Origin of the sequence: Streptomyces akebiae, from assembly GCF_019599145.1 — a bacterium.
GTDB classification, from domain to species: domain Bacteria; phylum Actinomycetota; class Actinomycetes; order Streptomycetales; family Streptomycetaceae; genus Streptomyces; species Streptomyces akebiae.
The window spans coordinates 7,744,264-7,858,315 of the sequence record NZ_CP080647.1 but is presented as its reverse complement, the minus strand read 5'-3'; the positions used below and the strand labels follow the sequence as shown (position 1 = coordinate 7,858,315).

Annotated in this window: 98 protein-coding genes, 1 tRNA gene and 1 pseudogene (2 of these 100 running past the window's edge); 51 read left to right on the top strand and 49 right to left on the bottom strand. The window is 71.5% G+C overall.

Annotated elements, in window-relative coordinates; translation table 11 throughout:
• The 4 genes from K1J60_RS34000 to K1J60_RS33985 all read right to left on the bottom strand — a co-directional run.
• Positions 1–1,447, bottom strand: the 5' portion of a protein-coding gene (locus K1J60_RS34000; RefSeq protein ID WP_220649552.1) for a TerD family protein. It extends 608 nt beyond the left edge of the window; 1,447 of the gene's 2,055 nt are visible here — the first part of the coding sequence; it begins with the start codon at positions 1,445–1,447; the stop codon falls past the left edge of the window.
• 44 nt (positions 1,448–1,491) lie between these two features.
• Positions 1,492–2,070 carry a TerD family protein gene (locus tag K1J60_RS33995; protein ID WP_033526646.1) on the bottom strand — a complete coding sequence of 193 codons (579 nt, stop codon included), beginning with the start codon at positions 2,068–2,070 and terminating at the stop codon, positions 1,492–1,494.
• A gap of 169 nt (positions 2,071–2,239) precedes the next feature.
• Complete coding sequence (gene uvrB / locus K1J60_RS33990) at positions 2,240–4,375, bottom strand: excinuclease ABC subunit UvrB (protein ID WP_220649551.1); 2,136 nt, start codon at positions 4,373–4,375, stop codon at positions 2,240–2,242.
• Between the two features lie 40 nt (positions 4,376–4,415).
• Complete coding sequence (locus K1J60_RS33985; RefSeq protein ID WP_220649550.1) at positions 4,416–5,285, bottom strand: MHYT domain-containing protein; 870 nt, start codon at positions 5,283–5,285, stop codon at positions 4,416–4,418.
• Between the two features lie 280 nt (positions 5,286–5,565).
• On the opposite strand from K1J60_RS33985, the gene K1J60_RS33980 reads away from it, so the two are divergent.
• Entirely contained in the window at positions 5,566–6,435 is an 870-nt protein-coding gene (locus tag K1J60_RS33980) for a glycerophosphodiester phosphodiesterase (protein WP_220649549.1), read from the top strand.
• 84 nt (positions 6,436–6,519) lie between these two features.
• Positions 6,520–7,074 carry a methylated-DNA--[protein]-cysteine S-methyltransferase gene (locus K1J60_RS33975; protein ID WP_220649548.1) on the top strand — a complete coding sequence of 185 codons (555 nt, stop codon included), beginning with the start codon at positions 6,520–6,522 and terminating at the stop codon, positions 7,072–7,074.
• 199 nt (positions 7,075–7,273) lie between these two features.
• Here the strand turns inward: K1J60_RS33975 and K1J60_RS33970 are convergent, their stop codons facing one another.
• Positions 7,274–7,702: a VOC family protein gene (locus tag K1J60_RS33970; RefSeq protein ID WP_220649547.1), complete on the bottom strand. Its 429-nt coding sequence runs from the start codon at positions 7,700–7,702 to the stop codon at positions 7,274–7,276.
• A gap of 99 nt (positions 7,703–7,801) precedes the next feature.
• Between K1J60_RS33970 and K1J60_RS33965 the strand changes: the two genes are divergently transcribed.
• A complete protein-coding gene (locus tag K1J60_RS33965; protein WP_259408042.1) occupies positions 7,802–8,707 on the top strand; it encodes a pseudouridine-5'-phosphate glycosidase in 906 nt (301 codons plus the stop codon).
• Between the two features lie 115 nt (positions 8,708–8,822).
• The gene (locus tag K1J60_RS33960; protein WP_220651827.1) at positions 8,823–9,722 is read left to right on the top strand and encodes a carbohydrate kinase family protein; all 900 of its coding nucleotides are present in this window, start codon (positions 8,823–8,825) and stop codon (positions 9,720–9,722) included.
• 223 nt (positions 9,723–9,945) lie between these two features.
• On the opposite strand, the gene K1J60_RS33955 is transcribed toward K1J60_RS33960, so the two are convergent.
• A complete protein-coding gene (locus K1J60_RS33955; RefSeq protein ID WP_220649545.1) occupies positions 9,946–10,743 on the bottom strand; it encodes a methyltransferase domain-containing protein in 798 nt (265 codons plus the stop codon).
• A 273-nt stretch (positions 10,744–11,016) separates the two neighbouring features.
• On the opposite strand from K1J60_RS33955, the gene corA reads away from it, so the two are divergent.
• Positions 11,017–12,144 (top strand): magnesium/cobalt transporter CorA, encoded by a 1,128-nt coding sequence (gene corA / locus K1J60_RS33950; RefSeq protein ID WP_220649544.1) that lies wholly within the window; start codon positions 11,017–11,019, stop codon positions 12,142–12,144.
• Between the two features lie 54 nt (positions 12,145–12,198).
• Here the strand turns inward: corA and K1J60_RS33945 are convergent, their stop codons facing one another.
• On the bottom strand, positions 12,199–12,627 hold the full coding sequence (locus K1J60_RS33945) for a CBS domain-containing protein (RefSeq protein ID WP_220649543.1): 429 nt from the start codon (positions 12,625–12,627) through the stop codon (positions 12,199–12,201).
• Positions 12,628–12,790: 163 nt separating this feature from the next.
• Positions 12,791–13,432: a nucleoside/nucleotide kinase family protein gene (locus K1J60_RS33940; RefSeq protein WP_220649542.1), complete on the bottom strand. Its 642-nt coding sequence runs from the start codon at positions 13,430–13,432 to the stop codon at positions 12,791–12,793.
• 140 nt (positions 13,433–13,572) lie between these two features.
• Between K1J60_RS33940 and K1J60_RS33935 the strand changes: the two genes are divergently transcribed.
• The 3 genes from K1J60_RS33935 to K1J60_RS33925 all read left to right on the top strand — a co-directional run bounded on the left by K1J60_RS33935 (position 13,573) and on the right by K1J60_RS33925 (position 16,469).
• Positions 13,573–14,256, top strand: a complete 684-nt coding sequence (locus tag K1J60_RS33935; protein WP_220649541.1) for a DUF2293 domain-containing protein — start codon at positions 13,573–13,575, stop codon at positions 14,254–14,256.
• 181 nt (positions 14,257–14,437) lie between these two features.
• A complete protein-coding gene (locus tag K1J60_RS33930; protein ID WP_220649540.1) occupies positions 14,438–14,917 on the top strand; it encodes an anthrone oxygenase family protein in 480 nt (159 codons plus the stop codon).
• Between the two features lie 64 nt (positions 14,918–14,981).
• Positions 14,982–16,469, top strand: a complete 1,488-nt coding sequence (locus K1J60_RS33925) for a glutamate synthase subunit beta (RefSeq protein ID WP_220649539.1) — start codon at positions 14,982–14,984, stop codon at positions 16,467–16,469.
• A 158-nt stretch (positions 16,470–16,627) separates the two neighbouring features.
• Here the strand turns inward: K1J60_RS33925 and K1J60_RS33920 are convergent, their stop codons facing one another.
• A complete protein-coding gene (locus tag K1J60_RS33920; protein ID WP_398683711.1) occupies positions 16,628–17,185 on the bottom strand; it encodes a carboxymuconolactone decarboxylase family protein in 558 nt (185 codons plus the stop codon).
• A gap of 41 nt (positions 17,186–17,226) precedes the next feature.
• Between K1J60_RS33920 and pdxR the strand changes: the two genes are divergently transcribed.
• The 4 genes from pdxR (at position 17,227) to K1J60_RS33900 (ending at position 23,059) form a co-directional block, all read left to right on the top strand.
• Entirely contained in the window at positions 17,227–18,639 is a 1,413-nt protein-coding gene (gene pdxR, locus K1J60_RS33915) for a MocR-like pyridoxine biosynthesis transcription factor PdxR (protein ID WP_220649537.1), read from the top strand.
• Positions 18,640–18,854: 215 nt separating this feature from the next.
• Entirely contained in the window at positions 18,855–21,296 is a 2,442-nt protein-coding gene (locus K1J60_RS33910) for a PEP/pyruvate-binding domain-containing protein (RefSeq protein ID WP_220649536.1), read from the top strand.
• Positions 21,296–22,186, top strand: a complete 891-nt coding sequence (locus K1J60_RS33905; protein ID WP_220649535.1) for a hypothetical protein — start codon at positions 21,296–21,298, stop codon at positions 22,184–22,186. Before K1J60_RS33910 ends, K1J60_RS33905 begins: the two co-directional genes overlap by 1 nt.
• Before the next feature lie 144 nt (positions 22,187–22,330).
• A complete protein-coding gene (locus tag K1J60_RS33900) occupies positions 22,331–23,059 on the top strand; it encodes a protein-tyrosine phosphatase family protein (protein ID WP_220649534.1) in 729 nt (242 codons plus the stop codon).
• 81 nt (positions 23,060–23,140) lie between these two features.
• Here the strand turns inward: K1J60_RS33900 and K1J60_RS33895 are convergent, their stop codons facing one another.
• The 3 genes from K1J60_RS33895 to K1J60_RS33885 all read right to left on the bottom strand — a co-directional run bounded on the left by K1J60_RS33895 (position 23,141) and on the right by K1J60_RS33885 (position 25,190).
• Positions 23,141–23,956, bottom strand: a complete 816-nt coding sequence (locus K1J60_RS33895; protein WP_398684323.1) for an SAM-dependent methyltransferase — start codon at positions 23,954–23,956, stop codon at positions 23,141–23,143.
• A 79-nt stretch (positions 23,957–24,035) separates the two neighbouring features.
• Positions 24,036–24,320: a DUF397 domain-containing protein gene (locus tag K1J60_RS33890; protein ID WP_220649532.1), complete on the bottom strand. Its 285-nt coding sequence runs from the start codon at positions 24,318–24,320 to the stop codon at positions 24,036–24,038.
• A gap of 9 nt (positions 24,321–24,329) precedes the next feature.
• On the bottom strand, positions 24,330–25,190 hold the full coding sequence (locus tag K1J60_RS33885) for a helix-turn-helix domain-containing protein (protein WP_220649531.1): 861 nt from the start codon (positions 25,188–25,190) through the stop codon (positions 24,330–24,332).
• A 286-nt stretch (positions 25,191–25,476) separates the two neighbouring features.
• On the opposite strand from K1J60_RS33885, the gene K1J60_RS33880 reads away from it, so the two are divergent.
• The 3 genes from K1J60_RS33880 (at position 25,477) to K1J60_RS33870 (ending at position 28,905) form a co-directional block, all read left to right on the top strand.
• Complete coding sequence (locus tag K1J60_RS33880) at positions 25,477–26,232, top strand: ATP-binding protein (RefSeq protein WP_259408041.1); 756 nt, start codon at positions 25,477–25,479, stop codon at positions 26,230–26,232.
• Positions 26,223–26,690 (top strand): hypothetical protein, encoded by a 468-nt coding sequence (locus tag K1J60_RS33875; RefSeq protein ID WP_220649529.1) that lies wholly within the window; start codon positions 26,223–26,225, stop codon positions 26,688–26,690. The genes K1J60_RS33880 and K1J60_RS33875 overlap by 10 nt, the downstream gene beginning before the upstream one ends.
• Positions 26,691–26,931: 241 nt before the next feature.
• Positions 26,932–28,905 (top strand): ABC transporter ATP-binding protein, encoded by a 1,974-nt coding sequence (locus K1J60_RS33870; protein ID WP_220649528.1) that lies wholly within the window; start codon positions 26,932–26,934, stop codon positions 28,903–28,905.
• A gap of 71 nt (positions 28,906–28,976) precedes the next feature.
• Here the strand turns inward: K1J60_RS33870 and K1J60_RS33865 are convergent, their stop codons facing one another.
• The 4 genes from K1J60_RS33865 to K1J60_RS33850 all read right to left on the bottom strand — a co-directional run bounded on the left by K1J60_RS33865 (position 28,977) and on the right by K1J60_RS33850 (position 34,250).
• Positions 28,977–29,162, bottom strand: a complete 186-nt coding sequence (locus K1J60_RS33865; RefSeq protein ID WP_033527090.1) for a hypothetical protein — start codon at positions 29,160–29,162, stop codon at positions 28,977–28,979.
• 287 nt (positions 29,163–29,449) lie between these two features.
• Positions 29,450–30,853, bottom strand: coding sequence for an amidohydrolase (locus tag K1J60_RS33860; RefSeq protein WP_220649527.1), 1,404 nt, complete (start codon positions 30,851–30,853; stop codon positions 29,450–29,452).
• 165 nt (positions 30,854–31,018) lie between these two features.
• Positions 31,019–32,980, bottom strand: coding sequence for an FUSC family protein (locus K1J60_RS33855; protein WP_220649526.1), 1,962 nt, complete (start codon positions 32,978–32,980; stop codon positions 31,019–31,021).
• A 538-nt stretch (positions 32,981–33,518) separates the two neighbouring features.
• On the bottom strand, positions 33,519–34,250 hold the full coding sequence (locus K1J60_RS33850) for a DUF7873 family protein (protein WP_033527092.1): 732 nt from the start codon (positions 34,248–34,250) through the stop codon (positions 33,519–33,521).
• Positions 34,251–34,421: 171 nt separating this feature from the next.
• Between K1J60_RS33850 and K1J60_RS33845 the strand changes: the two genes are divergently transcribed.
• The 3 genes from K1J60_RS33845 to K1J60_RS33840 all read left to right on the top strand — a co-directional run bounded on the left by K1J60_RS33845 (position 34,422) and on the right by K1J60_RS33840 (position 35,685).
• Positions 34,422–34,988, top strand: a complete 567-nt coding sequence (locus tag K1J60_RS33845; protein ID WP_259408040.1) for an SDR family NAD(P)-dependent oxidoreductase — start codon at positions 34,422–34,424, stop codon at positions 34,986–34,988.
• Entirely contained in the window at positions 34,951–35,169 is a 219-nt protein-coding gene (locus tag K1J60_RS46265; RefSeq protein ID WP_259408345.1) for an SDR family oxidoreductase, read from the top strand. Before K1J60_RS33845 ends, K1J60_RS46265 begins: the two co-directional genes overlap by 38 nt.
• Positions 35,170–35,286: 117 nt before the next feature.
• Positions 35,287–35,685 carry a RidA family protein gene (locus tag K1J60_RS33840; RefSeq protein WP_033527093.1) on the top strand — a complete coding sequence of 133 codons (399 nt, stop codon included), beginning with the start codon at positions 35,287–35,289 and terminating at the stop codon, positions 35,683–35,685.
• Positions 35,686–35,779: 94 nt separating this feature from the next.
• On the opposite strand, the gene K1J60_RS33835 is transcribed toward K1J60_RS33840, so the two are convergent.
• Positions 35,780–36,499 (bottom strand): aspartate/glutamate racemase family protein, encoded by a 720-nt coding sequence (locus K1J60_RS33835; RefSeq protein ID WP_220649525.1) that lies wholly within the window; start codon positions 36,497–36,499, stop codon positions 35,780–35,782.
• 2 nt (positions 36,500–36,501) lie between these two features.
• Entirely contained in the window at positions 36,502–38,013 is a 1,512-nt protein-coding gene (locus K1J60_RS33830; protein WP_220649524.1) for an NCS1 family nucleobase:cation symporter-1, read from the bottom strand.
• A 194-nt stretch (positions 38,014–38,207) separates the two neighbouring features.
• Here K1J60_RS33830 and K1J60_RS33825 point away from each other — a divergent pair, with 194 nt between their 5' ends.
• Together K1J60_RS33825 and K1J60_RS46260 are read left to right on the top strand one after the other, a co-directional pair.
• Positions 38,208–38,942 carry a GntR family transcriptional regulator gene (locus K1J60_RS33825; RefSeq protein ID WP_220649523.1) on the top strand — a complete coding sequence of 245 codons (735 nt, stop codon included), beginning with the start codon at positions 38,208–38,210 and terminating at the stop codon, positions 38,940–38,942.
• Entirely contained in the window at positions 38,939–39,067 is a 129-nt protein-coding gene (locus K1J60_RS46260) for a hypothetical protein (RefSeq protein ID WP_259408039.1), read from the top strand. Before K1J60_RS33825 ends, K1J60_RS46260 begins: the two co-directional genes overlap by 4 nt.
• A 187-nt stretch (positions 39,068–39,254) precedes the next feature.
• Here the strand turns inward: K1J60_RS46260 and pip are convergent, their stop codons facing one another.
• Together pip and K1J60_RS33815 are read right to left on the bottom strand one after the other, a co-directional pair.
• Positions 39,255–40,238 (bottom strand): prolyl aminopeptidase, encoded by a 984-nt coding sequence (pip, locus tag K1J60_RS33820; protein WP_220649522.1) that lies wholly within the window; start codon positions 40,236–40,238, stop codon positions 39,255–39,257.
• Between the two features lie 75 nt (positions 40,239–40,313).
• The gene (locus tag K1J60_RS33815) at positions 40,314–41,072 is read right to left on the bottom strand and encodes a uracil-DNA glycosylase (protein ID WP_259408038.1); all 759 of its coding nucleotides are present in this window, start codon (positions 41,070–41,072) and stop codon (positions 40,314–40,316) included.
• 63 nt (positions 41,073–41,135) lie between these two features.
• Between K1J60_RS33815 and K1J60_RS33810 the strand changes: the two genes are divergently transcribed.
• On the top strand, positions 41,136–41,645 hold the full coding sequence (locus tag K1J60_RS33810; protein WP_033527097.1) for an RNA-binding S4 domain-containing protein: 510 nt from the start codon (positions 41,136–41,138) through the stop codon (positions 41,643–41,645).
• 67 nt (positions 41,646–41,712) lie between these two features.
• On the opposite strand, the gene K1J60_RS33805 is transcribed toward K1J60_RS33810, so the two are convergent.
• The 3 genes from K1J60_RS33805 to K1J60_RS33795 form a co-directional block, all read right to left on the bottom strand.
• Positions 41,713–42,177 (bottom strand): DoxX family protein, encoded by a 465-nt coding sequence (locus tag K1J60_RS33805; protein WP_220649521.1) that lies wholly within the window; start codon positions 42,175–42,177, stop codon positions 41,713–41,715.
• 120 nt (positions 42,178–42,297) lie between these two features.
• Positions 42,298–42,978 (bottom strand): class I SAM-dependent methyltransferase, encoded by a 681-nt coding sequence (locus K1J60_RS33800; protein WP_259408037.1) that lies wholly within the window; start codon positions 42,976–42,978, stop codon positions 42,298–42,300.
• Positions 42,979–43,095: 117 nt separating this feature from the next.
• Positions 43,096–44,088 carry an acyltransferase domain-containing protein gene (locus K1J60_RS33795; RefSeq protein WP_220651825.1) on the bottom strand — a complete coding sequence of 331 codons (993 nt, stop codon included), beginning with the start codon at positions 44,086–44,088 and terminating at the stop codon, positions 43,096–43,098.
• A gap of 89 nt (positions 44,089–44,177) precedes the next feature.
• On the opposite strand from K1J60_RS33795, the gene K1J60_RS33790 reads away from it, so the two are divergent.
• On the top strand, positions 44,178–44,444 hold the full coding sequence (locus K1J60_RS33790) for a DUF6343 family protein (protein WP_220649519.1): 267 nt from the start codon (positions 44,178–44,180) through the stop codon (positions 44,442–44,444).
• A gap of 14 nt (positions 44,445–44,458) precedes the next feature.
• Here K1J60_RS33790 and K1J60_RS33785 read toward each other — a convergent pair whose 3' ends face one another.
• The 4 genes from K1J60_RS33785 to rpsA all read right to left on the bottom strand — a co-directional run bounded on the left by K1J60_RS33785 (position 44,459) and on the right by rpsA (position 48,283).
• Positions 44,459–44,839 carry a tetratricopeptide repeat protein gene (locus K1J60_RS33785; RefSeq protein ID WP_033527100.1) on the bottom strand — a complete coding sequence of 127 codons (381 nt, stop codon included), beginning with the start codon at positions 44,837–44,839 and terminating at the stop codon, positions 44,459–44,461.
• Between the two features lie 49 nt (positions 44,840–44,888).
• Positions 44,889–45,518 (bottom strand): dephospho-CoA kinase, encoded by a 630-nt coding sequence (gene coaE, locus K1J60_RS33780; RefSeq protein ID WP_220649518.1) that lies wholly within the window; start codon positions 45,516–45,518, stop codon positions 44,889–44,891.
• A gap of 58 nt (positions 45,519–45,576) precedes the next feature.
• Entirely contained in the window at positions 45,577–46,515 is a 939-nt protein-coding gene (locus tag K1J60_RS33775; RefSeq protein WP_033527101.1) for a PAC2 family protein, read from the bottom strand.
• 268 nt (positions 46,516–46,783) lie between these two features.
• Positions 46,784–48,283 (bottom strand): 30S ribosomal protein S1, encoded by a 1,500-nt coding sequence (rpsA, locus tag K1J60_RS33770; protein ID WP_033527102.1) that lies wholly within the window; start codon positions 48,281–48,283, stop codon positions 46,784–46,786.
• Positions 48,284–48,600: 317 nt separating this feature from the next.
• On the opposite strand from rpsA, the gene K1J60_RS33765 reads away from it, so the two are divergent.
• Both K1J60_RS33765 and hrpB read left to right on the top strand, forming a co-directional pair.
• Positions 48,601–49,518 (top strand): class I SAM-dependent methyltransferase, encoded by a 918-nt coding sequence (locus K1J60_RS33765; RefSeq protein ID WP_220649517.1) that lies wholly within the window; start codon positions 48,601–48,603, stop codon positions 49,516–49,518.
• A 25-nt stretch (positions 49,519–49,543) separates the two neighbouring features.
• The gene (hrpB, locus tag K1J60_RS33760; RefSeq protein WP_220649516.1) at positions 49,544–52,132 is read left to right on the top strand and encodes an ATP-dependent helicase HrpB; all 2,589 of its coding nucleotides are present in this window, start codon (positions 49,544–49,546) and stop codon (positions 52,130–52,132) included.
• Here the strand turns inward: hrpB and K1J60_RS33755 are convergent.
• The 3 genes from K1J60_RS33755 to K1J60_RS33745 all read right to left on the bottom strand — a co-directional run bounded on the left by K1J60_RS33755 (position 52,122) and on the right by K1J60_RS33745 (position 55,197).
• A complete protein-coding gene (locus K1J60_RS33755; protein WP_220649515.1) occupies positions 52,122–53,114 on the bottom strand; it encodes a DUF3068 domain-containing protein in 993 nt (330 codons plus the stop codon). The two genes, hrpB and K1J60_RS33755, sit on opposite strands and share 11 nt — an antisense overlap.
• A 23-nt stretch (positions 53,115–53,137) precedes the next feature.
• Complete coding sequence (locus K1J60_RS33750) at positions 53,138–53,272, bottom strand: SPW_0924 family protein (RefSeq protein WP_107072277.1); 135 nt, start codon at positions 53,270–53,272, stop codon at positions 53,138–53,140.
• Positions 53,273–53,430: 158 nt separating this feature from the next.
• Positions 53,431–55,197, bottom strand: a complete 1,767-nt coding sequence (locus K1J60_RS33745) for a lytic transglycosylase domain-containing protein (RefSeq protein ID WP_220649514.1) — start codon at positions 55,195–55,197, stop codon at positions 53,431–53,433.
• A 376-nt stretch (positions 55,198–55,573) separates the two neighbouring features.
• On the opposite strand from K1J60_RS33745, the gene K1J60_RS33740 reads away from it, so the two are divergent.
• Complete coding sequence (locus tag K1J60_RS33740) at positions 55,574–56,425, top strand: DUF4184 family protein (RefSeq protein ID WP_220649513.1); 852 nt, start codon at positions 55,574–55,576, stop codon at positions 56,423–56,425.
• A 502-nt stretch (positions 56,426–56,927) separates the two neighbouring features.
• On the opposite strand, the gene polA is transcribed toward K1J60_RS33740, so the two are convergent.
• Entirely contained in the window at positions 56,928–59,654 is a 2,727-nt protein-coding gene (gene polA / locus K1J60_RS33735) for a DNA polymerase I (protein ID WP_220649512.1), read from the bottom strand.
• A 660-nt stretch (positions 59,655–60,314) separates the two neighbouring features.
• Here polA and K1J60_RS33730 point away from each other — a divergent pair.
• The 9 genes from K1J60_RS33730 (at position 60,315) to K1J60_RS33690 (ending at position 70,310) form a co-directional block, all read left to right on the top strand.
• A complete protein-coding gene (locus K1J60_RS33730; protein WP_220649511.1) occupies positions 60,315–62,594 on the top strand; it encodes an FdhF/YdeP family oxidoreductase in 2,280 nt (759 codons plus the stop codon).
• A gap of 66 nt (positions 62,595–62,660) precedes the next feature.
• Positions 62,661–63,158: a PaaI family thioesterase gene (locus K1J60_RS33725; protein WP_220649510.1), complete on the top strand. Its 498-nt coding sequence runs from the start codon at positions 62,661–62,663 to the stop codon at positions 63,156–63,158.
• 81 nt (positions 63,159–63,239) lie between these two features.
• A complete protein-coding gene (locus K1J60_RS33720) occupies positions 63,240–63,656 on the top strand; it encodes a hypothetical protein (protein ID WP_220649509.1) in 417 nt (138 codons plus the stop codon).
• Positions 63,653–64,300, top strand: a complete 648-nt coding sequence (locus K1J60_RS33715) for a Tat pathway signal sequence domain protein (RefSeq protein ID WP_220649508.1) — start codon at positions 63,653–63,655, stop codon at positions 64,298–64,300. Before K1J60_RS33720 ends, K1J60_RS33715 begins: the two co-directional genes overlap by 4 nt.
• A gap of 279 nt (positions 64,301–64,579) precedes the next feature.
• On the top strand, positions 64,580–65,809 hold the full coding sequence (locus K1J60_RS33710) for a branched-chain amino acid ABC transporter substrate-binding protein (protein WP_033528036.1): 1,230 nt from the start codon (positions 64,580–64,582) through the stop codon (positions 65,807–65,809).
• Between the two features lie 108 nt (positions 65,810–65,917).
• Positions 65,918–66,850 (top strand): branched-chain amino acid ABC transporter permease, encoded by a 933-nt coding sequence (locus tag K1J60_RS33705; RefSeq protein ID WP_033528037.1) that lies wholly within the window; start codon positions 65,918–65,920, stop codon positions 66,848–66,850.
• Positions 66,851–66,855: 5 nt separating this feature from the next.
• Positions 66,856–68,682 (top strand): branched-chain amino acid ABC transporter permease, encoded by a 1,827-nt coding sequence (locus tag K1J60_RS33700; protein WP_220649507.1) that lies wholly within the window; start codon positions 66,856–66,858, stop codon positions 68,680–68,682.
• Positions 68,683–68,685: 3 nt separating this feature from the next.
• Positions 68,686–69,597: an ABC transporter ATP-binding protein gene (locus K1J60_RS33695; RefSeq protein ID WP_220649506.1), complete on the top strand. Its 912-nt coding sequence runs from the start codon at positions 68,686–68,688 to the stop codon at positions 69,595–69,597.
• On the top strand, positions 69,594–70,310 hold the full coding sequence (locus K1J60_RS33690; RefSeq protein ID WP_033528040.1) for an ABC transporter ATP-binding protein: 717 nt from the start codon (positions 69,594–69,596) through the stop codon (positions 70,308–70,310). Before K1J60_RS33695 ends, K1J60_RS33690 begins: the two co-directional genes overlap by 4 nt.
• A 99-nt stretch (positions 70,311–70,409) precedes the next feature.
• Here the strand turns inward: K1J60_RS33690 and K1J60_RS33685 are convergent, their stop codons facing one another.
• Positions 70,410–71,063, bottom strand: a complete 654-nt coding sequence (locus K1J60_RS33685; protein ID WP_220649505.1) for an ANTAR domain-containing response regulator — start codon at positions 71,061–71,063, stop codon at positions 70,410–70,412.
• 100 nt (positions 71,064–71,163) lie between these two features.
• Between K1J60_RS33685 and K1J60_RS33680 the strand changes: the two genes are divergently transcribed.
• Positions 71,164–71,236 (top strand) — tRNA-Leu (locus K1J60_RS33680).
• A gap of 105 nt (positions 71,237–71,341) precedes the next feature.
• Entirely contained in the window at positions 71,342–72,097 is a 756-nt protein-coding gene (locus K1J60_RS33675; protein ID WP_220649504.1) for a helix-turn-helix domain-containing protein, read from the top strand.
• A gap of 4 nt (positions 72,098–72,101) precedes the next feature.
• On the opposite strand, the gene pyk is transcribed toward K1J60_RS33675, so the two are convergent.
• Entirely contained in the window at positions 72,102–73,538 is a 1,437-nt protein-coding gene (gene pyk / locus K1J60_RS33670) for a pyruvate kinase (protein ID WP_220649503.1), read from the bottom strand.
• Between the two features lie 154 nt (positions 73,539–73,692).
• Positions 73,693–74,412: an SIMPL domain-containing protein gene (locus K1J60_RS33665; protein WP_220649502.1), complete on the bottom strand. Its 720-nt coding sequence runs from the start codon at positions 74,410–74,412 to the stop codon at positions 73,693–73,695.
• A 177-nt stretch (positions 74,413–74,589) separates the two neighbouring features.
• Here K1J60_RS33665 and K1J60_RS33660 point away from each other — a divergent pair, with 177 nt between their 5' ends.
• Positions 74,590–76,398, top strand: a complete 1,809-nt coding sequence (locus K1J60_RS33660) for a 5'-nucleotidase C-terminal domain-containing protein (RefSeq protein WP_220649501.1) — start codon at positions 74,590–74,592, stop codon at positions 76,396–76,398.
• 13 nt (positions 76,399–76,411) lie between these two features.
• On the opposite strand, the gene K1J60_RS33655 is transcribed toward K1J60_RS33660, so the two are convergent.
• From K1J60_RS33655 to K1J60_RS33630, 6 genes are all read right to left on the bottom strand, one after another.
• On the bottom strand, positions 76,412–77,575 hold the full coding sequence (locus K1J60_RS33655) for a GDSL-type esterase/lipase family protein (protein ID WP_220649500.1): 1,164 nt from the start codon (positions 77,573–77,575) through the stop codon (positions 76,412–76,414).
• 64 nt (positions 77,576–77,639) lie between these two features.
• A complete protein-coding gene (locus K1J60_RS33650; protein ID WP_220649499.1) occupies positions 77,640–79,076 on the bottom strand; it encodes a lysine N(6)-hydroxylase/L-ornithine N(5)-oxygenase family protein in 1,437 nt (478 codons plus the stop codon).
• Positions 79,073–80,446 carry a pyridoxal phosphate-dependent decarboxylase family protein gene (locus K1J60_RS33645; protein ID WP_220649498.1) on the bottom strand — a complete coding sequence of 458 codons (1,374 nt, stop codon included), beginning with the start codon at positions 80,444–80,446 and terminating at the stop codon, positions 79,073–79,075. The genes K1J60_RS33650 and K1J60_RS33645 overlap by 4 nt, the downstream gene beginning before the upstream one ends.
• Positions 80,447–80,647: 201 nt before the next feature.
• Positions 80,648–83,152 (bottom strand): aminopeptidase N, encoded by a 2,505-nt coding sequence (gene pepN / locus K1J60_RS33640; protein ID WP_220649497.1) that lies wholly within the window; start codon positions 83,150–83,152, stop codon positions 80,648–80,650.
• A 90-nt stretch (positions 83,153–83,242) separates the two neighbouring features.
• Positions 83,243–83,767, bottom strand: coding sequence for a response regulator (locus tag K1J60_RS33635; protein ID WP_220649496.1), 525 nt, complete (start codon positions 83,765–83,767; stop codon positions 83,243–83,245).
• Positions 83,768–83,838: 71 nt separating this feature from the next.
• Positions 83,839–84,270, bottom strand: a complete 432-nt coding sequence (locus tag K1J60_RS33630; protein ID WP_220649495.1) for a chorismate mutase — start codon at positions 84,268–84,270, stop codon at positions 83,839–83,841.
• Positions 84,271–84,384: 114 nt separating this feature from the next.
• Here K1J60_RS33630 and K1J60_RS33625 point away from each other — a divergent pair, with 114 nt between their 5' ends.
• Positions 84,385–85,299: a hypothetical protein gene (locus K1J60_RS33625; RefSeq protein WP_220651824.1), complete on the top strand. Its 915-nt coding sequence runs from the start codon at positions 84,385–84,387 to the stop codon at positions 85,297–85,299.
• A gap of 107 nt (positions 85,300–85,406) precedes the next feature.
• Here K1J60_RS33625 and K1J60_RS33620 read toward each other — a convergent pair whose 3' ends face one another.
• Positions 85,407–86,336, bottom strand: a complete 930-nt coding sequence (locus tag K1J60_RS33620) for an SDR family oxidoreductase (RefSeq protein ID WP_220649494.1) — start codon at positions 86,334–86,336, stop codon at positions 85,407–85,409.
• Positions 86,333–87,085 (bottom strand): SDR family oxidoreductase, encoded by a 753-nt coding sequence (locus tag K1J60_RS33615; RefSeq protein WP_220649493.1) that lies wholly within the window; start codon positions 87,083–87,085, stop codon positions 86,333–86,335. Before K1J60_RS33615 ends, K1J60_RS33620 begins: the two co-directional genes overlap by 4 nt.
• A 66-nt stretch (positions 87,086–87,151) precedes the next feature.
• Between K1J60_RS33615 and K1J60_RS33610 the strand changes: the two are divergent.
• The 4 genes and pseudogenes from K1J60_RS33610 to K1J60_RS33595 all read left to right on the top strand — a co-directional run.
• Positions 87,152–87,889: pseudogene (locus tag K1J60_RS33610) on the top strand (enoyl-CoA hydratase family protein); the annotation flags it as partial.
• Between the two features lie 283 nt (positions 87,890–88,172).
• Positions 88,173–89,021: a CoA transferase subunit A gene (locus K1J60_RS33605; protein WP_220649492.1), complete on the top strand. Its 849-nt coding sequence runs from the start codon at positions 88,173–88,175 to the stop codon at positions 89,019–89,021.
• Between the two features lie 11 nt (positions 89,022–89,032).
• Complete coding sequence (locus K1J60_RS33600) at positions 89,033–89,767, top strand: CoA-transferase subunit beta (RefSeq protein WP_220651823.1); 735 nt, start codon at positions 89,033–89,035, stop codon at positions 89,765–89,767.
• Positions 89,767–90,813, top strand: coding sequence for an NAD(P)H-dependent flavin oxidoreductase (locus tag K1J60_RS33595; RefSeq protein ID WP_220649491.1), 1,047 nt, complete (start codon positions 89,767–89,769; stop codon positions 90,811–90,813). The genes K1J60_RS33600 and K1J60_RS33595 overlap by 1 nt, the downstream gene beginning before the upstream one ends.
• 268 nt (positions 90,814–91,081) lie before the next feature.
• Here the strand turns inward: K1J60_RS33595 and K1J60_RS33590 are convergent, their stop codons facing one another.
• The 3 genes from K1J60_RS33590 to K1J60_RS33580 are packed head-to-tail and all read right to left on the bottom strand — an operon-like array spanning position 91,082 to position 93,731.
• Positions 91,082–92,239: an acetyl-CoA C-acetyltransferase gene (locus K1J60_RS33590; protein ID WP_033528057.1), complete on the bottom strand. Its 1,158-nt coding sequence runs from the start codon at positions 92,237–92,239 to the stop codon at positions 91,082–91,084.
• A gap of 41 nt (positions 92,240–92,280) precedes the next feature.
• Positions 92,281–92,928: a TetR/AcrR family transcriptional regulator gene (locus K1J60_RS33585; protein ID WP_220649490.1), complete on the bottom strand. Its 648-nt coding sequence runs from the start codon at positions 92,926–92,928 to the stop codon at positions 92,281–92,283.
• 14 nt (positions 92,929–92,942) lie between these two features.
• Positions 92,943–93,731 (bottom strand): SDR family oxidoreductase, encoded by a 789-nt coding sequence (locus K1J60_RS33580; RefSeq protein WP_220649489.1) that lies wholly within the window; start codon positions 93,729–93,731, stop codon positions 92,943–92,945.
• A 49-nt stretch (positions 93,732–93,780) separates the two neighbouring features.
• On the opposite strand from K1J60_RS33580, the gene K1J60_RS33575 reads away from it, so the two are divergent.
• From K1J60_RS33575 to K1J60_RS33565, 3 genes are all read left to right on the top strand, one after another.
• Positions 93,781–94,920 carry an acyl-CoA dehydrogenase family protein gene (locus tag K1J60_RS33575; RefSeq protein WP_220649488.1) on the top strand — a complete coding sequence of 380 codons (1,140 nt, stop codon included), beginning with the start codon at positions 93,781–93,783 and terminating at the stop codon, positions 94,918–94,920.
• Positions 94,921–95,105: 185 nt separating this feature from the next.
• A complete protein-coding gene (locus K1J60_RS33570; protein ID WP_220649487.1) occupies positions 95,106–96,086 on the top strand; it encodes an acyl-CoA dehydrogenase family protein in 981 nt (326 codons plus the stop codon).
• Positions 96,087–96,343: 257 nt separating this feature from the next.
• A complete protein-coding gene (locus K1J60_RS33565; RefSeq protein ID WP_220649486.1) occupies positions 96,344–97,273 on the top strand; it encodes a rhomboid family intramembrane serine protease in 930 nt (309 codons plus the stop codon).
• Between the two features lie 787 nt (positions 97,274–98,060).
• Here the strand turns inward: K1J60_RS33565 and K1J60_RS33560 are convergent.
• The 3 genes from K1J60_RS33560 to K1J60_RS33550 form a co-directional block, all read right to left on the bottom strand.
• Positions 98,061–99,521, bottom strand: coding sequence for a glutamate synthase subunit beta (locus tag K1J60_RS33560; protein ID WP_220649485.1), 1,461 nt, complete (start codon positions 99,519–99,521; stop codon positions 98,061–98,063).
• Positions 99,514–104,115 (bottom strand): glutamate synthase large subunit, encoded by a 4,602-nt coding sequence (gene gltB / locus K1J60_RS33555; protein WP_220651822.1) that lies wholly within the window; start codon positions 104,113–104,115, stop codon positions 99,514–99,516. Before gltB ends, K1J60_RS33560 begins: the two co-directional genes overlap by 8 nt.
• 388 nt (positions 104,116–104,503) lie before the next feature.
• Positions 104,504–105,232 (bottom strand): VIT1/CCC1 transporter family protein, encoded by a 729-nt coding sequence (locus K1J60_RS33550; RefSeq protein ID WP_220649484.1) that lies wholly within the window; start codon positions 105,230–105,232, stop codon positions 104,504–104,506.
• A 277-nt stretch (positions 105,233–105,509) separates the two neighbouring features.
• Between K1J60_RS33550 and K1J60_RS33545 the strand changes: the two genes are divergently transcribed.
• The 6 genes from K1J60_RS33545 (at position 105,510) to K1J60_RS33520 (ending at position 113,094) form a co-directional block, all read left to right on the top strand.
• Entirely contained in the window at positions 105,510–106,616 is a 1,107-nt protein-coding gene (locus tag K1J60_RS33545) for an ADP-ribosylglycohydrolase family protein (protein WP_220649483.1), read from the top strand.
• 158 nt (positions 106,617–106,774) lie between these two features.
• Complete coding sequence (locus K1J60_RS33540) at positions 106,775–108,304, top strand: ADP-ribosylglycohydrolase family protein (protein ID WP_220651821.1); 1,530 nt, start codon at positions 106,775–106,777, stop codon at positions 108,302–108,304.
• Entirely contained in the window at positions 108,301–109,497 is a 1,197-nt protein-coding gene (locus tag K1J60_RS33535; protein ID WP_259408036.1) for an ADP-ribosylglycohydrolase family protein, read from the top strand. Before K1J60_RS33540 ends, K1J60_RS33535 begins: the two co-directional genes overlap by 4 nt.
• Entirely contained in the window at positions 109,494–111,029 is a 1,536-nt protein-coding gene (locus tag K1J60_RS33530) for an ADP-ribosylglycohydrolase family protein (protein ID WP_220649482.1), read from the top strand. Before K1J60_RS33535 ends, K1J60_RS33530 begins: the two co-directional genes overlap by 4 nt.
• Positions 111,026–112,243 (top strand): CaiB/BaiF CoA transferase family protein, encoded by a 1,218-nt coding sequence (locus K1J60_RS33525; protein ID WP_220649481.1) that lies wholly within the window; start codon positions 111,026–111,028, stop codon positions 112,241–112,243. Before K1J60_RS33530 ends, K1J60_RS33525 begins: the two co-directional genes overlap by 4 nt.
• Positions 112,240–113,094, top strand: coding sequence for an HpcH/HpaI aldolase/citrate lyase family protein (locus tag K1J60_RS33520; RefSeq protein ID WP_220649480.1), 855 nt, complete (start codon positions 112,240–112,242; stop codon positions 113,092–113,094). The genes K1J60_RS33525 and K1J60_RS33520 overlap by 4 nt, the downstream gene beginning before the upstream one ends.
• A gap of 195 nt (positions 113,095–113,289) precedes the next feature.
• Here K1J60_RS33520 and lgt read toward each other — a convergent pair whose 3' ends face one another.
• On the bottom strand, positions 113,290–114,052 hold the 3' portion of the coding sequence (gene lgt / locus K1J60_RS33515; RefSeq protein WP_220649479.1) for a prolipoprotein diacylglyceryl transferase. Its footprint extends 254 nt past the window's final position; 763 of the gene's 1,017 nt are visible here — the last part of the coding sequence; its start codon lies beyond the right edge, outside the window; its stop codon occupies positions 113,290–113,292.

The window sequence follows — 114,052 nt, the reverse complement described above, 5'->3', positions numbered from 1 at the left end:
CGTCGGTGTCGGCGAGCGAGTCGCCGGAGCGACCGCTGTCGATCCACAGGCCGCGCTCCAGCGGCAGCCGGACCAGCATCGGGATGCGCACGTCCTCGCTCTCCGGCAGATGGAGATCACCCAGACGCAGCGCCATCGGTATCTCCATCGGCACCCGGTAACCGTGCCAGACGGGGTTGTCCCAGCTCGCGTACGCCGGGGGCAACGCGGGCTCGACGACGTCCGCCTCGGCCCCGAGCTGGGCCAGGTCCCGGTCGAGGGCGGCCCTGGCCTGGTCGACGAGCTGGGCGTGCTTGGCGCGGGCCGCCTCGCGCGCGGCGTCGCCCTGGCCGCTGATGCGGCTGCGCGGGTCGGACAGGACCTTGTCCAGCTCCTGTTCCATCCGCGATTCGGCGAAGTCGACGGCGCTGCGGTACGCGGCCGTGGTGCGGGCGAGGTCCTCGAACATGCCCCACACCTGGTTGTAGAGACGCTCCTCCATGGACCAGCCGGTCGCGTCGCCGGCGACGGGCCGCGCGGGCTGTCCGGGCTGGGCCGGAGGCGCGGTCGGCGGGGGCGGGGGCGGCGCGGTGGTCTGACGGCCGGGGTGGCTGTAGTTGACGGGGCCGCCGGCGGTGGCGGAAGCCGGCTGCCCGGCGGCCGGGTCGGCCGGGGTCGTGCCGCCGTGCTGCGCGGCCGCGTGGTCGGGCCGCGTGCCGTCGTGCGGAGAGCCGTACGGGGGTGTCGTGCCGTACGGAGAGGTGGGCTGGTGACCCTGGGACGGCACGGGGTTGCCGGTCGCACCCTGCGGTGTCGCGCCGCCGTGAGTCTCGTCGGGGCCCGTCGCGGGCGCCGTCGTCCGGTGCGGGCGGTCCGCGTCCGGCAGCCGGGGCGGAGGGGCCGCCACCGAGCGGGCGAGGCCCTGTGCCACTGCCTCGTTGATGCTGCCGGCCAGCTGCTGGGCCTGCGGCAGACCCTGGTCGGCGAGCAGCGCGGCGAGGCCACCGGCGTATCCCTGGCCGACCGCGCGGACCTTCCAGGCACCCTGCCTGCGATACAGCTCCAGGGCGACGACGGCCGACTCCGGTTCGAGGTCGGTGATGGTGTAGCTGGCGACCTCGGTGCCGTCGAGGCCGGTGACCGCGACGAAGGGGGCGGCCACGGCGCCGAAGCGCGCCGGGCCGCCGGTCCCCGTGGGGAGGGCTAGCAGCACGGTCACCCGGTGCACGGACGGCGCCAGGGCGTCGAGGTCCACGGCGAGGCGATGGTCGGCAGCCGCCTGCCTGGGCACCTCGAGTCCCGGCAGGGTGGGCGCGCCCGGGTGGGCGACCCACTCGACGCCCTGCACCCGGCCGTGCTCGTCGCCGAGCGTGGCACCGGCCACGATCGGCGTGCCGGCCGAGACGCGGATTTCCAGTCGGACCTCGGGCAGCGGATGGTTCTGCCCCCGGACCAGCTCGGCCGTCATCGACTTCGTCCCCCTGTGTCGCGTGCTCTGTGTACTCGGTGTGCCTACAGGACCGGCAGGACCGCCGGCATCAGGTCCTGGAAGGTGCGGCCGTTGGCGGGCGTGCCGATGGCGGTCATCTGCCAGCCCGCGCCCGCTCGGTGCACCTTGGCCATGATCTGGGCGGTGTACTGGCCGCCGCCCGCGAGGGTGTAGCGCGCCAGCTCCTGGCCGTTGGTCTCGTCGACCAGTCGGCAGAACGCGTTCTGCACTTCCTGGAAGGTCTGGCCCGTGAAGGAGTTCACGGTGAAGACGATCTGGTCGATGTGGACCGGCACCCGGGCCAGGTCGACGAGGATCGCCTCGTCGTCGCCGCCCTGGCCGACGCCGCCGACCAGGTTGTCGCCGGTGTGCCGGACGGAGCCGTCGTCGCTCACCAGGTGACGGAAGAAGACGACGTCGACGGGCTGCTTGTCCGCGAACAGCACGGCGGACGCGTCGAGGTCGATCTCACGGGTGCGGGATCCGAACAGGCCGCGCCTGGGGGCAGCCTGCCAGCCGAGACCCATGCGCACCGCGGTCAGGCTGCCTCCGTCGTTCTTCTGCAGACTGATGGCCTGACCCTTGGTCATATTGACGGTCACGCGCTGATTCCCCTCTCGAGCTGTCCCCTGTTCCCGCGGAGTCCGCGGATGTTCAGCACCTTACGCAGCGGCACTGACATTGCCGCAGCCTGTGTCGCACTTTGTGTCGGTCTTGCAACACAGCGCGCCGACGCCGGGCCCACCCCTCCCCCGGTGCCCGTGGTGGAGGTCAGGCCAGGCCCGCCTCCCTCATCTGCCGCAGTTCCTTCTTCATCTCGGAGACCTCGTCACGCAGCCGCGCGGCGATCTCGAACTGCAGCTCGGCGGCGGCCGCGCGCATGCGCTCCGTCATGTCCTCGATCTGCTGGGCGAGCTCGACCGCGGGACGGTCGGTCGGGACGGCCTCGGCGGCCTTGGTCCTGCCCTTGGCGGACTTGGCCGCCTTGCCACCGAGGGAGGGCACGGGGGCCTTGGCGCTGGTGCCGTCCTTGCCCTTGCGATAGCCGGAGCCGAGCAGCTGCTCGGTGTCGACGTCCTCGCGCGCGATCTGCGCGACGATGTCGTTGATCTTCTTGCGGAGCGGCTGGGGGTCGATGCCCTTGGCCTTGTTGTACGCGACCTGCTTCTCCCGGCGCCGGTTGGTCTCGTCGATGGCCCTCGCCATCGCGGGGGTGATCTTGTCGGCGTACATATGGACCTGCCCCGACACATTGCGCGCGGCGCGGCCGATGGTCTGGATCAGCGAGGTCCCCGAGCGCAGGAAGCCCTCCTTGTCCGCGTCGAGGATCGCCACCAGGGAGACCTCCGGGAGGTCGAGGCCCTCCCGGAGGAGGTTGATGCCGACCAGGACGTCGTACTCACCGGCGCGCAGCTCGCGCAGCAGTTCGACGCGGCGCAGGGTGTCGACATCGCTGTGGAGGTAGCGGACCTGGATGCCGAGCTCCAGGAAGTAGTCGGTGAGGTCCTCGGCCATCTTCTTGGTGAGGGTGGTGACGAGGACGCGCTCGTCCTTCTCGGTGCGCGTGCGGATCTCGTGCACCAGGTCGTCGATCTGGCCCTCGGTGGGCTTGACGACGACCTCGGGGTCGACCAGGCCGGTGGGGCGGATGATCTGCTCGACGTGGCCGTCGGAGCGGGACAGCTCGTACTGGCCGGGGGTCGCCGAGAGATACACCGTCTGGCCGACGCGCTCCTGGAACTCCTCCCACTTCAGGGGGCGGTTGTCCAGGGCGGAGGGCAGCCGGAAGCCGTGGTCGACGAGGGTGCGCTTGCGGGAGGCGTCGCCCTCGTACATCGCGCCGATCTGGGGCACGGTGACGTGGGACTCGTCGATGACGAGGAGGAAGTCGTCCGGGAAGTAGTCCAGCAGGGTGTTCGGCGGGGAGCCCGGCTCACGGCCGTCGAAGTGCATCGAGTAGTTCTCCACACCGGAGCAGGAGCCGATCTGGCGGAGCATCTCCAGGTCGTACGTCGTGCGCATCCGCAGCCGCTGGGCCTCCAGGAGCTTGCCCTGTTTCTCCAACTCCGCCAGGCGCTCCCCCAGCTCCTTCTCGATGTCGTTGGCGGCGCGCTCCAGGCGCTCGGGGCCGGCGACGTAGTGGGAGGCCGGGAAGACGTACAGCTGCTGGTCGTCGCTGATGATCTCGCCGGTGAGGGGGTGGAGGGTGGAGAGGGCCTCGATCTCGTCGCCGAACATCTCGATGCGGACGGCGAGCTCCTCGTACACCGGGAAGATCTCGATGGTGTCGCCGCGGACACGGAAGGTGCCGCGGGTGAACGCCAGGTCGTTGCGCGTGTACTGGATGTCCACGAAGCGGCGCAGCAGCTCGTCCCGGTCGAACTCCTCGCCGACCTTGAGGGGGACCATGCGGTCCACGTACTCCTGCGGCGTGCCGAGACCGTAGATGCAGGAGACGGAGGCGACCACGACGACGTCGCGGCGGGTGAGCAGCGAGTTGGTCGCGGAGTGCCGCAGGCGTTCCACTTCCTCGTTGATCGAGGAGTCCTTCTCGATGTAGGTGTCCGACTGCGGGACGTAGGCCTCGGGCTGGTAGTAGTCGTAGTACGAGACGAAGTATTCGACCGCGTTGTTCGGCAGCAGCTCGCGGAACTCGTTGGCCAGCTGGGCCGCCAGTGTCTTGTTCGGCGCCATCACCAGGGTCGGGCGCTGGAGCTTCTCGATCATCCACGCGGTGGTGGCGGACTTACCGGTGCCGGTCGCGCCGAGCAGGACGACGTCCTTCTCACCCGCCTTGATGCGCCGGGCGAGGTCGGCGATGGCCGTGGGCTGGTCGCCGCTCGGCTGGTAGGGGCTGACGACCTCGAAAGGCGCCACCGTGCGTTCGATCTTGGAAACGGGCCGCATGCAATCCACCGTACGACCCCGCACTGACAACGGGCCGCGATCAGCGATTCTGCGGTGTGCGGGAACGTGGCTCGCGGTGCTCCTGGCCGGTGCGGGACTCCATGTGCCGGCAGATGTGGGCGGTCGCCTGGGCCGGGATGCCGGGCCGACGTTCGACCGGGCTCCCGTGGAACCTGCCCATGATCATGAACGGGTCGAACATCACGACGACACCCGCGAGGAGCAGGAACACCAGCGGGCCGATCATCAGCGGGGCCAGCAGGGCGGCGGACGAGGAGCCGTCGGCCGGGTCGGGGCCCGCGGCGCTGTGCAGATGGACGCTGAGGGCGGCCATGCCCGTGTAGTGCATGCCGCTGACGGCGATCCCCATGACGAGGCTGGCGCCCACGCTCCAGAGGAAGCCGCGGACCTGTCCGGCGGCCCACAGGGCGGCGATCGCGGCCACCACGGCGATCACGACCGAAGCGGCCACGGTGGCGGTGTTGTACTGGAACGTGCCGTTGAGCCGCATGCCGGCCATGCCCAGGTAGTGCATGGAGGCGATGCCCAGGCCTGTGAGGGTGCCGCCGGTGAACAGCGCGGCCCCGCCGGCGCCCTTGGAGCCGACCATGAAGATCCCGATGCCCACCATGACGATCGCGACGGCGAGGCTCGCGAACGTGGTCAGCGGGTCGTAGTGGATCGGGGCCTGCAGGACCTTGAACCCCATCATCGCGACGAAGTGCATGGTCCAGATGCCGGAGCCGATGGCCGCCGAGCCCAGCGCGAGCCAGCCGATCCGCCGGCGGCCGTCCACGAGCATCGATCTGGTGGTGCAGCGCAGGCCGAGCGCGCCTCCGAGGCAGGCCATGAGATAGGCCACCACCGGTGTGACGAGTCCGTAGCTGAAGCCGTCGACCGTGCCCTGCATCCGCGGCTGCCTTTCCCGCCCTGTCGCGTCCCTGGATTTTCTGCAATGCCCCCAGCCCCGGCACCGCAACGACGGTCAGGGTTGTCGCAGAGAGTATGACCCCCACCGGAATGGTCGAACGATTTTCCGGCAAAGAAACACGGCCTTGCCCCACTTGTGCGGTGCCCGTGAGCGGACTTGGGCAACTCCATTCAATTCATGGCCATCCTGCGCCCCTCTGCCGTTGACCCTCTGCTGTCACGCTTGAGCTGACCGTGATCGATCGACGCGAGGAGTACGCATGCACGTGCGCGCAGTTGTCGCCGCGACCACAGCGTTCTTGGGGGCCACCGTCCTCCTGCTCCCCACTTCCGCCGCTCACGCGGCCGCCGACGCCGGGAATCCACTGGTCGTCGCGCATCGCGGAGCTTCCGCCTACGCGCCCGAGAACACCCTGGCCGCTGTCGACAAGGCCCATGAGATGGGCTTCGACTGGGTCGAGAACGACGTCCAGCGCACCAGCGACGGCGAGCTCGTCGTCCTCCACGACGCGACGCTGGCGCGGACGACCAATGTGGAGGAGCTCTATCCCGAGCGCGCCCCCTGGAACGTGGCGGACTTCACCGCCGCGGAGATCGGGCGCCTGGACGCGGGCAGCTGGTTCGGCGGTGACTTCGAGGGCGCGCGCGTGCCCACGCTGGAGCAGTACATGCGGCGGGTCTCACGCAACCACCAGAAGCTCGTCCTGGAGATCAAGAATCCGCAGCTCTACCCGGGGATCGAGCAACAGACCCTGAAGGTGCTCGGCAACGAGGGCTGGCTCGGCCCGGCCCACCTCGAGAAGCTGGTGATCCAGAGCTTCAGCGCCGACACCGTGCGCCGGGTCCATGAGCTGAGCCCGGCGGTGAAGACCGGTCTGCTCGGCACACCGGACATCGCCGACCTGCCCGAGTACGCGACGTTCAGCGACCAGATCAACTCCTCGTACACGACCATCTCCGCGTCCTACGTCGCCACGATCCACGCGCTCGGGGGTCCGCACGGCAAGCCGTTGGAGATCCTCACCTGGACCGTGAACGACGCCGCCAACGCCCGCCGGGTGGCCGACTACGGCGTGGACGGCATCATCACCAACAAGCCGGACGTGGTCAGGGACGCCACGCAGGGCTGACGCGGCGGTCCGCGGCCGGTGGTGTGCGTTCCGGGCGGAGCGCACACCGAGGTCGTTGTCGGTGGCGGCCCGTACGGTGGTGCCATGAACAGCCATGCGCAGGGCGAGCAGCAGGTGGTGTGGACCGTCGTCGCCTCGGACATCGGCCCGCTGCTGCTGGCCGCGACGGACGAGGGCCTGGTCCATGTCGTCTTCCATGCCACGGAGCCGGTGCGCGACCGGACCCTCGACCGGCTCGCCTCCCGCCTCGGCACCACCCCGGTGGAGGCTCCCGACGCACCGCAGCTGGCCGAGGCGATACGTCAGTTCGAGGCGTACTTCGCGGGTGAGCGGCACGAGTTCGCACTGTCGCTCGACTGGTCGCTGATCTCGGGGTTCAACCGCCAGGTACTGCGCGAACTGGCGTCGGGCGTCCCCTACGGCTCGGTCGTGGGCTACGGCGATCTCGCGCGGCGCGTGGGCCAGCCCGGCGCGGCCCAGGCGGTCGGAGTCGCGATGGGGTCGAACCCGCTGCCCGTGGTGGTGCCGTGCCACCGGGTGGTGGAGAGCGACGGCGGCATCGGCGGGTTCGGCGGCGGACTGGAGACCAAGCGGAAACTGTTGGCGCTCGAAGGGGTCCTTCCGGAGCCCTTGTTCTGAGCCCTCGTTCTGAGCCTTTGTCCTGAGCCTGCGTCCTGAGCCTTTGTCTTGCGGAGGCCGTGGACGGCCTGTGCGCGTCCGTGCGTGGCCTTGGTGCGGGAGCACCGAGGCCGCGCGTCGTGCCGCGCATCGGCCGTCCGTCGTCGTTCGGATGCGCGGAGGTCGGCGGAACCCGCTCGCGACGGCGATCGGGGCGGCGCTACTCGTAGTGCCGCGCCTCGAAGACGTTGCCGTCCGGGTCCCGGAAGTAGAAGCTTCGCCGGGCGAGTCCGCGGGCGCCGAAGGAGTCGTGGGAGACCTCCGAGACGGGGACCGCCTGTTCCTCCAGCCGGCCGCGCAGTTCGTCGAAGGCCGGGCCGGGCATCGCCAGGCAGACGTGGTTGACGGGGTGCCCGGCGCCGGCGGCGGCGCCCGGCACCATCCGCATCGTCGGGGCCATGGTCAGCGGCATGAGATCGATGATGGTCTCGTCGTTGACACGGACGGAGGGGAAGGGTGCGTGGCCCGCCGCGTACTCGGTGACCCTCACGGGTTCCAGGCCCACGGCCTTCTCGTAGAAGCCGGCCGCGGCGATCGGCTCCCGCACCCAGATGACGACATGGTCGAGACGTGTCGTGTTCTCCTTCATGCACCTCAGGCTGGTGTCCTGCACCACAACGCGCAAGGGTTTGGCCGGGCACGCCGTCCGCCAGGGATGAGGGAAGAACGTCAGACAGGAGGCAAGCGCGTGCTGGTGGTGTCCGAAGAGGTGCGGGAAGCGGTTGACGCGCGTCGACCCGTGGTGGCCCTGGAGTCGACGATCATCGCGCACGGGCTGCCCCGCCCCCGCAATCTGCAGGTGGCGCTGGAACTGGAGGAGGTCGTACGGCGGGAGGGCGCCGTACCCGCGACGATCGCCGTACTGGACGGGCGACCCCATATCGGCCTCGACAAGCAGCAGTTGGAGCGGGTCGCCAACGAGGACGGCATGCGCAAGCTCGGGCACCGCGATCTGCCGCCGGCGGTGGCCGCGGGCGTGAGCGGGGCGACCACCGTGTCGGCGACCGCCCAGCTGGCGGCCCTCGCGGGCGTACGGGTGTTCGCGACGGGTGGACTCGGGGGCGTGCACCGCGAGTGGACGGTGACCCAGGACGAGTCCGCCGACCTTGGGCTCCTCGCGCGTACCCGGATCACGGTCGTGTGCGCGGGCGTGAAGTCGATTTTGGACGTGCCGGCGACCTTGCAGCGGCTGGAGACGCTGGGTGTCGCGGTCGCCGGGTACGGCACCGACCGCTTCCCCGGCTTCTATCTGTCCGACTCGGGCCATCCGGTGGAGTGGACACTCGGATCGCCGGGCGAGGTCGCGGACGTCATGCGGGCGCAGGACGCGCTCGGCGGCCCCGAGTCGGCGCTGATCGTCGCCAATCCCGTGCCGGAGGCGGAGCAGCTCGATCCCGAGCTGCACGCGCGTGTGCTCGCGGAGGCGCTGGCGGCGTGCGAGGCGGAGGGCGTCACGGGCCAGGCGGTCACCCCGTTCCTGCTGAGCTATCTCGTACGGCACACCGACGGCGCCTCCCTGAGCGCCAACCTGGCGGCGGTACGCGGCAACGTACGGCTCGCGGCACGGATCGCGGCGGCCTGGACCGGGGCGTGAGGTGACCCGGCGAACCGCGAGCGAACCCGGTGGTGCGGTGAGCGGGCCCGGTGGTGGTGCGGACCGGCCCGGTGAAGGTGGGGGCGGCCCGCCCGGTGAAGGTGGGGGCGGGGCGCTGCTCGTCGTGGGGGACGTCGTCACGGATGTCGTCGCCCGACACCGCGGGCCGCTCGCGGCGGGCACCGACACGGCCTCCACGATCCGGACGCTGCCCGGCGGGGCGGGCGCCAACGTGGCCTGCTGGGCAGCTCATCGCGGCTGCGCGGACGTGCGGCTGCTCGGGCGGGTGGGCACGGACGGGGCCGCGTGGCACGAGCGGGAGCTGCGGGCCTCGGGCGTGCGACCCCATCTGGTGATCGACCCGGAGGCGGCCACGGGGACGGTGATCTGCCTGGTGGACACGGGCGCCGCGGCCGAGCGCACGTTCCTCACCGACAGCGGTGCCGCGCTGCGGCTGAACCCGGACGACTGGTCGCCGGCCCTGCTCGACGGCGTCGCCCGGCTGCACCTGTCGGGTTATCTGTTCTTCTCCGAGCCCAGTCGCGCGCTGGTCTCCGTGGCCCTGGAATCGGCACGCGCGCGTGGAGTGCCGGTGAGCGTCGATCCCGCGTCTGCGGGCTTCCTCACGCGGCTCGGTGTGGACCGTTTCCTCACGCTGGTCGAGGGAGTGGACGTGCTGCTGCCCAGCCGCGACGAGGCCCACCTGCTGACCGGGCTGCCCGATCCGGCCGACGCGGCGGCCAAGTTGAGCCGTCTCGTACCTCTGGTGGTGGCCAAGCAGGGGGCGGACGGCGCCCTCGTCGCGCGCGAAGGTCGCGTCGTGTCGCGGATCCCGGCGGCACCCGCCACGCCCCGTGACACCACCGGCGCGGGCGACGCCTTCACGGGGGCGTTCCTGGCGGCGCTGCTCGCCGGCGCGGACGCAGAGGGAGCGGCGGCCGAGGGGTGCGGGGCAGGAGCGCGGGCGGTGGAGAAAGTGGGCGGGAGACCGCCCGGGGTCGCCCGGGCCTTGTGACGGGGCGACCGTGCCGCCCCCGCCCGCCGGTCGCCCTCGCCCGCCGGTCGCCCTCGCCCGCCGGTCGCCCTCGCCCGGCGGTCGCCCTCGCCCGGCGGTCGCCCTCGCCCGCCGGTCGCCCCCGCCCGCCGGTCGTCGCCCTCGCCCAGCGGGTCACCCTTGCCCGGTGGGTCACCCTCGCCCGCCGCCGGATCGGGTGACGCTCCACCGGACCGACCCCTCGCTATGCCTTCCGGCCCCAAGCCGAGATCAGGGGCGGGGCGGCGATGTCCATCGCGCCGGAGGCCACGGCCGACAGATGCCGGTCGATCTCCTCCGCCGTGACGAGGTTCGCCGTGACGAGCGCTTCGCGGAGCCGGTCGACGGTCGTCGACTCCAGGGCGGCACAGCCCGGTGAGGCGACGGGGAAGTACGCGTCGGCCTCCACACCGCGCAGGCCGGCGGCCCGCAGCAGGCGCGGGAGTCTGCGGCCGTGCGCCGGGGCGATTCCGCGTTCGGCGAGCAGCTCGCGCACGGCCTGGCGAAGCCGGTTGGCCAACTGGTGCTCGGGACCGGATTCCTCGAGGCAGGCCAGGGGTTGGAGGGCGGGGTCGATATCCTCGACCAGGAGTCGTCCGCCGGGACGCAGGGCGTTGACCATCGACGACAACGCGTGCTCGTGGTTCGGCGCGTGAGCCAGGGCGAGGCGGGCGTGCACGAGGTCGAAGCCGTCACCCGGGGGCTGGTCGACGCCCACGTGATGGACGAGGGCCTCGACCGGTGGGCGGGTGACCGAGGGCACGGCCCAGGAGATGTCGGTGTCCGTCGCGATGACCTTGCCCGTCGGTCCGACCTTCTTCGCCAGCCAGGAGACCACCGAGGCGCCGCCCGCGCCGACCTCCCAACAGCGCCAGCCGGACCCCAGACCGAAGGCCTCCATGTGCCGGAAGGTCGTGGGGTCGAAGAGTGCGGCGAAGGCGTCGGGGCCCTGCCCCGTCTCGGCCCGCCGCTGGTCGAGGAGATACCCGTCGGTTCGCATCATGCCCTGATCATCCCATTTGACCGACTTGCCCTTCGCGGCGACGCTCCCGCAGCCGCGCGGCCGTCCTGCGGCAACCGGCCGGAAAGACCGGGATCGTCCGGGAACAACCGGATGGCGACGACCGGATCGGAACGGCCGCACTGACTCGACCGCCTACAAGCGAAGCGGAACATTCCGTTCCCACAGCCTTACCCGGCACTCGTTCGGCCCTGGCAAACTGGCGCCACAAGGCACGGAGTGCGGTGCGAGGAGATCCACGCAAGGAGAAGCCCGATGTCCATGGCAGGGAATCTGCGGAAGGTCACCGGCCTCGACAGGGTCGTCGGCCTGCGCACGATGGCACGGCTGGCCCGCCGACGCCCCCGCGTCGACCTCAGCCATCCGGCCCGCTCCCCGCTGGGCACCTCGGTGGTGAACTGCGTGACCTACCACAAGGGCGTCCGATCGCCCGCCGTCCGCGATGTCGTCGAGGCCGTCAAACAGGTCCGCAGGCACGACCACGGCTTCGTCTGGCTGGGGCTGCACGAGCCCACACAGCGGGAGTTCGCCGGCATCGCCGAACTCTTCGACCTGCACCCGCTGGCGGTGGAGGACGCGGTCGAGGCCCATCAGCGCCCGAAGCTGGAACGCTACGACGACACACTGTTCGCGGTGTTCAAGACGGTCTGCTATGTCGAGCACACCGAACTGACCGCGACCAGCGAGGTGGTGCACACCGGCGAGATCATGGTCTTCGTCGGCGCCGACTTCGTGATCACCGTCCGCCACGGACGGCACGGCTCGCTCGGTCCGCTGCGGGAGGAACTGGAGGCGAACCCCGACCAGTTGGCCAAGGGCCCGGCCGCGGTGCTGCACGCGATCGCGGACCATGTGGTCGACGACTACCTGAGCGTCACGGACTCGGTCCAGACGGACATCGACCAGGTCGAGACAGACGTGTTCGCCGCGAACGGCGCGCGGGTGGACCCGGGCCGCATCTACCAGCTCAAGCGCGAACTGCTCGAACTGAAGCGGGCGGTGGCCCCGCTCGCCCGCCCGCTCCTGGAGCTCACCTCACGACCGATCCGGGTGGTCGACCCGGAGATACAGGCCTACTTCCGCGACGTCTCCGACCACTTGCTGCGGGCCACCGAGCAGATCGCCGCGTTCGACGAACTGCTGAACTCGATTCTGCAGGCGCATCTCGCGCAGGTCAGCGTCGCGCAGAACGAGGACATGCGGAAGATCACGGCGTGGGCCGCGCTGATCGCCGTGCCGACCATGGTGTGCGGGGTCTACGGCATGAACTTCGAGCACATGCCGGAGCTGCACTGGAAGTTCGGCTATCCGCTGGTCCTGGGAGTCATAGCCACCGCCTGCGTCACCCTCTACCGGGGCTTCAAGCGCAACGGGTGGCTGTGACTCCCGGAGCGGGGAGGCGATCGAACGGCCGGGCGCCACGTCCGATGTCGGCGGTCAGGGCGTCGCGCTCTTCGCGTAGACGCTCTCGGCCCAGGAGGCGATCTGGTCGTCCGACAGATGACGGGCCAGGTCGGCCTCGCTGATCATGCCGACGAGACGCTTGTTCTCGATCACCGGGAGCCGGCGGATCTGGTGCCCCTTCATCTCCTGCAGCACCTCGCTGACGTCGGCGTCCGCGTCGATCCAACGCGGTGTGCCCTTGGCCATCTCGCCGGCCGTGATCGTCGACGGGTCGTGGCCCAGTGCGACGCAGCCGACGACGATGTCGCGGTCGGTGAGGATGCCGCAGAGCCGTTCGTTCTGGTCGCTGATGGGCAGGGCCCCGACGTTCAGCTGACGCATCAGCTGGGCGGCGCGGTCGAGGGTCTCGTGGGCGGGGATCCACTGGGCGCCGCGGTGCATGATGTCTCCGGCGGTGGTCATGTGGTACCTCCCTTTGCCGGACGGCCGGCGCGGCGCGGGACGCACCGCTAGTCCCGGCGCCCTACATTCTTGCCGCGTCCGGGCTGAGGCGCACTCGGAGCGTCGTGCGGCACCCCCACCTGACGCGGGCGGGGAGCCGAGGCGGCGGACGATTCCTCGCCCGTCAGCCGTTCCAGGCCGGGTGGCGAGGGTCGTCGGCGCGCACCAGGACATCGGCCGTGGCAGCCGGGTCGGTTTCGGTCTCGTAGCGCTCGAAGGCGGGGAGGGTCCAGTGCTCGCCTTCCGGTGTGCGGCGGCGCAGGGCCCCCGGGGAGAGGAGGACATGGACGGTCAGGTCGAAGGGGAACCAGTGCTTCAGGAGGAGGGGGCCATGCGTCAGCAGGATCGTGCCGGGCGGGAGTGGGACGTAGGGGCTGCGGGTCGCACGGTCGGTGGTGGGGTCCCAGAGGTCGGGCAGAATCCGCCCCGTGCCGCCGGGGTCGAGCGGACCGAAGACCTCGCGCCACAGGGCGGCGGTGTCGAACCAGCCGTCGTAGTACGCCTCCACGTCCTCGTGGCCGTACTCGAACCGCAGCGACGCAGGCCGGAGGAAGCCCTCGGTTCCCACCACGAGCGAGGCCCGGCCGCGTATGCGCAGCGCCTCGGACACCAGGGCGGCGAGGTCACCGGGACGGGCTGCCGGGGCGCCGTCGAAGGCGATCCGCGGCCAGGGCGAGCCGTCACCCGGCTTGAGGTCGAGGAGGCGTTCGGCGAGGAGGTCGCCGAGCCGCTCCCAGGTGATCGCTTCGAATCGCACACGGCCCATGATGCCGCCCACCGGGCGCCGTGCCCGACCCGGTCGGCGGTCAGGACGGCAGCCGGGTCGGCAGTCGCATCGGCAACCGGGCCGGCAGTCGGCTCCGAGGACGGCGTGACCACGCGGACACCAGGGGGAATGAACCGCGTATGGCAGCACTCGCTACTCCCCCGCCCCGTACCGGACTTGTCGTCGTGCAGGCACTCAGGAAGAAGCACTGCGCCGAGTGCCGGGGCGGTCCGGTGGCGCTGCTGGTCCTGGAGGAGGGGGCACCGCGTTGCCTGGACTGCGCGGACCTCGGGCACCTGGTGTTCCTGCCTCGGGGCGACACCGCGCTCACCCGGAGGGCGCGGGAGGAGAGCTCGCTGTCGGCGGTGGTCGTACGGTTCAACCGGCGCCGGAGCCGGTACGAGCGGCAGGGAGTCCTGGTCGAGGAGGCGGGGCTCGCCCGGGCCGAGGAACGGTGCCTGGCGGACGCGGAGGTGCGACGCCGACGGCGGATACGGGACGCGCGGCGGCGGGCCGCGGAGGACGTGCGCTTCACGGACGCGTTCGCCGCGGAGATAGGACGGCTGTTCCCCGGCTGTCCGCCCGAGCGGGCCCGGGAGATCGCCGCCCACGCCTCGGTGCGCGGCAGCGGCCGCGTCGGGCGCAGCGCGGCGGGGCGCGCGCTGACGGAGTTCGCGGTGACCTCGGCGGTCATCGCGTCGGTACGCCACGTGGACACGCCGTACGACCACCTCCTGATGACCGGCGTGCCCCGGTACGAGGCACGCCGACGGATCACGGTCACGGTGGAGGCGACACTGCGGGGGTGGCGGGGGGTGGGGTGAGGGGCGGGGAGGGGGGAGGGGGAGGGGCCCCCGGAGCAGCGGTCGGCGCGGGTCCCGGTCGGCCTCGTGCGTATGCGGGTGAGCGTCTTGGCCGTGGGGGCCGGGGGGGGTGTGCGGAGGTTCACTGGTCGTGTTGTCGGGTGGTGGGCAGGATCTTCGAGGGATCGAGGTGGGAGCGGACATGATCGATGGGCCGTACTTCGTGCTGACGGTGCTGGGACTGCTCGGGACGGCGATCGTGGCGGGCGTGTTCTGCGGGTTCTCGACGTTCGTGATGAAGGGGCTGGCGTCGTTGCCGCCCGCGCAGGGCGTGGCGGCGATGCAGGCGATCAATGTGAGTGCTCTGACGCCGGCGTTCATGCTCGTGTTCGTGGGCACGGCTGTGCTGTGTGCCGTGCTGGCCGTCGTGACGTTCGTGCTGTGGCCGGACGAGGGCAGGGTCGAACTGCTGCTGGGCAGCGTGCTGTATCTGTTCGGCTGCTTCGGGGTCACGATGGTGGCGAACGTGCCGCGCAACGACACGCTCGCGAAGCTGGACCCGGGCACGCCGGAGGCGGCGACGTACTGGCGCGATTACGTGAGCCGGTGGACGACGTGGAACCACGTGCGGGCGGTCGCCGCGGCTGCCGCGGCCCTGTCGTACCTGCTGGCGCTCGCCTGAGGCGGGGGCGGCGGGCGCGTCGTATCGTGGCCCGTACGCGTACCTCTCCGTGAGGGAGACGGCCATGGCCGATCCCAAGGGTTTTCTGACCACACCACGCGAGGACTGGCCCCGTCGCCCCGTGGAGGAGCGGGTCCGGGACTGGGACGAGGTGTATGTTCCCGGGGCTCTGCTGCCGATCATCAGCAAGCAGGCCGACCGCTGCATGGACTGCGGGATCCCGTTCTGTCACGACGCCTGTCCGCTGGGGAATCTGATCCCCGAGTGGAACGATCTCGTGTCGCGGGAGGACTGGCGGGCGGCGAGCGACCGGTTGCACGCCACGAACAACTTTCCCGAGTTCACCGGGCGGTTGTGTCCCGCCCCCTGTGAGGCGGGGTGTGTGCTGGCGATCAACCAGCCCGCGGTGACCATCAAGAACGTGGAGGTGGCCATCGCGGACCGGGCCTGGGAGGACGGTTTCACCCCGCCGCGTCCGCCCGACCGGCTGTCGGGGAAGACGGTCGCCGTCGTCGGCTCGGGGCCCACCGGGCTCGCGGCGGCGCAGCAGTTGACGCGGGCCGGGCACACGGTCGCGGTGTACGAACGGGCCGACCGGATCGGCGGGTTGCTGCGGTACGGGATCCCGGCGTTCAAGATGGAGCGGCGCCATCTGGACCGGCGGTTGGAGCAAATGCGGGCGGAGGGCACGAAGTTCCGGACGTCGACCGCGGTCGGGGTGGACGTCGGGGCGGCCGAGTTGCGGGCCCGGTACGACGCGGTGGTGATCGCGACGGGGGCCACGGCGTGGCGGGAACTGGACGTGCCCGGGCGGGAGTTGGCCGGGGTTCATCAGGCGATGGAGTATCTGCCGTTGGCCGACCGGGTGTGTGAGGGGGATCTGGAGGTGTCGCCGTTGTCGGCGGCAGGGAAGCATGTCGTGATCGTCGGGGGTGGTGACACGGGGGCGGACTGTCTGGGGACCGCGGTGCGGGAAGGGGCCGCTTCGGTGACCCAGTTGGACATCTATCCGCTGCCGGAGGCGGAGCGTGACGAGGACGTCGATCCGTGGCCGACGTATCCGAAGGTGTACCGGCTCTCGGCGGCGCACGAGGAGGCTCGGGATCTTCGGTCCGCGCCTGCGGCGGACGCGGACGCGCGGCTCTTCGCGGCCTCCACGCTCCGCTTCACCGGGGACGGGTCGGGGCGGGTGCGGGCCCTGCACCTGGTCGAGGTGGACGAGCGGCGGCTGGCCCGGTCGGGTACCGAGCGGACGCTGCCCGCCGATCTCGTCCTGCTCGCGCTCGGGTTCTCCGGCCCGGATCGGCACGACGGGCTCCTGGAGCAGTTGGGGCTGGCCCTCGATCCGCGCGGGACGATCGCGCGGGGGCCGGACTTCGCGACGAACGTGCCCGGGGTGTACGCCGCGGGGGACGCCGCCCGTGGGCAGTCCCTGATCGTGTGGGCGATCGCCGAGGGGAGGTCCGTGGCTGCCTCGGTCGACCGTGGGCTGACCGGGGCGGACCGCCTGCCGGCACCGATCGGACCGTACGACCGCCCGATGACGGTGTAGCCACCGGCCACGGCCATTGGCCACCGGTCCACCGGCCGTCGGCCGTCGGCCGTCGTCGCCTAGGCCGGTTCGGTCGTCGCGGAAACAGCGCTTCGGTCGTCGGTGCGGCGCCGGGCAGGCGGTGAGCAGTTCTGGCAGTTCTAGCAGTTCTGGCAGTTCTAGCGGCCGTCCGTGCCGGCTTGTTTGGCGGTGGCGAGGGCGATGCGGTTCCACGTGTTGATGGTGCAGATCAGGGCGAGGACGCGGGCCAGTTCGGTGTCGTCGAAGTGGGTGGCGGCTTCGGCGTAGACGGCGTCGGGGACGCCGCCGTCGGCGACGAGGGTGACCGCTTCGGTGAGGGCGAGCGCGGCCTGTTCGCGGGCGGTGAAGAAGTGCCGGGCCTCGCGCCAGACCGGGATCATGTGCAGCCGGTCCTCGCTCTCCCCGGCCTTGCGGGCGTCGTTGGTGTGCATGTGGAGGCAGTAGGCGCAGTGGTTGAGGTGGGAGGCGCGGATCTGGATCAGTTCGACCAGGGCGGGGTCGATGCCCTCGCGGGCCACCGCGTCGAAGCCGATGAGGGCGCGGAACGCGTTCCGCGCGGACTTCGCGAGGTCGAGCCGGGGATGGGCGGCCGCCGCCGTCTTGTCGGTCTCTGCGGTGTTCGCGGCTGTCGTGTAGGTCGCTGTCGTGTCGGTGGCTGTCATGGCGGTCGCTGTCGTGTTCGTCGTCATGACCATGAATCTATGGGGCGGAAAGACCTGTCGTAGGGTGCATTTCCATGGTGGATTCTTGGGTCAATTCCGCGGAGTCGATCGGGGCCGATCTGCATCTCGAACTGTCCGGTGGGGGTGGGCGACGGGCGGCGCTGATCCGGGCGTTGCGGGACGCGGTGCGTGGTGGTCGGCTGGCGCCCGGGACCCGCCTGCCCCCGTACCGCTCGCTCGCCGCGGATCTGGGCGTCGCGCGCAACACGGTCGCCGACGCGTACGCGGAACTGGTCGCGGAGGGCTGGCTGACCGCCCGGCAGGGGTCGGGCACGCGGGTCGCGGAGCGGGTCGAACCCCTGGGCGCCGCAGCGCGCGTGCCTCGGAAGGTGCCGCAACGCGCGCGTGGGCCGCGGCACGATCTGCGGCAGGGCACGCCGGACGCGTCGGCGTTCCCGCGGGCGGCCTGGGCGGCGTCGTACCGCAGGGCGCTGACGCGGGCGCCGAGCGAGGCGTTCGGGCCGGGTGATCCGGCGGGCCGGGTCGAGCTGCGGGAGGCGCTCGCCGAGTACCTGGCACGGGCGCGGGGCGTGCGGACCGAGGCCTCGCGGATCGTGGTCTGCTCCGGTTTCGCGCACGCGTTGCGGCTGCTGTTCCACGGTCGGGTGCTGCGGGGACCGCTGGCCGTGGAGTCGTACGGGCTGGGCTTCCACCGTGAGCTGCTGGCGGCGGCCTCCGTACGGACCGTTCCGCTGGCGCTCGACGAGGACGGTGCCCGGGTGGACGGGCTGGACCGGGAGAGGGCGGTGCTGCTCACGCCCGCGCACCAGTTCCCCACCGGCGGGCCGCTGCGTCCCGAGCGGCGGGCCGCGGTGGTGGACTGGGCACGCGCGCGTGGCGGGCTGATTCTGGAGGACGACTACGACGGGGAGTTCCGTTACGACCGCAAGCCCGTCGGGGCCGTGCAGGGACTGGATCCCGAGCGGGTCGTCTTCATCGGCTCGGTCAGCAAGAGCCTGTCGCCCGCGCTGCGGCTGGGGTGGATGGTGTTGCCGGAGCGGCTCGTGGGCGCCGTGGTGGAGGCCAAGGGCGAGCGGGAGGCGTGGGCGAGCGTGCCGGAGCAGCTGGCGCTGGCGGACTTCGTGGGGTCCGGGGCGTACGACCGTCATGTGCGGCGTATGCGGCAGCGGTACCGGGCGCGTCGGGACCGGCTGGTGGCGGCCCTGGCCGCGCACGCGCCGCACATCGAGGTCACCGGGATCGCCGCCGGGCTGCACGCCGTGCTGCGGCTGCCGCCCGGTACCGAGCGGTCGGCGGTGAAGGCGGCGGCGTGGCGGGGTGTCGCGCTGGACGGGCTGGCGGCGTTCCGGCATCCCGAGGCGAGGGAGGACGCTCCGGACGGGCTGGTCGTGGGGTATGCGACGCCGCCGGAGCACGCGTACGGGGCGGCGGTGGAGGCGTTGTGCGGGGTGCTCCCGCCCGAGTGAGTGGGGTGGTGTGGCGGCGACGGCCGGGGGAGGGTTCCCGGTCGACACGAAAAGCGGGGCGGTGGGACTATTGGGGTCAGGAGGTACGTCACCGCTGTGGCCGCGGGCACCCCGACAATTCGGTGGTGGCCTGCCCCCATCCTTCGTTCCGTCGTCAGGCGTAGGGCCTCTTCCTCACGTCCCCCCTGTTGACGGTCGGTCCTGGAGGGTGCTCGATGACGACGCTCGACGAACGTCACGGAGAACACGGAGACGGTGCGCACGGCGGGGCTCCGCCCCGGGGTGGCGGCACAGTCGGTTCTCACGTCGTCCTCCTGGACCAGCCGACGGCTTCGCTGCCGCTGCTCACCGGCTCGAAGGCGGCCCATCTCGCGCGTGCGGCGCGCGCGGGGTTGCCGGTGCTGCCCGGGTTCGTGATCCCGTACGACCCTCGGGACGCGGATGACCGGCGGCGGGACCCTGACGACGGGCGGGACCTGTCGCGCGCCTGGGCCGAGTTGTCCCGGCATGGTGCGCGTTCCCTCGTCGTACGGTCCTCCTCGCCGCAGGAGGACACGGAGGAGTCCTCTCTGGCGGGACGGTTCGACTCCGTGCTCGATGTGCGGGGGTGGGAGGAGTTCCGGGCGGCGGTGCGCACGGTGCTGGGCTCGGCGCGGCGGCCCGACGGTGGCAGTGCTCCCATGGCCGTGCTCGTCCAGCCGATGCTCAGGGCCCGGGTCGGGGGTGTGCTGTTCGGCGCGGATCCCGTGGCCGGGCGGACCGATCGGATGCTGGTCAGCGCGGTGCGGGGCGGGCCCGACACGTTGGTGAGCGGGGAGCGGCCGGGGACGAGCTACTGGTTGAGCAGGTGGGGGCGGCTGCTGCGGACGGAATCGCCCGGGGCGGAAGAACCCTCAGGGGTGGAACGGTCAGGAGCCGAATCGCCCGGGACGGAACCCCCAGGAGTGGAACCGTCCGGGGCGGAACAGTCTGAGGCGGAGCAGTCCGGGGCGGAGCAGTCCCGGGCCGTGCGGGCGGCCGGCGGAAGTGGGGCGTTGCTCACCGCCGCCGAGTTGCGTCGTCTGGCGCGTCTCGCGCGGCGGGCCGCCCGGGTGTTCGGCGGGGCCCAGGACATCGAGTTCGGTTTCGACGAGGGCGGGCGGCTGTGGTTGCTCCAGAGTCGTCCGATCACGGCGATGGGGCCCCGTCCGCCGCGTGGCGCGCGGCTGCTCGGTCCCGGGCCGGTGGCGGAGACCCTGCCGGGGCAGTTGGAGCCGCTGGAGGAGGATCTGTGGGTGGCGCCGATGGCGCGGGGGCTGGCCTTCGCGCTCGATCTCGGCGGGAGCGCGTCGCGTCGGCGGTTGCGGTCGGCGCCGGTCGTCACGGCGGTCGGGGGCCGGGCCGCGGCGGACCTGCGGCTGCTGGGTGCCGTCCCGCCGAGACACCCGGGGCTGGCGTGGCTCAACCCCGCGCCGGGCGCCCGGCGGCTCGGTGCAGCCTGGCGGGTGGGGCGGCTGACCTCGACGTTGCCGGGTCTGGCGACGGACCTGGTGGCCGACGTCGACCGGCGGCTGGTCGAGACCCCGTCGGCCGGCGAGCTGCCGACCGTCGACTTGATCTCGGCCCTGCGCTGGACGCGCTCCGTCCTGGTCTCGCTGCACGCGCAGGAGGCTCTGGCCGGTGCCCTCCTTCCGGAGCCCCATGTCACGGCCTCCGGTACCGCTCTCGCCACGCTGACCGATTCGAGGTACCGGGACCGGACCTTGTCGGACCACCAGGTGGTGGCCGCCGAGCCCGTGGTCCTCGCCCTGACGGCTCCGAGCCTGTGGGGTGACCTGCGACTGCCCCCGCCCGAGCCCGTCCACCGGAACGGCGCCTCCGCGACCACCGCCGCATCCGCCGCCCTCGCCGCAGCCACAACCGCCACCGCCACCGCCACCGCCACCGCCACCGCCACCGCCACTACATCCGCAACCACATCCGCATCCCCCTTCGTGTCCGTCTCCACCGCCCCCGGCGACAGCGCGGCCCCCCTCCCGTCCTCCCGCCGCGCGGTCTCCGTCTGCCCTGGCGCCCTCCCGCCGCGCGAGGCCCTGCGGCTGCGGATCCGCTGGGTGCAGGAGCTGCAGGTCAGGCTGGTGCGGGAGGCGGCGCGCAGGTTGTTCGCCCGGGGTGTGCTGGGTGAGGTGCGGCGGGTGGGGCTGCTGCGGTGGAAGGAGTTCGTGACCGCACTGGAGACCGGTGGGCTGCCGGGGGACTTCGCGGCACGGTCGCCCCGGGCCCTGTCCGCGCCGCTCCCGGACCGGTTCCGGCTCGCGGAGGGCGGTGTGGTGGTCGCCGAGCGCACCGCCGGGCGTTCTCGTCCGGGAGAGGGCAACGGAGGCCGGGGTGTGTCCGGCGGTCGGGGCGTCGGCACGGTGTGGGACGGCGAGGGGACCGGGCCGGCGGACGCCGTGCTGGTGGTCCGGACGCTCGATCCGGCGCTGGCTCCGCTGTTGTCGCGCGTCGCGGGGCTGGTGGCGCAGACGGGCAGCCCGTTGTCCCATCTCGCGGTGCTGGCCCGGGAGTTCGGTGTGCCGGCCGTGGTGGGCGTCGGCGACGCGGTGCGCCGCTTCCCGCCGGGCACCCGGGTGACGGTCGACGGCGGCTCCGGCGACGTGCGGGCGGAGGGTTCGTGATGAGGCGCCTCGCTTACCTCTTCGGGGGCTCGGCGGCGGTCGGCGCGGGCGTCTACTTCGTCGTCTACCTCTACCGGTGGCAGTGGCAGCGGGCCATCATCAGTGGGGTGCTGCTCCTGATCGTCGGGGTGCTGTTGCTCGGGCTCGTGCTGTGGGGGCGGCTGGCGCGGATCGAGGAGCGGATCCGGGAGAGCGACCGGCGGCAGCAGGACGCGCTGGCCCGGCTGCGGCAGTCGCACGCGCGTGAACCTGGCGACCGGTTCCGCTGGCTGGAGGATCCGGCGAGTCGTACGTATGTCTTCGTGCCGGTGTTGTTGATCACCGGTGTGGTGCTGTCGGGGATCGCGTGGCTGGTGCAGCGGATCGCGTCGGTCACGGCCCGGCCGACGGCGGAGCGGCATCTCGCCGGGCGGCTGGCGGTGCTCACCGCGCCCGATCCGGCGCCGGACGCCGATCTGGAGGACAGAGTGCCGGTCGGCGGGGGCCGGGGACGGGGGCGGGTGGCGCGGTTGATCACCGTGGGCGTCGGTGTCGGTCTGCTGGTCTCGCTGGTGGTCGGGCTTGCCGACCTCACGCAGACCAGGAAGGAGGAGGGAAACGAGGCCGAGGCGACCTCTGTGATCGTCCGGGTGGACATGCGTGGCGTGCCCGTGACCGCCGAGCGGCAGTCCATGGCCGCTTCCCAGGCCTGGGAACGCTGCCGAAATTCCACATCGGTGCCCCTGCGGCGGACCACGCTCGGCGAACTCGGCGACGGCCTGTTCGCCGGGGTCGTCCGCCCCGCCCTCACTGACCACGACCGCCTGCGGTTGCGCGGCTGCCTGGAGGACGCCGACGTGGACCGCGCCTACCTCACGGTGGTGGGTGTCGGCGACGCCGAGAACGAGTGAGCCCCGGACCCAAAGATCAACAGAACACCCGTAATCGATCCATCTCCACCCCAAAGCCGTGAGATAGGGCACAACCAGACAGAGCCCTTACTACGTGCGGGCTACGATGCGAACAGGCCCCCGTCCCCAACCTTCGGGTCATTCATGTCTGTCATCGTCACACCTCCGCCCGTACACCGCAGTCCGCTCTCCGCCCCTCCAGCCCGCTCCCGCTCGCTGCGCCGCAAGGTGGTGCGCGTCCTCGTCGGAGTGCTGCTCAGCTGTCTCGCCCTGTGGGCCACGGGCTCCCTCGGCATCCTGGCGGTGTCGTACATGGCGAGTGAGACCATCTCGGCGCCCGAGGGGACGCGCCCGGTGAAGGGCATCCACAAGTTCCAGCCCGTCGGCACGGACGGCGAGCTGTGGCGCGGGGCCGCGCCCTCCCCCGCCGGTTACCGGGCGCTCGCCGACCTCGGCTTCACCACCGTCGTCGACCTGCGCGCCGAGAAGCTGAGCGCCGCCCAGCTCGCCCTGCCGCGTGAGGCGGGCCTCGACGTCGTACGGGTGCCGATGCGTGACGGGCAGACCCCGACGCCCGAGCAGGTGCAGCGCCTGCTCGACACGGTCTCCGAGAACTCCGGGCCGGTGTTCGTGCACTGCGGCGCCGGTGTCGGCCGTACGGGGACGATGGCCGCGGCCTACCTGGTGAAGACCGGGCAGGAGGACTCGCCCGGCGCGGTCTTGCGCAACCTGTCGGTCGGGCCGCCGTCGATCGAGCAGATCTACTACGGGCTGATGCTGGAGCGGGAGCGGGCGACGGCACAACCGCCGCTGCCGGTGGTGGTGGTGAGCCGCGTCGTCGACGCGCCGCGCCGTATCTGGTCGTACATGTAGACGTGCGCCACGGTGTACGAGTGCGCGGCGCGGGCCAGGAGGCCCGCGCCGCGCACTCGTACACCGGTTCTCGACGTGGCCCTACGGCTTGCGGGCCACCGCGCCGTAGCCCGGAATGACCCCGTCGTCCTGGCCGGGGACGGGGTCGCCGAGTTCGGGGTGCCAGTGGTGGGGCACCTCGACGCCGGGGTCGACCAGTTCGAGGCCGTCGAAGAAGCGGGTGAACTCCTCGCGGGAGCGCAGGGCCAGGGTGACGCCGGCGGCCTTGAGCTTCTCCGTGGCCGCCTTCGACTCCTCCGGGGTGAAGTCGGCGGTGGCGTGGGTGACGACCAGATAGCTGCCGGAGGGCAGTTCGGACATCAGCCGCTGGACGAGGGCGTGCGCGCCGTCCTCGTCGGAGACGAAGTGCAGCAGCGCGATCAGCGAGAGCGCCACGGGCCGGTCGAAGTCCAGTATCTTCCTGGCGCCCTCGACGACGGCGTGCGGGTCGCGCACGTCGGCCTGCAGATACTCGGTGCGCCCCTCCGGCGTACCGCGCAGCAGGGCCGCCGCGTGGGCCAGCACGATGGGGTCGTTGTCGCAGTAGACGACGCTCGTGTCGGGGGCGACCCGTTGGGCGATCTGGTGCAGGTTCGGCTCGGTCGGGATACCGGTGCCGATGTCGAGGAACTGACGGACGCCGTGCTCCGCGAGCCAGCGTGTGGAGCGGTGCATGAAGGCACGGTTGACCTGTGCCATCACCGGCACCCGGGGGTCGAGGGCCAGCATCTGCCGGCCCATCGCCTCGTCGACGGGGTAGTTGTCCTTGCCGCCGAGGTACCAGTCGTACATCCGCGCGGGATGGGGTCTGCTCGTATCGATCTCGACGGGGGGACGCCCGGTCATGACGAACTCCATAAGGTTCTGCAGCAATAAGTGATCAACTCAGGGCCAACATAGGGGGATCGGCTGAACAACAGGGAGTGCGCAACAGGCCTCAGGAGAGCAGGAAGTCGGCCACCCCCGCCTTGGCGCCCTGGATGAAGGCGTTCATCTCGTCCGGTGTGTAGATCAGCGCCGGTCCGTCGGGGTCGGTGGACTGCCGTACCGCGATCCGGCCGTCGGCGAGCTTCATGGCTTCCAGGCAGTTCCCTCCGTTGCCTCCGCTCCAGGGCTTGTGCCAGCCTTCGCTGCCCAACTCCCGGGCGGGCATGCCGTTGTAGACGCGGTTGTGCGACTGCGTGCGTGTGCGCGCCTGCGACTGCGGCTTGATGAGTTCCATTCGGTGACTTCAGAGCTCCTCGCGGAGATCCCGGAGGATCTCCTTCGTGCGTTGTGCCGTGGCGGCCTGCGCCGCCATGCGGTCCATGACCTCGAGGTGGGTCGCCACCTCGGAGCGGTCGTCCAGGTAGACGGCGCCGGTCAGGTACTCGCTGTAGACCATGTCCGGAAGTTCCGGCATGGCGAAACGGAACAGGACGAACGGCCCGTACGTGCCGGGGTGCGGTCCTGTGTCGAACGTGGCGACCTGCAGCGTCACATGGGACAGCTCCATCGCCTCCAGCAGTCGGTCGATCTGGGCGCGCATGACCGCCGGTCCGCCGACGGGGCGGCGCAGGGCGGTCTCGTCCATCACGAACCACAGCCGGGGCGCACCCTCACGGGTGAGCAGTTCCTGGCGTTGCATGCGCAGGTCGACATGGCGCTCGATGTCCGCGGGTTTGGTCTGGCCGATGGCGCCCGATGTCATGACGGAACGCGCGTAGTCCTCGGTCTGCAGCAGGCCGGGGACGAAGTGGGGGTCGTAGCCACGGATCAGGGAGGCCGCGCCCTCCAGGCTGACGTACATGGAGAACCAGCCCGGCAGGATGTCGTGGTAGCGCTGCCACCAGCCGGGCTTGTTGGCCTCCTCGGCGAGCCGGACGAAGGTCTCGGCCTCCTCGTCGCCGACCCCGTACGCCTTCAGCAGGAGTTGGAGGTAGGGGATTTTGAGGGCGACCTCGGCGGTCTCCATGCGGCGGACCGTGGCGGCGGTGACGTGCAGGACGCGTGCGGCGTCCTCGCGTCTGATGCCCGCGCGCTCACGCAGGTCCAGCAGACGCCGACCGAGCACGACCTGCCCGACCGTCGGCGCGGACCGCGGCTCGCTCATCTCGCCTCTCTTCCCTCTGACTCTGCGCTGATCTGCGTCGATGTCCGGCCCGTCCCGGTGCCGACAGCCTTGCGGCGCCGTTCGGAGGCCCTGCGCGTCACACCTGTCCGTGTACACATACGAACACTGTGCGTGCATACGAACGTTGTGTGAGGGATTTCCAACTGGCGCCGCTACACGTGCTGTTGCGTGCAGTGTGCCACGACCGTTCAGAGAGTCATACGGCACTCTGCAATTTTCAGAGTGACACTTGCCAAGTGTTCACGGCGGGGCGATAGTGGCAAGCGTGATTCCGCCCCCTGCGCCGTTAGGAACAGACGCCGCCGGTGACCGTGTCGGTCCCGGTCCGGCTGCCGGGGCGCGCCCCGAGACAATCGCCGAGCGCCGGTTTCGATTCGAGCTGGCCGCGCACCCGGGTGCCGTGGCCCAGGCCCGGCGCGTGACCCGTGACCAGCTCACCGGCTGGGCCCTGTGCGAGGACACCTGCGACACGGCCGCCCTCGTCGTGTCCGAGCTGGTGACCAACGCGATCGTGCACACCGCGAGCGCCCAGATCGTCTGCGAGCTGCACGACGGCGAGGATCTGGTGCGGATAGCGGTACGGGACGAGGGCTGCGCTCCCGGCGAGCCGCACCCCTCGCCGCAGCGGCCCGAGGAGGAACACGGCAGGGGGCTGCTCCTCATAGAGTCCCTCTGCCGCTCATGGGGTGCCCAGCCGGTCGGCCTGGGACTCCTGGTGTGGGCGGACGTACCGCGCGGGCTGCTCGCCCCCACCGCCCCGGTGCTCACGCCCGAGACGGTCGCGGACATCACCCTGGGCGCGGGCGGAGCCACGGACACGGCGGCCCGCTCCGATCTCGGCTGGGGCGCGAAGAAGCCGCCGGCGGAGGACCGGGACGGTGGGGCGGAGGCCTTCCGTCTCACGAGCGTCGAGGGCGGCCGCGGCGCAGGTGAGGCCGGGTACCGCACGGGTTTCGAATGTCGTACGGAAGTCGGAGTCCGGCCGCAGGTCGGACGGCGGACGGGGGCCGAATGGGTGTGAGCGGGTCGATCGGTCCCACTCGGCCCCCCGGTGGAGGCAGAGTGGCCCGCGTGGTGAGCCTCGACACCCTGACCCGACTGCGCCGCGCCCAGCGTTCCGCCGCGCCGCCCCGCCCCATCCCCCTGCCTGACGGCATGACCGCGCCCATGGGATGTGACGCGGTCGCCGTCCCTTGCCGCTTCGGGCCGATGGTCCTGCCCCGGCTGCCGCGGGTGGGCTGTGTCTACGCCGACCGGGCGCACTGGTGGTGGATCGTGCCGGCCGACTCCGACTACGCGCTGGAATGGCCGTCGCCGGTGCGCTACACCACCGGCGCGCTGGTCTCCGACGGCGAGGCCGCCCCCGGGCTCATCCTCAGGCCCGAGGGGACGATTCCCTATACGCCGCCGATACCGCTGTATCTGGCGTTGTGCCGGGTGACGGGGACGACGCCCACATGGTCCCGGATGACCGCGTAGGGCTCAGCTCCGCCGGTGGCGCCGGATCCTGACAGGAGCTGCGCCCCTTTCCCGTGCCCCTTTCCCGTGCCCCTGGCTGAAGGGGCCTGCGGCTCTTCGCAAGAGGGCTCCGGGGCTCCCGAAAACCCCTTCGCGCGCCCCTTGTGCTCCGGGTGGGTCATGGTGGCACCGTCGTGCGCCCTGGTCGGGAGCGGAGGGTGTCGGGATAGTGGCCCTCTGCGACGACCGGGGGAGGCCATGAGTGGGGAAGGCGCGTGATGGGGGCAAGCCGGAGACGTCCGAGTCGGAGACACTGCTCTTCGGAGGGCCGCTGCGGTACGACATGGGCTGGTCGCAGCACGCCAACGCCTTTCTGGAGCTGAACTTCCGCGCGATGGTGCGGCGGCTGCCGTCGCTGCTCGCGTCGAGCTTCCGGCTCGCCTGGCAGGCGGACCGGCGGGCCGCCCGGACCGTGTTGGCCGCCGAGACGGGCCGCGGCCTCGCCCAGGCGGTGAGCCTGCTCGCGGTGAACACGATCCTGGCCCGGCTGATGGCGGACGGCACGGTCGAGGCGCGCCTGCGGGAAGCGGTCCCCGCCCTCGTCACCATCGCCGCGGTCATGCTGGTGGCCACGCTGCTGCGGGCCGCGTCGACGTACGCCACGGGCCGGCTGGAACCGAAGGTGGAGCGGGTCGCGACCGAGTTGTATCTGGAGCGGGCGGCGGCGGTGGAGCTGTCCGCGATCGAGGACGACGGCTTCCACAAGCTGTTGGACACCGCGAAGTACGGCGCCCAGTCGGCCCGCCGGATGATCAGCTACTCGGCGCGCGTGGTCAACGCGCTGATCTCGCTGATCGCGGCCGCCGGCGTGCTGACCGTGCTGCACCCGGCCCTGCTGCCCCTGCTGGTCACGATGACCCTGCCGAGCGCATGGAGTTCCCTGACGATCGCCCGCCGCCGCTACACGTCCTTCCACGCCTGGGTGCAGCACGCGCGCGCGGGCTATCTGATCGGCTCCCTGCTGATCGAGCCGGAGGCCGCCCCGGAGATCCGGGTGCACGGCGTCGGTCCCTTCCTGCTGCGCCACTTCCGGTCGATGTCGGAGACCGCGGAGGCCGAACAGGCCCGGCTGGCCCGGCTGGCGGCCCGTACGGGCCTGTACGCGGCCGTGTGGACCGGTCTGGCCACCGTGGCGACGTACGCGACGCTGGGCGGTCTGCTGCTCGCCGGTGCCATGGCGCTGTCCGTGGCGGGGACGGCGGTCATCGCGATCCGCACGGGCTCGTCGAGCCTGGACACGCTGGTCCTGGAGGTGAACTCCCTGCACGAGGAGGCTCTCTTCGTGGGCGACATGCAGCGGCTGTACGTGGAGGCCGCCAAGCGCGCGATCCCGGAGGGCGGTGATCCGCTGCCGGAGGAACCGCGGGAGATCCGGGTGGAGAACGTGACCTTCTCCTATCCGGGGAAGGCCGGCCGGCCCGCCCTCAAGGACGTCACCCTGAACGTGCCGCTCGGCAAGATCGTGGCCCTCGTCGGTGAGAACGGCTCGGGCAAGACGACCCTGGTCAAGCTGCTCGCCGGGCTGTACACCCCGGACCAGGGCAAGATCATGTGGGACGGCGTGGACGCGGCGGGCGCCGACCGGCGGCAGCTGGCCGAGCGCATCGCGATGGTCGCGCAGGACTTCAAGCGATGGCCCTTCACCGCCCGCGTGAACATGGCGATCGGCCGGCCCTCGGCGCCGCTGACCGAGGAGCGGCTCGCCGCGTCCGTCGCGGAGGCCGGGGCGCAGGACGTGGTGGAGGATCTGCCGCGTGGCCTCGACACGCTTCTGGCCCGGGGCTTCAGCGGCGGGCACGAGCTGTCGGGCGGGCAGTGGCAGCGGCTGGGGATCGCGCGGGCCGCGTACCGGCGTGGGCGCATCCTCATCGTGGACGAGCCTACCGCCGCCCTGGACGCGCGCGCCGAGCTGGAGGTCTTCGAGAAGATCCGCGCCCTGGCGGGCACCGGTCAGACGGTCGTCCTGATCACCCACCGGCTGGCCTCGGTCCGCCACGCCGACCTCGTGCACGTCCTCGACCAGGGACGCCTGGTGGAGTCCGGCACCCCGGAGGAACTGCTGGCCACGGGCGGGGTGTACGCCGAGCTGTACTCGCTCCAGGCGCAGCAGTTCACGGCGAGGGTGCCGGCCGAGCGGGCTGCCGCGGTGAGGGTTCCCGCGCCGAAGGCAAGGTGACGGTCGGGCCGACGCGGTCGCGGCGGTCAGGCGAGGCGGTCGCGGGGATCAGGCCGACGCGGTCGCGGGGATCAGGCCGACGCCGTCGCGGGGGTCTCGGCGCCGCGCACGATGACCAGGAACATGTCCGTCGCGATGTCCATGACGACCTCGGCCTGCTGCCCCTCGAGGCGGGCCGCGTGCGCCAACTCCTCCGCCGGCCACGAGCCGCGCGGCCCCCCGGCGGGAAAGCGCCCCAGCACCGTTCGCCCGTTCACCCTGCACCTCCATGTCGCGCTGTACCCGTGAGCCCGTAGCCCGCGGCTAGTCAGCTCGTAGATTTAAACGCCAACCATGGGGTGAACGGCTCGCGAAGTGACGGTACTGAGACGTAGTTGACACGAGGTCAACGGCGGATCGTGAGGTACCTCTCAGAAACCACACATTCCGGTGACGCTTCGTGCCAACACTTGCACTACTTGTCACCCCGTCGAAGGCGTTGCCGTACGACGAGTACCAACGCGCCGCCCGTCCCATGCGCGCCTCGGAGGGCGGAATCCGTCGGCTACCCGGGCGGCTTGTCGTAGTCCTGGATCCGGCCGCCGTGGCTGCGGTCGGTGAGTGCGGTCAGGCGGCCCGTCATCTCCCGTACCGTCGCCCGCACGTCGACGGTGAGCAGCTCGCGGTCGCGCATGAGGACGCGGCCGTCGACGATCGTGGTGGTCACGTCGGCGGAGCGGGCGCTGTGCACGAGGGTGGCGGCGAGGTCGTGCACCGGCTGGGTGTGCGGGCCGGTGAGGTCGACCAGGGCGATGTCGGCACGCCGGCCGGGTGCGAGGCTGCCGATGTTCTCCCCCAGTCCCACGGCCCGTGCGCTCTGCAGCGTGGCATGGTGCAGGGCCTGGCGGGAGGTCAGCCACCGCGGGTCGCCCTCGGTGGACTTCTGCACGAGCGCGGTGAGGGCCATGGCCTCCCACACGTCGAGGGAGTTGTTGGAGGCGGCGCCGTCCGTGGCGAGTCCGACGGGGACGCCGATACGGCGCAGGGCGCGCACCGGGGTGGTGGGCCAGGCGAACTTGAGATATCCGCGGGGTGCGGTCGCGACGGCCACCGGTCCCGTCGCCCGCTCCAGGACCGGCAGGTCGCGCTCGACGATGCCGGTGCCGTGCGCGATGAGGACGCCCGCGGGGACGCCGAGCAGTCCGGTGCGTTCCAGGACCTCGATGGGGGTGACGCCGTGCCGGGCCAGGCTGTTGTCGGTCTGGTCACGGCTCTCCGCGGCGTGCAGATGCACCGGCAGACCGTGGTCGCGGGCGAGTGCGGCGGTCGCGGCGAGGTCGGCGTCGTCGACGGTGTAGGGGGCGTGCGGGGCGAGCGCGGTGGTGATGCGGCCCCCGGCCGCGCCCCGGTGCCGTAGTGCGAACTCCAGGGACCTCTCGCGGCCTTCGGGTCCCTGCGAGGAGAAGAAGGCCTCTCCCAGATGCGCCCGCAGGCCGGTCTCCTCGACCACGGCGGCGACGGCGTCCATCGCGAAGTAGTGGTCGGCGAAGCAGGTCACGCCGCCGCGGATCATCTCCGCGCAGGCCAGCCGCGCTCCCAGCTCGACGTCCCGCGCCGTCAGGTTGGACTCGACGGGCCAGATGACGTCGTCGAACCACTCCTGCGCGGGCAGGTCCTCCGCGATACCGCGCAGCGCCACCATCGGCGCGTGCGTATGGCAGTTGACTAGCCCCGGCACGGCGACCTGGCCCCGCGCGTCGATGCGTTCCGCCGTGGCCACGGGGGCCGTCTCCTCCGCCGGTCCGATGCTGACGATCACCCCCTCCCGTACGACGATCGCGGCGTCCTCGACGAACGCGATCCGCTCGTGCTCGTCGTGGACGAGGGCGGTGCAGCCGGTGATGACGAGATCGGCGGGAGACGGGGCCGAGTGCGAGGAGAAGGGGGACGAGGAGGGAGGCGACGTCATGTCGTTACGGTACGGCCGTGGCGCGCTCGGGAGGGGGGCGGAACGGGCGCATCCGGGGGGAGGAGGTTGGGATCCGGCCGCGTCCGGCGCGCCCCACCGGGCGGGCGCGCCGGCTTGCGCGGTGCTACCGGGCGCGGGCTCAGGCGCGCGGCTCAGGCGCGCGGCTCAGGCGCTGAGGCCTTGCCTCGGCAGTACGTCGGCCACGTCCGGTGCGTCGGGGAGGCTGATGTCGGCGTGCCTCCGGTGGCGTGCGAGTTCGTCGAGGAGCGCGGTGAGCCGCTCGGTGTGGTGGCGCCCGAGCCGCCCGGTGTCGTCGAGGTGCACGGCGCAGGCGGTGGTGGTGTCGACCAGCCGTTCGAGAACGGCGGCGATCTCGTCGGTGCCCTCGGTGTGCCGGGCCAGTGCGGGCAGTTCGGCCCCGGAGAGGGCGATCGCGGCGCGGGCCCGGGCGAGCGAGCGGTAGGCCTCGCGCCGCAGGGTCCAGCGGGCGGCCCTGTCGTCGGCCTCCCCCGGCAGGGCGGCCCCGACGGATACGGTCACGCCGTTGGGCGTGGACACCCCGGTCTGCGCGGACCCGCCGGGCGCGCGCGACTCGTTCAGGACGTGGGCCAGGTAGGCGTGCGCCGCCGTGCACGCTTCGGTGAGCCGGGCGCGTACGCCCCCGCCGCGCTGCCCCTTGGGCATCGGCAGGTGACCGACGAGCAGGACGATGGCGCAGGCCAGCAGTGTCTCGGCGATACGGCTCCAGGAGGCCTGGGGGTCTCCACCGACCATGACGAGGGCGAGGACGAGGACGGTGACGACGGCGGTCTGGGCGGCGAAGTGCCGTGTGGCGACGGGGATCAGCGCCCCGCTCACCGCGACCAGGGCGATGAGCCCCTCCGGCCGGGGCAGTACGGCGGCGAAGGCGGCGAAGAGGACGGCGCCGAGCACAGTCCCGGCCGCCCGGCACAGCACTCGGGATACGAGCGGCCCGAGGTCGGGCTTGACCAGGAAGACGGCGGTGGCGGGCAGCCAGTACCAGTGGTGGTGGTGCAGCGCCTGTGCCACGGCCGCGGCGGCGCCGAAGGACAGGGCGACCCGCAGCCCGTACTCGCGCCCGCCGGAGCCGAGACCGAGCCGTACGAGCGATCCGAGGGTACGGCGGCGGGTGTGCAGGTCGTGTGCGTCGCCGCCCCGGTCGAAGGCCTCGGCGGCGCGCAGGAGCGCGTCGTCGAGGGCGCGCAGCGCGGGCGCGGAGCGGGAGGGAGCGGGCAGCGGCCCGGTGGCGGTGTTGCCGCGCACGGCGTCGGCGAGGCGCCGGGGCCCTTCGGAGGCCCGGCCGACGACGGCGTCCCCGGCCCAGGCCAGCGCGGTCGCCGCCTCGGCGAGCGGTAGTGCGGCGGCGTACTGGGCGTGCAGTCGCCGCTCGGACGACGAACTGGCGTACCGCCGCAGCCGGGGCCCGGCGAGCGCGTCCTGGGCGTGGTCGAGGGCGGCGGTCAGCGCGGCCCGTCGGGCGATCGCGTCCGGGGTGCCCACGGCGTCCAGCAGGCCGGCGATCGCGTCGTACACGGCGGCGACGGCGTCCCGTTCGCCGTCGAAGCGGTAGTCGCCGGCGGTGAGGATCGCGGGGGTGGGCAGGGCGAGGCGCAGCGCGAGCAGCCATCCGGCGCCGGCGAGGTAGGCGAGCGCCCGTTGCCATCCTGGTTCGGGCAGCGGCATTCCTGCGCCGATGGCGGCGGCGACCAGCAGCTGGGTGCCCGCTCCGGAGGCGACGGGCCCGACCGCGCTCATCGCGCCGGCGAGCAGCCCGAGCGCGGTGAGCAGCAGGGTGAGGACGACGGCTCCGGCGTACTGTCCGGCGTACGTCCCGACGAGCAGCCCCACGGCTCCGGCGAGCGCGGGCACCCCGAGACGCTGCACGGCGACGCGCCTGCTGCCGGGCCGGTCGTTGATTCCGGCGAGCATGGCGCCGAGTGCGGCGACGACCCCGACGGAGGGGTGCCCCGACACCACGGCGACCAGGAGCAACGGTCCGCCGGCCAAGGCGCCCCGCAGCACCGCGTTCCAGGGCACCGGCCCCCTCTGCGCACGCAGAGCATGGGCAAGCCAGGGCGGCAGGGCGAGGACGGCGCGGCGGGACACGGGGCTCCTGTCGTCGGGTGAGGGCGGGGGTGTGCCTTCGGGCGACGGTGGCCGGGGCGTTGGTGGTGTGCGTGTGTGTTCCACCGTAGGGCGCGGACCTGGAGGATATGGGGCGCTCGTATTAACGCGATGTGACGATCTCTGCAGAGGCCATGTTCTTTATGAACGCAATAAAGGTGGACCCGGGGACGTAGCCGGCCCCCGGGCCCTGATATGCCGCCCCATGGGCACGCCGCACGGTTGAGAACCCAGGTCAGTCATCATGTCGCCGCGTCCTGCCTTTGGACCACCACGCATCGAGCTGCGCGGGCTGGACTTGAACCAGCATTTCGACGTCCGGGGCCTGAGTCCGGTCGTTGCGGCGATCGGCGGCGAATACTGAGTCTGGAGCAATAGTCTGAGATTGATCACGGCCCGTCCCTGAATTCTTCGGCGGGTACGGACCGCTCCGTCACGACAAGCCTCAGCTTCAGCTTGCGCTCCTCGCGCACCCCGCCCGGCTCACAGGCCGACCGGGGAGTTCATGAGGCTACCCGAACTATCCGAACAGGTAGCCGAATACGGCGTCACCGACCCGCTGGTCGACGACGTCCACGCCGTTCGCTTCCTCCCGCGCGAACTTCACGGCCTGCTGCAACTTCTCGACGCGGTCGAGGATCTCGTTCACGCGCCGGGCGGGCAGGGCTCCGGAGAACTTCACGGTCGTCCAGTAGCCGACCGGAATGTCCTCGTAGTACACCTCCACCTGGGCGGGGTGCTTCTCGGTCGCCTCGGCCTTCACATGGTTGCGCGGCACCTTCTTCGTCCGCACCGTCCGCACGGCCTCGGTCTTCCAGGCGTCGGTGGAAGGGTCCTGCGCCCACGCCTCGGAGGCGTCGAGGACGGGCAGCTTGCGCACCAGCGTGTTGATCTCCCCGAGCTGCTTCTCCAGGAAGAGCAGATAGGCCACGGGCACGTCGGCGACGAGCACCCGGCCCTCGACCTTCACGTCCGCCCGTGCGGTGCAGTTGGCCCAGTCCTTGGTGGCGGTCACGTCGAACAGTCGCGTGAGAACTCCCGCTGTCTCGCGCAACACGTCCTCCGCCCGCACCTGCACCCGGGTCGATTCGGGCGGCAACTGCTCGCCCTCCTCGTCCTTCGGCTGATAGGTACGCGCGATACCGGCCAGCAACGCCGGCTTCTGCAGCCCGTGATGAGCGGCCGTCAGGTCCTGCTGGGACTTGGCCTTGACGCCCTTCTCCACTGCGATGATCTGATTGAGTTTCGCCACGTGGAAGACGTTAACAGCGGAGGTTCTCTCTTTTCGAAGGATTATTTCGCAGAGCTGTTCGGCACGGAATACGGGCGGAATCATCGCGGTTCGAACCGCGGTCGGCCGTGGCGCGGTCGATGCTGGGGACGGCGCGCCGATGACGCCGCTTTTCAGGAGCGGGAGATCGTGATGGGACGTCTGGACGAGCGGGTGGCGATCGTCACCGGCGGCGCGGGAGCGATCGGGTCCGCCGTGGCGCGTCTCCTCGCGGCGGAGGGGGCCGATGTGGTGGTCGCCGACGTCCGGGACGCCGAGGGAGCGGAACTGGCGGCGGATGTCGGCGGGCGGTCCCGCCACCAGCGCCTGGACGTCACGCACGAGGAGGGCCGGCAGCGGGCGGTGGCCGAGGTGGAACGGGACCTGGGTCCCGTCTCGGTGCTGGTGAACAACGCGGGGATCGCCGAGTGGGGCTCGATGGAGCAGCAGTCCCTCGCCTCGTTCCGCCGTGTCCTCGACGTCAATCCGCAGGGCCCGTGCCTGGGCATGCACGCGGGGGCGCCCTCGCTGCGCCGGGCCGGGGGCGGAGTGATCGTGAACATCTCCTCCCTCGCCGGCCTGACCTCGTACGCGGGTATCGGCTCGTACGCGGCGAGCAAATGGGGTCTGCGCGGGCTGACGAAGACGGCGGCGCTGGAACTGGCCCCGACGGAGTCCGGGTCTGCTCCGTCCACCCCGGCGCCATCCGCACTCCGATGACGGCCGGCTTCGGCGACGCCTACACCGCCGGGCAGCCCTCCCCCGCTTCGGGGAACCCGAGGAGGTCGCACGCATGGTGCTCTTCGTCATCGCCGACGCCACGTTCTCGACGGGCCGCGAATTCGTTCTCGACGGCGGCATCCTCGCAGGCCGGCCCACCGTCGTGACCTCGGACGACTGACTGGCCGCTCGCCCCTCCCCTCCCCCCGCCGGAATTCGGATGCGGAGCGAGAGCGGGGCGCGCATGATCGACAGGTTGTCCTCACCCAGTTCCCCAAGTCGTCCATCGGGAGCAGTCATGATCCGGCGCACCACGGTCCCCAGCCTCTTCACACCGCCCGTCTACGCGCACGCGTCCGTCGTCGAGGCCGGGACGAAGCTCGCCTTCCTCGCCGGTTCCGTCCCGCTGGACGCCGACGGGAAACTGGTCGGGGAGGGCGATCCGGTGCGGCAGGCCCAGCAGGTGCTGGCCAACCTCGGCGAGCAACTACGGGCGGTGGGAAGCGACTTCGAGCACGTCGCCTACACCGACGTGTACGTCGTGAGCAGCGAGCCGGCTGTCCTGTCCGCCGTCTGGGACGTCGTCGAGGCGTCCGGCCTGAGCATCGGCCCCCACTCCTCGACCCTCCTCGGTGTGGCCTGCCTCGGCTACACGGGACAGTTGGTGGAGATCACGGCGACGGCGGTGGTCCCGTAAGGCTGTGACCCCGTAAGGGCCGTGGCCCCGCGAGGACGGTGGCCCGCAAGGGCAGTGCCCCCGCGAGGCAATGGTCCCGTGACGTGCGCGCCCCCTACCGCCCCGTCCCGTTCCCCCAGATCCGGCTCTTCGGCAACGGCTTCGCGTAGCCCCCCGCCCGGCTGGTGGTCAGCCCCAGCGTCACCAGCGACTCGGCGAGTTTCACGGCCGCCCCCACCCCGTCGACGACCGGCACCCCCAGCTTCTCCCCCACCGTCCGCTGCAGCCCGGTCATCCCGGCGCACCCCAGGACCAGCACCTCGGCCCCGGCGTCGCGGGCGCGCTGCCCGGCCGCGAGGAAGGCGCGGGTGGTGCGGTCGGTGTCGGCGAGGTCGAGGACGCCGAGCCCGGTGCCGACGATCGCGGCGCAGTTGCGGCCCACACCGGCGGTGTCCAGGCTGTCCTCGATCTGCCCGCAGGTGCGGTCCAGGGTGGTCACCACCCCGTAGCGCCGTCCGAGCAGGCAGGCGAGGTGGGCGGCGGCCTCGGTGATGTCGACGACGGGGACGTCGAGCAGTTCACGCGCGCCCTCGCGCCCGTGCTCCCCGAAGCCGGCCATGACGACGGCGTCGCACGGCTCCTGGTAGGTCCGCAGGGCGTCGAGGACGGCGGCGGCGGAGAGGTAGCTGTCGAGCCAGCCCTCCGCGGACTCGGGCCCCCAGGCGGGGGTCAGTCCGGTCACGGAGGTGCCCGGGCCTGCGGCGGCCCGGGCACCTCGCACGATCTCCTCGGTCATTCCCTGCGTCGTGTTGCAGTTCGTGACGACGATGCGCACGCTCAGCCCTCCACGGCGGGCGTCGACGCGGACGAAGGAGTTCCGGGGGAAGCCGTCGCGGAGGAGGCCGACGCCGCGGCCCGCTCGTCCCGGCACAGCACCGCGTACAGCCCGGCGGCCAGCGCCGTGCCGATGAACCAGGAGTACGGGGCGACCTCGCTGAAGGTGGTCACCAGGGCGAGCACCGCCGAGACCGCGGCGGCCGGCAGGAACGCCCACAGGGCCTTGGGGTTGACGCCGTTGCGGTAGTAGTAGCGGGAGCCGGGCTCGGCGTTGAAGAGTTCGTCGACGTCGATGCGGCCACGCTTGACCCAGAAGTAGTCGAGCATGATCACACCGAACAGCGGGCCGAGGAAGGCGCCCAGGCCGCCGAGGAAGTACTGCACGACGGTGGGGTTGGAGAAGAGGTTCCAGGGGGTCACGACCAGCGCCGCGACCGTGCTGATCATGCCGCCGACCTTGAAGGTGATCTTCTGCGGCCAGACGTTGGCGAGGTCGTACGCCGGCGAGACGAAGTTGGCGACGATGTTGACGCCCATGGTGGCGATGGCGAAGGTCAGGGCGCCCAGGACGAGGATCCAGGTGTTGCCGATCTCCGCGACGAGGTGGGCGGGATCGGTGATCGCCTTGCCGAACACCTCGATGGAGCCCGCGGTGACGATGACGGACACCACCACGAAGGCGGTCGAGTTGATCGGCAGGCCCCAGAAGTTTCCGCGCTTGACCGTCCTGTAGTCGGGGGCGAAGCGGGAGAAGTCGCAGAAGTTGAGCATCAGCGTGCCGTAGGTGGCGAGGACCAGCCCGATCGCGCCGAACCACTGCCGCCACTGCTCGCCGACGGAGACCGGGTTCGGGGTCGAGGTGAGGGAGATGGTCCAGCCGGCCTTGGCGAGGATCCAGACGGCCAGCGCGATCATGACGATCCAGATCGCCGGGCCGCAGAAGTCCTGGAACTTGCGGACCGACTCCATGCCCTGGCTGATGATCACCGCCTGGATGAGCCAGAGGGCGACGAAGGTGATCCAGCCGAGGTGGTGCAGGCCGAGGAAGGAGTCGTGGGTCCAGGACTCCAGGCCCGGCCAGGCGGCCAGCAGCATGATGTTGACGGCGACGGACGCGAGGTAGGTCTGGATGCCGTACCACATGATGGCGATCACGGCCCGGATGATGGCCGGGATGTTGGCGCCCCAGATGCCGAAGCTGATGCGGCTGACCACGGGGAAGGGCACGCCGTGGCGCTGTCCGATCTTCCCCATCCAGTTCATCCCGACATAGATGATCACGAAGCCGACGAGCAGCGACGTGAACACCTGCCAGACGTTCATGCCGAGGACGAGGAGGCCCGCGGCGAACGTGTAGTTGCCGAGGTTGTGGACGTCGGACATCCACAGGGCGAAGAGGTCGAAGACCTTCCAGTTGCGCTTCTCGGCGGGCGCGAGGTCTTCGTTGGTGAGGCGGGGGTCGGGGACGAACGCTGTGGTGCCGGTGGCTTCGGCACTGTCGGCGAGGGACACGGAGCCTCCAGGAGCGAGAGGAGACGAGGGTGGGTGGAGGGGACGGGTGCGGGACCGGCGTGGGGGACCAGGAGAGCACCTCGCGCTGTTTGGTATACCAAACTGCGCTCATACTCCTCCCGTCAACCGTTCGGACCGATGTCGCTGTCGTTAACGCCCCGTAAAACACCCTCCGCGTCGGCGAAGATTGCTCCATGAGCTCCCTGGCTCCCGAAGGAGCGAAGATCGAACCTCTGGGCGCGGTGCGCGAGCGCGTCCTGGGCACTTTGCGGCAGGACATCATCGCGGGACGCCTCCGCCCGGGCGACCGGCTCGTCGAGCGCGAGCTGGCCGACCGCTTCGGGGTCTCCCGGGTCCCGGTCCGCGAGGCGATCCGCGCACTGGTCGCCGAGGGCTTCGTCCACTTCGAGACCCCGCGTCGTACGGTCGTCCGCCGTCTCACCCCGGCGGACGTGACGGAACTCTTCGAGCTGCGCGAGGCCCTGGAGGTGTACGCGGCCGGGCTCGCCGCCTCCCGCGCCACCCCGGAGTCCCTCGCCGAGCTCTCAACCCTGCTCGACCGGGCGGCGGAGGCGACCCGCGCCGGGGACGCCGAGGCGATCACCGACATCAACACGCGCTTCCACGACCGCGTCCTCGCCATGGCCGGCAACAGCCTGCTCAGCTCCGTCATGGAGCCGGTAGACGGCCGACTGCGCTGGCTGACCCGCCGGAACACCGAGTGGCCCCAACTCCTGGCCGAACACAGGGAGTTGTACGACGCCATCGCCTCCGGCGACCCCGACCGCGCCCGCGCGCACGCCCTCACCCACGTCCGGACCAACTACCGGTCGACCGTGCGGCACCTGTTCGGCGAGGACAGAGGGGGCGGAGAGGGCGGAGCGGGCGGAGAGGACAGTGGGAGCGGCGAGGAGCCGCGAGCCCGATGACGACCCGGAGCCCGACGACGGCCCCGAGCCCGGCCGGAACAGCGGGCGGAAACCCGGTGAACCGTGAGCACCGCCCCGCCAACACGCTGCCGACCGTCAACTCGGGTATCCACCAGGACAGTTAGGAAGTGGGCACGGTCAACAGACGTGGGCTGTTGAGCGGAGCGGCGATCGCGGGCGCCGGGGCGTTCACGGCGGGGGTGGCGCGACTCCACCGGCTTTTTCCCCCGGTACCGCTGGAGCCCCTACGGCGCCTCGCCGGACCCGGGTGTCGACACCCGGCCCATCTCGGCGGCCCGCGTCGTCCGGCGCTCAGCCGTTGCCGGCGTAGCGGTCCGTCGCCGCCACCAGTGCCTCCGCCATGTCCGGCGCGCCCGCGTCGTGTCCCACGTCGTCGACGAGGACCAGCTCGCTGCCGGGCCAGGCGTGGTGGAGGCGCCAGACGATACCGAGGAGGTTGCCGGGGTCGAGGCTGCCCTGGACGAGGGTGCCCGGGATGCCCTTGAGCAGTGGCGCGTCACGCAGGACCACACCGTCGCCGTCGCCGCCGTCGCCGTCGCCGCCGTCGCCGAGGAAGTGGCCGTTGCCCCAGTAGTGGGTGACGGTGCGGGCGAAGCCGTAGCGGAAGAGGGGGTCCTCGTAGCGCGGCACGGAGCGGGGCGGCTGCGCCGCGATGGCCGTCTCCCAGTCCGTCCAGGCGCGCGCGGCCCGGATGCGCACCGCCTCGTCGGGCGACTCGATCAACCGGTTGTAGGCGGCCGGCAGATTCCCGTGCCGCTCATCCTCGGGCAGCTCGGCCAGAAATCGTTCGAACGCCTCCGGGAAGAACTGCCCGAGTCCCCTGGTCAGCAGGGCGACCTCGGCGTCGGATCCGGTGGCGACCCCCGTGAGGACCAGCTCCGTCACGGACTCCGGATGCGTCTGGGCGTAGCGCAGACCGAGCGCCGAGCCCCACGACACGCCCCACACCAGCCACCGCCCGATCCCGAGGTGCCGCCGCAGCAGCTCCAGATCGGCGATCAGGTGATCCGTCGTGTTGACGCTCATGTCGGTCTCGTACGCGCTCGCCGACGGTGTCGAACGCCCGCAGCCGCGCTGGTCCAGCAGCACGATCCGGTACGCCTCGGGGTCGAAGAGCCGGGGGAACCAGGCGTTGGCCCGGGAGCCCGGCCCGCCATGCAGCACGACAGCGGGCTTGCCCCGCGGATTCCCGCAGACCTCCCAGTACACGCGGTTGCCGTCCCCGACGTCGAGCATGCCGTGGTCGTACGGTTCGATCTCCGGATAGAGGGGCATTGCGCGACCCTAACCGGCTTACGACACGGTCGACAGCCGGTTTTCCGCCGGGCGGGCGGGGCCCCTCCCCCTCGCCTACCCCGCGACCGCCAGCCCCGCCGACCTCGCCGCCTTGCGCAGGACGTCCCGCAGCATGGCCGGGGTCAAGCGGCCGGTGAAGGTGTTGCGCTGGCTGACGTGGAAGCAGCCGAAGAGGTCGAGATCGTCGAGCCGTACGTGGCTGCCGTGACCGAAGACGGGCCGGGGCCGGGGAACGGCCCAACCGGCCTCGGCGAGCGCGGGCAGCGCGGCCTGCCACCCGAAGGCACCGAGGACGACCACGGCCCGCAGCGTCGGCCGCAGCAGTTCCAACTCCTGGCGCAGCCAGGGCCGACAGGTGTTCCGCTCCTCGGGCGTCGGCCTGTTGGCGGGCGGCGCGCAGTGCACGGGTGAGGTGATCCGTACGCCGTACAGCTCCAGCCCGTCGTCCACGGCGGTCGCCGTGGCGCGTGAGGCCAGGCCCACGTCGTGCAGCGCCGCGTACAGCACGTCGCCCGAGCGGTCGCCGGTGAACATCCGGCCCGTCCGGTTCGCCCCGTGCGCGGCGGGCGCGAGCCCCACGATCAGCAGCGCGGCGTCGGCCGGCCCGAAGCCCGGTACCGGCCGCCCCCAGTACTCCTGGTCGGCGAACGCGGCCCGCCGGGTGCGCGCGACCTCCTCCCGCCACTCGACCAGCCGGGGGCAGGCCCGGCATCCGGTGATCCGCGCGTCCAGCGCGGCCAGCCCGGTGCCCGCGCCGCCACCGCATCCGCTGTCGGCCACCACGTCGCCACCACCGCTGCCGCCGCCGTCCATCCCTCCACGGTACGTCCGGTGATCGCCTCCCCCGTGCGGCCGGCCGGGAGCTAAGGTCGAGGCATGGCTTCTGAAGGTACGCGGGAGCGGGCGGGCGATCCGGCCGTGACGAACGGGGGCTCCGACGGGTCGACGGCGGCGTCCGCCGAGGCGGCCCGTCCGGCGAGCGGCGAGAGCGTGCGCATCGACAGCTGGATCTGGTCCGTACGCCTGGTCAAGACCCGCTCGATGGGCGCCACCGCCTGCCGTGGCGGACACGTGCGGGTCAACGGCGAACGCGTCAAGCCCGCGTACGCGGTGCGCGTCGGCGACGAGGTACGACTGCGCCAGGCCGGGGGCCACGAGCGGATCGTGATCGTGCGGCGGCTGATCCGCAAGCGGGTCGGTGCGCCCGTCGCCGCCGAGTGCTACGTCGACAACTCCCCGCCGCCCCCGCCCCGCGAGGCCGTCGCCCCCGCCGGGATCCGTGACCGGGGCGCCGGCCGCCCCACCAAGCGCGACCGGCGGGACATGGAGCGCCTGCGGGGCCTCGCGGAGGCGGCGAACGCCGACCGTCATCGCCGTCCCACCTGAGTCCGCCCGCCGGAGGCCCACCAGTGGCTGTCGCTCGCCCCGCCGTGCGGCCGCACGGCCGCGACGGTCACGCCCGACGGCCGGGCGTGAGCTTCGTCAGCCCGGCCGCGTCCTGGCGTCGCACCCAGGCGATCAGGGCGAGCGGAACGATCAGGATGAGCGGTGTCGCCGCGTACTCCCCGTCGAAGGCGGTGATCTGCGTGATGAACGCCCCCACCATCAGCGCGCCCAGCGACACCGCCGCGACCGGGGCCAGCACGGGGATCAACAGCCCGACGGCACCCGCCAGTTCGAGCACACCGATGGTGTACATCCCCGCGCTGCCCCAGCCGAGCGTCTCGAAGGACTCGACGGCCGACGGGTGCGCGATCAGCTTGGGCAGAGCGCTCGCGAACCCGTAGAACAGCGCGAGCGCGATCTGCAGCGCGCGCAGCGAGATCCGGGCGCCCTTGCCCCGCGGGACGGCCTGCGAGGGGGCGGCGGAGACGGTGGCGGACGCGGCGCGGGTGACGGGAGCGGTGGTCTCGGACATGGGATCTCCTGAGTGAAGCGGATGGATGTTCGCTGTCACAGAGGTAGACCGGACCACTCCACCGAACTCATCGCCGTCCGACCGGAATTCACGCCGAAAGTCTTCGCCCCCGGCCGCCTCTCACCCCACCGGCACCGCCTTCACCCAGATCCGGTCCTCCGTCAGATACCGGTCCACCGTCAGCCCGGCTTCCGCCAGCGCCTCCTCGAACTGCTCCTTGGTCATGGGGCGCGAGCGGAACGTCTGGGTCCATTCGCCGTCCGGGAAGAAGTACTCCGCGAACACCGAGTTGACCCCGTCCCCGACCGGTTCGGTCGAGGCTATGCGGATGGTGAAGCCTCGGGGGTCGACCCGCTCCCGGGGGACGTTCGTGTGGTAGTCCTCCCCCTCGCGCTGGATCAGTACGAAGCCGTCGTCCGCGAGATGCCGCAGACAGGTCGCGAGCATTCCCCGCCGCACCTCGGGGTCCCCGGTGTGGACGAGGAAGGAGGCGAGCAGCACCACGTCGAACTTCTCGTCCAGATCGAGCTCCTCGATCGAGGCATGTATGGTGCGGGCGCCGCGCACCCGCTCCAGCATCTCCGCCGACTCGTCGACCGCCGTGACGGTGAACCCCCGCTCGATCAGGGGGTGGGTCATCCGGCCCACTCCGCAGCCCAGTTCGAGAATGCGCGCACCCGCGGGTGCGACGCCCGCGATCACCTCCGGTTCGTCGCCCACCGGCAGCCGCGTGTACAGCTCGACCGCGCAGCCGTCCGGGGTGATCGCGCCGGCCCCGGTCCCTTCGTACCCGTCACGCATCTGAATGCCCATATCCGTTCAACGGCCGGGCAGGCAGGGGCCGTTCCTGTCAGGAGTCACCCGATGGGGTGAACCCGCGTGTCTCCGCCGGCTCGGTTCCGGTGGCCCTCGGATGCCTCACCAGGCGAACCAGCCGTGTCCGCTGTACCAGTGCCCGCCCGCGCGCAAGTGATCGACCACGGCCCGTTCGAGACGCGTGCGGCGCGGCAGTGTCTCCACCGGCAGGTCGGGGTCTCCGAACACGAAGCGGACCGGCAGGTCGTCCTCGGGTTCACCGGTGCCGTCGGCGACCCGGAACCGCTGCTGGAACCGGACGATGTTGGAGTCCGCCGGCAGATAGCGCCGCAGCTGCGGGTCGAGGAGCCAGGAGTGGCAGCAGCCCGCCGTGTATCGCTCCTCCGGGAAGTGCCGTGCGAAGAAGTCGTGGGCCGAGGCCAGCGACCGGTCGCACGCCGTAGGCGTCAGGGGCCCCGCGTAATCGGGTATGTGCAGGTCGAGGCAGGGGGCCCCGGGCCCCAGGGCGAGACCCGCCGCCGCCAGCGCGACGCCCTCCCGTCCGCCCATCCGGGCACGCTGGTACTGCAGCCGACCGAGCTGGAACAGCTCCCCGTGGAAGTGCAGCGAGAACCAGGTCGGCGCGACGAGCCCGCCCACGCCGTACCGCCGACGGTGCAGCACCAGACCTCGGCCCAGGTCGGCCAGGGTGCGCCGGGAGACGTCGTCGGGGATCCCGCGCTCACGGTGGTACGCGCGCACGTACGGCAGGGCCGCCACGAGGACGAACACGTGGAAGTAGCGGCCGAGCGGGCCCGCTTCCAGGGGCAGCGGCAGGAGGCGCAGCCCCTTGCCGACCCGGCCCATGTCCCGCACCAGAGCGTCGACGCACCGCCCGAACAGCCAGGTCGCCCCCTCGTCGGCCGCCAGCGTGCGGCGCAGCGCGATCAGGTCGTTGATGTCCTCGTACGGCACGGCGAGGTCCACCAGCGCGTCGAGCAGTCCGTCGTCGGCGTCCGGTAGCCGCGCCTCCGCTCCGGAGACGCTCCCGCTCTCCTCCAGGCCCTTGAGCCAGTCGGCGAGCCTCTCGTCCGCCCGCACCGCGTCCAGCAGCACCATCGTCTCCCCGTTCCCGTCGGTCATGTGGAGAAACGTGTGGGACGGGGAGTACGTTTCCGAATAGGACGAGGAGGAGTGGCGATCCGATGCGTACCGGCAGTGAACCGACGACAGCGCGCAGTCCCCTGCGGATGCGGCTCTGGCTGAGCGTCTGGGGCCTGATCTGGGCGATCGCCGGGACGACGGCCTTCGCTGTCGTCGGCCGTACCGGCTGGGCCGTCGCCTGCGGGGTGCTGTGGCTGATCGTCACCGTCGACCTGGTCATGGTCCTGCGCCACATCCGTCAGGGCCCGCACTACCAGCCGGGCCGCGACATCCCGCCGTACCAGCCGCCGAGACATCACCAGCCGTAGCGGCGGCCCGGCCGTCAGGAGTCGAACCGGGCCGCTTCCAGGTACTGCGGGTTCGGGTCGAGGGCCGCGGCGAGCCGGAAGTGGCGTTTGGCCTGGTCGTCGCGGGCCTGGCGCTGATAGGTGCGGGCCAGGGCGAAGTGCGCGAACGCGTTGTCCGGTTCGCGCTCCAGGACGATGGTGAACTCAAGCTCGGCTGGCCGCAGTTGGGCCGCGGCGAAGAAGGCACGGGCGCGCAGCAGCCGGGCGGCCGTGTTCTCGGGGTGCTCGGCTATGACTCGGTCGAGCAGCTTCACCGCGCCCCGTGGGTCCTTCGCGGCGAGCAGATGCTCGGCGGCACGGAAGTCGATGACATGCGTCTCCGGAGTACGTCCGGTGGAACCGCTGGTCTCGGGCACGGCTGAGTCCTTCCCTTGCTGGGACGGTTCAACGCCCCCTGCGACCCCGCTATTCCTGTGGGTGTTCGGATCCTGCCCGGGGCGCGTGGGCCCGACGGGTGAGGTCCGCCCACACCTCCCGCACCCGTCGCCGCAGGTCGTCGAGGGGTACGTCGTTGTCGACGACGATGTCCGCGATCTCCAGCCGCTTCTCGCGGGTCGCCTGTGCGGCCATGCGCGCGCGGGCGTCCTCCGGCGTCATGCCGCGCAGACGCACCAGGCGGTCGAGCTGAGTCTCGGGGGCCGCGTCCACGACGACCACCAGGTCGTACAGCGGCGCGAGGCCGTTCTCGGCGAGCAGGGGGACGTCGTGGACGACGACGGAGTCCTCGGCCGCGGCGGCCTCCAGCTCTCTGGAGCGGGCGCCCACCAGCGGGTGCACGATCGCGTTCAGCGCGGCGAGCTTCTGCGGGTCCGCGAACACGACGGAGCCCAGTTTCGGGCGGTCCAGGCCGCCGTCCGGCGCGAGGACGCCCTCGCCGAAGGTCTCGACGACCGCCGCGAGCCCGGGGGTGCCCGGAGCGACGACCTCACGCGCGATGCGGTCGGCGTCGATCAGCACGGCGCCGCACTCCACCAGCAGCCGCGACACCTCGCTCTTGCCGGCGCCGATGCCGCCGGTCAGACCCACTTTCAGCATGCCCGGCAGCATAGGCCCTGCCGCTGACACGACTGCGGGAGACCCTGATTCTCGGGGCTCAGCCCTCGCCCTCCCGCTCTGCCAGGAACTTCTCGAACTCCCGACCGATCTCGTCGGCTGAGGGGATCTCGACGGGCTCGGCGAGCATGTTGCCCCGCGTCTCGGCGCCCGCGGCGGCGTCGTACTGGTGCTCCAGGCCCTGCACGAGGGCGACCAGTTCCTCGTCGCCCTCCCGGATCTGCCGGTCGATCTCCGTCTGCGTGCGGTGCGCCTCCGTGCGCAGGGCGTGGGCGACGGAGGGCAGGACCAGGCCGGTGGCGGCCGTGACGGCCTCCAGGACGGTCAGGGCGGCGTCCGGGTAGGGCGAGCGGGCGATGTAGTGCGGCACGTGCGCGGCGACGCCGAGCACGTCGTGTCCGGCCTCCATGAGGCGGTACTCCACGAGGGACTCGGCGCTGCCGGGCACCTGGGCTTCCTCGAAGGGGCTGCGGTGGCCGGGGACGAGCCCGGCCCGGTTGCCGTGCGGGGTGAGGCCGACCGGGCGGGTGTGCGGGACGCCCATGGGGATGCCGTGGAAGTTCACCGACAGGCGCACGCCGAGCCGCTCCACGATCTGCTGGACGGCGGCCGCGAAACGCTCCCACTCCACGTCCGGCTCGGGACCGGACAGCAGCAGGAACGGTGCTCCGGTGGCGTCCTGGACGAGCCGCACCTCCAGGGCGGGAACCTCGTAGTCGCTCCAGCGGTCGCGCTTGAACGTCAGCAGCGGGCGGCGTGCCCGGTAGTCCACGAGCCGGTCGTGGTCGAAGCGGGCCACCACCTGGTGGGGCAGCGAGCCGAGGAGCCGTTCGACGATCTGGTCGCCCGTCTCACCCGCGTCGATGTATCCGTCGAAGTGGTAGAGCATGACAAGTCCAGCCGACTCCTGGGCGAGCGCCATGTCGACGACTGCCAGGCCCTTCGGCTCCCATGCGTACAAACCTTGCGGATCAAGCACTGTGAACGCTCCTCCTCGTGTTCGTACTCGACAACGCGGGAGCGGGCCCGGGCATTCCCCGGAACGCCTCCCCGAACACGGCCCGGCACGAACGCCCCGTGCCGGCGGTCGGGGGTGGGGCTGCTCGGGTCACCGGCGAAGTGGGCGCGTCCGGTGGCGCGTTGCTCGGGAGGGGGTTCCAACACCCCGCCCCGGGACGCACTTCGGGCCCGCATCCGAGGTGGATGCGGGCCCGAGGTGTTATCGGCTAACGATCAGCCGTGAGCGTTCAGCTCTGGCCGCCGGCCAGCTTCTCGCGCAGGGCAGCCAGGGCCTCGTCCGAAGCGAGGGCACCGGAGGTGTCCGCACCCTCGGAGGAGTACGAGCCGCCGCCACCCGCGGCCGGAGCCGCACCCGCGGCGTCGCCGCCCTCGGCCGCGGCAGCGGCGTCGGCCTCGCGGGACTTGATGACCTGGGCCTGGTGCTGCTCGAAGCGCTGCTGCGCCTCGGCGTACTGGCCCTCCCAAGCCTCGCGCTGGGTCTCGTAGCCCTCGAGCCAGTCGTTGGTCTCGGGGTCGAAGCCCTCGGGGTAGATGTAGTTGCCCTGGTCGTCGTACGACGCGGCCATGCCGTACAGCGTCGGGTCGAACTCGACCGAGGCCGGGTCCGAACCGAAGGACTCGTTGGCCTGCTTCAGCGAGAGGCTGATGCGACGACGCTCGAGGTCGATGTCGATGACCTTGACGAAGATCTCGTCGTTGACCTGGACGACCTGCTCCGGGATCTCCACGTGGCGCTCGGCCAGCTCGGAGATGTGGACCAGACCCTCGATGCCCTCGTCCACGCGGACGAACGCACCGAACGGAACCAGCTTCGTGACCTTGCCGGGCACGACCTGGCCGATCTGGTGGGTCCGGGCGAACTGCTGCCACGGGTCTTCCTGGGTCGCCTTCAGCGACAGGGAGACGCGCTCGCGGTCCATGTCGACGTCGAGGACCTCGACCGTGACCTCCTGGCCGACCTCGACGACCTCGGAGGGGTGGTCGATGTGCTTCCAGGACAGCTCGGAGACGTGGACCAGACCGTCGACGCCACCCAGGTCCACGAAGGCACCGAAGTTGACGATCGAGGAGACCACGCCGGAGCGGACCTGACCCTTCTGGAGGGTCGTGAGGAACGTCTGGCGGACCTCGGACTGGGTCTGCTCCAGCCAGGCACGGCGGGACAGGACCACGTTGTTGCGGTTCTTGTCCAGCTCGATGATCTTCGCCTCGAGCTCCTTGCCCACGTAGGGCTGGAGGTCGCGGACACGGCGCATCTCGACGAGGGAGGCCGGCAGGAAGCCACGGAGGCCGATGTCGAGGATGAGACCACCCTTGACGACCTCGATGACGGTACCGGTGACGATGCCGTCCTCTTCCTTGATCTTCTCGATGGTGCCCCAGGCACGCTCGTACTGGGCGCGCTTCTTCGAGAGGATCAGGCGGCCTTCCTTGTCCTCCTTCTGGAGGACGAGGGCCTCGATCTCGTCACCGACGGCGACGACCTCGTTGGGGTCGACGTCGTGCTTGATCGAGAGCTCGCGGCTCGGGATGACACCTTCGGTCTTGTAACCGATGTCGAGCAGGACCTCGTCCCGGTCGACCTTCACGATGACGCCGTCGACGATGTCGCCGTCGTTGAAGTACTTGATCGTCTCGTCGATCGCGGCGAGGAAGGCTTCCTCGTTACCGATGTCGTTGACCGCAACCTGCGGGGTCGTTGCGGTGGTCTCGGTGCTGCTCGTCATGTGGGAAAGGGCTCCGGTACGGACATTGAAGTCGTAGGTACTGCTACGCCGGGAGCCCGTATCGCTCTGAAGAAGCCGGACAGCCAAGGAAGCACCACATGACATGAAGCCGGTGGCGCCTCGAAAACCGAGGGGACATACGACAGATGCGAGCGCAGCCTGCTACGTCTGAGGTGCGCAGGCCCGCAGCGCAACTTGTAGCATACGGGGGCAGCCAGGCAGGGTCAATGCGCGAAGGCGCACACCCGGGGCGGAACGCCGCATACCCGGCACAAAACCTGTCCCTTGAGGCCACGCAGGCCCGGGAGACCCCTTTCGTGACACCACCGGAGCGGGTCGCGGCACGCAGGTTACGGAAGAGTACGACGAGGGAGCCGATCATCCAAGAGCCCGATGACCACGAAGCCGTCGAGGCCCACGGGGCCTCCGGTGCCGCCGGGACCGACGAAGCGGAGGCCACCCGACGCGATGCCGGGGTGGCGGAGAGTTCCCGGGCCAACCGGGGCTGGTGGGACCGGAACGCCGACGACTACCAGGTCGAGCACGGCACGTTCCTCGGCGACGACCGTTTCGTGTGGGGCCCGGAAGGGCTCGACGAGATCGAGGCGGAGCTGCTGGGCCCGCCCGAGGAGCTGAAGGGCAAGGACGTCCTGGAGATCGGCGCCGGTGCCGCGCAGTGCGCGCGCTGGCTGGCCGCCCAGGGGGCCCGCCCGGTGGCCCTGGACCTGTCCCACCGCCAGCTGCAGCACGCGCTGCGCATCGGGGGATCGTTCCCCCTGGTGTGCGCCGACGCCGGCGACCTGCCCTTCGCGGACGCCTCCTTCGACCTGGCGTGCTCGGCGTACGGGGCGCTGCCCTTCGTCGCCGACCCGGTGCGGGTGCTGCGGGAGGTCCGCCGCGTCCTGCGCCCCGGGGGCCGTTTCGTCTTCTCGGTGACCCATCCGATCCGCTGGGCCTTCCCCGACGAGCCAGGCCCGGAGGGGCTGTCCGTCTCCGCCTCCTACTTCGACCGCACTCCGTACGTCGAGCAGGACGAGCGGGGGCGGGCGGTGTACGTGGAGCACCACCGCACGATCGGCGACCGCGTCCGTGACGTCGTGGCCGCCGGCTTCCGTCTGGTCGACCTCGTCGAGCCGGAGTGGCCCGCCTGGAACACCTCCGAGTGGGGCGGCTGGTCCCCACTGCGCGGCCATCTGATCCCGGGGACGGCGATCTTCGTGTGCGAGCGGGACTGAGACGGGCACGCGACACACTGGGGGCGTGATCCGTTACGACGCCCTGGACGCGCTGCCCGTGCGCGCTGCCCTGCCTTCGTTGGCCGAGGCCCTGGAAGGGCACGGCACCGCGGTCCTCGTGGCGCCGCCCGGCACCGGCAAGACGACGCTGGTGCCCCTGGCCCTCGCGGGGCTGTCGGACGGCGGGCCGGCGCGTCGGGTGGTCGTCGCCGAGCCTCGGCGGATCGCGGCGCGGGCGGCGGCCCGCCGGATGGCGTGGCTGCTGGGCGAGAAGGTGGGCGAGAGCGTCGGCCACACCGTGCGCGGCGAGCGGGTGGTGGGGCCGCGCACGCGCGTGGAGGTCGTCACCACCGGCGTGCTGCTGCAACGGTTGCAGCGGGACCAGGAGCTGCCCGGGGTCGACGTCGTCGTGCTCGACGAGTGCCATGAACGGCATCTGGACGCGGACACGGTCGCGGCGTTCCTGCTCGACGTCAGGGCGGCGCTGCGGCCCGAGCTGCGGCTGGTGGCGGCGTCGGCGACGACCGACGCCGAGGGCTGGGCGCGGCTGTTGGGCGGGGCGCCGGTGGTGGCGGCCGAGGGGGTGTCGTATCCGGTCGAGGTGGTGTGGGCGCCGCCGGCCCGTCCGGTACGGCCGCCGCACGGGATGCGGGTGGACCCGGCGGCGCTGACGCATGTCGCGTCGGTGGTGCGGCGGGCGCTGACCGAACGGGAGGGCGACGTCCTGTGCTTCCTGCCGGGGGTGGGCGAGATCGCGCGCGTGGCGGGACAACTGGGCGGGCTCGGTGACGTGGACGTGCTCCAGGTGCACGGGCGGGCGCCGGCGGCGGTGCAGGACGCGGTGCTGGCGGGCGGGGAGCGGCGGCGGGTGGTGCTGGCGACGTCGGTGGCCGAGTCCTCGCTGACGGTGCCCGGGGTGCGGGTGGTCGTCGACTCCGGGCTCGCGCGCGAGCCGCGGGTCGACCACGCGCGGGGCATCGGCTCGCTGACGACGGTCCGGGCCTCGCGGGCGGCCGGACGGCAACGGGCCGGGCGGGCGGGGCGCGAGGCCCCGGGCACCGTCTACCGGTGCTGGGCGGAGGCCGAGGACGCCCGCCTGCCACGCTTCCCCTCGCCGGAGATCAAGGTGGCCGACCTGACGGCGTTCGCGTTGCAGGCGGCGTGCTGGGGCGACCCGGAGGCCACCGGGCTGGCGTTGCTGGATCCGCCGCCCGGTGGGGCGATGGCGGCAGCCCGGAACGTCCTCTCCGCGATCGGTGCCGTCTCCCCCACGGGGCACGCCACGGAACGCGGTGTCCGTATGTCCCGGCTCGGGCTCCACCCACGGCTGGCCCGCGCCCTCCTCGACGCGACGCCGCTGGTGGGAGCCGAGTGCGCGGCCGAGGTGGTCGCGCTGCTGAGCGAGGAGCCGCCGCGGGAGTACGGCGACGACCTGGCCGCCGCGCTGCGCCGCGCCCGGCACGGGGGTGACGCCTACGCGGCTCGCTGGCGCACCGAGGTCCGGCGGCTGCGGACCGCGTCCCCGTCCGCGTCTCAGACCGGGACTCAGACCGGGCCTCAGACCGGGACTCCTTCCCATCCCGCCCCGGCCCAGGACTCCCGAACGGGTGAGGCGCAGGCGGGTGGGTGGGCGGCTGCCGGGGGCGATCGCGGGGTCGGGGTGGTGGCGGCTCTGGCGTTCCCGGAGAGGGTGGCCCGGGGGGAGGGCGGGGCGTTTCTGATGGTGTCCGGGACCCGGGCCGAGGTGGCGGAGGGGTCCGGATTGCGAGGGGTGCCCTGGATCTCCGTGGCTGTGGCCGACCGGGCGGTGGGGAGCGGGCACGCGCGCGTGCGGCTCGGGGTCGCGGTCGACGAGGGGGTCGCCCGGGAGGCGGCCGGGGAGCTGTACCGCCGGGACGAGGAGGTCGCGTGGCGGGACGGGGACGTCGTGGCACGGCGGGTGGAGCGGCTGGGGGCCGTGGAGTTGGCGGTGCGGCCGTTGCGGGAGGCGGCGCCCGCACTTGTTCGGCAGGCGTTGCTGGAAGGGCTGCGGGACGAGGGGTTCGGGCTGTTGCGGTGGTCCCAGGACGCGGCGCGGTTGCGGGAGCGGCTGGCGTTCTTGCGGGAGCGGCTGGGTGAACCGTGGCCCGATGTGTCCGACGGCGCCCTGCACGCGCGCGTGGAGGAGTGGTTGGAGCCCGAGGTGAGCCGGGCCCGACGGCGGGCCGACCTCGGGCGGATCGATGCCGGGGAGGGGCTGAAGCGGCTGCTGCCGTGGGCCACGGGGGACGCCGCACGGCTGGACGAGCTGGCGCCCGAGCGGATCGAGGTACCGAGCGGGTCGCGGATCCGGGTCGACTACTCCCGGCCCGAACAGCCGGTGCTGGCGGTGAAGCTGCAGGAGATGTTCGGGCTGCGGGAGTCGCCGGTACTGGCCGGGGTGCCCGTGCTGGTGCATCTGCTGTCCCCCGCCGGGCGGCCCGCCGCCGTCACCGCCGATCTCGCCTCGTTCTGGCGGGACGGGTACCGGGCCGTACGGGCGGAGTTGCGGGGCCGGTATCCCAGGCATCCGTGGCCGGAGGACCCGGCGACGGCCGAGCCCACCCGGTACACCAACGCGCGGCTCAGGCGTTGACCGGCTCGGACGCCGGGGGCCTCGCGGACTCCGGTTCGCCGGGCCTGCGGCCGCGGGCCTCGACGTAGAGGGAGAGGGCGAGCAGCAGCAGGCCTAGGCCCAGGAATCCCCAGGGGAGGTAGGAGGTCATGAGGAGGACGAGGGTGCGCTGGGACGTGACCAGGTCGACGGTGTGGTCGATGTAGTCCTCGCGCATCTTCACGTGACCGGCGAAGGCGGTCACCTTCTCGCGGTCGCCCAGGAGCGTGCCGCCGCGCAGTTCCTCCTTGTGGATCTCCTCGCCGTAGACGGGGGCGCCGGTGACGGGTTCCACCCAGAACCTGCGGACCGTGGTGTACCAGCGGGTCGTGCCCGTCTGCGCGACCGTCTCCCGGGTGATGCCCTCCACGGGCATGGTCCGGGGGAAGGGCACCTCGGTCCAGGGGATGGTCTGTTCGAAGTAGTAGACCTCGACGCCGCGGAAGTCCTGGGTGCCCTTGTAGTGGATGGGGGCGGTGATCCGGGCCTGGGCGTCGAAGTACTCGTAGTCCCTCTTCTCCGTGAGGAAGGGCCACTTGAACTCCAGGCCCCGACGTTCCACGGGGTCGCCGTCCACCATCTCGCCCTTGGCGTGGACGGGCTCCTGGGTGTGTGCGTCGAAGATGTAGCGCTCGGGGATGCGGGAGACCATCTCGCCGTCGGGGCCCTGGACGTACGACAGGCCGTCCCAGACGACGACGTCCCGGTCGGTCGTCTTCTCGATCTCCTCGGAGGCCTCCACGTTGCCCTTGAGGGTCTGCACGATGGTGACCTTCGGCACCGTACGGGCGGTCATCGTGCCGTAGTCGAGGAGGGTGGCGTCCTTGGCCTCCAGGACCATGTCCTGGTACTGGTTCGCCGGGATCTTGGCCAGGTTCGGAAAGGCGTACCAGCGCAGCAGTGGGGACAGCGCGGTGAAGAACACGGCGAGCGCGAGCAGGATCAGACCGGACCTACGGCGCATCTCGGGCCTCCCTCCCTGGCGGGTCACGGATGTGCGGGGACCGTCGTCAACAGTGGTTTCGGTGACGTCTTCCCCGTCGGTGAGCCCAGCGCGGTGAGCGTGAACACCAGGGCGAAGGCGAGGGCGAGACCGGTCGCGGCGGCGATCAGGGCACGCATACGGACCTCCCGGCTACGGGCCTCATGACGGGAACTGATACTTCGTCAGGTGCGGCACCGTAGCAACGTGCGGGCGAGATGAGAACACGTCGCGCACATACGGCGGCGCCCCTCCTCCGGGAGGGGCGCCGCCGCGGCCGTACGGACGACCGAGAGGTCTACGACTCGCTGGGGCTCGGCGTCGTCGGCTCGGTCGTCTCGGTGGGCTGCGTGGGCTCGGTCGTCTCGGCCTGGTCCTCCACCTTCAGTTCGAGCGTGAGGGTCGCGCCGCCCTCGGTCTCGACGCGGAGCAGGAACGTGCCGGTGGCGTCGTCGGAGTAGAGCTTCGGGAGCTTGAGGAGACCGTCGGCGTCGGTCTCCAGGGCGGTCAGGGTGCGTACGGGGTTGCCCGCCGCGTCCTTGAAGTAGGGGCCCTTGTCGTTCGCGGTGGTGTCGAGGAGGGACTTGATCAGGGTCGCCCTGACGGCGACCTTGTCGGCGACCTCTCCCTTGTAGGTGGCCTTGACCTCGATCTGCTCGGCGAACTCGCCGTTCGGCACGCAGGTCAGCGCGGTGGTGCCGGTGCGGGCGAGGGCGTCGGCCCCGCGGGCGGTGACGGTGACCTTGTGGTCCAGGGCGGTCACCGAGCGGCCCACGACGGTGGTCCGGACCGTGACGGTGCCGGTCTTCTCGCCGGCCACGAGCGCGGGGGCGGTGGCCTTGCCCGCGCTGTCGGTGATCACGGTCGCCACCTTCTCGCCGCCGATGAACGTGGTGTCGGTGTCGCCGACGACGGTGAAGCGGACCCGGACCTTCGCGACGGCCTTGCCGGCCTTGGTCTCCGTGCGGGTGGCGAGCTTGCCGGTGAAGGTGTCCCCGGCCATGGCCGTGAGGTTCGACGCGCCCGCGTTCTCCAGGTGGTGCACGGTGTCCGTCGGGGTGGGCGGTGTGGTGGTGGGCGGCTTCGGGGTGCTGCCGCCACCGCCCGGCTCGCCGGTACCCGGCTTCGACGGCTTCGACGGATTCGACGGCTTGGGGCTGGGGCTGGGGCTCGTCGTGGAGCCACCGCCGTTGCGGCCGCCGCTGTTGCCGCCGCCGGTGTTGTTGCTGTTGCCACCGCTCGGCGTCTGGGGAAGGGAGCCGGTGCCGTCCGGGATCTCGTGGGTGCCGTCGCGGTAGTGCTCCAGCCACCTCATGACGGTGTTGTAGTACTCCGTCGAGTTGTTGTAGCTGAGGATCGCGCTGCGCAGGTTGGCGTCGTTCGACAGGTCCCAGTCGAAGCGGCACAGGTAGTGGCCGGCGGCGAGGGCGGCGTCGTAGATGTTGTTGGGGTCCTCGGCTCCGTCGTCGTTGCCGTCGCGGCCCGCCCACTCCCAGGTGGAGGGGATGAACTGCATGGGGCCGACCGCACGGTCGTGCGTGCGGTCGTCGTCGTAGGCGCCGTCGTCGGTGTCGCTGATGTTCGCGAAGCCGTTGCCGTTGAGCTGGGGACCGAGGATCTTGCCGATCGTCGTGCCCTCGGCGTCGACACGGCCGCCGCGCGCCTGGCCGGACTCGACCTTGCCGATGGCGGCGAGGAGTTGCCAGGGCAGGTTGCAGCCGGGCTTGGACTCGCGCAGGGACGCCTCGGCCTGCTTGTAGGCGTCGAGGACGGTCGCCGGTATGCCGCGCTCGGAGCCGCCGGTCGTGCCCGAGCCGTCGCCCGTCCCCGTCGTCGGGTTGGGGCTGTCGAGGGGCGGAAGGTCCGTGTAGTACCGGGAGTTGCCGGAGGCGGTCTCGTCGGCCTGGGTGCTCATCTCCGGGGAGGGCGAGCCCGTGGTCTGTCTGCCCGCGCCGTCGGTGGTCACTCCCGGGGCCTGGGAGGCGGCCATCGCCGCCACCGTGGCCGCGGCCAGGACGGTGGTGGCCGCCCCCTTGCGGAGCCTCAGACCGAACTGCGCCGCCATTGAGTGAACCCCTCCCGGTGACCGAACGCCTTGGCGTTCTTCCCGTCTCGTGATGTCTCGGGCATTTCTTCCGGTTTCGCCGGACCGGCTTCCCCGCCCAGGTACACCGACTCCGGAAGTCCGGTCTTGGTTGCGCTGTTCCGGCATTCCATTTCCAGAACTCCGGCGACCACCGCACCGACCGGCGCGACGGCCCAGGCGACCCTACGACAACTTCCGTCGCCCGGACACCCGTTGGTGCCCGATATTCACCGATTGGCCTTATCGGTTTGCTGTCTGCGGGCGTCTTTCCGAGGGCCGAACCCCGGTCGCGCATACTGGCGACCGGTCATCGCCGGTCGATCCGTCCGGCCAAAGTCCGTCACAGGGGGACGACTTGCCCTTCACGCTCAGCCACGCGGCCGCCGTACTGCCCGCCCTGCGAGGAAACGGGACCGGACGCGGGTCCCTGGTGCCCTCGGTACTCGTGGCCGGTTCGTTCGCGCCCGACATGACCTACTACGGGGCGAGTGTGCTGCCCGAGGCCATGGAGTTCGGCGATGTCACGCACTCCTTCGCCGGGGTCTTCACCGTCGACGTGCTCGTCACCTGGGCGCTGGTCGGGCTGTGGCTGATGCTCCGGGAGCCGTTGGTGGCGCTGCTGCCGAGGAGGCGTCAGGGCAGGGTGGCCGCGCTCGTGCGGTGCGGGACGGGGGCGCGGCGGTTCAGCCCGTCGGTGGCGCTGTGGTGGTACGTGTCGGCCGCCCTCGGTTCGCTGACCCATGTGGTGTGGGACGCCTTCACGCATCTCGACCGGTGGGGGATGCGGCTCTTCCCCGTCCTCGGCGAGGAGATCGCGGGCTCGCCGCTCTACTGGTACCTCCAGTACGGGGGCTCCGCGGTCGCGGCGGTCGTGCTCGCCGTCTTCGTCGTGCGGGCGTTGCGTCGGCAGCCGGTGGGCGAGCCCGTGGGCGTGCCGGTGCTCTCCTCGGCCGACCGGTGGGTGGCGGGCGTCGTCATCGGTGGGTGCGCGCTGGTCGCCGCGGCGCAGCGGGTGGCCCGGTGGTGGGCGCACTGGGGGTCGGTCGCCAAGCCGTACGAGGTCATCCCGACCGTGTGCTTCGGGGCGGGCGCCGGGCTGGTGGTCGGCCTGGTCCTCTACGGGGTCGGGGTCAGGGCGCGGCGCCCGGCTCCCGCCGTTGCGGCGCCCGCCGTCGACGCGGAGGCGGACAGTTCGGTCCGCCGCTGAGCACCGGGCGCCGGGCCGGGGCCCCGCTGGGGATGCGGGGTCTGGCGGCGCGTGCGGCGTACGGCGGGACGCGGCCGAGGAGGGCCGCCAGGGGGTGGGTCAGCGGCCAGGGGTAGAGGCTGTGCGGCCGCCGGACGCGGATGCGGTTCCTGGGGCCGCGGGTGAGGCGGGTTCGCACCCCTGACAGGCGGGTGGCAGCTGTCGCTGTACGACGGCGGAGCGTGCGTATGCCCATGCGGGCATCCTTACGGCTGTGCTCCGCCGGGGGCGCCCTGATGTGGGCCGGTCGGGTGAGCACGCGGGGGTGCGGGGTGCGTTGTCGGGTGAGGGTGCGTGGGGGCTGGTCGCGCAGTTCCCCGCGCCCCTGAAAAGCAGGGGCTGCGACCCGTGCTTTCCGGCCCGAAAGGCCGTAGGCCTTTCAGGGGCGCGGGGATCTGCGCCGAGAAGCCCCACCGGAGCCGCATCCGACAACGCACCCCGCACCCCACCCCACCTCCGTCGGCTAGTGCGCCGCCGACTCCCAGTCCGGGCCGTGGCCCACCGAGACGTCCAGCGGGGCCAGCAGGTGGACCGCGTTGGACATTTCGTGGCGCAGGAGTTGTTCGGTGCGCTCGCGTTCGCCGGGGGCGATCTCCAGGACGATTTCGTCGTGGACCTGGAGGAGCATGCGGGAGGCGAGGCCCGCCTCGTCCAGGGCGCGGCCGACGTTGAGCATGGCGATCTTGACGATGTCGGCGGCGGTGCCCTGGATCGGCGCGTTCAGAGCCATCCGCTCCGCTGCCTCGCGGCGCTGCCGGTTGTCGCTGTTGAGGTCGGGCAGGTAGCGCCGGCGCCCGAAGAGCGTCGCCGTGTACCCCGTCGCCCGCGCCTCCTCCACGACTCGGCGCAGATAGTCCCGCACGCCGCCGAACCGCTCGAAGTACGCGTCCATCAGGGCCCGCGCCTCACCCGCTTCGATGTTCAGCTGCTGGGAGAGGCCGAACGCGGACAGCCCGTAGGCCAGGCCGTACGACATCGCCTTGATCTTGCGGCGCATCTCCGCGTCGACCGCCGACTGCTCGACCCCGAACACCTGGGCGGCGGCCGTGGTGTGCAGGTCCTCGCCGGAGGTGAACGCCTCGATCAGCCCCGCGTCCTCGGAGAGGTGGGCCATGACGCGCAGTTCGATCTGGCTGTAGTCCGCCGTCATCAGCGACTCGAAGCCCTCGCCGACGACGAAGCCGCGACGGATGGCCCGGCCCTCGTCGGTGCGGACCGGGATGTTCTGGAGGTTCGGGTCGACGGAGGAGAGACGGCCCGTGGCGGCGACCGTCTGGTTGAAGGTGGTGTGGATCCGGCCGTCCGCGGCGATCATCTTGATCAGGCCCTCGACGGTGACCCGGAGCCTCGCCTGCTCGCGGTGGCGGAGCATGATGACCGGCAGTTCGTTGTCCGTCTGTCCGGCGAGCCAGGCGAGGGCGTCGGCGTCCGTGGTGTAGCCCGTCTTCGTGCGCTTGGTCTTGGGCAGGCCCAGCTCGCCGAAGAGGACCTCCTGGAGCTGCTTGGGCGAGCCCAGGTTGAACTCGTGCCCCGCCGCCGCGTGCGCCTCCTTCACCGCCTGCTGCACGGCGCCCGCGAACATCTGCTCCATGGCCTCCAGATGCGCCCGGTCCGCCGCGATGCCGTGGCGCTCCATCCGGGCCAGCAGCGCGGAGGTGGGCAGCTCCACGTCGCGCAGCAGCTCCGCCGCGCCGACCTCCTCCAGCCGCTCCCCGAAGGCACCGCCGAGGTCGAGGATCGCGCGGGCCTGCACCATCAGCGCGTCGGCCTCGGCGCCCTCGTCCGCGCCGAAGGCCAGCTGGCCGTCGGCCGTAGCGGCGGGCGCCAGCTCGCGGCCCAGGTACTCCAGGGAGAGCGCGTCCAGGTCGAAGGAGCGGCGGCCCGGCTTGACCAGGTAGGCGGCGAGCGCGGTGTCCATGAAGACGCCGTCCACGGTCCAGCCGTGCTCGGCGAAGACCCGCATGGCGGCCTTGGCGTTGTGGAACACCTTCGGCCGAGCGGTGTCGGCGAGCCAGGCCGCCCACGCCGTCTCGTCGGTCTCGTCCAACTGCGTCGGGTCGAACCAGGCGGCCGCTCCCCCGGCGGCGGCCAGCGCGACCTCGGCGACCGAGCCGGTGCCCAGCGCCCAGGTGTCGACGGTGGCGACACCGAGGACGTCCGTGCCGTGCTCGGTGAGCCAGGGGGCCAGTTCGCCGGAGGTGAGGACCGTGCCGTCCACCTCGACGCCCGGGGCGGCCGGCTGACCGGCGTCGGCCTCCTCCGCGCCCGGGTCGACGGCGAGCAGACGCTCGCGCAGCGAGGGGTTGCGGATCTCCAGGGTGTCCAGGACCATCGCGACGGCCTTGCGGTCGTACGCGGCGCGCTCCAGGTCGCCCACGCCCTTGGGCAGTTCGACCGTGCGGACCATCTCGGTGAGGCGGCGGTTGAGCTTGACGGCCTCCAGGTGGTCGCGGAGGTTCTGCCCGGCCTTGCCCTTGACCTCCTCGACCCGCTCGACGAGGTCCGCGAACGAACCGAACTGGTTGATCCACTTCGCCGCGGTCTTCTCACCGACGCCGGGGATGCCGGGGAGGTTGTCGGACGGGTCGCCGCGCAGGGCCGCGAAGTCCGGGTACTGGGCAGGCGTGAGGCCGTACTTCTCGAACACCTTCTCCGGGGTGAACCGGGTCAGCTCCGAGACGCCCTTCGTCGGGTAGAGCACGGTGGTGTGCTCGCTGACGAGCTGGAAGGAGTCGCGGTCGCCGGTGACGATGAGGACCTCGAAGCCCTCGGCCTCGGCCTCGGTGGCGAGGGTGGCGATGACGTCGTCGGCCTCGAAGCCGTCGACGGCGAAGCGGACGGCGTGCATCGCGTCGAGCAGCTCGCCGATCAGCTCGACCTGGCCCTTGAACTCGTCCGGGGTCTTCGAGCGGTTCGCCTTGTACTCGGTGAACTCCTCCGAGCGCCAGGTCTTGCGGGAGACGTCGAACGCGACCGCGAAGTGGGTGGGCGCCTCGTCGCGCAGCGTGTTCGCCAGCATCGACGCGAAGCCGTAGATCGCGTTGGTCGGCTGGCCCGTCGCCGTCGTGAAGTTCTCCGCGGGCAGCGCGAAGAACGCGCGGTAGGCCAGCGAGTGCCCGTCCATGAGCATGAGCCGGGGACGGCTGCCGCCGGGGGAGCTGTCGGTCTTCTTCGATCCTGTCTCTGCCACGACCCCGATCCTGCCACGTACCACTGACAGCCGGGCCCAGGGAGGTGTGGAGGACCGGGTGGGACCGGGCCCCGGCTGGTTCGCAGCCGCCGGGCACCGACACCGCGACCGATCACCGTCACGGCGGACGGTGGGGGGCGGCGAGAGAGCCCGCCACGGACACGCCGAGCTCGACCACCGACAACCGACTACCGACTACCGACTACCGACGGGCCACGCCCCGAGGACCGCCGACCGGCCACGCCCCACCGCCGCCCCGGCCCCCGCCGAGCCGCAGCCTCGGCGACCGGTCTGCCTCGGTCCCGGCCCGGCACACCCCGCCCCGCCGCCTGGCCGCGTCAGCCCCGCCCGCCCACGCCCCGGCCACCATCCGCCCTGCCCAGTCCCATCAGTCCGCCCCGACTCGGCGCAACCCCTCCACAGTCCGAGCCACCGATCCGCCTCAGCCCGACCCGGCACAAGCCCCCGCCCCGCCCGCCTCGGTCCCGATCCCCGCCCGCAGCCCCCTCCTCGTTCCCTGCCCACACCCCACCCCGACCGCGCCACCGCTCCCCCACCATCCCGTCTCCGATCGCCCTCGTTCCCGTCTGATGACACGTGCGAGGATCGGAGACATAGCCACCCGCCCGAACAGCACGTGTATGCGAATGGGGAGCAGTCATGGCCGGCAAGGCGCCGAAGAATGATCCGGTTCAGGACGCACCCCAGGTCGCGGGGCCCAAGCACGCGGCGGCCGGGCTGCCGGCCATCGGGCACACCCTGCGGATCGCGCAGCAGCAGATGGGCGTGAAGCGGACCGCGCTGACGCTGCTGCGGGTCAACCAGAAGGACGGCTTCGACTGCCCGGGCTGCGCCTGGCCGGAACCGGACCACCGGCACGCGGCGGAGTTCTGCGAGAACGGCGCGAAGGCGGTCGCCGAGGAGGCCACGCTCCGTCGGGTCACCCCGGAGTTCTTCGCCGCCCACAGCGTGGCCGATCTCGCCACGCGCAGCGGTTACTGGCTGGGGCAGCAGGGGCGGCTCACCCACCCCATGTATCTCCCCGAGGGCGGCGACCGGTACGAGCCGGTGTCCTGGGACCGCGCCTTCGACATCGTCGCCGAGGAACTGAAGGCCCTCGCCTCCCCCGACGAGGCGCTCTTCTACACCTCCGGGCGGACCAGCAACGAGGCCGCGTTCCTGTACCAGCTGTTCGCCCGGGAGTTCGGCACGAACAACCTGCCGGACTGCTCCAACATGTGTCACGAGTCGTCGGGCTCCGCGCTCTCCGAGACCATCGGCATCGGCAAGGGCAGCGTCCTGCTGGAGGACCTCTACAAGGCCGACCTGATCGTCGTCGCCGGGCAGAACCCCGGGACGAACCACCCCCGGATGCTCTCCGCGCTGGAGAAGGCCAAGGCGAACGGCGCGAAGATCATCACCGTCAACCCGCTGCCCGAGGCCGGTCTGGAGCGGTTCAAGAACCCGCAGACACCGCAGGGCATGCTCAAGGGCGCCGCCCTCACCGACCTGTTCCTCCAGATCCGCATCGGCGGCGACCAGGCCCTGTTCCGTCTCCTGAACAGGCTGATCCTGGAGACCGAGGGCGCGGTCGACGAGGAGTTCGTCCGCGAACACACCCACGGCTACGAGGAGTTCGCGGCGGCGGCCCGCGCGGCCGACTGGGACGAGACGCTCACGGCGACCGGTCTCACGCGCGAGCGGATCGACGAGGCCCTGCGCATGGTCCTCGCCTCGAAGCGGACCATCGTCTGCTGGGCCATGGGCCTCACCCAGCACAAGCACTCGGTGCCGACCATCCGCGAGGTGGTCAACTTCCTCCTGCTGCGCGGCAACATCGGCCGCCCCGGCGCCGGTGTCTGTCCGGTGCGCGGCCACTCCAACGTGCAGGGCGACCGCACCATGGGCATCTTCGAGCGGCCCGCGCCGGCGTTCCTGGACGCCCTGGAGAGGGAGTTCGGCTTCGCCCCGCCCCGGGAGCACGGTTACGACGTCGTACGGGCCATCAAGGCCATGCGCGACGACAAGGCGAAGGTGTTCTTCGCCATGGGCGGCAACTTCGTCTCGGCGTCCCCCGACACGGAGGTCACGGAGGCGGCGATGCGCCGTGCGCGGCTGACCGTGCACGTGTCGACGAAGCTGAACCGCTCGCACGCGGTCACGGGCGCGCGGGCGCTGATCCTGCCCACCCTCGGACGCACCGAGCGCGACCTCCAGGGCGGCGGCGAGCAGTTCGTGACCGTGGAGGACTCCATGGGCATGGTGCACGCCTCACGCGGCCGACTGGAGCCCGCGAGCGGGCAGTTGCTGTCCGAGCCGGCCATCGTGTGCCGGCTCGCCCGGCGGGTCCTCGGCGAGGACAGCCGTACGCCGTGGGAGGAGTTCGAGAAGGACTACGCGACGATCCGCGACCGCATCGCGCGCGTGGTGCCCGGGTTCGAGGACTTCAACGCGCGCGTGGCCGACCCGTCCGGCTTCGCCCTCCCGCACGCCCCGCGCGACGAGCGCCGCTTCCCCACCGCCACCGGCAAGGCCAACTTCACGGCCGCGCCGGTGGAGTACCCGCGGCTGCCCGAGGGCCGCCTGCTGCTGCAGACGCTGCGCTCGCACGACCAGTACAACACCACCATCTACGGCCTGGACGACCGCTACCGGGGCATCAGGAACGGCCGCCGGGTCGTGCTGGTCAACGCCGACGACGCGCGGGAGCTGAAGCTCGCCGACGGGTCGTACGTGGACCTGGTGGGCGAATGGAAGGACGGCGTCGAGCGGCGCGCCCCCGGCTTCCGGGTGGTGCTCTACCCGACGGCGCGGGGCTGCGCGGCCGCCTACTACCCGGAGACCAACGTGCTGGTGCCGCTGGACTCCACCGCCGACACCAGCAACACCCCTGCCAGCAAGTCCGTCGTGGTCCGTCTGGAACAATCGTCCACCGACTGAGCGTTTGCTCAGCACACCGGCGCCCCTCCGCCGGCGGCGCACGCGATCGACGACGAACGGAGCCCCATGGGCGAGCAGCACCACGTGAAGTTCCCGCAAGAGGTCATCGACGAGTACGCGACCCTCGGCATCGACCTGGTCGCGATGTTCTCCGCCGGACATCTGGGCACCCGGATGGGCGTGCAGATCGTGGAGGCCTCGGCGGACCGGGTCGTCGGCACGATGCCGGTGGAGGGCAACACCCAGCCGTACGGGCTGCTGCACGGCGGCGCGTCCGCGGTGCTGGCGGAGACCCTGGGGTCGGTCGGCTCCATGCTGCACGCCGGCAGCTCCAAGATCGCCGTGGGGGTGGACCTGAACTGCACCCACCACCGGGGCGCACGGTCCGGACTGGTCACCGGTGTCGCCACGCCACTGCACCAGGGACGCTCCACCGCGACGTACGAGATCGTCATCAGCGACGAGGACGGCAAGCGGGTCTGCACGGCCCGGTTGACCTGTCTGCTGCGGGACGCCCCGACCACCCCGACCGCCCCGAGCGCGAGGGCCCGGAACGCGGAGTGAGACGTGCGGACGCGGGGCGGGCCGGGGCGGGGACCTGTTCGCCTCTGGTCCCCCGGGGCGCGCAGGGCCTAGCGTCGGGGCATGGCAACGGGAGGAGCCCTCTGGCGGGGGGCGGTGCTCGGGCCGGCGCTGCTGATCGGCGTCCTGGTCACCGGGTGCGCGGGGGCGGGAGAGTCGGGCGGGTCAGCGGGCCCCTCGACGGCCGCGGACGGCGGCGGCCCGCTCTCGCCGTCGGTGACCCCGCCCGAGGAACTGTGCGCGAAGCTCGTCTCGCACTGGTCGCTGGAGGTGCTGGACGGCGACACCTACGGGGATTATCAGTCCATGGGACTGTCGAACGGGCAGTACGACATCCTGCGGGAGGTCGTCGACGAGGCCAGGGCCGAGAAGAAGCGCGCGGGTTCCACCGCGGCGCGACGACTGATCGAACGTCGGGCCCGGGCGGGCTGCCAGGAGTGGTACCGCTCGGGCGGTCCGGGCGAGGGGCCCTGGAGTTGAGCGGGATCGGCCCCGTGGAGCCGGGCGAGGGCACGCGCGCGTGGGACACGGCGGACACGGACACCACGCCCCCGGCGAAACGGCCGCGCGGACGGTGCGCCCAGGTGTACGCAGCCCACCGCCGGGCCGTGCTCGCCGGGGCCGCGGCGGTCGTCGTGCTCGCGGGCGGCGGCTACCTCTACGCGACGCGGCCCGCATCGGCACCGGCTCCGGAGCCGACACCGCGGGAGACGCCGTACCCCTCCCAGGCCGTCGTCGTGGGCTACCTCGGCCCGGTGGCGCGGTCCGGCCGGACGCCGCGCGGACGCTTCGGCTTCGAGGTGGAGCTGAGCGTGCGGTACGGCCCCCCGATCACCGTCGAACAGCTGACCCAGCCCTACGAGGGACTGTCCCTGCGCACGGACCCGAGGACTCCGTTCCGGATCGGGACGAAAACGCCCCAAAAGATCGTCGTCACCATGCGCGTCATCGAATGCGGGAAAGCACCGGAGCGTGCCGGACTTCCCTTCCTGGATGTAACTCTACGTAATACGCGCGCAATAGAAGCGCATAGTTTCATCCTGGGCGAGCGCTACGCGAAGGACCTCTCCGACGCCCTCCAAGTCGCCTGTAGCAACGATTCAATGTCATCACCAAACGGCTGAACACTCCTGAACCTACCCGCGTCGACCCTGCACGTTCTCACTATGCGGACAGGGCGAATCGGCCTGAATTCCGCGCATCCACCCACTGAGTACCGCTCTGCATTACCTCGTGTCATAACAAGAGCGTCACAGCCTTGGTCAGACTCTCCTCCACGTTCCCCACACACGCTTAGAGTCACGGCCAGTCACCGCGCCAACGGAATCGAAGTCACGTCTTCGGCCCAGCGCTCGACTCGGCCACTTCCAACAGGAAGGGCCGTGCCAGGGAAAGGACTGATCGTGCGTCAACGTTCGCTCATCGCCATCACCGCCGCGCTGGCGGCGGGAGCACTCACTCTCACCGCCTGTGGTTCGCGCGACGACGACAAGGGCGGCTCGGACACCGGCAGTGGGACCACTGTCGTCATCGGCGTCGACGCCCCGCTGACCGGTGACCTCTCGGCGCTGGGCCTCGGCATCAAGAACTCCGCCGACCTCGCCGCCAAGACCGCCAACAAGGACAAGTACGTCGAGGGCATAACCTTCGAGATCGAGGCCCTCGACGACCAGGCGCAGCCCTCCTCCGGCCAGCAGAACGCCACCACGTTCGTCGCCAACAAGGACGTCCTCGGCGTGGTCGGCCCGCTGAACTCCTCCGTCGCCGAGTCCATGCAGAAGGTCTTCGACGACGCCAAGCTCGTCGAGGTCTCCCCGGCCAACACCGGCCCGACCCTCACCCAGGGCGCCGACTGGCAGACCAAGAAGGTCCGCCCGTACAAGTCGTACTTCCGTACCGCGACCACGGACGCCATCCAGGGCCCGTTCGCCGCGCAGTACCTGTACAACGACGCCAAGAAGAAGAAGGTCTTCGTCATCGACGACAAGAAGACCTACGGCGCCGGTCTGGCCGCCACCTTCACCGACGAGTTCAAGAAGCTCGGCGGCGAGGTCGTCGGCACCGAGCACATCGACCCCGAGACCAAGGACTTCTCCACGGTCGCCACCAAGGTCAAGAACTCCGGCGCCGACGTCGTCTACTACGGCGGCGAGTACCCGCAGTCCGGCCCGCTGACCAAGCAGATCAAGGCCGCCGGCGCCAAGATCCCGGTCGCCGGCGGCGACGGCATGTACGACCCGACCTACATCGAGCTCGGCGGCAGCGCCAGCACCGGCGACTTCGCCACCTCCGTCGGCGCCCCGGTCGAGGAGCTCCCCTCCGCCAAGACGTTCATCGAGGACTACAAGGCCGGCGGCTACAAGGAGCCCTACGCGGCCTACGGCGGCTACTCCTACGACTCCGCCTGGGCGATCATCGAAGCCGTGAAGAAGGTCGTCGAGGACAACGACGGCAAGCTTCCCGACGACGCCCGCGCCAAGATCACCGAGGCCATGCAGAACGTCTCGTTCGACGGCGTCACCGGCAAGGTCTCCTTCGACGAGTACGGCGACACGACCAACAAGCAGCTCACCGTCTACAAGGTCGAGGGCGGCGAGTGGAAGGCGGTCAAGTCCGGCACCTACGCCGGTTGATCCCACCCGCACACATCTGAGCCGCGCGGGGCGCCGCACCATGGCGCCCCGCGCGGACTCACATCCGGTCACATTCGTCGAACATCCGAAAGTCTCGGAGGACATGCGGTGAACGAACTGCCGCAGCAGCTGGTCAACGGCCTGCTACTAGGATCCATGTACGGGCTGGTCGCCATCGGCTACACGATGGTCTATGGCATCGTCCAGCTCATCAACTTCGCCCACGGTGAGATATTCATGCTGGGCGGCTTCGGCGCCATCACGGTCTACCTGTACGTGCTGCCCGACGGCACGAGCATGTGGGTGGCGCTCCCGCTGATGCTCGTCGGAGGCATCATCGTCGCCGTACTCGCCGCCGTGGGAGCGGAACGCCTGGCCTACCGGCCCCTGCGTACCGCACCCCGCCTCGCCCCCCTCATCACCGCCATCGGCCTCTCCCTGGCCCTCCAGCAGGCGGTGTGGGCCTGGTACCCGGACGCCAAGGAGTCCATCAACTTCCCGCACATCGAGGGCGGCCCCTTCGAGATCGGGAACGTCACCATCCAGACCGGTGACATCTTCCTCCTCGTCGCCGCCCCGATCAGCATGGCGATCCTCGCCTACTTCGTCATGAAGACCCGCACCGGCCGCGGCATGCAGGCCACCGCGCAGGACCCCGACACCGCCAAGCTCATGGGCATCAACACCGACCGCATCATCGTGGTCGCCTTCGCCCTCGGCGCCGCGTTCGCCGCCGTCGGAGCCGTCGCCTACGGCCTCAAGTACGGCCAGGTCCAGTTCCGCATGGGCTTCATCCTCGGCCTCAAGGCCTTCACCGCGGCCGTCCTCGGCGGCATCGGCAACATCTACGGCGCCATGCTCGGCGGTGTCGTCCTCGGCCTCGCCGAAGCCCTCTCCACCGCCTACATCGCCGACATCCCCGGCATGGAGCAGTTCGGCAGCCAGTCCTGGGCCAACGTCTGGGCGTTCGTACTCCTCATCCTCGTCCTCCTGTTCAGGCCCCAGGGCCTGCTCGGAGAGCGCGTGGCGGACAGGGCGTGACACCGATGACCACACACACCACCGCGACTCCCGCACCCGCCGCCAAGCACGACACCACCCCCCGTGGCCTCGTCGCCCTCCCCGAGAACACAGCCCGCGCCCTCGCCACCGGCGGCGGCGTCCTCGCCGTGGTCTCCACCTTCCTCGCCTGGACGTGGACCTCCGCCTTCCCCGGCGACCTCACCGTCTACGGCTACCCCGGCGGCCTCCAGGTCCTCGTCCTCATCGGCGGCGCCCTCACGGCCCTCTTCGGCCTCGCCTCCTACGGCATCAAGGGCCTCGGCTGGCTCGTCCCCGCCGGCGCCGACAGCTCCATCAAGCTCGCCGCACTCGGCACCTTCACCACCGCCTGGTACACGATCCTCGCGATCAGCATCCAGCTCGGCGGCCTCGTCAACCTCGAACCCGGCGCCTACGTCGCGGCCGTCGCCACCCTCGCCGCCCTCCTCGGCGCACTCGCCCTGCCGTTCGAACGACCGGCACCCGAGACCGCCGACCCCGAGGACACCGCCTGGGAAGAGTTCCTGCTCGGCGCACGCAACGCCCGCGCCGTCATGAAGGCCTGCTTCGCCACCGGCACCGCCACCCCGGCCCGCAAGATCCCCGCCTACGTCGAGATCCTGATCATCGTCGCGGCCATGGCGGTGGGCCTGCTCGTCTTCACCTACGGCATCGGCACCGAGTACGACGAACTCTTCGTCGGCTTCCTGATCACCGCCGGCTTCGCCATCGGCGCCCTCTCCAAGGCCGGCCTCGTCGCCCGGGTCTCCGCCGTCACCGCCAAGCACCGCACGGTCACCATGATCGGCGCGTTCACCGCGGCCGCCGCGTTCCCCTTCACCCAGTCCGACGACCAGTACGCGACCATCGGCGTCTACATCCTGATCTTCGCCACCGTCGCCCTCGGCCTCAACATCGTCGTCGGCCTCGCCGGCCTCCTCGACCTCGGATACGTCGCCTTCCTCGGCGTCGGCGCCTACACCGCGGCCATGGTCTCCGGCTCCCCCTCCTCCCCCTTCGACATCCACCTGCCCTTCTGGGCCAGCGCCATCCTCGGCGCCGTCGTCGCCATGATCTTCGGCGTCATCATCGGCGCCCCGACCCTGCGGCTGCGCGGCGACTACCTCGCCATCGTCACCCTCGGCTTCGGTGAGATCTTCCGCCTCGCCGTCCTCAACATGGACGGCACCTCGGGCCCCGACATCACCAACGGCTCCAACGGCATCTCCTCGATCCCGAACCTCAACATCCTCGGCTTCGACTTCGGCCAGGAGCACACCATCGCCGGGTTCACCATCGCCCGGTTCGCCAACTACTTCTTCCTCATGCTGCTCATCACGCTCGTCGTCGTGGTGGTCTTCCGACGCAGCAGCGACTCCCGCATCGGCCGCGCCTGGATCGCCATCCGCGAGGACGAGACCGCGGCACTCGCCATGGGCATCAACGGCTTCCGGGTCAAGCTCATCGCCTTCGCCCTCGGCGCCGCACTCGCCGGCCTCGCCGGCACCGTCCAGGCACACGTCACCTACACCGTGACCCCCGAGCAGTACCAGTTCGCCCACGTCGTCCCGCCCAACTCGGCGTTCCTCCTCGCGGCCGTCGTCCTCGGCGGCATGGGCACCATCAGCGGCCCCCTCGTCGGCGCCGCACTGCTCTACCTCATCCCGGCCAAGCTCCAGTTCCTCGGCGACTACCAGCTCTTCGCCTTCGGACTCGCACTCGTCCTGCTCATGCGGTTCCGCCCGGAAGGCCTCATCCCCAACCGGCGCCGCCAGCTCGAATTCCACGAAGAGGCCGAAGCACCCACAGTCCTCAGCAAGGCAGGGGCCTGACCCATGACCACCGACACCACCACCAAGGACGTCGCACCCGGCGCCAACGCCCCCGGGGAGACGGTCCTCGACGCACGCGGCGTGACCATGCGCTTCGGCGGCCTCACCGCCGTACGCAACGTCAACCTCACCGTCAACAGCGGCGAGATCGTCGGACTCATCGGCCCCAACGGCGCCGGCAAGACGACCTTCTTCAACTGCCTCACCGGCCTCTACATCCCCACCGAGGGAGAGGTCCGCTACAAAGGGCAGATCCTGCCGCCCAAGTCCTTCAAGGTCACCGCGGCCGGCATCGCCCGCACCTTCCAGAACATCCGTCTCTTCGCCAACATGACGGTCCTGGAGAACGTCCTCGTCGGACGCCACACCCGCACCAAGGAAGGCCTCTGGTCCGCCCTCCTGCGCGGCCCCGGCTTCCACAAGGCCGAAGCCGCCTCCCGCGAACGCGCCATGGAACTGCTCGCGTTCGTCGGACTCGACGCCAAGGCCGAACACCTCGCCCGCAACCTCCCCTACGGCGAACAGCGCAAGCTGGAGATCGCACGCGCGCTGGCGAGCGAGCCCGGCCTGCTCCTCCTCGACGAGCCCACCGCCGGCATGAACCCCCAGGAGACGCGAACCACCGAGGAACTGGTCTTCGCCATCCGCGACAAGGGCATCGCCGTCCTCGTCATCGAGCACGACATGCGGTTCATCTTCAACCTCTGCGACCGCGTCGCCGTCCTCGTCCAGGGCGAAAAACTCGTCGAGGGCGACAGCGCCACCGTGCAGGGCGACGAGCGCGTCGTCGCCGCCTACCTCGGCGAACCCTTCGAGGACGCACCCGGCCAGGAAGAGATCGCCGAGGTCGAAGCCGCCGAAGCACACGCCGAGGCCACGACCGACGACGCGCCCGGCAAGGAGAACGACCGATGACCGCACTGCTCGAAGTAGAGGACCTCCGGGTCGCCTACGGCAAGATCGAAGCCGTCAAGGGCATCTCCTTCAAGGTCGACGCCGGCGAGGTCGTCACCCTCATCGGCACCAACGGCGCCGGCAAGACCACCACCCTGCGCACCCTCTCGGGCCTCCTCAAGCCCGTCGGCGGCCAGGTCAAGTTCAACGGCAAGTCGCTCAAGAAGATCCCCGCGCACGACATCGTCTCGCTCGGACTCGCCCACTCCCCCGAGGGGCGGCACATCTTCCCGCGCATGACCATCGAGGACAACCTCCGCCTCGGCGCCTTCCTGCGCAACGACAAGCCCGGCATCGAGAAGGACATCCAGCGCGCCTACGACCTCTTCCCCATCCTGGGAGAGCGTCGCAAGCAGGCCGCCGGAACCCTCTCGGGTGGTGAACAGCAGATGCTGGCGATGGGCCGGGCCCTGATGTCCCAGCCGAAACTGCTCATGCTGGACGAGCCCTCCATGGGCCTCTCCCCCATCATGATGCAGAAGATCATGGCCACGATCGCCGAACTGAAGTCCCAGGGCACCACCATCCTGCTCGTCGAACAGAACGCCCAGGCGGCGCTCTCCCTCGCCGACCAGGGCCACGTCATGGAGATCGGCAAGATCGTCCTCTCGGGCTCCGGCTCCGACCTCCTGCACGACGAGTCGGTCCGCAAGGCCTACCTCGGCGAGGACTAGGACTGGCCTCCGGCCCAAAGACGACGAGGCCCGCACCCCCTTTCAGGTGGGGGGTGCGGGCCTCGTCGTGTTCGTCGTGTGTGTCCCGGAGCGGCGGGGTCAGCCCTTGGCCGCCTTCTTCTCGTCGGCGTCCTGGATGACCGCCTCCGCCACCTGCTGCATCGACATCCGACGGTCCATCGACGTCTTCTGGATCCACCGGAACGCGGCCGGCTCCGTCAAGCCGTACTCCGTCTGCAGAATCGACTTCGCCCGGTCCACCAGCTTCCGCGTCTCCAGCCGGAGCGTGAGGTCGGCGACCTCCTTCTCCAACTCCTTCAGCTCCGTGAACCGCGACACCGCCATCTCGATGGCCGGCACCACGTCACTCTTGCTGAACGGCTTCACCAGATACGCCATCGCACCCGCGTCCCGGGCCCGCTCGACGAGGTCCCGCTGCGAGAACGCGGTCAGCATCAGCACGGGCGCGATGCGCTCCTCGGCGATCTTCTCGGCCGCGGAGATCCCGTCCATCTTCGGCATCTTCACATCCAGGATCACCAGATCCGGCTGGTGCTCCCGGGCCAGCTCGATGGCCTGCTCCCCGTCACCGGCCTCGCCCACGACGGAGTAGCCCTCCTCTTCGAGCATCTCCTTGAGATCGAGACGGATCAACGCCTCGTCCTCGGCGATGACGACACGGGTCGTCAGCGGAGGCACGTGCGACTTGTCATCGTCGTCGGCGACGGGCTGGGGCGACTCGGGGGCGGTCACGGGGGCTCCTCGTTCGGGGCGGGGTACTGCTGACAAGAGGGTACCTAGCTGCGGTAAGGTGGGGACACGGCGGGTGACCGCCAACCTTTGTTTCAAAGGGGCCCCGGTAGCCCAGCGGTAGAGGCAATGGTCTCAAACACCATCCAGCGTCGGTTCGAATCCGACCCGGGGTACTTTTCCTTCGGTTCCAAGGTCACGACACGCAAGCGGATGTCCACGTTCCCGTGAACATCCGCTTTTTGCTGTGACGGCGACGATCAGTTGCACAGAGTGGCTACATGTACGACATCAGTACGCGCAAGCGAGCACTCGCGCTGGTCGCCCAAGGGCGCAGCCTCAACTCGGTGAGCCGGGAGACCGGCGTTTCACGAGCAGCGATCCGTTCCTGGCAGCAACGCCTCGAACCGTTGCCTCGCATGGCACCGGCGGACCCCGGCCCGCCCGCAGAAGAGCGGGCGTACTCCTATCTGTTGGGCCTCTACCTCGGCGACGGCTGCATCAGTGCGCACCCGCGCAGCGGCTACTACTTGCGCATCGCGTGCGCCGACGCTTGGCCCGGCCTCATGGAGAAGTGCCGCGAGGCAATCACGAGCGTGCGCCCAGGTATCGGTGTGTACCTGCTCCAGAAGGAGGGCTACACGATGGTCACCAGCTACTCCCGGTACTGGCCGAACCTGTTTCCCCAACACGGCCCCGGCAAGAAGCACGAGCGGCGGATCGCCCTCGAACCCTGGCAGCGGACCATCGTCGACGCTCACCCGTGGGAGTTCGTCCGCGGGCTCATCCACTCCGACGGATGCCGCATCACCAACTGGACGACCCGCATGGTCGCGGGCGAACGCAAGCGCTACGAATACCCCCGGTACTTCTTCACCAACGTGTCCGCCGACATCCGCCTGCTCTTCACAGACACCCTCAGCAAGCTCGGCGTCGAGTGGACGGAGTGCGCACGCAAGGGAACCCCGTTCAACATCTCCATCGCCCGCAAAGCCTCCGTCGCCCTCATGGACGCCCACGTAGGCCCCAAGTACTGACGCCCTACCGCGGGCCGTCGGCCTCTCCGATGTGGTGGACGTGGACCATGTTCGTCGAGCCCGCCACCCCCGGCGGTGAGCCCGCCGTGATGACCACCACGTCGCCCTTCTCGCAGCGGCCGTACTGCGACAGCAGCTCGTCCACCTGGGCGACCATCGCGTCCGTCGAGTCGACGCGCGGGCCCAGGAACGTCTCCACGCCCCACGTCACGCTCAGCTGTGAGCGCGTCGCCGGGTCCGGGGTGAAGGCCAGGAGCGGGATCGGAGAGCGGTAGCGGGAGAGGCGGCGGGCCGTGTCGCCGGACTGGGTGAAGGCGACCAGGAACTTCGCGTCGAGGAAGTCGCCGATCTCCGCTGCCGCGCGGGCCATCGCGCCGCCCTGCGTGCGGGGTTTGTTGTGTTCGGTGAGGGGCGGGAGGCCCTTGGCGAGCATCTCCTCCTCCGCCGCCGCCACGATCCGCCCCATCGTGCGGACCGTCTCCACCGCGTACTTGCCGACGCTCGTCTCGCCGGACAGCATCACCGCGTCGCTCCCGTCGAGCACCGCGTTGGCGACGTCGCTGGCCTCGGCGCGGGTCGGCCGGGAGTTGTGGATCATCGAGTCGAGCATCTGGGTGGCGACGATGACGGGCTTGGCGTTGCGCTTGGCGAGGGTGATGGCCCGTTTCTGGACCATCGGGACCTGTTCGAGGGGCATTTCCACGCCCAGGTCGCCCCGCGCGACCATGATCCCGTCGAAGGCCGCGACGATCTCCTCGATGGAGTCGACCGCCTGCGGTTTCTCGATCTTGGCGATGACGGGGAGCCGGCGGCCCTCCTCGTCCATGATCCGGTGGACGTGCTCGATGTCCCGGCCGGAGCGGACGAAGGACAGGGCGATGATGTCGAAGCCGGTGCGCAGGGCCCAGCGGAGGTCCTGTTCGTCCTTCCGGGAGAGGGCGGGGACCGAGACGGCGACGCCGGGCAGGTTCAGACCCTTGTGGTCGGAGACCATGCCGCCTTCGAGGACCCGGGTGTGGATGCGGGGGCCGTCGACCGCCGTGACCTCCAGGGTGACCTTGCCGTCGTCGACGAGGATCAGTTCGCCGGGGGTGACGTCGGTTGCCAGGCCCTGGTACGTCGTGCCGCAGCCCTCGCTGTCGCCCGCCGCGCCCTCCTCGACGCTGATGGTGAAGGTGTCGTCGCGTTCGAGGAGTACGGGGCCTTCGGTGAAGCGGCCGAGGCGGATCTTCGGGCCTTGAAGGTCGGCGAGGGTGCCGACGCTGCGGCCGGTCTCGTCGGTGGCCTTGCGGACGCACTGGTACCGCTGATCGTGTTCGGCGTGGCCGCCGTGGCTGAGGTTGAAGCGGGCGATGTCCATGCCGGCCTCGACCAGGGCCTTGATCTGGTCGTACGAGTCGGTGGCGGGCCCGAGGGTGCAGACGATCTTTGCTCGGCGCATGGTTCGAGCCTATGGCTTACCCGCCGGTAGCGACTTGGCGGAGCGTGACCACTCAACGGCCTTCGGGTGAAGGGTAATTGACAAGGTGTCATCAGATGATGAAGTGGGGTGAAGGGGCCCCGGCCCCTTCACCCTCCCCGTGCGACGAGGTGCGTCACAGGCGTGGTGGCCGCATCGTGAAGCGGGCGTTGACCTGTGCGTAGACGCGCTGGCGTTGGGGTTCGAGGTCGAGGGGCGGGGCGTCGGTGTCGTCGGCGCCCTTGGCTCGGGCGGAGCGCATGAGGCCGCCGGGGGCCCCGGGGCGGACGGGCTGGGGGGCTTCGGCGCCGATGTCGGCGAGTTCGACCAGGGCGGCGAGGGTGGTGCCGAGGGCTTCGGCGTACTCCCGGGCGCGTTGCACCGCCTCCTTCACCGCTTTCTGCCGGGCCTGTTTGTGGGCGGGCGAGTCGGGGCGGAGGGACCACCAGGGGCCGTCGACTCGGGTGAGGTCCAGGTCGGCGAGGCGGGTGGTGAGTTCGCCGAGTGCGGTGAAGTCGGTGAGGTCGGCGGTGATGTGGACGCGGCCGTGGTAGGCCTGGATCCGTTCGCCTCTGCCTTTCTCCTTCAGTTCGGGGGTGATGGAGAAGGCGCCGGTCTCCAGTCGTTCCACTGCTTCGCCGTAGGTCTTGACCAGGTCGAGGACGGTGGCGTTGCGGCGGGTGAGGTCGTCGAGGGCGGCGCGCCGGTCCTTGCCCCGGGCGAAGACGGTGACTCCGATGCGGGCTATCTCGGGGTCGACTTCGAGGCGGGTTTCGCCGCGTACGGCGATGCGGGGCGCGTCGGGGGTGCCGTAGGGGACGGCGGCGGGCTGGGCTTCCTCTGGACTGGTGGTCATACGCCCCACTCTGTCACCGATGGCCTGGCGGCGGGCCCGGCTGGTCATCAGATCGCAACCTGGGGGGTCTGTTGCGGCGGGGGCGGGTCGGGTCAGAATCTACGCGCGTTGTGGCGTCCACTGTCGACCCTGTCTACGCGCGTTGCGATCGTCCGTTCCTCCGAGGAGTGCCCCGAGATGCCCCTGAACCGCCGGAAGTTCCTGAAGAAGTCGGCCGTGACCGGTGCGGGTGTGGCCGTCGCCGGTACGGCGCTCGCTCCTAGTGCGCAGGCGGCCGAGGTGAAGGCCGACGGGAAGAGGGCTCCGAAGCGGTACAGCTTCACCGTGATGGGGACGACGGACCTGCACGGGAACGTCTTCAACTGGGACTACTTCACGGACAAGGAGTTCGACGACAAGGCGCACAACGACGTCGGTCTGGCGAAGATCTCCACGCTGGTCAACCGGATCCGCGAGGAGAAGGGGCGCCGGAACACGCTGCTCATCGACGCCGGTGACACCATTCAGGGCACGCAGCTGTCGTACTACTACGCGAAGGTCGACCCGATCACCGCGAAGGGTGGTCCGGTGCACCCGATGGCGCAGGCGATGAACGCGATCGACTACGACGCGGCGGCGCTGGGCAACCACGAGTTCAACTACGGCATCCCGGTGCTGCGGAAGTTCCAGGAGCAGTGTCGTTTCCCGTTGCTCGGGGCGAACGCGCTGGACGCGAAGACGCTGCGTCCGGCCTTCCCGCCGTACAGCATGCACCGGCTGCGTACGCCGCACGGGCGGGATGTGAAGGTGGCGGTCCTCGGGCTGACCAACCCGGGTATCGCGATCTGGGACAAGGCGAACGTGCAGGGGAAGATGACGTTCCCGGGGCTGGAGGAGCAGGCGGCGAAGTGGGTGCCGAAGCTGCGGTCGATGGGGGCGGATGTCGTCATCGTGTCGGCGCACAGCGGTTCGTCGGGGACGTCGTCGTACGGTGATCAGCTGCCGTACATCGAGAACGCCGCCGGGCTCGTCGCCGAGCAGGTGCCCGGGATCGACGCGATTCTCGTCGGGCACGCGCACACGGAGATCCCGGAGTACTTCGTCACGAACAAGGAGACGGGCAAGCGGGTCGTGCTGTCGGAGCCGCTGAAGTGGGGGCAGCGGCTGACGCTGTTCGACTTCGAGCTGGTGTGGAGCAAGGGCTGCTGGAAGGTCGAGAAGGTCGCGGCGCAGGTGCTCAACTCCAACACGGTGGAGGAGGACCCGGCGATCGTGAAGATGCTCGGTGACGAGCACGAGAAGGTCGTGGCGTACGTCAATCAGGTCATCGGTACGAATGCCGCCGAGATGACGTCGGTGGAGGCGCCGTACAAGGATGTGGCGATCATCGATCTGATCAACCACATCCAGGCCGACACGGTGAAGCAGGCGCTCGCGGCGACCGAGTACGGGTCGCTGCCGGTGCTGTCGCAGGCGGCCGCGTTCTCGCGGAGCGCGGTGATTCCGGCGGGGAACGTCACCATCCGGGATGTCGCCGGTCTGTACGTCTTCGAGAACACGCTGGAGGCGCGTCTGATGACGGGTGCGCAGATGAAGGCGTATCTGGAGTTCTCGGCGAACTACTTCGTGCAGACGGCGGCGGACGCGGCGGTCGATCCGGCGAAGCTGACGAACGCGAACGGGACGCCGGACTACAACTACGACGCGGTGAGCGGGCTGTCGTACGAGATCGACATCGCGAAGCCCGCGGGGTCGCGCATCACGAACGTGCGGTTCGAGGGTGCTCCGCTCGCGGACGAGCAGAAGTTCGTGTTCGCGGTGAACAACTACCGGGCCAACGGCGGTGGCAACTTCCCGCATGTGGCCGCGGCGCAGCTGCTGTGGTCGAACTCGGACGAGATCCGTAACACGATGATCGCGTGGGTGAAGGCGAAGGGTGCGATCGACCCGGCGGAGTTCGCTTCGGTGGACTGGAAGCTGACGCGGAACGGTTCGCCGGTCTTCTAAAGGTCCAGGGGTTCTAGAGGTCCAGGAGGGACAGGTCGACGGCGTCGGCGATGGCTTTCGCGCCGGCGTCGTTGAGGTGGAGGCCGTCGCCGCTGTTGTAGGCGTCGCGGATGCGGGTGGGGTGGTCCGGGTCCGCGACGGCTGCGGCGATGTCGACGACGGCGTCGAAGGGGTGGCTGTCGCCGAGGAGCCAGGTGTTGACCTCGGCGCGTACGGTCTGGCCCTCTTCGCTGTCGTAGCCGGGGTAGACGGTGCCGGCGTAGGGGCCGAGGGTGGTGCCGATGACGGTGAGGCCCGCGCTGTGGAGGCGGTCGGCGAGGGCGGTGAGCCCGGTGATCAGGTCGGCGGCGGTGGGGAGTTTGGCGGGTTCGGGGAAGGCGATGGCGCCGGGCAGGCCGAGGTCGTTGAGTCCGGTGTGGATGATGACGTGGCTGACGCCGGGCACGTCGAGGACGTCGTGCTGCACCCTGGAGAGCAGGTGGGCGCCTATCTCGTCGGTGAGGAGCCGGTTGCCGGAGATGCCGGTGGTGACGATCCAGCCGTGGGTGAGGCGGCGGTCGAGCTGGGCGGGGAAGCTGTGGCCGGTGCCGGGGGTGGTGGCCATGCCCTCGATCCAGGAGTCGCCGAAGGCGACGGCGATGCGGGGGGTGTCGGGGGCGAGGACGTCGATGCCGGTGACGAAGTGCCCGGTGATGAGTTCGTCGGACTCGTCGAGGGATTCGGCGGTGAGCTGGTCGCCGGGGACGGCGTGGCCGACGTCGTGGGGGATGGCGCTGTGGGTGGTGAGGCCGGTGTCGCCGGGGAGGTAGAGACTGAGGGCGAGTTCCTGGCCGGCTGTGACGGGGGTTTCCACGGGGTCGCTGACGATCTCCTCGCCGGGTGGGACGGTGACGGCCTCGGCGCCGCCGAAGAGGAGGGTGACGTCGGTGGTGGGGTCGATGGTGCTGTCCTCGACGCGGTGGGCGAGGTGGGCGCCGCCGATCTCCAGGGGGGTGCGGCCGTAGCGGTTGCTGAGGTGGACGCGCAGGGCCTCGCCGCCGCCGGTGGGGCGCAGGGTCTGGCGTACGGTCTGGTCGGTGAAGCCTCGGACCTCGAAGAGTTTGAAGGCTTCGTGCGGGTCGATGACGGCGGAGCGGTGGGCGGCGATCCAGGTCTTGCCTGCGCGGGTGCTGGCCATGAGCGAAAGGTAGGCAGTTTCTCTGCAGCCGTCACCACTCCTGCCCTACTTCTTTACTCTTCGATTACCTTACGTCGACGAGGGGCGTGAGGGTGACGGTGGAGTCGGGCCTGCGCGCGGGCGGGATCTGCGGCCGGGGTTCGAGGCCGAAGGTGGTGAAGGCGGTGCGGCCGGGCAGGGGATAGGGCTCCTTGCCGGTGAGGGTGTTGAGGATGGTGGCGCTGCGCCAGGCGGCGAGGCCCAGGTCGGGGGCGCCGACGCCGTGGGTGTGCAGTTCGGCGTTCTGGACGTAGACGTGGCAGCCGGAGGCGGTGACGGACGGGTCGAGGATCATCCGGAACCTCTCGTCGACGCGGGGCCGCTCGCGGCTGTCGCGCCGCATGTACGGGTCGAGGCCGGCGAGGACACGGTCCAGGGGGCGTTCCTGATAGCCGGTGGCGAGGACGACGGCGTCGGTGGTGAGGCGGGAGCGGGTGCCCTGCTCGCTGTGTTCGAGGTGGAGTTCGACCCTGGTGGTGGCGAGCCGGCCCGCGGTGCGGACGTGCACACCGGGGGTGAGGACGGCGTCGGGCCAGCCGCCGTCGAGGGTGCGGCGGTACAGCTCGTCGTGGATGGCGGCGATGGTGTCGGCGCCGATGCCCTTGTGGAGCTGCCACTGGGCGGCGACGAGCCGGTCCCGGGTGGGTTCGGCGAGGGCGTGGAAGTAGCGGGTGTAGTCGGGGGTGAAGTGTTCCAGGCCCAGCTTGGAGTACTCCATGGGTGCGAACGCCTCGGTCCGGCCCAGCCAGTGCAGCCCTTCACGGCCGGCGGGTCGGTGCCGGAGCAGATCGAGGAAGACCTCCGCGCCGGACTGTCCGGCGCCGATGACGGTGACGTGTCCGGCGGTGAGCAGGCGGTCGCGCTCGCCGAGGTAGTCCGCGGCGTGGATGACGGGCACGCCGGGCGCCTCGACGAGCGGCTTGAGGGGTTCGGGGACGTACGGTTCGGTGCCGACGCCGAGCACGATGTTCCGGGCGTGGGTGCGGCCGAGCGCCTCGACCTCTCCGTCGCCGTCGAGTCTGCTGAAGTCGACCTCGAACAGGTCCCGTTCGGGGTTCCAGCGCACCGAGTCGACCTGGTGGCCGAAGCGCAGTCCGGGGAGGTTCTCGGCGACCCAGCGGCAGTAGGCGTCGTACTCGGCGCGCTGGATGTGGAACCGCTCGGCGAAGTAGAAGGGGAAGAGCCGGTCGCGGGTCCTGAGGTAGTTCAGGAACGACCAGGGGCTCACCGGGTCGGCCAGGGTCACCAGGTCGGCCAGGAACGGCACTTGGACCGTGGCACCGTCGATGAGCAGCCCCGGGTGCCAGTCGAAGCCGGGGCGCCGCTCGTAGAAGACGGCGTCGAGTTCGGCGAGCGGGTGGGCGAGGGCGGCGAGGGAGAGGTTGGCCGGTCCGATGCCGACGCCGACGAGGTCGCGGGGGGCTTCGGGGTCGGGCCGGTCGTGCGCGGGGGTCGTGCTCATGTGGGGGTGTGTCCTTCGGCGAGTGCTGCGAGGTCGACGAGCTTCAGCAGGGCGGTGAGGTCGGCCGGCCGGGTGTGGGGGTTGAGCAGGGTGGTCTTGAGCCACAGCCGGTCGTCGAGTAAGGCGCGGCCCAGGACGGCCCGGCCGTCGTGGAGGAGCCGGCGGCGGATGCCGGCGACGGTGGTGTCGGAGGCTCCGGCGGGCCGGAAGAGGACCGTGCTGAGGGTGGGCCGGTCGTAGAGCTCGAAGGCGGGGTGCGCCTCGACGGTGGCGGCGAACTCCTGGGCGAGGGCGCAGACCTGGTCGACGAGTCGGCCGAGTCCGGTGCGTCCCAGGGTCTTGAGGGTGACGGCGGTCTTCAGGATGTCGGGCCGCCGGGTGGTGCGCAGGGACCGGCCGAGGAGGTCGGGCAGGCCGGCCTCGGTGTCGTCGTCGGCGTTCAGGTAGTCGGCGCGGTGGTCCAGTGCGGCGAGGTCTGCCGTGTCCCGTACGGCGAGGAGTCCGGCGGCGACCGGCTGCCAGCCCAGTTTGTGCAGGTCCAGGGTGATGGTGTGGGCGCGGGCGAGGCCGTCGAGGCGGGCGCGGTGCCGGTCGCTGAAGAGGAGGCCGCCGCCGTATGCCGCGTCGAGGTGGAGGCGGGCTCCGTGGGCCTGGCACAGGTCGGCGATGGCGGGCAGGGGGTCGATGAGTCCGGCGTCGGTGGTGCCGGCGGTGGCGGCGACGAGGAGGGGGCCGGGGAGGTGGGTGAGGGCGTCGTCCAGGGCGGCGGGGTCGAGGGTGCCGGCCGGGGTCGGGATGACGACGGGCTCGGGCAGTCCGAGCAGCCAGGCGGCGCGGACCAGGGAGTGGTGGGCGTTGGCTCCGCAGACGAGTCGTACGCCGGGGTGGGTCTCCCGGGCCAGGAGCAGGGCGAGTTGGTTGGATTCGGTGCCCCCGGTGGTGACCAGCGCGTCGGCGGCGCCGGCCTCCGCGGCCAGTGCCCGCGTCACCAGTGCTTCGAGGGCGGAGGCGGCCGGGGCCTGGTCCCAGGAGTCGAGGGAAGGGTTCAGGACGGAGACGGCGAGGTCCGCGGCGGCGGCGACGGCCAGCGGCGGGGTGTGCAGATGGGCCGCGCACAGGGGGTCGGCCGGGTCGGCGGTGCCTGCGGCGAGGGCTCGGACCAGGCGGTGAAGGGCGTCCGGCTCACCGTCGACGGGCAGCGGCTCACCGAGCGCGTCCCGCACCATGGCCGCGACCGCCTCGGGGCCGCCGGAGGGGAGAGGGCCGCCCCGCGTCTCGGCCCCTTCCCGCAACGCGTCGAGCACGGTGTCGAGCAACGGCCGGAGCGCGCCGGGACCTTGGGGTCCCGAGGCGAGGGGCGCAGCGGTCATGGATTCCTCCGAGCACGGGGAATCCCATCTTGTACGCCAATCGGGTGCCGAGCCCGAAAAGGCCGTTGATTACAGCCGAAAGAGGGTATGAGAGGACGCCCTCAACGCCAGCGCGCCCTGGAGGGGCGCGGGGAACCGCGCGACCGGCCACACACAGCCGCGAGCCCGCAGCCCACCCGAGCCCCCACGGCGAGACCGGGGCTACGCCTCCCGCACCCGCAGCGCACGCGCCAGGTCGTCCAGCTGATCCACCAACTTCCGCCGCAGCGCCGGAATGACCTCGCCGTCCTGGAGGCACCGCTCCCCCAGCCCCAGCGTCTCGGGGTCCACCGCGTACACCGGGAAGGCCCACCGGCCCGCGGCTTCCGCGATGGCCGGTCCGCGCCGGGCGGCCAGCGCGACCGCGTCGGCCCAGTAGCGCTCGACGTACTCCGTGAGGAGTTCCGCCTGTTCCGGCTGCCAGAAGCCCTGGGCGGTGGCGGTGAACAGGTAGTTGGAGAGGTCGTCGGCGGTGAACATCGCCTCCCAGGCGGCCCGCTTGGCCTCCGGTTCGGGCAGTGCGGCCCGGCAGCGGGCCGCGCCCTCCCGGCCGCTGGCGCTGGGGTCCCGCTCCAGTTCCGCGTCGATCGTGGCGGCGTCGACGGCGCCGAGGACCGCGAGCCGGCCGAGGACGCGCCAGCGCAGTTCGGGGTCGAGTTCGGGCCCGCCGGGCACCGTGCCGTCGGCGAGCCAGGCGGCGATGGTCTCGGGGTGGGCGGCGACGTCGATGAAGTGGCGTACGGCGGTGAGGCGCAGGCCGGGGTTGTCGCCGTCCTCGGTGCGGCGGATGAGGTCGCGGCACAGGGAGCCGAGGGTGGCGAGGCCTGCGGCGCGCTGCTCGGGGGCGAGGAAGCGGTCGGCGACCTGGGTGCCGGCGAAGGCGAGGACGCCTTGGACGATGGCGAGGTCGCTCTCGCGGGGGAGGTGGGTGCGGGCCGCCTCCAGGTAGGCGGTGGGCGGGAGTTCGGCGTCGCGTACGGCGTCGCGCAGGGCGTTCCAGACGACGGCGCGGGTGAGCGGGTCGGGCAGGCCGCAGAGGTGGCCGGTGACGGCGGTGAAGGAGTCGGGGTCGAAGCGGACCTTGGCGTAGGTGAGGTCGCCGTCGTTGAGGAGGAGGAGTGCGGGGCGCTTGCCGATGGGCTGGGGGGTGGTCTGGGGGAGGTCGAGTTCGACGCGGTCGCGGAGGGTGAGGTGGCCCTGGTCGTCGCCGTGGTCCCGGTCGTAGAGGCCGACGGCGATGCGGTGGGGGCGGCTGCCGGTGTGGTCGACGGTGAGGGTGTAGGTGCCGTCGGCGGCGCGGGTGATCCCGGGGGTGAGGGTGTCGACGCCGGTGGTGCGGAGCCAGGCGTCGGCCCAGGCGTGGACGTCGCGTTCGGTGGCGCCGGCGAGGTTGTCGATGAAGTCGGCGAGGGTGGCGTTGCCGAAGCGGTGGCGGGTGAAGTGGGCGTTGATGCCGGCGAGGAAGTCCTTCTCGCCGAGCCAGGCGACGAGTTGCCGCAGGGCGGAGGCGCCCTTGGCGTAGGAGATGCCGTCGAAGTTGAGGAGGGCGGCGGCGGTGTCGTCGACGTTCTCGGGGGCGACGGGGTGGGTGGAGGGGCGCTGGTCGGCGTCGTAGCCCCAGGCCTTGCGGGCGACGCCGAAGTCGACCCAGGTGTCGGTGAAGCGGCTGGCCTCGGTGAGGGTCTGGTAGCCCATGTACTCGGCGAAGGACTCGTTGAGCCAGATGTCGTCCCACCACTTGAGGGTGACGAGGTCGCCGAACCACATGTGGGCCATCTCGTGGGCGATGACCATGGCGCGGGTCTGGCGTTCGGTGTCGGTGACGGCGGAGCGGTAGACGAACTCGTCGCGGAAGGTGACGAGGCCGGGGTTCTCCATGGCGCCGGCGTTGAACTCGGGGACGAACGCCTGGTCGTAGGAGTCGAAGGGGTACGGCTCCTCGAACTTCTCGTGGTAGCGGTCGAAGAGGGCGCGGGTGACGTCGAGGATCTCGTCGGCGTCGGTGTCGAGGTGGGGGGCGAGGGAGCGGCGGCAGTGGATGCCGAAGGGCAGGCCGCGGTGTTCGGTGCGCACGGAGTGCCAGGGGCCGGCGGCGACGGCGACGAGGTAGGTGGAGATCAGCGGGGTGGTGGCGGCCCGCCAGGTGCCGTCGTCCTGGCGCTCGGTGATGCCGTTGGCGAGGACGGTCCAGCCTTCGGGGGCGGTGACGGTGAGGTCGAAGGCGGCCTTGAGGTCGGGTTGGTCGAAGGCGGCGAAGACGCGCTGCACGTCGTCCATGAAGAGCTGGGTGTAGAGGTAGGTCTCGCCGTCGGTGGGGTCGGTGAAGCGGTGCATGCCCTCGCCGGTGCGGGAGTAGCGCATGGCGGCGTCGACGCGCAGTTCGTGCTCGCCCGGGGTGAGGCCCTTGAGGGGGAGGCGGTTGCCGTCGAGGGTGGCCGGGTCGAGGGGTTCGCCGTCGAGGGTGACGGAGCGCAGGTCGGCGGGCTTGAGCTCGACGAAGGTGTCCGCGGCCTTCTTCTTCCCCCGCACGGTGAAGTGGATGACGGTACGGGAGTCGAAGGTCTCGTCGCCGCGCGTGAGGTCGAGTGCGATCTCGTAGCGGTGGACGTCGAGGAGCCGAGCACGGGCATGCGCTTCGTCGCGCGTCAGTACGGACATGAGGGACATGCTGCCTGATGCCCTTGACGCAGGACAGGGGCGGGCCTGGTACGCGACCTTTGTCCGGTCGTACGCGCCGTGCGCCCGGCCGTATGCGGCCTATGCCCGGTCCTTGGCGCCGTCGGCCTGCGCGGGGAGGCGCCCCTTGCCGCGGTGGCCGTCGTCGTGGTGGCGCTTGATCTCGTCGTGGTCCTTGAGGCGTGCGCGCAGGTCGCGCACCTCGCGTTCCAGGGCCTGGGAGCGTTCGTGGGCGTCGTAGAGGTAGCGGACCTTGGTGCGCAGGGCCCAGGGGTCGATGGGTTTCATGACGAGGTCGGCGACGCCGAGGCGGTAGGCGGTGGCGGTGAGTTCGGCGTCGGGGCCGAAGCCGGTGAGGAGGATGACGGGGATGTGCTGGGTCTGTTCGACGCCTCGCATGTAGCGGACGACGTCGAGGCCGCTGACGCCGGGCATGCGGACGTCGAGGAGGAGCAGGCCGACCTGGCCGCGGAGGACTTCCTTGAGTGCCGCGTCGCCGCTGGTGGCGCGCGTCAGCAGGTAGCCCAGGGGGGCCAGGGCGCTCTCCAGGGCGTACAGCGTGTCCTCATGGTCGTCGACGATGAGGATCTTGGCTTCCGACGGCATGGCTACTCACGGTGTGTGGTCGATTCCTGACAAGGAGTGCCCACGCAGGATGCCCGCTGGAGGACTCGATGTCACTCCCCCACGTCCGGCGCGGTACCGGTGGGGCCGGTCGTGCCGGTCGTGTTCGTCGTGCCGCTCGTGTTCGTCGTGCCGTTCAGGGCGTCGTCCGCGATGCGTTCGTGGTGCCGGATGACCTCGGCGATGATGAAGTTCAGCAGCTTCTCCGCGAACGCCGGGTCGAGCTTGGCACTTTCGGCCAGTCCGCGCAGGCGGTTGATCTGCTGGGCCTCGCGGCCCGGGTCGGCGGCGGGCAGGTGGTGCGCGGCCTTGAGGTGGCCGACCCGCTGGGTGCACTTGAAGCGTTCGGCGAGCATGTGGACGACGGCGGCGTCGATGTTGTCGATGCTGTCGCGCAGCCGGGTGAGTTCGGCCCGTACGTCCGCGTCGACCTCGCCGGCCCGCGCGGCGGCGGTGTTCGACTCGTTGGTGTCGCTGGTGGTCATGGTCGTCACCCTACGACGCGGCGGTGGGCCGTCCTCGGGGGGCTGCTTTCGGTGAACACGCGTACGCACCGGCTTAGAGTGGAACGTATCGAGGCGTCTTTCGGGGGTGCGGACGTGGCGAACGGCGGACCTGTCGAGCACGGCTACCCGCATCTGGACACCGTGCGGGCGTCGATCACCGCGCTGTACAAGCGGCTCTCGTCCGACACGATCCAGACCTTCGCCACCAGCGTGGCCCCCGTGGACGTGGCGTTCTGCGACACCGACGATCTGCATCTGGGGGCGCAGCGGGTGGCGCGGGAGCTGGTGCGGCACTTTCGGCTGCCGGACGCCCGGATGATCGTCGGGTTCCGGGAGATGACGCACGCGGCGCATGTCGAGCTGGCGGCGGGGCCGGAGTACTTCGTCGAGCTCAACGACCGCTTCCGGACGCATCGTCGGGACATCGGGGCGGCGCTCGCGCACGAGGTCATGCACGTCTATCTGCACCGGCTCGGGCTGTCCTTTCCCGGTGTCCGTGAGAACGAGATCCTGACGGACACGGCGGCGACGTATCTGGGGGCGGGGTGGCTGCTGCTGGACGCGTACCGGGAGGACGCCGCGTCGTCGCAGAAGCTGGGGTATCTGACGCCGGAGGAGTTCGGGTACGTGCTGGCCAAGCGGGCGCAGTTGTTCGGCGAGGATCCGTCGGTGTGGTTCACCAGTGCGCAGGCGTATGCGGCGTACACGGCGGGCCGGGTACGGGCGCGCGGTGACGAGCGGCAGCCGCCGCTGGTTGCGGCGGGGTGGGCGGGGCGGCGGCGGTACGCGCGGGATCGTCGCCATGCGTGGGACGACCCGCGGGCGGCTTCGCCGGGGGTGGGGGTGGCCGGGGTGGGCGTGCCGTATGTGTTCACGCCGGAGGAGCGGGGGGAGTTGCGGGTGTCGTTTCCCTGTCCGACGTGTCAGCAGCGGATTCGGGTGCCGGTGCGGGGGCGGGTGCGGGCTCGGTGTGGGTTGTGTCGGACGGTTCTGGAGTGCGACACGTAGCGTGTGGAGCGCCGGAGAGCTCGAACGGTGCGGTGGTTCCGCGACTGCGGATCCGTCGTGGCTGTTCACGCGGTTACCCGCGCCCCTGAGGGCTGCCGCCCCGGTCGTCAGGCGCCGTACACCGGCCCCGGATCCCGCGCCTCCGCCAAGAGCTTTCGTACGGTCTCTCCCGCCTCCCGCGGGGTGCGGCGGGCCCCCTTGTCCTCGGTGGGGCCCGGGTGCCAGCCCTCCATGACGGTGATGCGGCCCGCTTCCGTCTCGAAGACGCGGCCGGTGACGCCGTCGCTCGCGGGGGAACCCAGCCAGACCACCAGGGGGGAGACGTTCTCGGGGGCCATGGTGTCGAAGCCGGTGCCGGGGGCGGTCATGGTCTCGGCGAAGACCGTCTCGGTCATTCTGGTGCGGGCCGCGGGGGCGATGGCGTTGACCTGCACTCCGTAGCGGGCGAGTTCCGCGGCGGCGACGAGGGTGAGGCCGACGATGCCGGCCTTGGCGGCGCTGTAGTTGCCCTGGCCGAGTGAGCCCAGCAGGCCCGCGCCGCTGCTGGTGTTGATGATGCGCGCGGTCGGGGTCCGGCCGGCCTTGGTCTCGGCGCGCCAGTGGGCGGCCGCGTGTTTCAGGGGGAGGAAGTGGCCCTTGAGGTGGACGCGGAGGACGGCGTCCCAGTCGTCCTCGTCGAGGTTGACGAGCATGCGGTCGCGCAGGAAGCCGGCGTTGTTGACGAGGGTGTCGAGTCGGCCGTAGGTGTCCAGGGCGGTGTGGACGAGGGAGGAGGCGCCGTCGGGCGTGGCGATGTCCCCGCCGTGCGCGACCGCGTCCCCTCCCCCGGCCCGGATCTCCTCGACTACCTGCGCGGCGGGGCTGTCGGGGTCCGGTGTGCCGTCGGGTCCCACCCCGAGGTCGTTGACGACCACGCGCGCGCCCTCGGCGGCGTACGCGAGCGCGTGCGCGCGCCCGAGGCCGCGGCCCGCGCCGGTCACGACGACCACGCGCCCTTCGCAGAGCCGCCCTTCGCGATACGGGAGTGTGCCGCTCAACGTGGTTCTCCTTCGTCGGTGTGGGTGTTCGCCGCGTCCAGGAAGGCGGGGCGTTCGCCGCCGCCGTGGACGAGGAGGGAGGCGCCGGTGATGTAGGCGGCCGCGTCGGAGGCGAGGAAGACCGCCGCGGCGCCTATGTCGGAGGGGGCGGCGAGGCGGCCCAGCGGGACGGTGCGGGCGACGGCGGCGATGCCGTGTTCGTCGCCGTAGTGGAGGTGGGAGAGCTCGGTGCGGACCATGCCGAGGACGAGGGTGTTGACGCGTATCTCCGGGGCCCACTCCACGGCCATGGAGCGCGCGAGGTGTTCCAGGCCCGCCTTGGCGGCGCCGTAGGCCGCCGAGCCAGGTGAGGGGCGGCTGCCGCTGACGCTGCCGATCATCACGATCGCGCCGCCCGCCCGCCGGAGGTGCTCGTGGGCGGCGAGGGAGACGGTCAGTGGAGCGGTGAGGTTGAGTTCGACGACGCGGGCGTGGCGGCGGGCGTCGGCCGCGGTGAGCGGGCGGTGGGGCGTGCCGCCGGCGTTGTTCACGAGGACGTCCACGCGGGGCAGTTCGGCGAAGAAGCGCTGCACGGCGTCGGGGTCCCGTACGTCCAGCGGTATGAACTCGGCTCCCTTGAGCGGCACTTCGGGTGGTCTGCGGGCGCAGGTCACGACCTCGGCGCCGGCTTCGGCGAAGGCCTGGGCGATGCCGGCGCCGACGCCGCGTGTGCCGCCGGTGACGACGGCGACCTTCCCGTTGAGCCGCATCCGCTGCTACCTTCCGCAGGAGAGAGGCACCAAACAAACGTTAGGTGGAAGGTAGCTGATGCTCCGATGACTGTCTCCACCTCGTCCCCGGAAAAGGGGATTTCCGTCGTCAGCGTCGACTTCCCGCCGGTGAACGCACTGCCGGTGCGCGGGTGGTTCGAGCTGGCCGAGGCCGTGCGCGGGGCGGGGCGCGATCCCGAGGTGCGGTGTGTCGTGCTGGGTGCGGAGGGGCGCGGGTTCAACGCCGGGGTGGACATCAAGGAGATCCAGGCGGCGGGGCACACCGCGTTGATCGGCGCCAACCACGGCTGCGCGGAGGCCTTCGCCGCCGTGTACGAGTGCGAGGTGCCGGTGGTCGCCGCCGTCCAGGGGTTCTGTCTGGGCGGCGGGATCGGACTGGTGGGGAACGCGGACGCGATCGTGGCGAGCGAGGACGCGACCTTCGGGCTGCCGGAGCTGGACCGGGGCGCGCTGGGCGCGGCGACGCATCTGGCCCGGCTGGTGCCCCCGCATCTGATGCGCGCCCTGTACTACACCTCGCGGACGGCGACCGCCGCCGAGCTACGGGCCCACGGCTCGGTGTGGCGGGTCGTACCGCGTGCCGAACTGAACTCCGCCGCACTGGAGTTGGCGCGGGAGATCGCCGCCAAGGACGGCCGGCTGCTGCGGTTGGCCAAGGCCGCCATCAACGGCATCGACCCCGTCGACGTCCGCCGCAGCTACCGCTTCGAGCAGGGTTTCACCTTCGAGGCGAACCTCAGCGGGCTGGCCGACGAGGTCCGCGACAGATTCGGGACGGCGGGGAGAGCCGGGACCGCGGGGAAGGCCGGGACGGCCGGCGCGGCCAAGGAACGTCCGCCCACCCAGGGCGCGGCCGGGGCACGTCCGCTGTCCGGGAGAAGGTGCGCCGCCGAGACAAGGGGCGCCGCCGAGGAAAGGGGCGCGGCCGAGGAAAGGGGCGCGGCCGAGGAAAGCGACGCGGTGAGGAGCGGGGACGCGGTGGAGGGCAGGGACGCGGTGGAGGGCAGGGACGCGGTGGAGGGCAGGGACGCGGTGGAGGGCAGGGACGCGGTGGAGGGGGACCTCGGTGAGTGACAAGACCATGACCGCCGACGAGGCCGTCTCGCGGCTGGCGAGCGGGATGACGCTCGGCATCGGCGGCTGGGGCTCGCGCCGCAAGCCGATGGCTCTGGTGCGGGCGCTGCTCCGGTCGGGGATCACCGATCTCACGGTCGTGTCGTACGGCGGCCCGGACGTGGGCATGCTCGCCGCCGCCGGACGCATCCGGAGATTGGTCGCCCCCTTCGCCACCCTGGACTCCATCCCCCTCGAACCCCATTTCCGCGCGGCGCGTGAGCGGGGCGCGTTCGAGCTGACGGAGATCGACGAGGCGATGTTCATGTGGGGCCTGCGGGCGGCCACGCACCGGCTGCCCTTCCTGCCGGTGCGGGCGGGCATCGGCTCGGACGTGATGCGGGTCAACCCCGGTCTGCGGACGGTCACCTCGCCGTACGACGACGGGGAGACCTTCGTCGCCATGCCCGCCCTGCGTCTCGACGCCGCGTTCGTGCACGTCAACCGGGCCGATCGGCGGGGCAACGGCCAGTATCTGGGCCCGGACCCCTACTTCGACGACCTGTTCTGCGAGGCGGCCGACACGGCGTACGTCTCCTGCGAACGGATCGTGGACACGGCCGAGCTGACGAAGGAGGCCCCGCCGCAGACGCTGCTGGTCGGCCGCCACGTGGTGACAGGGGTGATCGAGGCCCCGAACGGCGCGCACTTCACCTCGTGCGCCCCCGACTACGGCCGGGACGAAGCCTTCCAGAAGACGTACGCGGCCATGCCCTGGGAGGACTTCGCCGAGCGGTTCCTCTCCGGCGACGAATCCGCCTACCGGTCGGCCGTACGGGCCTGGGAGAAGGAGGGCTCGTGAACGAGGGGCCGATGACCAGCGGAGCGACGCGTGCCGAGTACTGCGTGATCGCCTGCGCCGAGGCCTGGCGCGGGGCCGGGGAGATCCTCGCCAGTCCGATGGGGCTGATCCCGTCGCTGGGCGCGCGCCTCGCCCGGCGGACCTTCGCGCCGGACCTGCTGCTGACCGACGGCGAGGCGCTGCTCGTCGACCTCGACGGCACGGTGGAGGGATGGCTGCCCTACCGCAGGCACCTGGCCCTGGTCACCGGCGGCCGACGGCACGTGATGATGGGCGCGAGCCAGATCGACCGGTACGGCAACCAGAACATCTCCTGCGTCGGCGACTGGGCGAGGCCCCGGCGACAGCTGCTGGGGGTGCGGGGAGCGCCGGTCAACACCCTGAACAATCCGACCAGTTACTGGGTTCCGAAGCACTCCCGGCGGGTCTTCGTCGAGCAGGTCGACATGGTGTGCGGGGTGGGTCACGACCGCGTGGCCGCGCATCCGGCCGCCGCCCGCTTCCACCGCCTGCCGCGTGTCGTGTCCGACCTCGGGGTGTTCGACTTCGCGACGCCCGACCGCGCGATGCGGCTGGCCTCGCTGCATCCCGGGGTCACGGTCGAGCAGGTGGCGGAGGCGACCGATTTCGCGCTCGCCGCCCCGGACGAGGTGCCGTACACCCGGGACCCCACGGCGGAGGAGCTGCGGTTGATCCGTGAGGTGATCGATCCGGCGGGCACCCGCGACCGTGAGGTCCGGGGCTGATGGAGACGGCGCTCACCCGGCTCGTCGGCGTCCGCCATCCGATCGTGCAGACCGGTATGGGCTGGGTGGCCGGTCCCCGGCTGGTCTCCGCCACGGCGAACGCCGGGGCGCTCGGCGTCCTGGCCTCCGCGACGATGACGCCCGCGCGGCTCCGGGACGCCGTACGGGAGGTGCGGTCCCGCACGGACGCGCCGTTCGGGGTGAATCTGCGGGCCGACGCGGGCGACGCGCGGGAGCGGGTGCGGATCATCGTGGAGGAGGGCGTCAGGGTGGCGTCGTTCGCGCTCGCGCCGTCCAGGGAGCTGATCGCCGAGCTCAAGGACGCGGGCGTGGTCGTGATCCCGTCCGTGGGCGCCCGGCGGCACGCCGAGAAGGTGGCGGCGTGGGGCGCGGACGCGGTGGTCGTGCAGGGCGGCGAGGGCGGCGGACACACCGGGGAGGTGTCGACGACCGTGCTGCTGCCGCAGGTCGTGGACGCCGTCGGCATTCCCGTCGTCGCCGCCGGTGGCTTCCACGACGGGCGTGGTCTGGTGGCCGCGCTGGCGTTCGGGGCGGCCGGGGTGGCGATGGGCACCCGGTTCCTGCTCACTTCGGACTCGACGGTTCCGGACGCGGTGAAGGCCCGCTATCTGGCGGCGACCGTCAAGGACGTCACGGTCACGCGGGCCGTGGACGGGCTGCCGCACCGCATGCTGCGCACGGAGTTCGTGAGCGCGTTGGAGGCGTCCGGCCGTGCGCGCGCCCTGGTGCGTGCCGTACGGCACGCGGCGGGCTTCCGGCGGCTCTCGGGGCTCACCTGGCGCGGCATGGTCCGCGACGGCCTCGCGCTGCGGCACGGCAAGGACCTCGCGTGGAGCCAGGTCCTGCTCGCCGCCAACACGCCCATGCTGCTCAGGTCCGCGATGGTGGACGGCCGTACGGACCTGGGGGTGATGGCGGCCGGACAGGTCGCCGGGGTGATCGACGACCTGCCGTCCTGTGCGGAGCTGGTGGAGCGGATCATGCGGGAGGCGGACGAGGTTCGGCAGCGTCTCGGCGGCGCCTGACACGCGACGGCCACCGCCCGGCACCTGCGGCCCGCCGCCGCCACAGCGCGTCCGTGGCCTCTGCCCCGACAGCCGCCACGGACGCGCCGCCCGGCACCCGGCCACCACCACGGGCCCGCCGTACGGCGGGCCTCATGGACCCGACGCGCGGCAACCCTCATGGGACACGACGCCGGACGCCCGACCACCGCACCAGACACCACCCACACCACCCACACCGCCCACACCGCGCGACCGTCACAGACCCGCCGTAAGGCGACCCGTGCCGTCAGAGCCTCTCGATGATCGTCACGTTCGCCTGTCCGCCGCCCTCGCACATCGTCTGGAGGCCGTAGCGGCCGCCCGTGCGCTCCAGTTCGTGCAGGAGGGTCGTCATCAGCTTGGCGCCGGTCGCGCCCAGGGGGTGGCCCAGGGCGATCGCGCCGCCGTTGACGTTGACCTTCTCCGGGTCGGCGCCCGTCTCCTTCAGCCACGCCAGGACGACCGGCGCGAAGGCCTCGTTGATCTCGACGAGGTCGATCGCGTCGAGGGTGAGGCCGGACTTCTTCAGGGCGTACGCCGTCGCCGGTATCGGCGCGGTGAGCATCCGTATGGGGTCCTCACCGCGTACGGAGAGGTGGTGCACGCGGGCGCGCGGGGTCAGCCCGTGCTCGCGTACGGCGCGTTCGGAGGCGAGCAGCAGCGCCGCGGCGCCGTCGGAGACCTGGGAGGAGCAGGCGGCGGTGACGGTGCCGCCGTCGATGACCGGCTTCAGCGCGGCCATCTTCTCCAGCGAGGTGTCGCGGCGTGGCCCCTCGTCGACGGTCACGTCACCGTACGGCTCGGTCTCCCGCGCGAAGCGGCCCTCGTCGACGGCCCGTACCGCCCGCCGATGGGAACGCAGCGCGTACTCCTCCTGGTCGCGCCGGCTGATGCCCCACTTCGCGGCGATCATCTCGGCGCCGGCGAACTGGTTCACCGGCCGGTCGCCGTAGCGGGCCCGCCAGCCCTCGCTGCCCGCGAAGGGACCGTCCGTGAGTCCGAGGGGGACGGCGGCCTGGCGGGAGGCGAAGGCGATGGGGATCATCGTCATGTTCTGGACGCCGCCCGCGACCACCAGGTCCTGGGTGCCGGAGAGCACCGCCTGCGCGGCGAAGTGCACGGCCTGCTGCGAGGAGCCGCACTGCCGGTCGACGGTCGTGCCCGGTACCTCCTCGGGCAGCCCGGCGGCCAGCCAGCTGGTCCGGGCGATGTCGCCGGCCTGCGGGCCGACGGTGTCCAGACAGCCGAAGACGACGTCCTCCACGGCGGCCGGGTCCACCCCGGCGCGTGCGACGAGCGCCTTGAGGGCGTGTGCGCCGAGGTCGGCCGGATGGACCTGGCCGAGCCCTCCCCCGCGCCTCCCCACGGGCGTCCGGACCGCTTCGACGATGTAGGCCTCGGCCATGGCGACTCCCTTGACGTCAGAGGTTGTTCACCGAATGAGCTCTAGTGCTCCGTGGGCTCCGCAGGTGCGGCGGCGATCCCGTCGAGGACCATCGACAGGTACTGCCGCGCGATCTCCTCCGGGCCGAGTTGTCCGCCGGGCCGGTACCAGGAAGCGGCGACCCACACCGTGTCGCGCACGAACCGGTAGGTGAGCCTGGTGTCGAGGTCGGCCCGGAACTCCTCGGCGGCCACGCCACGTTCCAGCGTGGCCAGCCATGCCTTCTCGAACTTGCGCTGCGACGCTTCGAGGAACAGGAACCGGTCCTGCGCGACCAGCTTCTTGGCCTCGTTCTGGTAGATCGCGACGGCGGCGCGGTGCCGGTCGATGGCGCGGAACGACTCGACGACCAGCGCCTCGAAGGTCTCCCGGGGGCGCAGCTCGGCGTCCAGGACGGCGTCGTAGCCCTCCCAGAGTTCGTCGAGGAAGGTCCGCAGGATCTCCTCCAGCATCGCGTCCTTGGACTCGAAGTAGTAGTAGAGGCTGCCCGCGAGCATGCCGACGTCGTCCGCGATCCTGCGGACGGTGGTGGCGTTGTAGCCCAGGTCGGCGAAGACCGTGGCGGCCCGGTCGAGGAGTTCCCGGCGGCGGGCGGGCGCGGCGGAGGGCTTGTCGCCGGCGGTCGTCGGGGGCTTCTTCTTGGTCGGCACGCTGTTCCTCGTCCTCAGGGATGCTGGTTGCTGACGGAGACGATCTCACCCGTCAGGTAGGAGGAGTAGCCGGACGCGAGGAAGACGATCACGTTGGCCACCTCCCAGGGTTCGGCGTACCGCCCGAGGGCCTCGCGCGCGGTCAGTTCCTCCAGCAGTTCCGGGGTGGTGACCTTCGCCAGGTGCGGGTGCATGGCGAGGCTCGGCGACACGGCGTTGACGCGGACCCCGTACGCGGCCGCCTCGATCGCCGCGCACCTGGTCAGGGCCATGACGCCCGCTTTCGCGGCGGCGTAGTGCGCCTGGCCTGCCTGGGCGCGCCAGCCGACGACGGAGGCGTTGTTGACGATCACGCCGCCACCGGCGTCCCGCATCAGTCTCAGTGCGTGCCGGGTGCAGCGGAACGTGCCGTTCAGTGTCACGTCGAGCACCTTGGACCACTGCTCGTCGGTCATGTCGACGAGGTCGCAGGTGCCGCCGAGGCCCGCGTTGTTGACGACGACGTCGAGTCGTCCGTGCAGTCGGACACCCGTCTCGAACAGGGCCCGGACCTGGTCCTCGTCGGTCACGTCGCACGGCAGCGCGGCGACGGAGTCGGCGCCGAACTCGTCGGCCAGCCGACTCTCGTGCTCCCCCAGTCGGCGTGCGTGCGCGTCGCTGATCAGTACGCGCGCGCCCTCCTCCAGGAAGCGTCGCGCGGTGGCCCCGCCGATGCCCGCGCCGGCCGCCGCGGTGATCACGGCGGTGCGTCCGGCGAGCAGGCCATGGCCGGGGACGTACGTCGGAGGGTCGACGTTCCTCATGCGGGCACGCTAACCTACCAAACACTTGTTAGGGAAGGAGCAGCGCTCCATGGACCTCGCCCGATCCCCCGCCGACGAGGCCTTCCGCGCCGAGGCCCGCGCCTGGCTGCGCGCCCATGTCCCCGCGGAGCCGCTCCCCTCCCTGGAGACCGAGGAGGGCTTCGCCGCCCACCGCGCCTGGGAGGCCGAACTGGCCGCCGACCGCTGGTCGGTGGTGAACTGGCCGGCCGCGTACGGCGGCCGCGACGCGGGCCTGCTCCGCTGGCTGCTCTTCGAGGAGGAGTACTACGCGGCGGGCGCCCCGGGCCGGGTCGGCCAGAACGGCGTCAACCTCCTCGCCCCGACCCTCTTCGACCACGGCACGGAGGAGCAGCGGGCTCGCGTCCTGCCGCCGATGGCCTCCGGCGAGGTGGTGTGGGCCCAGGCCTGGTCGGAGCCCGGGGCCGGGTCCGACCTGGCCTCGCTCACCTCCAGGGCCGTGCGCACGGACGGGGGCTGGCTGCTCAGCGGGCAGAAGACCTGGTCGTCGCGGGCGGCGTTCGCGGACCGGGCGTTCGGCCTGTTCCGCAGTGAGCCCGGGACCGCCCGGCCCCACCAGGGGCTGACGTACCTCATGTTCGACCTGCGCGCCCCCGGGGTGACGGTCCGCCCGATCGGCCGCCTCGACGGCAGGCCCGCGTTCGCCGAGCTCTTCCTCGACGACGTGTTCGTGCCGGACGAGGACGTCATCGGCGAGCCCGGGCAGGGCTGGCGCATCGCGATGTCCACCGCCGGCAACGAACGGGGGCTGACGCTCCGGTCCCCGGGCCGCTTCCTGGCCTCCGCGCACCGCCTGCTCGACCTCTGGCACGACCGGGGAAGCCCGGCGTCCGCCCGCGACGCGGTGGCCGACGCGTTGATCGGCGCCCGCGCCTACGAGCTGTTCACCCACGCGGCCGCCTCCCGCTTCCTGGAGGGCACGCCGATCGGACCCGAGGCCAGCCTGAACAAGGTCTTCTGGTCCGAGTACGACATCGCCCTGCACGAGACGGCGCTGGACCTGCTCGGCGAGGAGGGCGAGTCGGCGGACACCGACTGGTCCGAGGGGTACGTCTTCTCCCTCGCCGGCCCGATCTACGCCGGCACCAACGAGATCCAGCGCGACATCATCGCCGAGCGCCTCCTCGGCCTGCCGAAGGGCCGCCGCTGATGCGCGGCCCCTCCTGTGAAGACCGCTGATGCGAGCCCTCCTGAAGGAGTACCGCTGATGCGCGACCCGCACTCGAAAGAGCCGCCACCGACGCGCGGCCTCCGTCCGAAAGGCCGCCCCGACGCGCGGCCTCGACCTCAAGGGCCTCCGCCGACGCGTGGCCCTCGCCTGAAGGGCCGCCACCGATGCGTTTCCTCCTGGACACCGAGCAGCGGGCGTTCGCCGAGTCGCTGGACGCCATGCTGACGGCCGCCGGGACACCCGCCGTCGTACGGGCCTGGGGGCGCGGGGAGCACGAGGCAGGGCGTGCGGTGTGGGCGCGTCTCGCGGAAGCGGGCGTCTTCGCGCTGGCGGCGCCGGAGAAGTACGACGGGGTCGGTCCGCTCCCCGTCGAACTGGCGCTCTCCTTCGTGGAGTTGGGTCGGCACGCGGTCCCGGGCCCGCTCGTGGAGACGGTGACGGCGACGGTCCTCCTGGCCGGCCTGGACGACCCGGGCCCGGCCGAGCGCCTGCTCCCGGCGCTGGTGTCGGGCGAGACGATGGCGACGGTGGCGCCTTCGCCGAGTTCGTACGCGCTGGACGGGGACGCGGCGGCGACCCGCCTGACCCTCGCCCCGGAGACGGGCGAACTCCGCCTCGCCCCCGGCCACGGCCCCGTGCGCCCGTCCCTGGACCCGGCCCGCCGTCTGACCCGGCTCTCCCCCGGCGGCGACCTCCTCGCCGCCGACCCGTCCCTGCTCGCCCACGCCCTCGTCCCGGCGCGGCTCGCGGTCGCCGCGCAGGCCCTCGGCGTGGGTCTGGCCCTCCTGGACAGGACGGTGGCGTACGTGAAGCAGCGCACGCAGTTCGGTGTGCCCGTCGGGTCGTTCCAGACGGTGAAGCACCGGCTGGCGGACGCCAAGGTGGCCCTGGAGTTCGCGCGTCCGCTGGTGTTCGGGGCGGCGGTCACCCTGGACCCGGCGGACGCGGCGGCGGCCAAGGTGACGGCGTGCGAGGCGGCGTACACGACAGCGCGCACGGCGCTGCAGCTGCACGGCGCGATCGGTTACACGGCGGAGTACGACCTGTCGCTCTGGCTGACCAAGGCGCGTGCGCTGCGGAGCGCGTGGGGCAGTCCCGCGCAGTGCCGGGAAGTGGTCCTCAGTGGTGGTGGCCGCCGCCGGTGATCTCGCGGTACTCCTCGACCCGGGTTGCGGGATCCGCGTCGCGGGCCCGAACATGGCGCGGGCCGGCCGGCCGCGCAGCCGGTCGACGGGTCGGACCCGGCGCCGTACGCCACGAAGCCCTCCGAGGGTCTGCGGGAACCGGAGGCCGGGGCACTCCGGCCCCCACCCCCTCCCCGCGCACCCGACTTGGTTCGCTATTTTGTTCGCCGCCGTCCTCACCGGCTCGTCATCAGCCCCGCACCCACAAGGAGCCGGCCGTGGAACCCGAGTCCTCGTCGTCGTCCGAGCCCGCCGTCACCACCTGCTACCGCCATCCGAACGTGGAGTCGTACGTCCGCTGCACCCGCTGCGAGCGGTTCATCTGCCCGGACTGCATGCGCGACGCGGCCGTGGGCCACCAGTGCCCGGAGTGCGTGAAGGAGGGCGCGAGAACCGTCCGCCAGGCCCGCACGGCCTTCGGCGGCCGGATCTCGGCGGTCCCGCTGGTGACGTACGTCCTGATCGGCCTGAACGTCGTGGCGTACGTCGCGGAACTGCTCCGCCCGTCGATCGTCGACGCCTTCGCGATGCTCGGCCGGGGCCTGGCCGGCCCGGACGGTCTGCACTACGTCTGGCAGAGCGCCTACCCGGCCGACTTCCACCTCGAAGGCGTGATCGACGGCGAGTGGTACCGCCTCCTCACCGGCGCCTTCCTCCACATCCCGCCCACCGAGGGCACGTTCGGCATCCTCCACATCGTGATGAACATGGTCACGCTGTGGAACGTGGGCCGTGTGGTGGAGGCACAGCTGGGCCGCGCCCGCTATCTGAGCCTGTACCTCCTCTCCGCGCTCGGCGGCTCCGTCCTGGTCCTCCTCCTGGCCCCCGACAGCAGCACGGTCGGCGCCTCCGGCGCGATCTTCGGCGTCTGCACGGCGTACTACGTGCTGGCCCGCCGCCTCGGCGCCGACCCCGCGGGCATCAACCGCTTCATGGCGGGCCTGCTGATCTGGCTGGTCATCTCGGCGGTCGTGACGTCCTGGCAGGGCCACCTCGGCGGCCTCCTCACCGGCGGCCTGATCGCCCTGGGGTTCGCGTACGCGCCTCGGGACCGGCGCAGGGTGCTGGTGCAGGCGGGGGCGTGTGTGGGGGTGCTGGCGCTGCTGGTGGTGCTGGCGCTGGCGAAGGCGGCGGCGATGACGGGCTGAGCGGAGCACGCGCGTACCCCCAACACACTCCGGCTCACCACGATGTTCGCCCGGGCGGGCAAGCGGTACGAGCAGGACCCCGAGTTCATGCGGGAACGCCGCGAGGGGCGACGCGCGGGCCTCACGCCCGTGGCGCTCAACATCCTGCTTCGGCATCGGTCGGGCTCCGGCCTGCCGCGCAACACACCGGGCGAGGTCGCGCCCTCCGACGGAGGTACACGGGTCCGCCTGTACCTCGCCCTGGGCGAGGACGAACAGCCGCCTTCGCTGGTGGAGGCGTCGCAGTCGGTGCTGTGGGTGAGCGACTACACGGTGCGGACGGTGGCGTACGCGCGGGACGATCCGGGGCGGGAGGTGCGGGGCAGGACGTGGTCACCGGGGAGGCTTCAGGCCGTGCCGGGTGGGGGAGTCGGCTGCGCCTGTGGACGGCTCCGATGCGTGGCTCGTCCAGGGCAACGGGCAACCGCTGTTCGACGGGGTGGCGATCTCCCGAGCTCCCTGCGTCTTCGGGTACGTGGTCGATCTGCGGGAACGGCATCGACCGGTGCCGGCGTGGGTCGCAACAAGCTCCTGCCGTACGACGCCGCCCCCGCTGCGGCAGCTCCGCGCCCTGGATCCTGATCTTCCCGCTCGTCATCACGTGGCCGGCCCCGGCCAAGTAGGCGCACGGGCGCACGGACGTCGGAACATGCGACGGCGCCCGCCCTGTAGTCCGGTCGGGGACTGGTGGGCAGGCGCCGTCAGTGTTCCGTACGCCGTTGTACGGGACGTCTGTCGATCCGGTGGATCAGACCATCAGCGAACGGTCCGTGGGGCGGATCGGGGCCGGCAGATCGCTCGCGCCCGTGAGGAAGCGGTCGCAGCCGCGGGCGGCCGAGCGGCCCTCGGCGATCGCCCAGACGATCAGCGACTGACCGCGGCCCGCGTCACCGGCCACGAACACACCCGGCACGTTCGTCTGGAAGTCGGCGTCCCGCGCGATGTTGCCGCGCTCGTCGAGGTCCAGGCCGAACTGGTCCACGAGACCGTTCTCACGGTCCGTGCCGGTGAAGCCCATCGCCAGCGTCACCAGCTGGGCGGGGATCTTCCGCTCCGTGCCCGGCTTCTGCGTCAGCTTGCCGTCGACGAACTCGACCTCGACGAGGTGCAGCCACTGGACGTTGCCGTCCTCGTCGCCCTCGAAGTGGGTGGTGGAGACGGAGTAGACCCGCTCGCCGCCCTCCTCGTGCGCGGAGGTGACCTTGTAGAGCATCGGGAAGGTCGGCCACGGCTGGTTCGGGGCACGGTCCTCGCCCGGCCTGGGCATGATCTCCAGCTGCGTGACGGAGGCCGCGCCCTGGCGGTGGGCGGTGCCCACGCAGTCCGCGCCGGTGTCGCCACCGCCGATGACGACGACGTGCTTGCCCTCGGCCGTGATGGGGGGCGCCACGAAGTCGCCCTCCTGCACCTTGTTGGCGAGCGGCAGGTACTCCATCGCCTGGTGGATGCCGTTCAGCTCGCGGCCGGGGACCGGGAGGTCACGGGCGGTCGTCGCACCCGCGGCGATCACGACGGCGTCGTACCGCTTCTTCAGGTCCGTCGCCTTGAGGTCGCGGCCGATCTCAACGCCCGTACGGAAGCGGGTGCCCTCCGCGCGCATCTGCTCGATACGGCGGTTGATGTGCCGCTTCTCCATCTTGAACTCGGGGATGCCGTAGCGGAGCAGACCGCCGACGCGGTCCGCGCGCTCGTACACCGCGACCGTGTGACCGGCCCGCGTCAGCTGCTGGGCGGCCGCGAGACCCGCCGGGCCCGAGCCGATGACCGCGACCGTCTTGCCGGAGAGGCGCTCCGGGGCCTGGGGCGCGACGTCGCCGCTGTCCCACGCCTTGTCGATGATCGAGACCTCGACGTTCTTGATGGTGACGGCCGGCTGGTTGATGCCGAGGACGCACGCCGACTCACAGGGAGCGGGGCAGAGACGGCCCGTGAACTCCGGGAAGTTGTTCGTGGCGTGCAGGCGCTCCGAGGCGGCGCCCCAGTCCTCGCGGTAGGCGTAGTCGTTCCACTCGGGGATGAGGTTCCCGAGCGGACAGCCGTTGTGGCAGAACGGGATGCCGCAGTCCATGCAGCGGGACGCCTGCTTCGAGATGATCGGGAGCAGCGAGCCCGGAACGTAGACCTCGTTCCAGTCCTTCAGCCGTACGTCGACGGGGCGGGACTTGGCGACCTCGCGCCCGTGGTTGAGGAAGCCCTTCGGGTCAGCCATTGATCGCCGCCTCCATCATCTTCTCGGTGATCTCGGTCTCGGAGAGACCGGCCTGCTCGGCGGCGGCCTTGGCGGCGAGCACTGCCTTGTACGTGCTGGGGATGATCTTGCTGAAGCGCTCCACGGCGACGGTCCAGTCGGCGAGCAGCTTCTCGGCGACCGTGGATCCGGTCTCCTCGGCGTGGCGGCGCACCACGTCGTGCAGCCACTGCTTGTCGTCGTCGGACAGGGCCTCGACGGCGCCCACGTTGCCGGCGTTGACGTTGTCGCGGTTCAGGTCGATGACGTAGGCGATGCCGCCCGACATACCGGCCGCGAAGTTGCGGCCCGTCTCGCCGAGGACGACCGCGTGGCCGCCGGTCATGTACTCGCAGCCGTGGTCGCCCACGCCCTCGGACACCACCAGGGCGCCGGAGTTGCGGACACAGAACCGCTCACCCGTACGACCGCGGAGGAACAGCTCGCCGCCGGTCGCGCCGTAGGCGATGGTGTTGCCCGCGATCGTCGAGAACTCGGCGAGGTGGTCGGCGCCCCGGTCGGGACGGACGATCACCCGGCCGCCGGAGAGGCCCTTGCCGACGTAGTCGTTGGCGTCGCCCTCCAGGCGCAGCGTGACACCGCGCGGGAGGAAGGCGCCGAAGGACTGGCCCGCGGAGCCGGTGAAGGTGATGTCGATGGTGTCGTCGGGCAGACCCGCCCCGCCGAACTTCTTCGTCACCTCGTGGCCGAGCATCGTGCCGACCGTGCGGTTGATGTTGCGGACCTTGACCTGGGCGCGCACCGGCTGGGCGTCGGTCGCGTCCGAGGCGGCCAGCGCGTCGGCGGCGAGCTTGATCAGCTCGTTGTCGAGCGCCTTCTCCAGGCCGTGGTCCTGCTCGATCAACTGGTGGCGGACGGCGCCCTCGGGCAGCTCGGGCACGTGGAACAGCGGCTCCAGGTCCAGGCCCTGCGCCTTCCAGTGGTCGACCGCGCGGGTCACGTCGAGCGCCTCGGCGTGGCCGACGGCCTCCTCGATGGAGCGGAAGCCCAGCTCTGCGAGGATCTCGCGGACCTCCTCGGCGATGAACTCGAAGAAGTTCACGACGTACTCGGCCTTGCCGGTGAACCGGTCCCGCAGCGTCGGGTTCTGCGTGGCGATGCCGACCGGGCAGGTGTCCAGGTGGCAGACGCGCATCATGACGCAGCCGGAGACGACGAGCGGGGCGGTCGCGAAGCCGAACTCCTCGGCGCCGAGGAGCGCGGCGATGACGACGTCACGACCGGTCTTCAGCTGGCCGTCGGTCTGGACGACGATGCGGTCGCGCAGGCCGTTGAGGAGCAGCGTCTGCTGGGTCTCGGCGAGGCCGAGCTCCCAGGGGCCACCCGCGTGCTTCAGCGACGTCAGCGGGGAGGCGCCCGTACCACCGTCGTGGCCGGAGATGAGGACCACGTCCGCGTGCGCCTTGGAGACACCCGCGGCGACCGTGCCGACGCCGACCTCCGAGACCAGCTTCACGTGGATCCGCGCCTGCGGGTTCGCGTTCTTCAGGTCGTGGATCAGCTGGGCCAGGTCCTCGATGGAGTAGATGTCGTGGTGCGGCGGCGGGGAGATGAGACCCACGCCCGGCGTCGAGTGACGCGTCTTGGCGACCCACGGGTACACCTTGTGGCCGGGCAGCTGACCGCCCTCGCCGGGCTTGGCGCCCTGGGCCATCTTGATCTGGATGTCGTCGGCGTTGACGAGGTACTCGCTCGTCACTCCGAAGCGGCCGGAGGCGACCTGCTTGATCGACGAACGCCGCGCCGGGTCGTAGAGACGGTCCGGGTCCTCGCCGCCCTCACCGGTGTTGGACTTGCCGCCCAGCTGGTTCATGGCGATGGCGAGCGTCTCGTGCGCCTCGCGCGAGATCGAGCCGTACGACATGGCGCCGGTCGAGAAGCGCTTGACGATCTCGGAGACCGGCTCGACCTCGTCGATCGAGATCGGCGCACGGCCCTCGCCCGCCTTGAAACCGAACAGGCCGCGCAGCGTCATCAGACGCTCGGACTGCTCGTTCACGCGGTCCGTGTACTGCTTGAAGATGTCGTAGCGGCGCGTCCGGGTCGAGTGCTGGAGGCGGAAGACCGTCTCCGGGTCGAACAGGTGCGGCTCGCCCTCGCGGCGCCACTGGTACTCGCCGCCTATCTCCAGGGCGCGGTGGGCGGGCGCGATGCCGCTGGCCGGGTACGCCTTGGCGTGGCGGGCGGCGACCTCCTTGGCGATGACGTCGATGCCGACGCCGCCGATCTTGGTGGCCGTGCCGTTGAAGTACTTCTCCACGAACTCGTCCGCGAGGCCGACGGCCTCGAAGACCTGGGCGCCGCGGTAGGAGGCGACGGTGGAGATGCCCATCTTGGACATGACCTTCAGGACGCCCTTGCCGAGGGCGTAGATCAGGTTGCGGATGGCCTGCTCGGGCTCGATACCGGAGAGGAACGTTCCGGCGCGGACGAGGTCCTCGACGGACTCCATCGCCAGGTACGGGTTGACGGCCGCGGCGCCGAAGCCGATGAGCAGGGCGACGTGGTGGACCTCGCGGACGTCACCGGCCTCGACCAGCAGGCCCACCTGGGTGCGCTGCTTGGTGCGGATGAGGTGGTGGTGGACGGCCGCGGTGAGCAGCAGCGACGGGATCGGCGCGTGCTCGGCGTCCGAGTGACGGTCCGAGAGGACGATCAGCCGGGCGCCGTTCTCGATGGCCGCGTCGGCCTCGGCGCAGATCTCCTCGATGCGCGCGGCGAGGGCGTCACCGCCGCCGGAGACCCGGTACAGGCCGGACAGGGTCGCGGCCTTCATGCCGGGCATGTCGCCGTCGGCGTTGATGTGGATGAGCTTGGCCAGCTCGTCGTTGTCGATCACCGGGAAGGGCAGGGTGACGCTGCGGCACGACGCGGCGGTCGGCTCCAGGATGTTGCCCTCGGGGCCCAGCGAGGAGCGCAGCGAGGTGACCAGCTCTTCGCGGATCGCGTCCAGCGGCGGGTTGGTGACCTGCGCGAACAGCTGGGTGAAGTAGTCGAAGAGCAGGCGCGGGCGGGAGGACAGCGCCGCGATCGGCGAGTCCGTGCCCATGGAGCCGATGGGCTCGGCGCCGGCCTTGGCCATCGGCGCGAGGATGACGCGCAGCTCCTCCTCGGTGTACCCGAAGGTCTGCTGGCGGCGGGTGACCGAGGCGTGGGTGTGCACGATGTGCTCGCGCTCGGGCAGGTCCGAGAGCTCGATCTCCCCGGCTTCCAGCCACTCGGCGTACGGCTGCTCGGCGGCGAGGCCGGCCTTGATCTCGTCGTCCTCGACGATGCGGTGCTCGACGGTGTCGACGAGGAACATCCGGCCCGGCTGCAGGCGGCCCTTGCGGACGACCTTGGCGGGGTCGATGTCGAGGACGCCGACCTCGGAGCCGAGGACGACGAGACCGTCGTCGGTGACCCAGTAGCGGCCGGGGCGAAGGCCGTTGCGGTCGAGGACCGCGCCGACCTGCTTGCCGTCGGTGAAGGTGACACAGGCCGGACCGTCCCAGGGCTCCATCATCGTGGAGTGGAACTGGTAGAAGGCGCGGCGGGCCGGCTCCATGGAGTCGTGGTTCTCCCACGCCTCCGGGATCATCATCAGCACGGAGTGCGGCAGGGTGCGGCCACCGAGGTGGAGCAGCTCCAGGACCTCGTCGAAGGAGGCCGAGTCGGAGGCCTCCGGCGTGCAGATGGGGAAGATCCGGTCCAGCTTGTCCTGCGGTCCGAACAGGTCGGAGGCCAGCTGGGACTCGCGGGCCACCATCCAGTTGCGGTTGCCCTTGACCGTGTTGATCTCACCGTTGTGCGCGACGAAGCGGTACGGGTGGGCGAGCGGCCACGACGGGAAGGTGTTGGTGGAGAACCGGGAGTGCACCAGCGCGATCGCGGAGGCGAAGCGGCGGTCGGACAGGTCCGGGAAGAAGGGCTCCAGCTGGCCGGTGGTCAGCATGCCCTTGTAGACGATGGTCCGCGCGGACAGCGAGGGGAAGTAGACGTCGACCTCGCGCTCGGCGCGCTTGCGCAGCACGAACGTCTTGCGGTCGAGGTCGATGTCCTTCGAGGTGCCGTCGGAGACGAAGACCTGGCGGAAGGCGGGCATCGTCGAGCGGGCCGTGGCGCCGAGCAGCTCGGGGGCGACGGGCACCTCGCGCCAGCCGAGGACGGTCAGGCCCTCCTCGGCGGCGATGGCCTCGATGCGGGCGACGGCGTCCTCGGTGCCCTCCTCGGGCAGGAAGCCGGTGCCGACGGCGTACGAGCCGGCCTCGGGCAGCTCGAATCCGGCCACCTCACGGAAGAACGCGTCGGGGACCTGCGAGAGGATGCCGGCGCCGTCGCCCGAGTCGGGCTCCGAACCGGTCGCCCCACGGTGCTCCAGGTTGCGCAGAACCGTGAGCGCCTGCTCGACCAGCGCATGGCTCGCCTCGCCGGTGAGGGTGGCCACGAAACCGACGCCACAGGCGTCGCGCTCGTTGCGGGGGTCGTACATACCCTGCGCAGCAGGGCGAGCATCCATGAACGACCACTTCTGGCCACTCGTGGAGTGCTGGGACGGCTGGCGCGGCGTACGCATCGGCTCTCCCGTCGTCGTCATCTGGCATATGCGATTGCCGAGGGACGACGCTGGCCCTCTGCGTAAGGTGCAAAATTTCGTGCAGGTTACATGATGGAACGATTCTCGGGAAGCGGATACTTCGTCCCAACATGCGGACGCCACGCCGCGGAGGGGTTGCCGCGCACGGTGGCGTGATCAAACGCGATCAAGGGGGAGCCGACCGGACAGATCGATGTCGGTCGACCGGGGCGCAGGAGGCGTCGTCGCCCACTACTTCAGTTGCTTCAGGTGCTTGACGGGCGTCGTTGCCCGCGGCGCTTACGGCTCATGCCCAGCGGTTAAGCATTCGAAACCGCCTGGTAACGACTATTTATGCGGTCCCGCGCATACGTAGCCATCCGATCCATCATACGGCCGCTCCGAACAGGCTGCCCAGGGCGTACGTCACACCCGCCGCGGCGCCACCGAGGGCGAGCTGCCGCAGCCCGCTGAACCACCAGGTTCTCGCCGTCACTCTGGCCACCACGGCTCCGCACCCGAAGAGCCCGGCGAGCGCCACCAGCACGGCCGGCCACAGCGCGCTCGCGCCGAGCAGATACGGCAGTACGGGCAGCAGGGCGCCCAGCGCGAACGAGCCGAAGCTCGACACGGCGGCGACGACGGGCGAGGGCAGGTCGCCGGGGTCGATGCCCAGCTCCTCGCGCGCGTGGATCTCCAGGGCCTGTTCGGGATCGTGCGAGAGCTGCCGCGCGACTTCCCGGGCGAGCCCCGGCTCGACCCCGCGGCTCTCGTAGAGCGCGGCCAGCTCCTGTTCCTCGTCCTTGGGGTGCTTGTGCAACTCCCGCCGTTCGACGTCGAGTTCGGCCTGGACGAGTTCGCGCTGCGAGGCCACGGAGGTGTACTCGCCGGCGGCCATGGAGAAGGCCCCGGCGGCGAGCCCCGCCAGCCCGGCGACGACGACCGCCTCCCGCCCGGCCGTCCCGCCGGCGACACCGGTCATCAGCGCCAGGTTGGACACGAGCCCGTCCATCGCCCCGAACACGGCGGGCCGCAGCCAGCCGCCGTTCACGTCCCGATGGGTGTGGTTGTCACGGTGCGCCTCGTGCAACGCGGCTTCGGTGTCGATGATCGCCACGATCAAGCCCCTTTCCTCACGTCGAACGTACGCTCGGAAAATCACTTCTGCCAGCAAGGAAGGCCGTACTTACCCGGGTTGACGACTGTTCGAGAAACGACTGCCGCTCATTCGTACATGGCTCTGCACAGATGTCGACCGGGTGATACGCGAGCGTTCCGCGCGCCGCCGGGGCGCCGGATGTGGGAGAGATCTTCCCAGCGAAAGCTGGCAAATCCTCAGAGCGGATCAACTGCCCATCGGGACAGACCTGCCCACGGGCCAGAGAGGCGACCGTATGCCTTCCATCGCCTGCATTCCCTCGGTCCCGGCGCCCGGCGACGCCGCCGACCTCCGCGAGCGGGCACGGGGGGCCATGCTCGGGCTCGCCGTCGGGGACGCGCTGGGGGCGCCCGCCGAGAACATGAAACCCTCCGAGATCCGCGCGCGCTGGGGGCGCATCACCGGGTATGTGGCCGAGCGCCCCTCGGGCACGGACGACACCGAGTACGCCATCTTCTCCGGGCTGCTGCTGGCCCGGCACGGCTCGGCGCTCACCGTCACCCATGTGGAGACGGCCTGGCACCAGTGGATCGCGGACCGGGACGAGGGTCCGTTCCGCGGCGCGGGCTTCAGCGAACGCGGCACTTTGGAGAACCTCCGCCGCGGTCTGGCCGCGCCCATCTCCGCCCAGCACCGGCACGCCTGGAGCGACGGCCTGGCCATGCGCGCGGCCCCCTTCGGGGTCTTCGCGGCGGGCCGCCCGGCGGAGGCCGCCCGTCTGGTAGCCATCGACGGCTCGGTCAGCCATGACGGTGAGGGCATCTACGGCGGCCAGGCGGTCGCGGCGGGAGTGGCGGCGGCGATGGCGGGAGCGCCGACGATCGCGGTCGTGGCCTCCGCCCTCGCCGTGATCCCCGAGGACTCCTGGACGGCGCGCTCCCTGCGCCGGGCGGTCGCCGTCGCCCACCGGGGCGAACGCGCGGTCCGCTCCGCCGTCGTCATCGGCGGCTACCCCTGGACCGACCTCGCCCCCGAAGCCGTCGCCCTCGCCTTCGGCGCCTACGCGGCGGCGGACGGCGACTTCGCCGAGTCGGTGCTCACGGCGGTGAACATGGGCCGCGACGCCGACACGACCGCCGCGGTCGCCGGCGCGCTGGCCGGCGCGACCCGGGGAGCGGCGTCGATCCCGGCCGAGTGGACCGCCGCGATCGGCCCGGCCAGAGGCAGCTGCCTGCCCTCCATGGCGGGGCACCACGTCCTGGACGTGGCCGAACTCCTGGTCCCGACCGAGGGCGGCAAATGGGCCACGGGCACGGCCCTCTTCCCCCACGGCGACCTGCCACTGCCGACCCCGACCACCTTCCCCCTCGCCCCGGCCGACACGACGGAGACCCCCGCATGACCCCACCCACCCCGTGGGACGACACGACCCCCACAGCCCCCTCCATGCCGTACGAGAAGCCGCCCGGCGGAACACCGACGGCACAGCGCGACGAGTCGACGGCCCGTGCGAACACCGCGGATACAGCGGATACAGCGGATACGGCGGATACGGCGGACATCAACGAGCCGCAGCCCACGGCGGAGCCGACGGTGACCGAACCACCGACAGCCACCTCGCTGACCGTGACCGAACCGCTCACCCCCGCCCCAGCGGCTCCGACCGTCGCCGAACCGCTCACCCCGACACCCTCGACCGTCACCGAACCGGTGGCCCTCACGCCTTCGACCGCGAACGCGACCGAACCGCTCGCCCCCCAGCTCTTCGAACCCGCACGCCCGGTCCCGGCGAAGCCGCTCGCCCACGGAGCCGCGGCCGCCGACGGTGAGGGCGCCCCACAAGGGCCACCCGCACCCGACGACGAAAGTCTCACGGGCGGTGCGGGCGGAGCAGGTGGTGCGGGCGGGAAAACAAGAGCCGAAGGCGGAGCCGAGGCCACGGCACGCACCCCCCACACCCCCCGCCGTATCGAGGGCCTCCTCCTGGGCCTCGCCGCAGGCGACGCCGCCGGCTGGCCCGCCGCCCGCCACCGGGCCGCCCGCATGCCCGAGTGGACCCGCCGCCTCACCCGCGAACTGGACACCTTCGCCGAGCAGAACGCCACCACCACCCTCCCCGTCCCCATCGCCCTCAACCAACCCCCCGAACCCCTGCGCCTCGGCCCCTCCGACGACGCGGAATGGGCGGCCTTCGCCGCGGAGGCCCTCCTCCGTGCCGGCGACGCCGCCGCCCTCGGCGACCTCAGCCTGGAACGCCGCACCCGCGCCTCCATCGACCTCTCCTGGAACGCCGTGGCCAGCGAGATCGCCGCCGCCGCCGAACGCGCCCCCGAGGTCGAGTCCGCCGTACTCCCCCTGCGCGCCCGTATCTCCGTACGCGCCGGTCTCGGCAACCTCGCCACCGGCCTGCGCCCACCCGCCACCGGGCACGACAACCCGCACTACTTCGACGACGCGGCCTGCGTCCGCGCCTGCGTCCTGGCGGTGGCCCACCCGGGCGACCCCCGCCGCGCCGCCGACCTCGCCGAGTTCGACGCCCGCTACACCCAGGACGGCGACGGCGTGCACGGCGCCCGCGCGATGGCCGCGGCGCTCGCGCTGGCGCTGGTCGGCGCGGACGTCGACGACTGCGCGGCCGCGGCCCTGGCCGAACTCCCCGCCTCGACGGAGATCGGCCGCAACGCCCGCCACGCCCTCGACCTCGCCCACCGCCACAAAAAAGAAGGAACATTCGCTCTGATCCCCCTCCTGGAGCATCAGATCGTCGACCACGTCTACAGCTACGGCATCGCCGCCGCCGAGACCGTCCCCGTGGCCCTCGCCCTGGCCACCGCCGCCCGCGGCCGGATCGCCGAAGCCGTCCCCGCCGCCGCCTGCCTCTCCCGGGTCGCCGACTCCGCCCCGGCCCTCGCCGGCGCCCTGACCGGAGCACTCGGCGGCGGCGCCGCCGTCCCCGACACCTGGCGGGACGCCTGCCGCACCCTCTCCGGCTGCGCCCTCCCGCGCCTCACCGGCACCGACCTCGTCCACCTCGCCGAACTTCTCCGCACAGCGGAACTCCCCACCCCGCACGGCGTTAGCCGGGCATGACGCCCGCATCGCATCCCGCACCCGTCCCGGCGCCCGCCCCCGCGGCCGTTCCGGAAGCCACGCTCGACGAACGCATCACCGGCGCCCTCGTCGGCGCCGCCGTCGGCGACGCCCTCGGCGGCCCGGTGGAGGGCTACACCCCGGAACAGATCCTCGAACGCCACGGCGGCCGCGTACACGGTGTCGTCGGCCCCTGGAACGGCGACGAGTGGCGCACCGCCCGCCCCATCGCCCCTTACCACAAGGGTGACGGCCACGTCACCGACGACACCTTGATGACCCATGCGCTCGTCCGGGTGTACGACCACGTACGCGACCACCTCGACGCGTACGCGGTCGCCGAGCACCTGGTGCCCGACATGATGACGACCCCGCGCTGGATCCCCGAGCTGGAAGCCGAGGCCCTCCCCCTGCAGCGGGTCTTCCTCGCCGAGAAGTGGCTGGTGGCCCGTATCCACTACGGCCACATCGACCCCCGCGAGGCCGGCACCGGCAACATCGTCAACTGCGGCGCCGCGATGTACATGGCTCCCGTCGGCCTGGTCAACGCGGCCGACCCGCCCGGCGCGTACGCCGAGGCGCTCGACGTCGCGGGCGCCCACCAGTCGTCCTACGGCAGGGAGGCGGCGGGCGTGTTCGCGGCGGCGGTCGCCGCGGCGTGCACGCCGGGCGCGACGGCGGAGTCGGTGGTCGAGGCATGCCTCGCCCTCGCGAAGGACGGCACCCGCGCGGCGATCGAGTCGGTGTGCGAAGTGGCCCGCCGCCACACGGACTTCGAGTCGGCGCTACGGCCGCTCCGCGAGGCGGTCACCCCGTTCGACACGGTCGGCCCCGACTACCGCGCCCCCTCCCTCGGCGCCCGCCGCCCTTCCCGCCTCCACTCGATCGAGGAACTCCCCGTCGCGCTCGGCATGTTGCTCGTGGCCCGCGGCGACTACCGCCACGCGGTGCTGGGTTCGGTGAACTACGGCCGCGACTGCGACTCCATCGCCACGATGGCCGGCGCCGTCGCCGGCGCGCTCGGCTCGGAGGTCCCGTCCGACTGGTCCAAGACGGTGGCGGAGGCGAGCCGCCTGGACCTGCACGCCCCCGCCCGGACGTTGACGGACGTCGCGCTCCAGATCCACACCCAGGACGTCCGGCGTCGCCGCGCCCACGAGTCGGCCTTCACCGCCCTGGCCCCCGTCCGGTGACCCCCCTGCGTCTCACCTGGGTGCAGCCCGAGGACCTCCTCGGCCACGAACTCCACCAGGCCCGTCAGGACGGCCGCGAGCCCTCGGCCATCGCCGCCCGCTGGCGGGCGGCGGGCGGCCCCCCGGCCCCCCTCCGCGCCGGCGCCTCCCCGCACCGGGTCTCCCGCTACCTCCGCCAACTCGCCGAGGACCTGCTGGACGAACTGGCGGACCTGCCGAGCGCGTTGCGGGACGACGAGCCGACGGACCTCAGCAGGATCAAGGCGTTGTGCCCGAACTGGCCCACCCGGTCGGCCGAGCCCACCCGGTCGGCCGAGCCCACCCGGTCGGCCGAGCCCACCCGGTCGGCCGAGCCCACACACCCGACCCAGCCCACGGGTCCGACCCAGCCCCCGGCTCCGGCCGAGCGGTCCCACCCCGCTCAGCCCGCCTCCACCCCTCCGGCGCGGGCCCGCGACACCTTCCCCGCCCCGGCCACCTACACCCGGCGCCTCGAAGCCGCCTGGCTCGGCCGGGCCGCCGGCTGCCTCCTCGGCAAACCCGTCGAGAAACTCCCCCTCCACGCCATCCGCCAACTCGCCGCGGTCACCGGCAACTGGCCCCTCACCACGTGGTTCACCGCCCGAGGCGTCCCCGCGGAACTCCTCACCGCCCACCCCTGGAACCGCCGCTCGGCCCCCACCTCCCTCGCCGAGAACATCGACGGCATGCCCGAGGACGACGACCTCAACTACCCCCTCCTCAACCTGCTCCTCCTGGCCCGCCACGGCCGGGACTTCACCACCGCCGACGTAGCCGGCCTCTGGCTCGACGAACTCCCCGCGGGCCGCACCTTCACCGCCGAACGCGTCGCCTACCGCAACCTCCTCAGCGGCATCGACCCACCCCACACCGCCCGCCACCGCAACCCGTTCCGCGAATGGATCGGCGCCCTGATCCGCGCCGACGTCCACGGCTGGACCAACCCCGGCGACCCGGCCGCCGCGGCCGAACAGGCCCACCGGGACGCCACCCTCACCCACACCGCCAACGGCGTCTACGCGGCGATGTTCGTCGCGGCGACCATCGCCGAGGCGACCACCGGCACCCACGACGTCCACCAGTGCCTGCGCACCGGCCTGACGGTCGTCCCCCCGGACTCCCGCCTCGCGCGAGCGATCACCCACGCCCTCCGGCTCACCGCCGACACCGAGGACTTCGACACGATCGTCGACGAACTCCACGCCACCTACGCCGACCACCACTGGGTCCACGTCCTCCCCAACACCGCCCTGCTCACCGCCGCGCTCACCCACGCGGACGGCGACTACGCGGCCTCCATCTGCCGCGCGGTGTCCGGTGGTTGGGACACCGACTCCAACGGTGCGACGGCGGGCAGCATCGCGGGGCTGCTGACCGGCTCCCCGGACGCGCTCCCCGACCGCTGGACGGCCCCCCTCAAGAACCGCCTGGCCACCTCGATCGCCGACTTCAACGGCGTCGGCTTCGACACCCTGGCCCACCTCACCCTCCGGGAGACCCCCCACCCATGACCCAGGCGCCACCCCCGCCCCAGGTGTACGAGCCTCCGCTCAGCCACCTCCGCGTCCTCGACCTCGCCACCCTCTTCGCGGGCCCCCTGGCCGCCACGATGCTCGGCGACTTCGGCGCGGAGGTCATCAAGGTCGAGCACCCCACGAAACCGGACCCGTCCCGGGGCCACGGCCCGTCGAAGGACGGCGTGGGCCTGTGGTGGAAACTGCTGGGCCGCAACAAGCGCACCCTGACGCTGAACCTCTCCACACCCGGCGGCCGGTCCACCCTCCTGCGCCTCGCCGCCACCGCCGACGTGATCATCGAGAACTTCCGCCCCGGCACCCTGGAGAAATGGGGTCTGGGCTGGAAGGAGCTGTCGGCGGTGAACCCCGGTCTGGTCCTCGCCCGGGTCACCGGCTTCGGCCAGTTCGGCCCGTACGCGCACCGCCCCGGCTTCGGCACGCTCGCCGAGGCGATGAGCGGATTCGCCGCGATCACCGGCGAACCCGACGCCCCACCGGTCCTGCCGCCCTTCGGACTCGCCGACTCGATCGCGGGTCTCGCGACGGCGTACGCGGTGATGACCGCACTCGCCGCGCGTGACCGTACCGGCCAGGGGCAGACGGTCGACATGGCGATCATCGAGCCGATCCTCACCGTTCTCGGGCCCCAGCCCCTCTGGTACGACCAGCTGGGCCACGTCCAGCCCCGTACGGGCAACCGCTCCGCGAACAACGCGCCCCGCAACACCTACCGCACGGCGGACGGTTCCTGGGTGGCCGTGTCCACCTCGGCCCAGTCGATCGCGGAACGCGTGATGCGCCTGGTCGGCCGGCCCGAGCTGATCGACGAGCCCTGGTTCGGTTCGGGGGCGGAGCGGGCCCGGCACGCGGACGTCCTGGACGAGGCGGTCGGCGCGTGGATCGCCCGTCACACCCGGGAGGAGGTCGTCGAGGCGTTCGAGAAGGCGGAGGCCGCGGTGGCCCCCATCCAGGACGTCCGGGAGGTGATGACCGACCCCCAGTACCGCGCCCTGGACACGATCACCACCGTCGACGACCCCGACCTCGGGCCCCTGCGCATGCAGAACGTCCTCTTCCGCCTCTCCACCACCCCCGGCGCGATCCGCTGGGCGGGCCGTCCGCACGGCGCCGACACGGACTCGATCCTGACCGAACTGGGCCTGTCAGCGCCGGAGATCGAGACCCTCCGCCGGGAGGGCGCCCTGTGACCCCCCAGTCGCCGACGCCCTTCCCCCTGACCTGGCTGTACGTCCCCGGCGACCGCCCGGAGGTGGTCACCAAGGCCCTGGCCTCCGGGGCGGAGGTGGTGATCGTGGACCTGGAGGACGCGGTGGCCCCCGACCGCAAGGCCTACGCCCGCACGGCCACCGCCGAACTCCTCGCGGCACCGCCGCCCGTTCCGGTCCACGTACGCGTCAACGCCCTGCACACCCCGGACGCCGAGGAGGATCTCGAAATCCTCGCCCCGCTCCCCGGCCTGGCCGCCCTCCGCCTGCCGAAGATCACGTCCCCCGACGAGGTGGCGAAGGTCGCGGAACGCGTCGCGCCGGCGGAAGGAGGAGCGATCCCCCTGTACGCCCTCATCGAATCGGCCCTGGGTGTGGAACGGGCGTACGACATCGCCACCGCGCACCCCGCCCTGCGGGGCATCGCCCTCGGCGAGGCGGATCTCCGCGCCGACCTGGCCGTCAGCGACGACCGGGCCCTCGACTGGCCGCGCTCCCGGGTGGTCCTCGCCGCCCGTGCCGCCGGTCTCCCCTCACCCGCCCAGTCGATCTACCCGGACACGAGAGACCTGGAGGGCCTGGCGGCCACCTCCGCCCACGGCCGCGCGCTCGGTTTCCTGGGCCGCGCCGCCATCCACCCACGCCAGCTCCCGGTGATCGAACGCGCCTACACCCCGACCCCCCAGGAGGTGGAGTCGGCCGAGCGGACCCTCAGGGCGGCGACCGACACGGCCGGGGCCCAGGCCCTTCCCGACGGGCGCTTCGTCGATGCGGCCATTGTCGCCGCGGCGCGCAGAACCCTGACCCTTGCCGGCCGCCCCAGCAGACTGTGATCGCCCCCGCCGCCCCTACCCGCCCCATCCCCAGGGGCTGCGCCCCTTCGACCCCACACGTCCGTCCGGTGCGGGCTGGTCGCGCAGTTCCCCGCGCCCCTGAAGGGGCGGCGGGGAACTGCGCGAGCAACCACAAACCCACCCGCCCCGAAGGGACAGGTGGGTCGGCGGCACAGCAACCGGAACGGCCGTGCCTCAGCTCTTCTCCGCGGACTCTGTCTCCTTCTTCTCGCCCCCCGAGCCGGAGGCCTCCGCGTCCTTCTTCTCCTCGGCATCGGCCTTGGCCGACGACTTCTCCACCCCCGACTTGGGCTCCGACTTCGACTCCGAGCCCGACTCCGACTCCGACTCCGCGTCCCCGACGGCAGCCGCACCCTCGTCCCCGTCACCGTCGGGGCTCCCCGGCTCGACGATCTCTTCCCGCCCCGGCCGCTTCCGGGCCGACAGGACGATGTAGATCACGGCGAGGACGAAGACGAACAGCGCGGTCCAGTTGTTGAGGCGCAGTCCGAGGATGCGGTGGGCCTCGTCGACGCGCATGTACTCGATCCAGAACCGCCCCGCGCAGTACGCGGCGACGTACAGCGCGAACGCCCGCCCGTGCCCGAGCTTGAACCGGCGGTCCGCCCAGATGACGAGGAGCGCGACGCCGACGCACCACAGCGACTCGTAGAGGAAGGTCGGGTGGTACGTACCCGGCAGCCGACCGTCCGTGGAGGACGTGATCTCCACGGCCCACGGAAGATCCGTCGGCTTTCCGTACAGCTCCTGGTTGAACCAGTTGCCCCAGCGACCGATCGCCTGCGCGAGAGCGATCCCGGGCGCGACGGCGTCGGCGTACGCGGGCAGCGGGATGCCACGTCGGCGGCAGCCGATCCACGCCCCCACCGCGCCGAGGGCGATCGCGCCCCAGATGCCGAGCCCGCCCTCCCAGACCTTGAAGGCGTCCACCCAGTCA

What these genes read in the sequence shown, in the direction of transcription:
- uvrB (WP_220649551.1), bottom strand. Translation starts at nt 4,375, where the DNA reads ATGCGGCCCGTTTCCAAGATCGAACGCACGGTGGCGCCTTTCGAGGTC.
- K1J60_RS33985 (WP_220649550.1), bottom strand. Translation starts at nt 5,285, where the DNA reads ATGCAGGGCACGGTCGACGGCTTCAGCTACGGACTCGTCACACCGGTG.
- K1J60_RS33980 (WP_220649549.1), top strand. Translation starts at nt 5,566, where the DNA reads ATGCACGTGCGCGCAGTTGTCGCCGCGACCACAGCGTTCTTGGGGGCC.
- K1J60_RS33975 (WP_220649548.1), top strand. Translation starts at nt 6,520, where the DNA reads ATGAACAGCCATGCGCAGGGCGAGCAGCAGGTGGTGTGGACCGTCGTC.
- K1J60_RS33970 (WP_220649547.1), bottom strand. Translation starts at nt 7,702, where the DNA reads ATGAAGGAGAACACGACACGTCTCGACCATGTCGTCATCTGGGTGCGG.
- K1J60_RS33955 (WP_220649545.1), bottom strand. Translation starts at nt 10,743, where the DNA reads ATGATGCGAACCGACGGGTATCTCCTCGACCAGCGGCGGGCCGAGACG.
- corA (WP_220649544.1), top strand. Translation starts at nt 11,017, where the DNA reads ATGTCCATGGCAGGGAATCTGCGGAAGGTCACCGGCCTCGACAGGGTC.
- K1J60_RS33945 (WP_220649543.1), bottom strand. Translation starts at nt 12,627, where the DNA reads ATGACCACCGCCGGAGACATCATGCACCGCGGCGCCCAGTGGATCCCC.
- K1J60_RS33940 (WP_220649542.1), bottom strand. Translation starts at nt 13,432, where the DNA reads ATGGGCCGTGTGCGATTCGAAGCGATCACCTGGGAGCGGCTCGGCGAC.
- K1J60_RS33935 (WP_220649541.1), top strand. Translation starts at nt 13,573, where the DNA reads ATGGCAGCACTCGCTACTCCCCCGCCCCGTACCGGACTTGTCGTCGTG.
- K1J60_RS33930 (WP_220649540.1), top strand. Translation starts at nt 14,438, where the DNA reads ATGATCGATGGGCCGTACTTCGTGCTGACGGTGCTGGGACTGCTCGGG.
- K1J60_RS33925 (WP_220649539.1), top strand. Translation starts at nt 14,982, where the DNA reads ATGGCCGATCCCAAGGGTTTTCTGACCACACCACGCGAGGACTGGCCC.
- K1J60_RS33920 (WP_398683711.1), bottom strand. Translation starts at nt 17,185, where the DNA reads ATGGTCATGACGACGAACACGACAGCGACCGCCATGACAGCCACCGAC.
- pdxR (WP_220649537.1), top strand. Translation starts at nt 17,227, where the DNA reads ATGGTGGATTCTTGGGTCAATTCCGCGGAGTCGATCGGGGCCGATCTG.
- K1J60_RS33910 (WP_220649536.1), top strand. Translation starts at nt 18,855, where the DNA reads ATGACGACGCTCGACGAACGTCACGGAGAACACGGAGACGGTGCGCAC.
- K1J60_RS33905 (WP_220649535.1), top strand. Translation starts at nt 21,296, where the DNA reads ATGAGGCGCCTCGCTTACCTCTTCGGGGGCTCGGCGGCGGTCGGCGCG.
- K1J60_RS33900 (WP_220649534.1), top strand. Translation starts at nt 22,331, where the DNA reads ATGTCTGTCATCGTCACACCTCCGCCCGTACACCGCAGTCCGCTCTCC.
- K1J60_RS33895 (WP_398684323.1), bottom strand. Translation starts at nt 23,956, where the DNA reads ATGGAGTTCGTCATGACCGGGCGTCCCCCCGTCGAGATCGATACGAGC.
- K1J60_RS33890 (WP_220649532.1), bottom strand. Translation starts at nt 24,320, where the DNA reads ATGGAACTCATCAAGCCGCAGTCGCAGGCGCGCACACGCACGCAGTCG.
- K1J60_RS33885 (WP_220649531.1), bottom strand. Translation starts at nt 25,190, where the DNA reads ATGAGCGAGCCGCGGTCCGCGCCGACGGTCGGGCAGGTCGTGCTCGGT.
- K1J60_RS33875 (WP_220649529.1), top strand. Translation starts at nt 26,223, where the DNA reads ATGGGTGTGAGCGGGTCGATCGGTCCCACTCGGCCCCCCGGTGGAGGC.
- K1J60_RS33860 (WP_220649527.1), bottom strand. Translation starts at nt 30,853, where the DNA reads ATGACGTCGCCTCCCTCCTCGTCCCCCTTCTCCTCGCACTCGGCCCCG.
- K1J60_RS33845 (WP_259408040.1), top strand. Translation starts at nt 34,422, where the DNA reads ATGGGACGTCTGGACGAGCGGGTGGCGATCGTCACCGGCGGCGCGGGA.
- K1J60_RS33840 (WP_033527093.1), top strand. Translation starts at nt 35,287, where the DNA reads ATGATCCGGCGCACCACGGTCCCCAGCCTCTTCACACCGCCCGTCTAC.
- K1J60_RS33825 (WP_220649523.1), top strand. Translation starts at nt 38,208, where the DNA reads ATGAGCTCCCTGGCTCCCGAAGGAGCGAAGATCGAACCTCTGGGCGCG.
- K1J60_RS46260 (WP_259408039.1), top strand. Translation starts at nt 38,939, where the DNA reads ATGACGACCCGGAGCCCGACGACGGCCCCGAGCCCGGCCGGAACAGCG.
- pip (WP_220649522.1), bottom strand. Translation starts at nt 40,238, where the DNA reads ATGCCCCTCTATCCGGAGATCGAACCGTACGACCACGGCATGCTCGAC.
- K1J60_RS33815 (WP_259408038.1), bottom strand. Translation starts at nt 41,072, where the DNA reads ATGGACGGCGGCGGCAGCGGTGGTGGCGACGTGGTGGCCGACAGCGGA.
- K1J60_RS33810 (WP_033527097.1), top strand. Translation starts at nt 41,136, where the DNA reads ATGGCTTCTGAAGGTACGCGGGAGCGGGCGGGCGATCCGGCCGTGACG.
- K1J60_RS33805 (WP_220649521.1), bottom strand. Translation starts at nt 42,177, where the DNA reads ATGTCCGAGACCACCGCTCCCGTCACCCGCGCCGCGTCCGCCACCGTC.
- K1J60_RS33800 (WP_259408037.1), bottom strand. Translation starts at nt 42,978, where the DNA reads ATGCGTGACGGGTACGAAGGGACCGGGGCCGGCGCGATCACCCCGGAC.
- K1J60_RS33790 (WP_220649519.1), top strand. Translation starts at nt 44,178, where the DNA reads ATGCGTACCGGCAGTGAACCGACGACAGCGCGCAGTCCCCTGCGGATG.
- coaE (WP_220649518.1), bottom strand. Translation starts at nt 45,518, where the DNA reads ATGCTGAAAGTGGGTCTGACCGGCGGCATCGGCGCCGGCAAGAGCGAG.
- rpsA (WP_033527102.1), bottom strand. Translation starts at nt 48,283, where the DNA reads ATGACGAGCAGCACCGAGACCACCGCAACGACCCCGCAGGTTGCGGTC.
- K1J60_RS33755 (WP_220649515.1), bottom strand. Translation starts at nt 53,114, where the DNA reads ATGCGCCGTAGGTCCGGTCTGATCCTGCTCGCGCTCGCCGTGTTCTTC.
- K1J60_RS33750 (WP_107072277.1), bottom strand. Translation starts at nt 53,272, where the DNA reads ATGCGTGCCCTGATCGCCGCCGCGACCGGTCTCGCCCTCGCCTTCGCC.
- K1J60_RS33745 (WP_220649514.1), bottom strand. Translation starts at nt 55,197, where the DNA reads ATGGCGGCGCAGTTCGGTCTGAGGCTCCGCAAGGGGGCGGCCACCACC.
- K1J60_RS33730 (WP_220649511.1), top strand. Translation starts at nt 60,315, where the DNA reads ATGGCCGGCAAGGCGCCGAAGAATGATCCGGTTCAGGACGCACCCCAG.
- K1J60_RS33725 (WP_220649510.1), top strand. Translation starts at nt 62,661, where the DNA reads ATGGGCGAGCAGCACCACGTGAAGTTCCCGCAAGAGGTCATCGACGAG.
- K1J60_RS33720 (WP_220649509.1), top strand. Translation starts at nt 63,240, where the DNA reads ATGGCAACGGGAGGAGCCCTCTGGCGGGGGGCGGTGCTCGGGCCGGCG.
- K1J60_RS33700 (WP_220649507.1), top strand. Translation starts at nt 66,856, where the DNA reads ATGACCACACACACCACCGCGACTCCCGCACCCGCCGCCAAGCACGAC.
- K1J60_RS33695 (WP_220649506.1), top strand. Translation starts at nt 68,686, where the DNA reads ATGACCACCGACACCACCACCAAGGACGTCGCACCCGGCGCCAACGCC.
- K1J60_RS33690 (WP_033528040.1), top strand. Translation starts at nt 69,594, where the DNA reads ATGACCGCACTGCTCGAAGTAGAGGACCTCCGGGTCGCCTACGGCAAG.
- K1J60_RS33675 (WP_220649504.1), top strand. Translation starts at nt 71,342, where the DNA reads ATGTACGACATCAGTACGCGCAAGCGAGCACTCGCGCTGGTCGCCCAA.
- pyk (WP_220649503.1), bottom strand. Translation starts at nt 73,538, where the DNA reads ATGCGCCGAGCAAAGATCGTCTGCACCCTCGGGCCCGCCACCGACTCG.
- K1J60_RS33665 (WP_220649502.1), bottom strand. Translation starts at nt 74,412, where the DNA reads ATGACCACCAGTCCAGAGGAAGCCCAGCCCGCCGCCGTCCCCTACGGC.
- K1J60_RS33660 (WP_220649501.1), top strand. Translation starts at nt 74,590, where the DNA reads ATGCCCCTGAACCGCCGGAAGTTCCTGAAGAAGTCGGCCGTGACCGGT.
- K1J60_RS33655 (WP_220649500.1), bottom strand. Translation starts at nt 77,575, where the DNA reads ATGGCCAGCACCCGCGCAGGCAAGACCTGGATCGCCGCCCACCGCTCC.
- K1J60_RS33650 (WP_220649499.1), bottom strand. Translation starts at nt 79,076, where the DNA reads ATGAGCACGACCCCCGCGCACGACCGGCCCGACCCCGAAGCCCCCCGC.
- K1J60_RS33645 (WP_220649498.1), bottom strand. Translation starts at nt 80,446, where the DNA reads ATGACCGCTGCGCCCCTCGCCTCGGGACCCCAAGGTCCCGGCGCGCTC.
- pepN (WP_220649497.1), bottom strand. Translation starts at nt 83,152, where the DNA reads ATGTCCCTCATGTCCGTACTGACGCGCGACGAAGCGCATGCCCGTGCT.
- K1J60_RS33635 (WP_220649496.1), bottom strand. Translation starts at nt 83,767, where the DNA reads ATGCCGTCGGAAGCCAAGATCCTCATCGTCGACGACCATGAGGACACG.
- K1J60_RS33630 (WP_220649495.1), bottom strand. Translation starts at nt 84,270, where the DNA reads ATGACCACCAGCGACACCAACGAGTCGAACACCGCCGCCGCGCGGGCC.
- K1J60_RS33615 (WP_220649493.1), bottom strand. Translation starts at nt 87,085, where the DNA reads ATGCGGCTCAACGGGAAGGTCGCCGTCGTCACCGGCGGCACACGCGGC.
- K1J60_RS33600 (WP_220651823.1), top strand. Translation starts at nt 89,033, where the DNA reads ATGACCAGCGGAGCGACGCGTGCCGAGTACTGCGTGATCGCCTGCGCC.
- K1J60_RS33595 (WP_220649491.1), top strand. Translation starts at nt 89,767, where the DNA reads ATGGAGACGGCGCTCACCCGGCTCGTCGGCGTCCGCCATCCGATCGTG.
- K1J60_RS33590 (WP_033528057.1), bottom strand. Translation starts at nt 92,239, where the DNA reads ATGGCCGAGGCCTACATCGTCGAAGCGGTCCGGACGCCCGTGGGGAGG.
- K1J60_RS33580 (WP_220649489.1), bottom strand. Translation starts at nt 93,731, where the DNA reads ATGAGGAACGTCGACCCTCCGACGTACGTCCCCGGCCATGGCCTGCTC.
- K1J60_RS33575 (WP_220649488.1), top strand. Translation starts at nt 93,781, where the DNA reads ATGGACCTCGCCCGATCCCCCGCCGACGAGGCCTTCCGCGCCGAGGCC.
- K1J60_RS33570 (WP_220649487.1), top strand. Translation starts at nt 95,106, where the DNA reads ATGCGTTTCCTCCTGGACACCGAGCAGCGGGCGTTCGCCGAGTCGCTG.
- K1J60_RS33560 (WP_220649485.1), bottom strand. Translation starts at nt 99,521, where the DNA reads ATGGCTGACCCGAAGGGCTTCCTCAACCACGGGCGCGAGGTCGCCAAG.
- gltB (WP_220651822.1), bottom strand. Translation starts at nt 104,115, where the DNA reads ATGCGTACGCCGCGCCAGCCGTCCCAGCACTCCACGAGTGGCCAGAAG.
- K1J60_RS33545 (WP_220649483.1), top strand. Translation starts at nt 105,510, where the DNA reads ATGCCTTCCATCGCCTGCATTCCCTCGGTCCCGGCGCCCGGCGACGCC.
- K1J60_RS33535 (WP_259408036.1), top strand. Translation starts at nt 108,301, where the DNA reads ATGACGCCCGCATCGCATCCCGCACCCGTCCCGGCGCCCGCCCCCGCG.
- K1J60_RS33525 (WP_220649481.1), top strand. Translation starts at nt 111,026, where the DNA reads ATGACCCAGGCGCCACCCCCGCCCCAGGTGTACGAGCCTCCGCTCAGC.